117 protein-coding genes, 1 other RNA gene and 1 riboswitch (2 of these 119 only partly in view) are annotated in these 112,658 nt (G+C 69.6%); of the genes, 42 read left to right on the top strand and 76 right to left on the bottom strand.

What is annotated here, in order from left to right; all coding sequences use genetic code 11:
* Positions 1-692: the 5' portion of a multidrug effflux MFS transporter gene (locus ASD66_RS21535; protein ID WP_200950141.1), read on the bottom strand. It extends 541 nt beyond the left edge of the window; the window shows 692 of its 1,233 coding nt (coding positions 1-692); its start codon is at positions 690-692; its stop codon lies beyond the left edge, outside the window.
* A gap of 160 nt (positions 693-852) precedes the next feature.
* The gene (hppD, locus tag ASD66_RS21530; protein WP_056675357.1) at positions 853-2,070 is read right to left on the bottom strand and encodes a 4-hydroxyphenylpyruvate dioxygenase; all 1,218 of its coding nucleotides are present in this window, start codon (positions 2,068-2,070) and stop codon (positions 853-855) included.
* 80 nt (positions 2,071-2,150) lie between these two features.
* Here hppD and ASD66_RS21525 point away from each other — a divergent pair, with 80 nt between their 5' ends.
* Entirely contained in the window at positions 2,151-2,624 is a 474-nt protein-coding gene (locus tag ASD66_RS21525; protein ID WP_200950140.1) for an Lrp/AsnC family transcriptional regulator, read from the top strand.
* 121 nt (positions 2,625-2,745) lie between these two features.
* On the opposite strand, the gene ASD66_RS21520 is transcribed toward ASD66_RS21525, so the two are convergent.
* The 5 genes from ASD66_RS21520 to ASD66_RS21500 all read right to left on the bottom strand — a co-directional run bounded on the left by ASD66_RS21520 (position 2,746) and on the right by ASD66_RS21500 (position 6,781).
* Positions 2,746-3,381 (bottom strand): IclR family transcriptional regulator, encoded by a 636-nt coding sequence (locus ASD66_RS21520; RefSeq protein WP_056675351.1) that lies wholly within the window; start codon positions 3,379-3,381, stop codon positions 2,746-2,748.
* Between the two features lie 116 nt (positions 3,382-3,497).
* The gene (locus ASD66_RS21515) at positions 3,498-5,258 is read right to left on the bottom strand and encodes a DEAD/DEAH box helicase (protein ID WP_235530220.1); all 1,761 of its coding nucleotides are present in this window, start codon (positions 5,256-5,258) and stop codon (positions 3,498-3,500) included.
* 35 nt (positions 5,259-5,293) lie between these two features.
* Positions 5,294-5,539 carry a DUF3039 domain-containing protein gene (locus ASD66_RS21510; protein ID WP_056679010.1) on the bottom strand — a complete coding sequence of 82 codons (246 nt, stop codon included), beginning with the start codon at positions 5,537-5,539 and terminating at the stop codon, positions 5,294-5,296.
* A gap of 34 nt (positions 5,540-5,573) precedes the next feature.
* Entirely contained in the window at positions 5,574-6,128 is a 555-nt protein-coding gene (locus ASD66_RS21505; protein ID WP_056892181.1) for a YqgE/AlgH family protein, read from the bottom strand.
* Positions 6,129-6,250: 122 nt separating this feature from the next.
* Complete coding sequence (locus tag ASD66_RS21500) at positions 6,251-6,781, bottom strand: hypothetical protein (protein WP_056675343.1); 531 nt, start codon at positions 6,779-6,781, stop codon at positions 6,251-6,253.
* A 130-nt stretch (positions 6,782-6,911) separates the two neighbouring features.
* Here ASD66_RS21500 and ASD66_RS21495 point away from each other — a divergent pair, with 130 nt between their 5' ends.
* On the top strand, positions 6,912-7,628 hold the full coding sequence (locus ASD66_RS21495) for a TetR/AcrR family transcriptional regulator (protein WP_056675341.1): 717 nt from the start codon (positions 6,912-6,914) through the stop codon (positions 7,626-7,628).
* 42 nt (positions 7,629-7,670) lie between these two features.
* Here the strand turns inward: ASD66_RS21495 and ASD66_RS21490 are convergent, their stop codons facing one another.
* From ASD66_RS21490 to ASD66_RS21475, 4 genes are all read right to left on the bottom strand, one after another.
* Positions 7,671-8,690: a DUF3048 domain-containing protein gene (locus ASD66_RS21490; RefSeq protein ID WP_056675337.1), complete on the bottom strand. Its 1,020-nt coding sequence runs from the start codon at positions 8,688-8,690 to the stop codon at positions 7,671-7,673.
* A 103-nt stretch (positions 8,691-8,793) separates the two neighbouring features.
* Positions 8,794-9,312, bottom strand: a complete 519-nt coding sequence (locus tag ASD66_RS21485) for a C40 family peptidase (protein ID WP_056892180.1) — start codon at positions 9,310-9,312, stop codon at positions 8,794-8,796.
* Between the two features lie 5 nt (positions 9,313-9,317).
* Positions 9,318-9,513: riboswitch (cyclic di-AMP (ydaO/yuaA leader) on the bottom strand.
* A 77-nt stretch (positions 9,514-9,590) separates the two neighbouring features.
* Positions 9,591-10,352 carry an SDR family NAD(P)-dependent oxidoreductase gene (locus tag ASD66_RS21480; protein WP_056892179.1) on the bottom strand — a complete coding sequence of 254 codons (762 nt, stop codon included), beginning with the start codon at positions 10,350-10,352 and terminating at the stop codon, positions 9,591-9,593.
* Between the two features lie 73 nt (positions 10,353-10,425).
* Positions 10,426-10,833 carry an HIT family protein gene (locus ASD66_RS21475; protein ID WP_056892178.1) on the bottom strand — a complete coding sequence of 136 codons (408 nt, stop codon included), beginning with the start codon at positions 10,831-10,833 and terminating at the stop codon, positions 10,426-10,428.
* 219 nt (positions 10,834-11,052) lie between these two features.
* On the opposite strand from ASD66_RS21475, the gene ASD66_RS21470 reads away from it, so the two are divergent.
* Together ASD66_RS21470 and ASD66_RS25450 are read left to right on the top strand one after the other, a co-directional pair.
* A complete protein-coding gene (locus tag ASD66_RS21470; RefSeq protein ID WP_056892177.1) occupies positions 11,053-12,750 on the top strand; it encodes a sodium:solute symporter family protein in 1,698 nt (565 codons plus the stop codon).
* 12 nt (positions 12,751-12,762) lie between these two features.
* Positions 12,763-12,894, top strand: coding sequence for a putative transporter small subunit (locus ASD66_RS25450; RefSeq protein WP_235530191.1), 132 nt, complete (start codon positions 12,763-12,765; stop codon positions 12,892-12,894).
* 22 nt (positions 12,895-12,916) lie between these two features.
* Here ASD66_RS25450 and ASD66_RS21465 read toward each other — a convergent pair whose 3' ends face one another.
* The 9 genes from ASD66_RS21465 to ASD66_RS21430 all read right to left on the bottom strand — a co-directional run bounded on the left by ASD66_RS21465 (position 12,917) and on the right by ASD66_RS21430 (position 20,616).
* Positions 12,917-13,168: a hypothetical protein gene (locus ASD66_RS21465; RefSeq protein WP_056892176.1), complete on the bottom strand. Its 252-nt coding sequence runs from the start codon at positions 13,166-13,168 to the stop codon at positions 12,917-12,919.
* A gap of 31 nt (positions 13,169-13,199) precedes the next feature.
* Positions 13,200-14,582, bottom strand: coding sequence for a M15 family metallopeptidase (locus ASD66_RS21460; protein WP_056675321.1), 1,383 nt, complete (start codon positions 14,580-14,582; stop codon positions 13,200-13,202).
* 183 nt (positions 14,583-14,765) lie between these two features.
* Positions 14,766-15,136, bottom strand: a transfer-messenger RNA (tmRNA) gene (gene ssrA / locus ASD66_RS24295).
* Between the two features lie 40 nt (positions 15,137-15,176).
* The gene (locus tag ASD66_RS21455; RefSeq protein WP_082599653.1) at positions 15,177-16,112 is read right to left on the bottom strand and encodes an amidohydrolase family protein; all 936 of its coding nucleotides are present in this window, start codon (positions 16,110-16,112) and stop codon (positions 15,177-15,179) included.
* Positions 16,109-16,585 carry an SsrA-binding protein SmpB gene (gene smpB, locus ASD66_RS21450; protein WP_056675319.1) on the bottom strand — a complete coding sequence of 159 codons (477 nt, stop codon included), beginning with the start codon at positions 16,583-16,585 and terminating at the stop codon, positions 16,109-16,111. The genes ASD66_RS21455 and smpB overlap by 4 nt, the downstream gene beginning before the upstream one ends.
* 31 nt (positions 16,586-16,616) lie before the next feature.
* Positions 16,617-17,891, bottom strand: coding sequence for a M23 family metallopeptidase (locus ASD66_RS21445; RefSeq protein ID WP_056892175.1), 1,275 nt, complete (start codon positions 17,889-17,891; stop codon positions 16,617-16,619).
* Positions 17,892-17,943: 52 nt separating this feature from the next.
* Positions 17,944-18,858, bottom strand: a complete 915-nt coding sequence (gene ftsX, locus ASD66_RS21440) for a permease-like cell division protein FtsX (protein WP_056675313.1) — start codon at positions 18,856-18,858, stop codon at positions 17,944-17,946.
* A 15-nt stretch (positions 18,859-18,873) separates the two neighbouring features.
* Positions 18,874-19,563, bottom strand: coding sequence for a cell division ATP-binding protein FtsE (gene ftsE / locus ASD66_RS21435; RefSeq protein ID WP_056675310.1), 690 nt, complete (start codon positions 19,561-19,563; stop codon positions 18,874-18,876).
* 111 nt (positions 19,564-19,674) lie between these two features.
* Positions 19,675-20,616, bottom strand: a complete 942-nt coding sequence (locus ASD66_RS21430) for a zinc metalloprotease (protein ID WP_056892174.1) — start codon at positions 20,614-20,616, stop codon at positions 19,675-19,677.
* 103 nt (positions 20,617-20,719) lie between these two features.
* Here ASD66_RS21430 and ASD66_RS21425 point away from each other — a divergent pair, with 103 nt between their 5' ends.
* Positions 20,720-21,343, top strand: a complete 624-nt coding sequence (locus ASD66_RS21425; RefSeq protein ID WP_056892173.1) for a hypothetical protein — start codon at positions 20,720-20,722, stop codon at positions 21,341-21,343.
* A gap of 83 nt (positions 21,344-21,426) precedes the next feature.
* Here ASD66_RS21425 and ASD66_RS21420 read toward each other — a convergent pair whose 3' ends face one another.
* Both ASD66_RS21420 and ASD66_RS21415 read right to left on the bottom strand, forming a co-directional pair.
* The gene (locus ASD66_RS21420; RefSeq protein ID WP_156388839.1) at positions 21,427-22,011 is read right to left on the bottom strand and encodes a hypothetical protein; all 585 of its coding nucleotides are present in this window, start codon (positions 22,009-22,011) and stop codon (positions 21,427-21,429) included.
* Positions 21,995-22,534, bottom strand: a complete 540-nt coding sequence (locus ASD66_RS21415; RefSeq protein ID WP_056892171.1) for a hypothetical protein — start codon at positions 22,532-22,534, stop codon at positions 21,995-21,997. The genes ASD66_RS21420 and ASD66_RS21415 overlap by 17 nt, the downstream gene beginning before the upstream one ends.
* Before the next feature lie 125 nt (positions 22,535-22,659).
* On the opposite strand from ASD66_RS21415, the gene ASD66_RS21410 reads away from it, so the two are divergent.
* Positions 22,660-23,865, top strand: coding sequence for a sensor histidine kinase (locus ASD66_RS21410; protein ID WP_156388838.1), 1,206 nt, complete (start codon positions 22,660-22,662; stop codon positions 23,863-23,865).
* A complete protein-coding gene (locus tag ASD66_RS21405; protein WP_056892169.1) occupies positions 23,862-24,527 on the top strand; it encodes a response regulator transcription factor in 666 nt (221 codons plus the stop codon). The genes ASD66_RS21410 and ASD66_RS21405 overlap by 4 nt, the downstream gene beginning before the upstream one ends.
* Here the strand turns inward: ASD66_RS21405 and prfB are convergent.
* Positions 24,524-25,636 carry a peptide chain release factor 2 gene (gene prfB / locus ASD66_RS21400; protein ID WP_056892168.1) on the bottom strand — a complete coding sequence of 371 codons (1,113 nt, stop codon included), beginning with the start codon at positions 25,634-25,636 and terminating at the stop codon, positions 24,524-24,526. The two genes, ASD66_RS21405 and prfB, sit on opposite strands and share 4 nt — an antisense overlap.
* Positions 25,637-25,824: 188 nt before the next feature.
* Between prfB and ASD66_RS21395 the strand changes: the two genes are divergently transcribed.
* Positions 25,825-26,637: a M57 family metalloprotease gene (locus ASD66_RS21395; RefSeq protein WP_056892167.1), complete on the top strand. Its 813-nt coding sequence runs from the start codon at positions 25,825-25,827 to the stop codon at positions 26,635-26,637.
* A 58-nt stretch (positions 26,638-26,695) separates the two neighbouring features.
* Here the strand turns inward: ASD66_RS21395 and ASD66_RS21390 are convergent, their stop codons facing one another.
* The 14 genes from ASD66_RS21390 to ASD66_RS21325 form a co-directional block, all read right to left on the bottom strand.
* Positions 26,696-27,172 carry a CAP domain-containing protein gene (locus ASD66_RS21390; protein WP_056892166.1) on the bottom strand — a complete coding sequence of 159 codons (477 nt, stop codon included), beginning with the start codon at positions 27,170-27,172 and terminating at the stop codon, positions 26,696-26,698.
* Positions 27,173-27,332: 160 nt separating this feature from the next.
* The gene (locus ASD66_RS21385) at positions 27,333-27,764 is read right to left on the bottom strand and encodes a pilus assembly protein TadG-related protein (RefSeq protein ID WP_056892165.1); all 432 of its coding nucleotides are present in this window, start codon (positions 27,762-27,764) and stop codon (positions 27,333-27,335) included.
* Positions 27,761-28,198, bottom strand: coding sequence for a hypothetical protein (locus ASD66_RS21380; protein WP_156388837.1), 438 nt, complete (start codon positions 28,196-28,198; stop codon positions 27,761-27,763). Before ASD66_RS21380 ends, ASD66_RS21385 begins: the two co-directional genes overlap by 4 nt.
* A complete protein-coding gene (locus tag ASD66_RS21375) occupies positions 28,195-28,578 on the bottom strand; it encodes a TadE family protein (protein WP_056892163.1) in 384 nt (127 codons plus the stop codon). Before ASD66_RS21375 ends, ASD66_RS21380 begins: the two co-directional genes overlap by 4 nt.
* Positions 28,579-28,583: 5 nt before the next feature.
* Positions 28,584-28,778 (bottom strand): hypothetical protein, encoded by a 195-nt coding sequence (locus ASD66_RS21370; RefSeq protein WP_268788267.1) that lies wholly within the window; start codon positions 28,776-28,778, stop codon positions 28,584-28,586.
* A 16-nt stretch (positions 28,779-28,794) separates the two neighbouring features.
* Positions 28,795-29,727: a type II secretion system F family protein gene (locus ASD66_RS21365; protein WP_056892162.1), complete on the bottom strand. Its 933-nt coding sequence runs from the start codon at positions 29,725-29,727 to the stop codon at positions 28,795-28,797.
* Entirely contained in the window at positions 29,724-30,581 is an 858-nt protein-coding gene (locus ASD66_RS21360) for a type II secretion system F family protein (protein ID WP_056892161.1), read from the bottom strand. The genes ASD66_RS21365 and ASD66_RS21360 overlap by 4 nt, the downstream gene beginning before the upstream one ends.
* Positions 30,581-31,831, bottom strand: coding sequence for a CpaF family protein (locus ASD66_RS21355; RefSeq protein WP_056892160.1), 1,251 nt, complete (start codon positions 31,829-31,831; stop codon positions 30,581-30,583). Before ASD66_RS21355 ends, ASD66_RS21360 begins: the two co-directional genes overlap by 1 nt.
* 270 nt (positions 31,832-32,101) lie before the next feature.
* Complete coding sequence (locus tag ASD66_RS21350; RefSeq protein ID WP_056892159.1) at positions 32,102-32,308, bottom strand: hypothetical protein; 207 nt, start codon at positions 32,306-32,308, stop codon at positions 32,102-32,104.
* Positions 32,309-32,397: 89 nt separating this feature from the next.
* Positions 32,398-32,694 carry a hypothetical protein gene (locus tag ASD66_RS25655; RefSeq protein ID WP_056892158.1) on the bottom strand — a complete coding sequence of 99 codons (297 nt, stop codon included), beginning with the start codon at positions 32,692-32,694 and terminating at the stop codon, positions 32,398-32,400.
* Positions 32,695-32,712: 18 nt separating this feature from the next.
* Positions 32,713-33,834 (bottom strand): hypothetical protein, encoded by a 1,122-nt coding sequence (locus ASD66_RS21340; protein WP_056892157.1) that lies wholly within the window; start codon positions 33,832-33,834, stop codon positions 32,713-32,715.
* A 289-nt stretch (positions 33,835-34,123) separates the two neighbouring features.
* On the bottom strand, positions 34,124-35,353 hold the full coding sequence (locus ASD66_RS21335) for an RNA polymerase sigma factor (RefSeq protein ID WP_056892156.1): 1,230 nt from the start codon (positions 35,351-35,353) through the stop codon (positions 34,124-34,126).
* Positions 35,350-35,718 carry a YciI family protein gene (locus ASD66_RS21330; RefSeq protein ID WP_056678606.1) on the bottom strand — a complete coding sequence of 123 codons (369 nt, stop codon included), beginning with the start codon at positions 35,716-35,718 and terminating at the stop codon, positions 35,350-35,352. Before ASD66_RS21330 ends, ASD66_RS21335 begins: the two co-directional genes overlap by 4 nt.
* 126 nt (positions 35,719-35,844) lie before the next feature.
* A complete protein-coding gene (locus tag ASD66_RS21325; protein ID WP_056892155.1) occupies positions 35,845-36,507 on the bottom strand; it encodes a hypothetical protein in 663 nt (220 codons plus the stop codon).
* Between the two features lie 64 nt (positions 36,508-36,571).
* Between ASD66_RS21325 and ASD66_RS21320 the strand changes: the two genes are divergently transcribed.
* Entirely contained in the window at positions 36,572-38,143 is a 1,572-nt protein-coding gene (locus ASD66_RS21320; RefSeq protein WP_235530190.1) for an acyl-CoA synthetase, read from the top strand.
* Between the two features lie 3 nt (positions 38,144-38,146).
* On the opposite strand, the gene ASD66_RS21315 is transcribed toward ASD66_RS21320, so the two are convergent.
* Positions 38,147-38,785 carry an SDR family oxidoreductase gene (locus ASD66_RS21315; protein WP_056892153.1) on the bottom strand — a complete coding sequence of 213 codons (639 nt, stop codon included), beginning with the start codon at positions 38,783-38,785 and terminating at the stop codon, positions 38,147-38,149.
* Positions 38,786-38,860: 75 nt separating this feature from the next.
* Here ASD66_RS21315 and ASD66_RS21310 point away from each other — a divergent pair, with 75 nt between their 5' ends.
* Positions 38,861-40,039 (top strand): GNAT family N-acetyltransferase, encoded by a 1,179-nt coding sequence (locus ASD66_RS21310; RefSeq protein ID WP_056892152.1) that lies wholly within the window; start codon positions 38,861-38,863, stop codon positions 40,037-40,039.
* Positions 40,039-41,976 carry a YhgE/Pip domain-containing protein gene (locus ASD66_RS21305; RefSeq protein WP_056892151.1) on the top strand — a complete coding sequence of 646 codons (1,938 nt, stop codon included), beginning with the start codon at positions 40,039-40,041 and terminating at the stop codon, positions 41,974-41,976. The genes ASD66_RS21310 and ASD66_RS21305 overlap by 1 nt, the downstream gene beginning before the upstream one ends.
* Positions 41,977-41,986: 10 nt before the next feature.
* Here the strand turns inward: ASD66_RS21305 and ASD66_RS21300 are convergent, their stop codons facing one another.
* On the bottom strand, positions 41,987-42,553 hold the full coding sequence (locus tag ASD66_RS21300) for a MarR family winged helix-turn-helix transcriptional regulator (protein WP_056892150.1): 567 nt from the start codon (positions 42,551-42,553) through the stop codon (positions 41,987-41,989).
* Positions 42,554-42,735: 182 nt separating this feature from the next.
* Here ASD66_RS21300 and ASD66_RS21295 point away from each other — a divergent pair, with 182 nt between their 5' ends.
* Together ASD66_RS21295 and ASD66_RS21290 are read left to right on the top strand one after the other, a co-directional pair.
* Entirely contained in the window at positions 42,736-43,893 is a 1,158-nt protein-coding gene (locus tag ASD66_RS21295; protein WP_056892149.1) for an MBL fold metallo-hydrolase, read from the top strand.
* Between the two features lie 62 nt (positions 43,894-43,955).
* Positions 43,956-44,564, top strand: a complete 609-nt coding sequence (locus tag ASD66_RS21290; RefSeq protein WP_082599649.1) for a class I SAM-dependent methyltransferase — start codon at positions 43,956-43,958, stop codon at positions 44,562-44,564.
* 4 nt (positions 44,565-44,568) lie between these two features.
* Here ASD66_RS21290 and ASD66_RS21285 read toward each other — a convergent pair whose 3' ends face one another.
* Positions 44,569-44,814 carry a hypothetical protein gene (locus ASD66_RS21285; RefSeq protein WP_156388836.1) on the bottom strand — a complete coding sequence of 82 codons (246 nt, stop codon included), beginning with the start codon at positions 44,812-44,814 and terminating at the stop codon, positions 44,569-44,571.
* A complete protein-coding gene (mca, locus tag ASD66_RS21280) occupies positions 44,811-45,710 on the bottom strand; it encodes a mycothiol conjugate amidase Mca (protein WP_056892147.1) in 900 nt (299 codons plus the stop codon). Before mca ends, ASD66_RS21285 begins: the two co-directional genes overlap by 4 nt.
* 123 nt (positions 45,711-45,833) lie before the next feature.
* Between mca and ASD66_RS21275 the strand changes: the two genes are divergently transcribed.
* Together ASD66_RS21275 and greA are read left to right on the top strand one after the other, a co-directional pair.
* Positions 45,834-46,223: a DUF4307 domain-containing protein gene (locus ASD66_RS21275; RefSeq protein WP_056678636.1), complete on the top strand. Its 390-nt coding sequence runs from the start codon at positions 45,834-45,836 to the stop codon at positions 46,221-46,223.
* A gap of 202 nt (positions 46,224-46,425) precedes the next feature.
* Positions 46,426-46,920 carry a transcription elongation factor GreA gene (gene greA, locus ASD66_RS21270; RefSeq protein ID WP_056678638.1) on the top strand — a complete coding sequence of 165 codons (495 nt, stop codon included), beginning with the start codon at positions 46,426-46,428 and terminating at the stop codon, positions 46,918-46,920.
* Between the two features lie 124 nt (positions 46,921-47,044).
* On the opposite strand, the gene ilvA is transcribed toward greA, so the two are convergent.
* From ilvA to ASD66_RS21255, 3 genes are all read right to left on the bottom strand, one after another.
* The gene (gene ilvA / locus ASD66_RS21265; protein WP_414858584.1) at positions 47,045-48,250 is read right to left on the bottom strand and encodes a threonine ammonia-lyase; all 1,206 of its coding nucleotides are present in this window, start codon (positions 48,248-48,250) and stop codon (positions 47,045-47,047) included.
* A gap of 1 nt (position 48,251) precedes the next feature.
* A complete protein-coding gene (locus tag ASD66_RS21260) occupies positions 48,252-49,655 on the bottom strand; it encodes an AI-2E family transporter (RefSeq protein WP_082563667.1) in 1,404 nt (467 codons plus the stop codon).
* Between the two features lie 66 nt (positions 49,656-49,721).
* Entirely contained in the window at positions 49,722-50,885 is a 1,164-nt protein-coding gene (locus ASD66_RS21255; RefSeq protein WP_082563601.1) for a cystathionine gamma-synthase, read from the bottom strand.
* A 101-nt stretch (positions 50,886-50,986) separates the two neighbouring features.
* On the opposite strand from ASD66_RS21255, the gene ASD66_RS21250 reads away from it, so the two are divergent.
* The 4 genes from ASD66_RS21250 to ASD66_RS21235 all read left to right on the top strand — a co-directional run bounded on the left by ASD66_RS21250 (position 50,987) and on the right by ASD66_RS21235 (position 53,471).
* A complete protein-coding gene (locus ASD66_RS21250) occupies positions 50,987-51,418 on the top strand; it encodes a hypothetical protein (protein ID WP_056892144.1) in 432 nt (143 codons plus the stop codon).
* A gap of 77 nt (positions 51,419-51,495) precedes the next feature.
* A complete protein-coding gene (gene msrA, locus ASD66_RS21245) occupies positions 51,496-52,140 on the top strand; it encodes a peptide-methionine (S)-S-oxide reductase MsrA (RefSeq protein WP_056678646.1) in 645 nt (214 codons plus the stop codon).
* Between the two features lie 202 nt (positions 52,141-52,342).
* Complete coding sequence (locus ASD66_RS21240; RefSeq protein ID WP_156388835.1) at positions 52,343-52,972, top strand: hypothetical protein; 630 nt, start codon at positions 52,343-52,345, stop codon at positions 52,970-52,972.
* Between the two features lie 85 nt (positions 52,973-53,057).
* The gene (locus tag ASD66_RS21235; RefSeq protein WP_056678653.1) at positions 53,058-53,471 is read left to right on the top strand and encodes a nuclear transport factor 2 family protein; all 414 of its coding nucleotides are present in this window, start codon (positions 53,058-53,060) and stop codon (positions 53,469-53,471) included.
* Here ASD66_RS21235 and ASD66_RS21230 read toward each other — a convergent pair whose 3' ends face one another.
* Genes ASD66_RS21230 through ASD66_RS21215 form a run of 4 tightly spaced genes read right to left on the bottom strand, consistent with a single transcriptional unit; the run spans position 53,472 to position 58,025 of the window.
* Positions 53,472-53,756 carry a DUF1905 domain-containing protein gene (locus tag ASD66_RS21230; RefSeq protein ID WP_056678655.1) on the bottom strand — a complete coding sequence of 95 codons (285 nt, stop codon included), beginning with the start codon at positions 53,754-53,756 and terminating at the stop codon, positions 53,472-53,474.
* A gap of 29 nt (positions 53,757-53,785) precedes the next feature.
* Positions 53,786-54,535, bottom strand: a complete 750-nt coding sequence (locus tag ASD66_RS21225) for a ZIP family metal transporter (RefSeq protein ID WP_056678658.1) — start codon at positions 54,533-54,535, stop codon at positions 53,786-53,788.
* A gap of 53 nt (positions 54,536-54,588) precedes the next feature.
* Positions 54,589-56,628, bottom strand: a complete 2,040-nt coding sequence (locus ASD66_RS21220) for a vWA domain-containing protein (RefSeq protein WP_056892142.1) — start codon at positions 56,626-56,628, stop codon at positions 54,589-54,591.
* Positions 56,625-58,025, bottom strand: a complete 1,401-nt coding sequence (locus tag ASD66_RS21215) for a sigma 54-interacting transcriptional regulator (RefSeq protein WP_056892141.1) — start codon at positions 58,023-58,025, stop codon at positions 56,625-56,627. The genes ASD66_RS21220 and ASD66_RS21215 overlap by 4 nt, the downstream gene beginning before the upstream one ends.
* Before the next feature lie 83 nt (positions 58,026-58,108).
* Between ASD66_RS21215 and ASD66_RS21210 the strand changes: the two genes are divergently transcribed.
* The gene (locus tag ASD66_RS21210; RefSeq protein WP_056892140.1) at positions 58,109-58,621 is read left to right on the top strand and encodes a GNAT family N-acetyltransferase; all 513 of its coding nucleotides are present in this window, start codon (positions 58,109-58,111) and stop codon (positions 58,619-58,621) included.
* A gap of 72 nt (positions 58,622-58,693) precedes the next feature.
* Here ASD66_RS21210 and ASD66_RS21205 read toward each other — a convergent pair whose 3' ends face one another.
* The 4 genes from ASD66_RS21205 to ASD66_RS21190 all read right to left on the bottom strand — a co-directional run bounded on the left by ASD66_RS21205 (position 58,694) and on the right by ASD66_RS21190 (position 63,536).
* Positions 58,694-59,944: an MFS transporter gene (locus ASD66_RS21205; RefSeq protein ID WP_235530189.1), complete on the bottom strand. Its 1,251-nt coding sequence runs from the start codon at positions 59,942-59,944 to the stop codon at positions 58,694-58,696.
* Between the two features lies 1 nt (position 59,945).
* Complete coding sequence (gene purH / locus ASD66_RS21200) at positions 59,946-61,550, bottom strand: bifunctional phosphoribosylaminoimidazolecarboxamide formyltransferase/IMP cyclohydrolase (protein ID WP_056892139.1); 1,605 nt, start codon at positions 61,548-61,550, stop codon at positions 59,946-59,948.
* Positions 61,547-62,170, bottom strand: a complete 624-nt coding sequence (gene purN / locus ASD66_RS21195) for a phosphoribosylglycinamide formyltransferase (protein ID WP_082599648.1) — start codon at positions 62,168-62,170, stop codon at positions 61,547-61,549. Before purN ends, purH begins: the two co-directional genes overlap by 4 nt.
* Positions 62,171-62,288: 118 nt before the next feature.
* Entirely contained in the window at positions 62,289-63,536 is a 1,248-nt protein-coding gene (locus tag ASD66_RS21190; protein ID WP_056679458.1) for a DUF6350 family protein, read from the bottom strand.
* 113 nt (positions 63,537-63,649) lie between these two features.
* Here ASD66_RS21190 and ASD66_RS21185 point away from each other — a divergent pair, with 113 nt between their 5' ends.
* From ASD66_RS21185 to ASD66_RS21170, 4 genes are all read left to right on the top strand, one after another.
* Complete coding sequence (locus ASD66_RS21185; RefSeq protein WP_056892137.1) at positions 63,650-65,470, top strand: hypothetical protein; 1,821 nt, start codon at positions 63,650-63,652, stop codon at positions 65,468-65,470.
* Between the two features lie 91 nt (positions 65,471-65,561).
* The gene (locus ASD66_RS21180) at positions 65,562-66,080 is read left to right on the top strand and encodes a SigE family RNA polymerase sigma factor (RefSeq protein WP_056892136.1); all 519 of its coding nucleotides are present in this window, start codon (positions 65,562-65,564) and stop codon (positions 66,078-66,080) included.
* Positions 66,073-67,929: a hypothetical protein gene (locus ASD66_RS21175; protein WP_056892135.1), complete on the top strand. Its 1,857-nt coding sequence runs from the start codon at positions 66,073-66,075 to the stop codon at positions 67,927-67,929. The genes ASD66_RS21180 and ASD66_RS21175 overlap by 8 nt, the downstream gene beginning before the upstream one ends.
* Positions 67,930-68,067: 138 nt before the next feature.
* Complete coding sequence (locus ASD66_RS21170; protein WP_056678689.1) at positions 68,068-68,361, top strand: hypothetical protein; 294 nt, start codon at positions 68,068-68,070, stop codon at positions 68,359-68,361.
* Positions 68,362-68,454: 93 nt separating this feature from the next.
* On the opposite strand, the gene sucD is transcribed toward ASD66_RS21170, so the two are convergent.
* Positions 68,455-69,336, bottom strand: coding sequence for a succinate--CoA ligase subunit alpha (sucD, locus tag ASD66_RS21165; protein WP_056678692.1), 882 nt, complete (start codon positions 69,334-69,336; stop codon positions 68,455-68,457).
* A 13-nt stretch (positions 69,337-69,349) separates the two neighbouring features.
* Complete coding sequence (gene sucC, locus ASD66_RS21160) at positions 69,350-70,519, bottom strand: ADP-forming succinate--CoA ligase subunit beta (RefSeq protein WP_200950139.1); 1,170 nt, start codon at positions 70,517-70,519, stop codon at positions 69,350-69,352.
* Between the two features lie 255 nt (positions 70,520-70,774).
* Here sucC and ASD66_RS21155 point away from each other — a divergent pair, with 255 nt between their 5' ends.
* On the top strand, positions 70,775-71,650 hold the full coding sequence (locus ASD66_RS21155) for a M23 family metallopeptidase (protein ID WP_056678695.1): 876 nt from the start codon (positions 70,775-70,777) through the stop codon (positions 71,648-71,650).
* 365 nt (positions 71,651-72,015) lie between these two features.
* On the opposite strand, the gene pcrA is transcribed toward ASD66_RS21155, so the two are convergent.
* Positions 72,016-74,454, bottom strand: a complete 2,439-nt coding sequence (gene pcrA, locus ASD66_RS21150; protein WP_056678698.1) for a DNA helicase PcrA — start codon at positions 74,452-74,454, stop codon at positions 72,016-72,018.
* A gap of 157 nt (positions 74,455-74,611) precedes the next feature.
* Positions 74,612-75,784: a helix-turn-helix domain-containing protein gene (locus tag ASD66_RS21145; RefSeq protein WP_056679465.1), complete on the bottom strand. Its 1,173-nt coding sequence runs from the start codon at positions 75,782-75,784 to the stop codon at positions 74,612-74,614.
* Between the two features lie 143 nt (positions 75,785-75,927).
* Between ASD66_RS21145 and ASD66_RS21140 the strand changes: the two genes are divergently transcribed.
* Positions 75,928-77,751, top strand: a complete 1,824-nt coding sequence (locus tag ASD66_RS21140; protein WP_056678703.1) for a flavin-containing monooxygenase — start codon at positions 75,928-75,930, stop codon at positions 77,749-77,751.
* An 89-nt stretch (positions 77,752-77,840) separates the two neighbouring features.
* Here the strand turns inward: ASD66_RS21140 and lpdA are convergent, their stop codons facing one another.
* Complete coding sequence (gene lpdA, locus ASD66_RS21135) at positions 77,841-79,250, bottom strand: dihydrolipoyl dehydrogenase (RefSeq protein ID WP_056892134.1); 1,410 nt, start codon at positions 79,248-79,250, stop codon at positions 77,841-77,843.
* A 104-nt stretch (positions 79,251-79,354) separates the two neighbouring features.
* On the opposite strand from lpdA, the gene ASD66_RS21130 reads away from it, so the two are divergent.
* On the top strand, positions 79,355-79,807 hold the full coding sequence (locus tag ASD66_RS21130; RefSeq protein WP_056678711.1) for a gamma-glutamylcyclotransferase: 453 nt from the start codon (positions 79,355-79,357) through the stop codon (positions 79,805-79,807).
* A gap of 22 nt (positions 79,808-79,829) precedes the next feature.
* On the opposite strand, the gene ASD66_RS21125 is transcribed toward ASD66_RS21130, so the two are convergent.
* Entirely contained in the window at positions 79,830-80,588 is a 759-nt protein-coding gene (locus tag ASD66_RS21125; RefSeq protein WP_056678714.1) for an alpha/beta hydrolase family protein, read from the bottom strand.
* A gap of 117 nt (positions 80,589-80,705) precedes the next feature.
* Here ASD66_RS21125 and ASD66_RS21120 point away from each other — a divergent pair, with 117 nt between their 5' ends.
* The 6 genes from ASD66_RS21120 to ASD66_RS21095 are packed head-to-tail and all read left to right on the top strand — an operon-like array spanning position 80,706 to position 85,143.
* Positions 80,706-81,500: a purine-nucleoside phosphorylase gene (locus tag ASD66_RS21120; RefSeq protein WP_200950138.1), complete on the top strand. Its 795-nt coding sequence runs from the start codon at positions 80,706-80,708 to the stop codon at positions 81,498-81,500.
* Between the two features lie 13 nt (positions 81,501-81,513).
* Positions 81,514-82,311 carry an NAD-dependent epimerase/dehydratase family protein gene (locus tag ASD66_RS21115; protein ID WP_056892133.1) on the top strand — a complete coding sequence of 266 codons (798 nt, stop codon included), beginning with the start codon at positions 81,514-81,516 and terminating at the stop codon, positions 82,309-82,311.
* Between the two features lie 31 nt (positions 82,312-82,342).
* Positions 82,343-83,344 (top strand): aldo/keto reductase, encoded by a 1,002-nt coding sequence (locus tag ASD66_RS21110; RefSeq protein WP_056892132.1) that lies wholly within the window; start codon positions 82,343-82,345, stop codon positions 83,342-83,344.
* Between the two features lie 15 nt (positions 83,345-83,359).
* Positions 83,360-83,866: a mycothiol transferase gene (locus ASD66_RS21105; protein WP_056892131.1), complete on the top strand. Its 507-nt coding sequence runs from the start codon at positions 83,360-83,362 to the stop codon at positions 83,864-83,866.
* Entirely contained in the window at positions 83,866-84,336 is a 471-nt protein-coding gene (locus tag ASD66_RS21100) for a VOC family protein (RefSeq protein WP_156388833.1), read from the top strand. The genes ASD66_RS21105 and ASD66_RS21100 overlap by 1 nt, the downstream gene beginning before the upstream one ends.
* A gap of 24 nt (positions 84,337-84,360) precedes the next feature.
* Positions 84,361-85,143, top strand: a complete 783-nt coding sequence (locus ASD66_RS21095) for an alpha/beta hydrolase (protein WP_056892130.1) — start codon at positions 84,361-84,363, stop codon at positions 85,141-85,143.
* Here the strand turns inward: ASD66_RS21095 and ASD66_RS21090 are convergent.
* Positions 85,127-85,588, bottom strand: coding sequence for an SRPBCC family protein (locus ASD66_RS21090; protein WP_235530188.1), 462 nt, complete (start codon positions 85,586-85,588; stop codon positions 85,127-85,129). The two genes, ASD66_RS21095 and ASD66_RS21090, sit on opposite strands and share 17 nt — an antisense overlap.
* A gap of 43 nt (positions 85,589-85,631) precedes the next feature.
* Complete coding sequence (locus ASD66_RS21085; RefSeq protein WP_056892129.1) at positions 85,632-86,927, bottom strand: RNA-guided endonuclease InsQ/TnpB family protein; 1,296 nt, start codon at positions 86,925-86,927, stop codon at positions 85,632-85,634.
* A gap of 367 nt (positions 86,928-87,294) precedes the next feature.
* Between ASD66_RS21085 and ASD66_RS21080 the strand changes: the two genes are divergently transcribed.
* From ASD66_RS21080 to ASD66_RS21070, 3 genes are read left to right on the top strand one after another with little or no spacing between them, the layout of a single operon-like run.
* Positions 87,295-88,107, top strand: coding sequence for a crotonase/enoyl-CoA hydratase family protein (locus ASD66_RS21080; protein WP_056892128.1), 813 nt, complete (start codon positions 87,295-87,297; stop codon positions 88,105-88,107).
* Between the two features lie 6 nt (positions 88,108-88,113).
* Positions 88,114-88,917, top strand: a complete 804-nt coding sequence (locus tag ASD66_RS21075; protein ID WP_056892127.1) for an alpha/beta fold hydrolase — start codon at positions 88,114-88,116, stop codon at positions 88,915-88,917.
* A gap of 39 nt (positions 88,918-88,956) precedes the next feature.
* The gene (locus ASD66_RS21070) at positions 88,957-90,645 is read left to right on the top strand and encodes a phospho-sugar mutase (protein ID WP_056892126.1); all 1,689 of its coding nucleotides are present in this window, start codon (positions 88,957-88,959) and stop codon (positions 90,643-90,645) included.
* A 75-nt stretch (positions 90,646-90,720) separates the two neighbouring features.
* Here the strand turns inward: ASD66_RS21070 and ASD66_RS21065 are convergent, their stop codons facing one another.
* Complete coding sequence (locus tag ASD66_RS21065; protein ID WP_056892125.1) at positions 90,721-91,269, bottom strand: hypothetical protein; 549 nt, start codon at positions 91,267-91,269, stop codon at positions 90,721-90,723.
* A 53-nt stretch (positions 91,270-91,322) separates the two neighbouring features.
* On the opposite strand from ASD66_RS21065, the gene deoC reads away from it, so the two are divergent.
* From deoC to ASD66_RS21050, 3 genes are read left to right on the top strand one after another with little or no spacing between them, the layout of a single operon-like run.
* Positions 91,323-92,303, top strand: coding sequence for a deoxyribose-phosphate aldolase (gene deoC, locus ASD66_RS21060; protein ID WP_056678743.1), 981 nt, complete (start codon positions 91,323-91,325; stop codon positions 92,301-92,303).
* Between the two features lie 7 nt (positions 92,304-92,310).
* Positions 92,311-93,789: an aldehyde dehydrogenase family protein gene (locus tag ASD66_RS21055; RefSeq protein WP_056892124.1), complete on the top strand. Its 1,479-nt coding sequence runs from the start codon at positions 92,311-92,313 to the stop codon at positions 93,787-93,789.
* Positions 93,789-94,658, top strand: coding sequence for an aldehyde dehydrogenase family protein (locus ASD66_RS21050; protein ID WP_056892123.1), 870 nt, complete (start codon positions 93,789-93,791; stop codon positions 94,656-94,658). The genes ASD66_RS21055 and ASD66_RS21050 overlap by 1 nt, the downstream gene beginning before the upstream one ends.
* 21 nt (positions 94,659-94,679) lie before the next feature.
* Here the strand turns inward: ASD66_RS21050 and ASD66_RS21045 are convergent, their stop codons facing one another.
* A complete protein-coding gene (locus ASD66_RS21045) occupies positions 94,680-96,272 on the bottom strand; it encodes a substrate-binding domain-containing protein (RefSeq protein ID WP_056892122.1) in 1,593 nt (530 codons plus the stop codon).
* Between the two features lie 152 nt (positions 96,273-96,424).
* Between ASD66_RS21045 and ASD66_RS21040 the strand changes: the two genes are divergently transcribed.
* On the top strand, positions 96,425-97,033 hold the full coding sequence (locus tag ASD66_RS21040; protein WP_056678754.1) for a hypothetical protein: 609 nt from the start codon (positions 96,425-96,427) through the stop codon (positions 97,031-97,033).
* Positions 97,030-97,569 (top strand): hypothetical protein, encoded by a 540-nt coding sequence (locus ASD66_RS21035; protein WP_056892121.1) that lies wholly within the window; start codon positions 97,030-97,032, stop codon positions 97,567-97,569. Before ASD66_RS21040 ends, ASD66_RS21035 begins: the two co-directional genes overlap by 4 nt.
* 9 nt (positions 97,570-97,578) lie before the next feature.
* Here ASD66_RS21035 and ASD66_RS21030 read toward each other — a convergent pair whose 3' ends face one another.
* Positions 97,579-98,655, bottom strand: a complete 1,077-nt coding sequence (locus ASD66_RS21030) for an adenosine deaminase (protein WP_056892120.1) — start codon at positions 98,653-98,655, stop codon at positions 97,579-97,581.
* Positions 98,656-98,746: 91 nt separating this feature from the next.
* Between ASD66_RS21030 and ASD66_RS21025 the strand changes: the two genes are divergently transcribed.
* Positions 98,747-99,199 (top strand): MaoC family dehydratase, encoded by a 453-nt coding sequence (locus tag ASD66_RS21025; RefSeq protein WP_056678760.1) that lies wholly within the window; start codon positions 98,747-98,749, stop codon positions 99,197-99,199.
* Positions 99,200-99,331: 132 nt separating this feature from the next.
* Here ASD66_RS21025 and ASD66_RS21020 read toward each other — a convergent pair whose 3' ends face one another.
* From ASD66_RS21020 to ASD66_RS20960, 13 genes are all read right to left on the bottom strand, one after another.
* A complete protein-coding gene (locus ASD66_RS21020) occupies positions 99,332-100,618 on the bottom strand; it encodes a thymidine phosphorylase (protein ID WP_056892119.1) in 1,287 nt (428 codons plus the stop codon).
* Positions 100,615-101,013, bottom strand: coding sequence for a cytidine deaminase (locus ASD66_RS25065; protein WP_056678767.1), 399 nt, complete (start codon positions 101,011-101,013; stop codon positions 100,615-100,617). Before ASD66_RS25065 ends, ASD66_RS21020 begins: the two co-directional genes overlap by 4 nt.
* Before the next feature lie 2 nt (positions 101,014-101,015).
* A complete protein-coding gene (locus tag ASD66_RS25060) occupies positions 101,016-102,323 on the bottom strand; it encodes an ABC transporter permease (protein ID WP_056892118.1) in 1,308 nt (435 codons plus the stop codon).
* Entirely contained in the window at positions 102,320-103,486 is a 1,167-nt protein-coding gene (locus tag ASD66_RS21005) for an ABC transporter permease (protein WP_056678773.1), read from the bottom strand. The genes ASD66_RS25060 and ASD66_RS21005 overlap by 4 nt, the downstream gene beginning before the upstream one ends.
* Positions 103,483-104,991: an ABC transporter ATP-binding protein gene (locus ASD66_RS21000; RefSeq protein ID WP_056892117.1), complete on the bottom strand. Its 1,509-nt coding sequence runs from the start codon at positions 104,989-104,991 to the stop codon at positions 103,483-103,485. Before ASD66_RS21000 ends, ASD66_RS21005 begins: the two co-directional genes overlap by 4 nt.
* A gap of 65 nt (positions 104,992-105,056) precedes the next feature.
* Positions 105,057-106,148: a BMP family lipoprotein gene (locus ASD66_RS20995; RefSeq protein WP_056892116.1), complete on the bottom strand. Its 1,092-nt coding sequence runs from the start codon at positions 106,146-106,148 to the stop codon at positions 105,057-105,059.
* A 132-nt stretch (positions 106,149-106,280) separates the two neighbouring features.
* Positions 106,281-107,456 (bottom strand): amidohydrolase, encoded by a 1,176-nt coding sequence (locus tag ASD66_RS20990; protein WP_056678781.1) that lies wholly within the window; start codon positions 107,454-107,456, stop codon positions 106,281-106,283.
* Between the two features lie 95 nt (positions 107,457-107,551).
* On the bottom strand, positions 107,552-110,320 hold the full coding sequence (locus ASD66_RS20985) for a hypothetical protein (protein WP_156388832.1): 2,769 nt from the start codon (positions 110,318-110,320) through the stop codon (positions 107,552-107,554).
* 26 nt (positions 110,321-110,346) lie between these two features.
* Positions 110,347-110,778, bottom strand: a complete 432-nt coding sequence (locus tag ASD66_RS20980) for a TadE/TadG family type IV pilus assembly protein (RefSeq protein WP_056678789.1) — start codon at positions 110,776-110,778, stop codon at positions 110,347-110,349.
* A complete protein-coding gene (locus ASD66_RS20975; protein ID WP_056678792.1) occupies positions 110,775-111,188 on the bottom strand; it encodes a TadE/TadG family type IV pilus assembly protein in 414 nt (137 codons plus the stop codon). The genes ASD66_RS20980 and ASD66_RS20975 overlap by 4 nt, the downstream gene beginning before the upstream one ends.
* Positions 111,185-111,580 (bottom strand): TadE/TadG family type IV pilus assembly protein, encoded by a 396-nt coding sequence (locus tag ASD66_RS20970; RefSeq protein WP_056678796.1) that lies wholly within the window; start codon positions 111,578-111,580, stop codon positions 111,185-111,187. The genes ASD66_RS20975 and ASD66_RS20970 overlap by 4 nt, the downstream gene beginning before the upstream one ends.
* Positions 111,577-111,768, bottom strand: coding sequence for a Flp family type IVb pilin (locus ASD66_RS20965; protein ID WP_056678799.1), 192 nt, complete (start codon positions 111,766-111,768; stop codon positions 111,577-111,579). The genes ASD66_RS20970 and ASD66_RS20965 overlap by 4 nt, the downstream gene beginning before the upstream one ends.
* 58 nt (positions 111,769-111,826) lie before the next feature.
* Positions 111,827-112,658, bottom strand: partial view of a type II secretion system F family protein gene (locus ASD66_RS20960; RefSeq protein ID WP_056678802.1) — the 3' portion only. The gene runs 86 nt beyond the window's last position; only the last 832 of its 918 coding nucleotides appear in the window; the start codon falls outside the window, past its right edge; the stop codon is at positions 111,827-111,829.

Below are 112,658 nucleotides of genomic sequence, written 5' to 3'. Positions count from 1 at the left end.
AAGACGAAGGTCCCGGCCCAGGCGACGCGGTGGAATGACGGCTGGCGCACGACCTCGCCAATGCCGCGCAGGATCTCCCCGACCCGCAAGGGCACACGCGCGGAGGGCGGGTGCGTCTCGGGGAGCACGAAGAGGGTCGCCGCGATCAGCACCAGGCCGAGCACGCCCATGAACCAGAAGACGAGGTGCCACGGACCGAGCTGGAGCAGGGCTCCCCCGACGATCGGCGCGATCGCGGGAGCAAGTCCGAAGATCATCGCCACGCGACTCATCAGCCTCTGCGCCTGCGGCCCCTCGAACACGTCGCGGATGACCGTGCGGCTCACGATCGTCGAGCCACCGGCCGAGAGTCCCTGCACGGCGCGACCGACCAGCAGCCACCCGAGCGAGGGGGCCAACGCACAGCCGACCGACGCGACGACGTACACACTGACCGAGCCGATGATCACCGGCCTGCGGCCGACCGCGTCCGAGAGCGGGCCGTGGAAGATGCTCATCGCCGCGAACGACAGCATGTAGACGGTGACGACCAGCTGCAGCTGGTCAGGCCCGACCTCGAACTCGTCGCGCATCTGGTCGAACGCCGGGAAAGGCGTGTCGATGCTGAACGGGCCGATCATGCTGAGCATCGCCAGCACGATCGGCAGCGCGACCAGGACCCTCGCGGAGCGGGGATCGAGGGCTGGCGTCACCCGTGGAGTATCCCCGAGCCCACTCGGGCGCACAGGATCAGGGGTGCCGCGCGACCTACTGCACGCGCTCATTGATCGGTCACCGGGCACTTCCCATCACAACGTGGTGGATCACCCGCACCTGGTGCGTGTGATCCACCACGTTGTGGCCACCCCCGAGTCAGAGGTTGCCGCGGGCGTCCTGCTCTCGCTCGATCGCCTCGAACAGCGCCTTGAAGTTGCCCTTGCCGAAGCCGAGCGAGCCGTGCCGCTCGATGAATTCGTAGAACACCGTGGGGCGGTCGCCCATCGGCTTGGTGAAGATCTGGAGCAGGTAGCCGTCCTCGTCGCGGTCGACCAGGATCTTGCGCTTCTTCAGCTCCTCGATCGGCACCCGCACCTCGCCGATCCGGCTGCGCAGCTCGGGGTCGTCGTAGTAGGAGTCAGGGGTGTCGAGGAACTGGATGCCGTTGTCGCGCAGGATGTCGACGCTGCGCAGGATGTCGTTGGTGGCCAGCGCGATGTGCTGGCAGCCGGCGCCGTCGTAGAACTCGAGGTACTCGTCGATCTGCGACTTCTTCTTCGCGATCGCGGGCTCGTTGAGCGGGAACTTCACCCGGTGGTTGCCGCTGGCCACGACCTTCGACATCAGCGCCGAGTAGTCCGTGGCGATGTCGTCACCGATGAACTCGGCCATGTTCGTGAAGCCCAGCACCTTGTTGTAGAACGTCACCCACTCGTCCATGTGGCCGATCTCGACGTTGCCCACGCAGTGGTCGATGGCCTGGAAGAGTCGCTTCGGGTGGCCCTCGCGACGGGCCACGGTCGTGGACCGCGCCACATAGCCGGGGAGGTACGGGCCGTCGTACTTCGAGCGGTCGATCAGCGTGTGCCGGGTCTCGCCGTACGTCGCGATGGCAGCGAGCCGCACCGTGCCGTGCTCGTCGGTCTCGTCGTGCGGCTCGACCAGGACCGTGGCGCCCTGGGCGCGCGCGTGCTCGATGCACTTGTCGACGTCGGTGACCTCGATGGCGAGGTCGACCACACCGTCGCCGTGCTTGCGGTGGTGCTCGAGCACCGGGCTGCCCGGCGTGACGCCGCCGGTGAACACGAAGCGGGCCGAGCCGGAGCGCAGCACGTAGGACTTCGAGTCGCGGCAGCCGTTCTCGGGGCCTCGGTAGGCCTCGAGCTCCATGCCCAGTGCGAGCTGGTAGAAGGTCGCGGTCTGGGTGGCGTTCCCGACCACGAAGCACACGGCGTCCTGGGCCACCACGGGGAACGGGTCGCTCGACGCGTCGTACTCGACGAGACCCACGAGCTGCTTGAGCTGGTCGAGGGTGAGGTCGGCCTTGAGTTCGTCGGCGGTCAGCGCGCCGCCGGTGGAAGCAGTCGTAGTCATGGGTTCAGCCTGTCCATCAGCGACAAGATGTGCAACAGTACGTCGAAACACTGTGCATGTTGTCCAGAAGGAGCGTAGCGATGGACAATCTCGATGCCACATTGATCGATCTCTTCGCCCGGGAGCCGCGGGTCGGCGTACTCGAGGCCTCTCGCCGGCTCGGCGTCGCGCGCGGAACCGTGCAGGCGCGACTCGACAAATTGGCCTCGAGCGGGGTGGTCACCGGCTGGGGGCCGGACCTCGACCCGGGGGCGCTCGGCTACCCGGTGACCGCGTTCCTGACCCTCGAGATCCGCCAGGACAACATCGACCTCGGCGGCCACGACAGCGTGGCCCGCAAGCTGGAGCAGATCGCGGAGGTGCTGGAGGCGTACACGATCACCGGGGCCGGCGACATGTGGGTGCGCGTGGTGGCGCGCTCCAACGCAGACCTCCAGCGGGTCATCGACCGAGTGCTGGCCGACCCCGCGATCGTCCGCTCCACCACGGTCATCGCCCTGGCCGAGCAGATCCCCTTCCGCGTCCTCCCCCTCACCCGAACCGTGGATTCTTGATGCGCGAACCGTGGATCATTGATGTCCGAGCCGTGGATCCTTGCGCTGGGCCATCAAGAACCCACGGTTCGAGGCGCAAGAACCCACGGTTGGCGCATCAAGAACCCACGGTTGGCGCTGGTCAGGCGAGGCGGGTGGCGACCTCGGCAGCGGCAGCGGCGACCCGCGGGCCGACCTTCTCGACGTCGAGGGCGCCCAGGGTGACGATGCCGACCGAGGCCTCGAGACCGTCGACACCGCGGACGGCGGCGGCGATGCCCTTGGCGCCGGCCTGCAGCTCCCCCGCCGTGACGGCGTAGCGCGGCGCCGCGGTCTCGCGGCCGAGCAGGATCGCCTTGCCGGCGGCGCCCTGGGAGAGCGGGTGGCGCGCACCGACCCGGTAGGCGACGTGGAAGTCGGTCCACGACGGTTCCACCACGGCCAGGGCCAGCGCCTCCTCGCCGTCGGCGACGGTCAGGTGGGCCGTGCAGCCCGTGCTCTCGGCGAGCTCACGCAGCACCGGGACACTGATGTCGCGCAGCACCGGCTGCACTGCCGAGGCGAGGTGCAGTACGCCGAGCCCGACGTGCAGCCGGCCGCGCGCGTCACGGCGGACCAGCGCGTGCTGCTCGAGGGTGGCCACCAACCGGTAGACCACGGTGCGGTTGACCTCGAGCCTGGCAGCGAGCTCGGTGACGGTGAGTCCCGCCTGGTTCTGCGAGAGGACCCGGAGCACGTGGAGGCCACGATCGAGGGTCTGGGAAGTCTCGGTGGCCATGCGCTGAGCCTAGCCGTGCACGACCGTGGAGTGCACGGCGTGGCGAGGCGCGTCGAGCAGCCGCGCGGCTGAGGAACGAAGCCGCGACCGGCGTGTCGAGACACGAGTCCACGCCATCAGGACGACTTGCGGACGGCCCACTCGCGCAACGTGTCGATCCTCTTGTGCAAGACGTCGGCCGTCGCGACGGCCGCAGCCGGTCCGCCGGTCTCCTTGCGCAGTGCCGCATGCGTGACGCCGTGCGGCTGACCGGTGCGGTGGAACCACGCGGCCACGAGCCCGTTGAGCTCGCGGCGCAGGATCGCCAGCTGCTCGTGCGTCGAGACCTGGGCGATGCTGTCGCCCTCGGCCGGCTTCGGCTTCTTCGTCTTCGCGGCCCGCTCGGACTGCCGGGTGCGCAGCAGGTCGCGCACCTGGTCGGGCTCGAGCAGCCCCGGGATGCCGAGGAAGTCCATCTCCTCCTCGGAGCCGACGCTGACCTCGCCCTCATGGCCGAACTCACCGCCGTCGTAGAGCACCCGGTCGAAGGTGGCCTGCGAGCCGAGCGCCTCCCACGGGCCGAGCGCCTCGTCACCCGAGGCCGACTCGGCGGCGTTGGCCTGGTTCATCAGGTCTTCCTCGGCGGCGAACATGTCGTCCTCGTCGGTGACCTTGCGGCCCAGCACGTGGTCGCGCTCGACCTCCATCTCGGAGGCGTGCACCAGCAGGTTGGGCGCCGAGGGCAGGAACACCGAAGCGGTCTCACCGCGGCGGCGGGCACGCACGAAGCGGCCGACGGCCTGGGCGAAGAACAGCGGGGTGGAGATCATCGTCGCGTAGACGCCGACCGCCAGGCGCGGCACGTCGACACCTTCGGAGACCATCCGCACCGCGACCATCCAGCGGTCCTCGGAGTCGGTGAACGTGGAGATCTTCTTCGACGCAGCCTTCTCGTCGGAGAGTACGACGGTCGGCGCCTCGCCGCTGATCGCCTTGAGCAGCTTGGCGTAGGCGCGGGCGGAGTCCTGGTCGTTGGCGATCACGAGGCCGCCGGCGTCAGGCACGTGGCGGCGTACCTCCGAGAGCCGCCGGTCGGCGGCCTGGAGCACCGAGGGCATCCAGGACCCCTGCGGGTCGAGCGCGGTGCGCAGCGCCTGGGCGTTCTGGTCCTTGGTGAGCGGCTCTCCCAGCCGGGCGGAGATCTCGTCGCCCGCGCGGGTGCGCCACTGCATCTCGCCGGAGTAGGCCATGAACAGCACCGGCCGGACGACGTGGTCGGCCAGCGCCTGCCCGTAGCCGTAGGTGTAGTCGGCCACCGACACCATCGCGCCCGGACCCAGCTCGGGAGCGGGCACGTAGGTGACGAACGGGATCGGGTTCGTGTCGGACCGGAACGGCGTACCGGTCAGGGCCAGGCGGCGGTGCGCCGGCTCGAACGCCTCGCGTACGCCGTCACCCCACGAGAGCGCGTCCCCGGCGTGGTGCACCTCGTCGAGGATGACCAGCGTCTTGAACCGCTCGGTGCGGATCCGGTGGGCCAGCGGGTTCACCGCGACACCGGCGTAGGTCAGCGCGATGCCGACGTAGTCCTGGGAGGTCTTGCCCTGACCGGCCGAGTAGTTCGGGTCGATCGGGATGCCGGCCCGCGCGGCCGCCTCGGCCCACTGGGTCTTGAGGTGCTCGGTCGGCGCGATGATCGTGATCCGGTCGATGACGCGTCGGCCCAACAGCTCGGCGGCCACGGTCAGCGCGAACGTGGTCTTGCCGGCGCCGGGCGTGGCCACTGCGAGGAAGTCACGTGGAGAGGCCGAGAAGTACTTCTCGAGTGCCGCCGACTGCCAGGCACGCAGCGACTGGGCGGTCCCCCATGCGGCACGCTCCGGCCAGGCCGGAGTCAGTGCTGCGGGTGGGACGGCCTCGGGGGGCCGTCCCGTCACTCGGAATCCCCGCCGTGGGGCAGGCTCTCCCAGATCTCCTTGCACTCGGGGCAGACCGGGAACTTCTCCGGCGACCGGCTGGGCACCCAGGTCTTGCCGCACAGCGCAGTGACCGGCGTGCCCATGACCATGGCCTCCATGACCTTGTCCTTCGGCGCATAGTGCGAGAACCGCTCGTGGTCACCCTCGTCGGTCGGGACCGTGCGACGGTCCTCGAGAACGTCTGTCTGGCTGAATCCGATCGGGTTGCTCACGCCCACCACTGTAGATCAGAACTCAGTTCAGCAAGGGGTCGACCGGACGTGTTGAGACCCACGCCATGGCTCCGGGCTGTCGTCGCAGCACGTCGCGGCGCAGGGTCGTGGTGTCCTCCCGGAACAGGTCGGAGGCCAGCGCCGGTACGACGTACCAGCTGCCCTCGGCGATCTCGGCCTCGAGCTGGGAGGCGCCCCAGCCGGCGTACCCGGCGAAGACCCTGAGCTCGGCCACGCTGCCCTCGATGAGCTCCACCGGCGAGTCGAGGTCGATCAGGCCGATGTCGGCGAAGGACCCGCGGAACCCGACGGGCTCGTCGTCGGCATCGGCGAGCTGGGCGACAGCAAGTGCGCCGTCGGCACCGACCGGCCCGCCCGAGAAGAGGACGCCGGGATCGCTCGCCACATCAGCCCAAGGAGAGAGGACGTCGCCGATCATCACCATGGACGGCCGGTTGAGTACGACGCCCAGTGCGCCGTCGCCATCGGCGTCGATGAGCAGCACCACGGAGTCGGCGAAGTTCGGGTCGAGCAGCTCGGGGCTGGCCACCAGCAACATTCCGGCTCTCGGGTCCATGCCCCCAATGTAGACAAGCCGAAATGAAGACAGGCCCCGGGCCGACGCGGGGAGGGAGGGAGATGCGGAAGGGAGGTCCGCGGGTGCGTCGACACCGGGGTCTGTCTGTCAGGGGGCGGCCGTCAGGCCGCGAGCGCCGCCCTGATCCGGTCCAGGAAACGGACGTTCCCGGGAGTCGGGTCGGGTTCGGGCAGCTGGTAGCCGTCGCGGGCGGCGGCCTCGATCGCGGCACCCACGCGGGCGCCGTGCTCGTCCACCTCCAGGGCGGAGACGCGTCCGGCCATCACGGCGAGGAGCTGACGCTCCTTGGCGGCGGCTTTGGCCATCGCCTGCGACATCGCCGTGTCGACCGGCTCGGAGCGGTAGTGGTCCTGGATCTCGCGGATCCCGGGCAGTTCGTCGGCCGTGGCACGCCAGGCGGCGATCACGGCTGCCTCGAGGTCCATCGGCTGGTTGGAGAGCTCGCGCTCGATCTTGCCGCTCAGGCGGCTCGACCAGCGGAGCTGGAGTGCGCCCAGCAGGTCGAGCTCGTCACGGAAGGTCTCGGCAACGCCCGGCAGGTCCATCGGGAGGACACCGTCGCGGCGCACACGTACTTCGTCGAACACACGGTGGAGGACGTCCCCACGGTGGTGAAAGGCTTCCCAGGTCATGGTCAAGCTCCTTTCGTTTTCACGTACCGGCGGTACGTACCAAGAGTATGTAACCGACCTTCGGCACGCAAACCGACCACGCCGTGACCTCGGCCACAGGGTCCCGGTCGCGCCGCCCTATGCTGAGCAGATGAGCAAGTCCGCAGCGAAGCGTCTGATCCCGAGCCTCCCGACCCTTCCGGACCTGCCCGGCGCCACCAGGCGCCAGCAGTACTCCTCCAGCACCAAGCGGGCCCTGGTCGAGGCGGCCAGCGAGCTGTTCACCGAGCACGGCTACGGCGGCACGTCCCTGGACGCCATCGTGGCCGAGGCCAAGGTCACCAAGGGCGCGCTCTACCACCACTACAGCGGCAAGCAGGCGGTCTTCGAGGCGGTCTTCGAGCGCATCGAGGCGGAGGCCGCGGCCAGCATCTCCAAGGCGGTCAAGGGCGTGAAGGACCCGTGGGAGAAGGCCGCGGAGGGCCTGCGCGCGTTCCTCTCGGTGGTCCAGGACCCGACGTACCGCCGGGTGGTGATCCAGGAGGGACCCGCCATCCTGGGCTACGAGCGCTTCCGCGAGCAGGAGGAGCGCTCGTCGTTCGCGATCGTGCTCGACGTGGTCAACAACGTGCTCTCCGCGGGCCCCTGGGACCTCGAGCAGCCGATGATCGACACCTTCAGCCGCATCTTCTTCGGCGCCCTGAGCAGCGCCGGCGAAGGAGTCGCGGCCGCCGAGGACCCCGAGGAGGCCAGTGCCCGGGTCGAGGCCGCGATCGGGTTCATGCTGATGGGCCTGCGCTCCCTGGTCGACCAGGGCGTCGAGTTCGTCGACCCGGTCACCGGAAGCAGCAGCGCCCTGGCGGAGTGACCCCCGAAGGGGCCGCTCGACCAGGGCGCCGAAGGGCTGTGCCTACTTGAAGGTGACGTTGCCACCATCGGTCGGGACCAGCTCGATCCAGACGTGACCGGCGGGAATCTTCAGGTCGCCCGCCTTCGTCTTCAGGGTCAGCGCGCTCTCGGCCTTGTTCTTGCTCCACGTGCCGCGCACGGCCTTGCCCTTGTGGAACACGACCGCCTCGCCCTTGCCGTGGAACTTGGTCTCGGGCACGAAGTTGCCTGCCGGGTCGGTGTAGCCGGCGTCGCCGACCTGCACCTTGAGCACGAGCACGGTGTCGGCCAGGAACTCGTCACCGTCGGCGGCGTTGGTGTTCTGGTTGTGGTATTTGCCGCCCTCGAACGCCCAGTTCGTGGTGTGGCCGGCGGAGAACGACGCGGCGACCGACGTGGCGGGCTGACCCTTGGGCAGGTCCTTCTCCTCGCCCCACGGCAGGTAGTCGTCGGGCCGCTTCTCCTCGCCCTTCGACCCTTCCTTGGCGAGCTTGGCCAGGTCGACGAACAGGTTGTACGGCGCGGAGCGTCCGGAGTCGCGGTAGAAACCGGTGGCACCCTCCTGGTGGAACTTGATGCCCGCCTGGGTGATCCGGCTGATGGTGACACCGGCCGCACCGCTGGTCACCATCTCGCCGTCGACCGGCGACACGATGCCGATGTCGGAGGCACGCATCGAGCGCACCGGGCCGACGTTGTCGGGGACCTTGGAGTAGAAGAACGACGCCAGGCGCGTGCTGCCGCCCTCGACCAGCTCCTCCACGACCATGTCGGCCGAGCCGAGACCGATCTGGGGCGCGCTGCTGCCGGTGTTGTCGATCTTGACGACGTAGACCGGGTGCTTCTTGCTCGAGGACGCGTCACCCGAGACCTTCTCGCCGGTGAGCGGCCAGGTGCTCTCGAGGACCTCGGCATTGGCGGTGCCCTTCGGATCCTTGGCGTCCTTGTCGTCCTTGTCATCTCCTCCGCAGGCGGTGAGCGTGAGGCTCAGCGCCAGGGCGGCAGCAAGGCCGGTAGTCAGGGAGGGGTGGACACGGCGCACGAAATTCTCCGATCGTCTACAACATTGATTCAGTTTCAAAGTGTGAGGGCGCGGCTCCCGGATTCCGGGGAGGCGCGCCCTCGTGGGACTCAGGTGTCCCTGATCACCGGCCACGCAGGGTGCCGGCGTAGAACGAGGTGGTCCACGCGAGCTCGCGACGGACCCGGGTGCCGCTTCGCGGTGCGCTCAGGATGATGACCTTGCCGTCCTTGCGCCCCACGAAGACCGCAGCATGGTAGACCCGGCCGCCGTTGTGGAAGAACACGAAGTCGCCGCGGCGCAGGTACCGCTTGGCGATGTGGCGGACGAAGGCGTACTGCGCGCTCGACGTACGCGGCATGCCCGCGAAGCCGGCCTTGCGGTAGCTGTAGTAGAGCAGCCCGGAGCAGTCGAACGCCCCTGGCCCGGCGGCGCCGTAGCGGTAGGGGTCGCCGATCTGGTTGGTGGCGACGTTGTAGCCGATCTGCACGCGCTCGGCGCGGGTCAGTGACGCTGCCTCGGCGCTCGGAGCGTCGGCCATGGTGCCGGCCACCAGCATCGACAGGGTCATCAGCGGCAGCACCAGGAGTGCGCGCAGTCGGGCGGTCGTGCGCGGTCTGCGCACGCTGAAGAGGGCAGGCATGGAGGGTTTCCTTTCCCACGCCTGTGAGGTGAGCTGTCGGGTTGGGACTGGAAAGTGTCCTGCCATCGCATGATGACTTCACCCCGAGCGGGACGGCCTCTCGACCGACCTCGCGTGGAACCTGTGGGTCCCCCACTCCTGCCCCTGTGTCCGGGTCACGGGACGCTCCCTGAACGGGGCAGGACTCGGCGTTGTCCGGGAGCGGTGTGTGAAGTTGTGCGCCTTGAGGGTAAGCGCCACCGCCCCCGGAAGTCCCCGAAATGTGACAAACCCCCAAGTCAGCCCAGTTTGGCGCCGCCGTCGACGTACAGCGTCTGGCCGGTGATGTACGACGCCTCGTCGCTGGCCAGGAACGCGGCCGCGGCGGCGATGTCCTCGGGGAACCCGACCCGGCGCACCGGGTTCTGCTCGGCAGCGGCGGCCCGGAAGTCCTCGACGCTCATCTTGACCCGCGCGGCGGTGGCGTCGGTCATCTCGGTGGCGATGAAGCCGGGGGCGATGGCGTTGGCGTTGATGCCGAACGGGCCGAGCTCGATGCCCAAGGTGCGGGTGAAGCCCTGCACGCCCATCTTGGCCGCCGAGTAGTTCGCCTGGCCCCTGTTGCCGAGCGCGGAGACGCTCGAGAGGTTCACGATCTTGCCGTACTTCTGCTCCACGAAGTGCTTCTGCGCGGCCTTGGTCATCAGGAACGCACCCTTGAGGTGGACGCCCATGACCAGGTCCCAGTCCTGCTCGGTCATCTTGAACAGCAGGTTGTCACGGGTGATGCCGGCATTGTTGACCAGGATGTGGATGCCGCCGAGCTCGGTGACGACCCGCTCGACCGCTGCCTCGACGGACTCGGCGTTGCTGACGTCGGCGCCGATGCCGACGGACTTCACGCCCTCGCCGAGCTTGCCGGCCGCCTCGCTGGCCGCGGCCTCGTCGAGGTCGATGATGGCGACTGCCGCACCCTCGTCCGCGAAGCGCTTCGCGGTGGCGAATCCGATGCCGCGTGCGGCCCCGGTGACCACTGCCACCCGTCCGTCAAACCGACCCATGCCCACTCCTGTGACTAGTCAATGCGTGATGCCCGACCGGCCGGAACTGGCGGTCGAGGTTGTCGGGACCACCTTAGGACAGGGCCTCGCGCAGCCTCTCGGCGTACTCCCCCGGCTCGTCGTCGGCGTACTTCGTGCGCGGCCAGAAGAAGCCGCGCAGGCCGTCACCCTTGGTGCGGGGTACGACGTGGAGGTGCAGGTGCGGCACGGACTGCGAGACCACGTTGTTGATCGCGACGAAACTGCCCTGGGCACCGAGTCCTTCGACGACCGCGGTGGCCAGCCGCTGTCCGGCCTCGAGGAACGGGGCGCGCAACCGGCCCGGCAGGTCGGGCAGGGTCACGACGTGCTCCTTCGGCACCAGCAGCATGTGGCCCTTGAACACCGGTCGCTGGTCGAGGAAGGCGAGCAGGTCGCTGGTCTCGAGCACGACCTCGGCAGGGGTCTCCCCCGCCACGATCGCGCAGAACGTGCAGGACATCGAGGCGCCCCTTCTTCCGGATTCCACCGATGCTACGGTGCTTGCCATCTACAGCCATGGGGCTGGGCCGGACCTCCGCGAACTGATCAGTCGCCGAGCAGGACCGGTTTTTCATCTCGATCGATCCATGCCTGCGCCGGTCGTGTTCTCGCCTGGGCCGCGGCGGCTGCGCACACGCTGCCCACGGGCACACATCTGAACAGCGACACAGGAGGCGACATGGACGGGTTCGAATCGGCCCAGTTCAGCATCCCCCTCATCATTTTCCTGCTGGTCTTCTTCTACGGAGGGACCTTCTGGATCTCGTTGAGAATCGGAAAGAAGCAGGAGAACGCCGACGGCTACATGACCGCCGGCAACAACATCGGGTTCGGGATCTCCGCGGGCAGCATGACCGCAACCTGGATCTGGGCCGCCTCGATGTACGCCGCGGCAACGTCAGGATTCACCTACGGCATCTCGGGCCCCATCCACTACGGGCTCTGGGGTGCGCTGATGATCCTGTTCATCTACCCCTTCGGGAAGCGGATCCGCTCCGTCGCGCCGCGCGCCCACACCCTCGCCGAAGTGATGTACGCGCGCCACGGGCGTTCCAGCCAACTGTTGCTCGCCGGCTCGAACCTGGTCGGCAGCCTGATCAGCCTGATGTCGAACTTCATCGCCGGTGGCGTGCTGATCTCGCTGCTCTCGCCATTCAACTTCACGCAGGGCGTGATCATCGTGGCCTTCGGGATCCTGCTCTACACCCTGTGGTCGGGCTTCCGCGCCTCGGTGCTCACCGACTTCGTGCAGGTGCTGGGCATGCTCGGCGCCGTTGTCGTCATCGTGCCGTTCATCTTCTTCGCCGCCGGCTTCCCGGCGATGTTCGAGACGGGCGCGAGCAACCTGACCCCGCAGCAGGGCACCTTCTTCTCCAGCGACGCCTTCCTCAACCAGGGAGCCCCCTACATCGCAGCGGTACTCGCCTACGCGATCGGGAACCAGACCATCGCCCAGCGACTCTTCGCCGTCCGTGAGGACCTGATCAAGCCGACCTTCGTGACCGCGACCATCGGCTACGGCTCGATGGTGATCGGCGTCGGCATGCTCGGTGTGCTCGCGCTCTACCTGGGTCTCGAGCCCAGCGGTGGCAACGTCAACAACCTGATCCCGCAGATGGCAGCCGAGTACCTCCCCACCGCGCTGCTCGCGGTGTTCTTCCTGATGATCATCGGCGCGCTCTCCTCGACCGCCGACTCCGACCTGGCCGCAATGGCCTCGATCGTGATGACCGACGTCTACGGACAGAACGTGGCCGGCAAGGACCGCGCCAACCCCAAGGTGATGCTCCTGATCGGTCGGGTGACCATGGTGCTCGCCACCGCACTCGGTGTGATCTTCGCCAGCTTCCAGCTCGACATCCTCGACCTGCTCGTCTTCGTGGGTGCCCTGTGGGGTGCGTTGGTGTTCCCGGTGATCGCCAGCTTCTACTGGAACAAGGTCACCAACACGGCGTTCACCACGTCGGTCCTCGTCGCCCTGGCGGTGTTCCTGCCGGTGAGGTTCGAGTGGATTCCGTTGACCGGGGCCTTCGGACTGGGGGTCGAGGTCCTTTCCGTGGTCGGCGTCGGTGTCGTCCTGGGCCTGATGTGCTTCGGCTTCTTCGGACTCCGCCCGGCCATGGGCGTCGGAGTGGTGGCGGCCATCGTGTCGGCGCCGTTCGTGATCGGTTTCCTGCGCGACTACGCCACCCTGAGCGGCTCACTCGTGGCGTACGCCGTCAGCACCATCGTCTGCTGGGCGATGTCGCGATCCTCCGACGTGGAGTTCGACTTCGCCGAGATCGACAAGGTGGTCGGCGACTTCGACGACTCGGACACCGCCGTCGGCGCCGTACCGGCAGCGCGTCGCGACGACGACCTCGACCCGACCCACTGACCAGGAGGAACCATGCACAGCATTCTCATGACCGTCTACGTGCTCGTCTGGCCGTTGCTCTCCGGCATCGTGCTCTTCGTGATCACGTCCGGCTTCATCAAGGAATGGCGTGAGGCTCGCCGCGAGGGCCGCGACCTGATCTGAGGAGAGGTCGCGGACGCGGGGGTCAAGGCTTGCGGCCCACGCCGCCCTCGAGCAGGCCGAGGACGATCAGCGCCACCACGCAGGCGGCGACGAAGCCCCACACGTCGAGGTGGTTCCAGTCCTCGCCCCGCAGGACGTTGGCGCCGACTCCGCCGACGACGGCACCCGCGACACCCACCGGAACGGTCAGCATGACCTGGGGGTCACGGATGCCACCGGCCAACGTGCGGGCGAGCACTCCGAGGATGAGCCCAGCAAGCAGGAACGCGATCATGGCAGGAATCTAGTGCCACAAAAGCCTCAGATCAGTGACATTCGCCCACACAACGCGGAGCAATCCGGCCCGACGAGGAGTAGGCGTCGAAGTGCTGGGTGTCGTCATTGCCGTAGGTCCAGCGCAGGTTGTGGCGGCGCATCAGCTGGACGACGGGGTGGGTCGAGCTGCGCCACGAGACCCGCGGGTGCGGGTGGTACTGCCACCACGAGTTCGGCACCAGCCCGGTGCGCGAACGGTAGGGGTTCTCCCAGGTGTTGACGTCGACCGCGGTGCCGTAGGAGTGCGGCGAGCGCACCCCCGGGTTGTTGACCACGCTGCGGCAGTTGAACGCCGAGGTGTTGCCGGCCGCCATGGACTTGTGGTCGTCGCCGCCACGCACGGCGTCACTCCAGCCGAACCGGTCCACGCGGTACATCGCCCGGATCGGGTGCTTTCCGTCGTACATCTCCTTGAACGCCGCCCCGACGTTGCCGGCCACGCGCGCGTTCACGACGATCTCGCCGCGCCGGCGGTAGCCGTCGTACGCCCAGTAGTTGACGCGGATCAGCCGCAGGCTGGACCGCCCGACCGGGCAGCCGGAGTGCCACGTGACGCCGACCATCTGGCGCCACACGGCGTCGGGGATGGTGCTGATCGTGACCGCGGCGCCCGCGCGGGTGGCCCGTGGCTGGGCCGGGAGCTTGATCCGGGGGTACGGCGCGCCGGCGGGCATCGTGAACGGGACGCCGGGCGGCCGGTTGTCGACCTTGCGGGTGCCGCTGATCGCACCCTTCACCCACGAACGGGTGATCCCGACCGCGCGCCAGGCGCTGTCGGTGCGGACCTTGAAGTTCCAGGCGCCCCTGCCTTCGGCGTTGGTGATGACGGTCTTGCGGGCCACCCAGCGGGTGCCGACCTTCTGCTGGATGCGGACCGAACCGCGGATCGGTACGCCGCCGGGCGTGCGCCACAGCACCTTGAAGGCGGCGTACGTCTCGTCCACCACCCGCAACGGAGCGGAGAAGCCCATCCGGCTGTCCCGGCGCAGCAACGTGATGGTGCGGGCAGCCGAGGCGGAGGCTGCGTACGTCGCGTCACCGGCGTAGCGGGCCCGGAAGACGTTGTCGGCGACGGTGCGGCTCATCGTCGCCGGCACGGTGACGTGGCCGTCGGCACCTGTCACGGCGTTCGCGACCGGCTGCCACACCCCGCCGATCCGGCGATCGACGGTGACCGCTCCGGTCTCGACCGGAGCGCCGCCGGTGGCCTTGACCGCCACGTCGAGCGCGACGGTCTGGCCCTCGTAACGGGCCGGCCCGGCGAGGGTGGTCGTGGTGGCGACCAGGGCGGCCTCGTCCGCGGAGGCCATGGCCGGCAGCGAGAACAGTCCGACGACCATCCCGAGCAGGACGACGATTCTGGCGATGCGCATGGATCTCCCCGTGTCAGGCGAAGCCGAGTGTGATGGGCCCGACCATTGTGGACGACCCCTCACTGCTCCAGACGTAACTCGACGGCGATGCGTTGCGTCGATGGGCAAAAGAAATGCACAACGTGGTGGATCACGGGCACTTGGTGCCTGCGATCCACCACGTTGTGGGTGTCAAGAGGTGAACGGTGGAGCTGGCGGGAATCGAACCCGCGTCCTCGAGCGCCGAACCAGGTCTTCTCCGGGTGCAGTCCGTGTTGTCGCTTTTCTCGGCCCCGGCGCTCGCACAGACACGTCGCCGACAGGCCCAGTCACGGAAAAGTCCCGATCAACCGCCATGACACGGATTGATCAGCAAGCCTTCTAGATGAGGTCAGGCTCCGGGACGAAGGCAGATGCCCGGTCTGACCCTTCGATCACTGCTCAGGCAGCGAGAGCGAAGTCGTTGCGGTTTGAGTTGGCAACTATGGTTTTCCAGCGATCGTTTACGAGATGACGCTGGCTTCTCGACCCGCTTCCCCTGGAACTAACGTCCCAAGTCGAAACCGATCAGCCCCTCTTGAGTTGTACTACCCACAACCATATCGACTGTGCGGTTCATTCCCCAATGGGGTTTGCGTCGATGAGCTCCGCGGCGTTGTGCCACAGCACCCTGCGCAACCAGTCGTCCCCCAGCCCGGGGTGTCGCTCTCCGAGTCGCTCGAGCGCGTCGACCTGGTGCGCGTAGGGGTAGGGGATGTTGGGGAAGTCGGAGCCGAGCAGCACCTTGTCGGCCAGGTCCGCGAGCCGCGGCAGCAGCCCGGGCGGGTAGCGGCCGCCCATCTCCTCGAAGAACTCGGTGAACGCCATGGTCGTGTCGAGACGCACGTTGTCGTAGCGCTCGGCCATGGAGAGGAACTCGGCGTACTCCGGTGCGCCCATGTGGGCCATCACCAGGGCGAGGTCGGGGTGCCGCCGCAGGAGCTCCTCGACCGGACCGGGGCCGGTGAACTCGGTGGGCACCGGGCCCGAGCCGGCGTGCAGCACGATCGGCGTCCGGGCCTCGGCCAGCACGCCCCACGCCTCGTCGAGGAGTGGATCGGTGACGTGGAAGGCACCCACCTGCACGTGCACCTTGAACAGCTCCACCCCGGCCTCGATCCGCTTGCGCACGTAGGCCGCCGCGCCCGGCTCCGGGTAGAAGGTGCCGCACCGGAGTGCCTCGGGGTGCCGATCGGCGAAGCCGGCGGACCACTCGTTGAGGAACTCGGCCATGTCCGGCTTGTGCGCGTAGGCCAGCGCCGAGAAGCGGCGTACGCCGAACGACCGCAGCGTCTCGACGAGCACGTCGTCGTCGTCGCGGTAGGTCAGCGGCCACGGCCGACCGATCAGAGGGCCGGCGGAGTCGAAGACCGCCCGCACCTTGGCCATCACCTGCGGGGGCAGGAAGTGCGTGTGGATGTCGAAGAAGCCGGGGATGCCGAGGCGGGTGCAGGTGGTCTCGAGGCGGATTCGTTCCTCGCCCTCCTCGACCACCGAGGGATCGCTGCTCATCCCATGCCCTTCAACCGGCGGCCTACCTCGATCTCCTTCTCACGGTTGGCCTGGCGCTCGGCGATGGTGTTGCGCTTGTCCCACGACTTCTTGCCCTTGGCCAGGGCAATCTCGACCTTCGCGCGGCCGTCCTTGAAGTAGAGCGAGAGCGGCACCACCGTGAAGCCCTTCTCGTTGACCCGGCGCTCGATCTTGTCGATCTCGATCCGGTTGAGGAGCAGCTTGCGCTTGCGCCGCGAGGCGTGGTTGGTCCAGTTGCCCTGGGAGTACTCCGGGATGTGCACGTTGTGCAACCACACCTCGCCGTTGTCGACCTCACAGAAGCCGTCGACCAACGAGGCCCGGCCCATGCGCAGGGACTTCACCTCGGTGCCGACCAGCACCATGCCGGCTTCGTACGTCGTGTCGATGTGGTAGTCGTGGCGCGCCTTCTTGTTCTGCGCGACCACCTTCGTGCCCTGCTCCTTGACCATGGGGACAGTCTCTCAGGAGCGGGCAACCGCGTTACATCCAGTTCATCGGATCGGTCGGCGAGCCGTTGACCATCACCGTGAAGTGCAGGTGGCAGCCGGTCGACCAACCGGTGGTGCCGACGTAGCCGATCACCTGGCCGCGGGTGACGTGCGAACCGACGCCCACGGTGTAGGACGTGGCGTGGTTGTAGATCGTGGCCAGACCGACGCCCCGCACGTGACCGTTGTCGATGATCAGTCGGTTGCCCCACGCGGTCTGGTAGTAGCTCTCGATCACGGTGCCGTCCGCGGCGGCGTACAGCGGCTGGCCGCACCCGGCGCCGAAGTCGGTGCCGTCGTGGAGCGAGTAGTAGCCGTAGATCGGGTGCACGCGATAGCCGTACGACGAGGTGACCGGGCCGTTGACCGGGTAGCTCAGGTAGCCACCGGAGCTGGTGGGCGGGCCGGAGTTGCCGGACTTCTTCGCGGCCGCGGCGGCACGCGCCTTGAGCATCGACTCGATGCGGTTCTGCTCCTGCTCGAGCTTCTCCAGCTCCTTCAGGTCACGCGCCTTCACCCGGGACGCGACGGACCGGGCGCTGGACCGCTTGCCGACCAGGCTGCGCACGGAGGCGGCCTGCTGCTCGGCACGCGTCTCGAGCTCCTGCTTGACACGCAGGTTGGCCGCGGCCGCCTCACGCAGCTCCTTCACGGAGTCGCGCTTGTCGGCGAGGTTGTCCTTCTTCACCTTGAGCAGCACCTCGGCGACCGTGAAGTCGGTGAGCTGGCCGTTCTCCTCGTCGACCACCGCGCTGGTGGTCTCGAGCGTGCGGCTCACCTCGTCGAGGTCCTCCGCACGCAGGATGGAGGAGACCTGCTGCAGCTGCGGGTCGCCGTACTCGTAGTTGTCGGCGAGCTGGTTCGAGACGACCACCCGCTGGCCCTCGACAGCCTCACGGCCGTCGGCCAGCTCGGCCTTCGCGGTGTCGAGATCGGCGACCGCCTTCACGAGGGCGGCCTGGGCGGCCCGGTCCTTCACGCGTGCCGTGGTCAGCTGACCGCGGGTGTCGGCGAGCTCGTTTCGGGCCGACGTGAGCTGTGCCCGCGCCGCGGTCAGTCGGGCGGCGGCCCTGCGCAGCGCCGCGCTCGACTCGTCGAGGTCCTGGTGCGCAGAACTGATGTCCTGCTTGACCCGCCGTTCCTTCTTCTTGAGCTTGTCGTCGTCTGCATGCGCGAGCGGAGCGCAGATCATGCCGATCACCATCAAGGTTGCGGCCACGAGGACCACCAAGCGGTGTCGGTCGTCGCTGGGGAAGGAGCGAACCACCGTAAAAGCCTTCGTTCGGGGAAGTGAACGCCTCGACGTTAGACGACGAACCTCAGACTTTGAGGTATTTGCGGGTCAGTAGGAGAGTCGGAATCACGGTGAGCAGTGGTCCGATGATCGCCACCCATCCCAGGGACTGCAGATATTCGGGCCAGCCGATCCACGGGAGGAACTGGATCTGGTCGCTCAGCTGCTCCTTGACACCGAACTGCATGAACGCCGCCAGGGCTCCACCCGCGAGCACCACGCCGAACAACGCGGTCACCAGCGCCTCCAGGAGGAACGGCAGGGAGATGTAGAGGCTCGAGGCGCCGACCAGGCGCATGATGCCGATCTCGCGGCGTCGCGCGAAGGCGGCCAGGCGGATCGTGTTGGCCACCAGGAGCAGGGCCGCGAAGATCAGGAACCCGGCGATCGCGTAGGACCCGAACTTGAACGTGTCGAGGGTCTTGAAGACCGGCTCCACGATGTCGCGGTTGTCGCGCACGCCGTAGACGCCGTCGAGGCCCTCCACGGCACTGGCGATCCCCTTGTACTTGTCGCGGTCCTTGAGGTCGATCCACACCGAGGAACGCAGCGCCTGGGGACCGATCTTCTTGATCAGGCTGGTCTGCTGGTCGCTCTCGCTGTAGAGGTCGAGGCTCTTCTTGTAGGCCTCGTCCTGCGACTCGACGTGGTAGCCGGAGACCTCGGGGTTCTCGTCGATCACCTTGAGGATCGCGTCCTGCTGGGCCTCGGTGACCTCACCGGAGCACTGCGGGGTGCGGGAGTTCTCGTTGCACAGCGAGACGATGATCTGGTTCAGGTCGCCGAAGCGCTGCTCGGCCTTGTCGGCCTCGGCGTTGAGCAGGAAGCCCATGCCCACCAGCGTCAGCGAGACGAAGAGGGTCAGGACGACGGCGATGTGCATGGTCAGGTTGCGGCGAAGGCCCTGGACGAGCTCGGAGAAGACATGGCGAAGCTGCATGAGTGTGAGCCCCTCTCAGTTCTGGTAGCCGTAGATGCCACGGGCCTGGTCGCGGACGACGCGGCCGTCCTCGAGCTCGATCACCCGCTTGCGCATCTGGTCGACGATGCCGGCGTCGTGCGTGGCCATCAGCACCGTGGTGCCGGTGCGGTTGATCCGGTCCAGCAGCTTCATGATGCCGACGGAGGTGTTCGGGTCGAGGTTTCCGGTGGGCTCGTCGGCGATCAGGATCATCGGCCGGTTCACGAAGGCGCGGGCGATCGCCACGCGCTGCTGCTCACCACCGGAGAGCTCGTCGGGGAGGCGGTCCTCCTTGCCGTCGAGGCCGACCAGCTCCAGGGTCTCGGGCACCAGCTCGTTGATCTGGGCGCGCGACTTGCCGATCACCTGCAGGGCGAAGGCGACGTTCTCGGCGACCGTCTTGTTCTGCAGCAGGCGGAAGTCCTGGAAGACCGTGCCGATCTGGCGGCGCAGCCGGGGCACCTTCCAGCCGGCGAGGCGGCTGATCTCCTTGCCTGCGACGTAGACACGCCCTTCGGAGGCGCGGTACTCGCGGAGGATGAGGCGCAGGAAGGTCGACTTGCCGGAGCCGGACTGGCCGACGAGGAAGACGAACTCACCCTTCTCGATGTCGACGGACACCTGTTCAAGGGCTGCGCGGGCCTGGCCCGGGTAGGTCTTGGAGACCTTTTCGAAGCGAATCACTGGACGGAGTCTAGGTGACAGGCCAAGCAGAACTGGTAAGTCGGGCTCTCCGCTGTGTCGGCGTACCGGCCGGGCCAGGTCGAAGGCCCGGCCGAACGGCCGGTCGCGAGCTCAGCCGTTGCCCCCGGCCCGGAAGGCGATCCATGCGTCGTTCATGCGCTCCACCTGACCCTCGGTGAACATGTTCATGCAGGAGTCCTGGGTGTAGTCCATGAAGTTGTGGATCGGGTCGAGCCCGGGTGCCGCGCAGGTGTCGGCACCCTCGGGGCAGTCGAACTGCGGGATCGCCTCGCGCGGGGTGTCGGCGACACCGTCACCGCTGGCCGAGCAGGCGCCGGCGAAGGTGTGCTCGAGCATCATCCAGTGACCCACCTCGTGGGTGAGCGTGTCACCGAGGGCGTACTTGCCGGCGGTGCCGCCTGGCATCGACTCGTCGAGCATCACGACGCCGTCGATGTAGTCGCGACCGTCGTTGTAGCCCTTCGGGAAGTAGGCCCATCCGAGCAGCCCGCCGCCGATGTCGGCGACGTAGACGTTCAGGGTCTCGGAGTCGCCCTGGTGGAGCGCCTGCTTCATGTCGCGCTCGGTCTTGCCGGGGGCCACGTGGGCCCACGCCGGGTTGACGGTCCACGTGGTGTCGGTGAGCGCGAAGCGGAACGGCGAGTCGGCGGCGTCGGGGGCGGTGGTGCCGCCGTAGGAGGCGTTGAGCACGTCGACCTGGTCGTCGATCATCGTCTCGAGCCTGGTCTGCTGCTCTGCGGTCGGCGCGGTCTCGGAGATGACGTGGAAGACGGTGTCGATGGTGACCGAACCGTTCGGCATGCGCGGCGAGTCCTTGATGACGCCGTACTTCTTGGCGTCGGACTTGGCGTAGAGGGCGGGCTCCTTGACGGTGGCGCCCTCCTTGACCCTGGCCTGGTCGGGTCGCTCGTCACACTGCTGGACACCGGGTGAGGAGGCGACGGCGGTGCTGGTCGCGACGGCCCCACCGCCGATCAGCGCGAAACTCGCTGCCACCGCAGCAATTGCCAGGAACGTACTCTTCGCCCGCATCTTTTCCTCCAGATCGAATGGTGACGGACTGAACGTACATCGCGGCTCCGCTCGCTGACCACACCTTCGGGTCACGAGAATCAGGTCCGGATAGCGTGACCCCATGCGAACCGTGCCGAGACCCGTCGTGGCCGTGGTGGCGGCGCTCCTCCTGGCCGGCGGACTGGCCGCGTGCAGCGGCTCCGACGACGAACCCGAGGCCGACCCGACCGTGTCGGCCACTCCCCTGTCGGCGTACGACGCCACCGGCGTGGCGATCGCCCGTGCCGACTTCTGCGACCGCATCCCCGACGCCGCCGTCGAGGCCGCGATCGGCAAGGTCGACGACACCACGTACTACGGCAACGGGGACACGGCGACCATCACCGGTGACGTCGAGGACGTCGCCCACGAGTTCAACTGCACCTTCCGTGGCACCTCCGGCGCGCAGGCCAGGGTCTGGGTGTTCGTGCCGACGGTCACGAAGGCCCGGGCGAAGGCACTGGTCGCCGACGCTCGGAGCGCCCGCGGCTGCCGCGGCGTCGACGGGCAGGGCTTCGGCACCCCGTCGACCGGCGTCCTGTGCCGCACCAAGGCGGGCACGGAGGCGTCGTACCGCGGGCTCTTCGTGGACGCCTGGCTGGCCTGCTCGGTCAGCGACCCCGACCGCAAGGCGCCAGCCGGGCCGGCCCTCGAGAAGGCCGGCAACTGGTGCGCGCAGGCCGCCTCGGCGGCGGCCAGCGAGTAATCAGTGGACCGGCCGCCGCGGTGCTGACCGGGACTCTCGTACGACGAGCGCGTCCGGGCGTGTGGAACAGCGTCACCGACTGATCACGGGGCCGGGAACAGCCCGAGGGCCACGAGAAGGGCGGGCAGGGCGACCAGGAGCCCACCCAACAGGATCGGCGCTCCGATGGCGCCCAGCGCCAACTCCTTGTTCCCGAGTCCGGCCCGGCGGGCATAGGACACCGCGAGGACGCCGAACCCGACGGCCGCGAGGGCGAAGAGAGCCACGTACGCGACAGCGGCACCGTCAATCCGGTCGGCATCGCCGGCCTGGCCGGTCAGCATGAGCACCGCCTGCACGAGACTGCCGAGCACGTAGATGCCAGTTGTGGCGAACGCCGCCCACAGCAGCGTGCCGACGACCCCGGGACCCGGGAACCGTGGCCGACGAGCCACCGCCAGCAGCGCCAGCACGGCTCCCCCGACCTTGATCACCGTGACCAACCAGTTCGCCACGGAGAACCCCGAGGCGTAGTCGGCGTACTCCCCGTCGGCGAAGTGGTCGGTGGCCTCGATCCAGACGCTCACCGCGGCGAATCCGACGCACCACACGGTCATCAGCACCCCGACCGCGGTGACGAGTCCTGTGGGCGGTGGGTACGCCGGCCGACGGTCAGCGCGCGTCGACACTGAAGTTGCCCTCGGTGACCGGGAAGAAGGGTGCGGTGCTGGTGCAGGGCGTGACGTCGTGGAAGCCCGTCACCAGCCAGCTCCAGCCGAGGTGGTCACGACGTCCGTGGTCGGAGACCGTGAGCCCCACGCGGCGCCCGAGCTCCTCCCCGGGAATTCCGGCCGCACCGCCCTTGGTGATGATGCCGGTGACCACGGCGACACCGGCGCCGACCATCAGGCAGTCGACGGTGCCGCTGAAGTCGGCGAGCACGGTTCCGTCGGGGCGCACGTGCGTCACGTCGAACGAGCCTGTGGCGGTCCAGGCGGCATCGGACGGCGCGGAGGCCCGCACACGGAAGGACACGATGTCACCCTCGTAACGCGGCAGCTCCAGGGTTCCGCCGCCCGTTCCACTCACCGCGAACGTCCCGGTCCCGGGCCCACGGTCGGCGTGGCCGGCGGACGCGCCGGCATCCAGGACCGGTGCGGCACCCAGGCACAGGCAGAGCGCCGCTCCCCAGATCTTGAGTCTCTTGCGCATCGGATCTCCTCGGATCGTGTGGACAGGATTCGAGTGTTCCCGCCGCGGCCCCGGTTCGTCGTCAGCCTGCAGGCTGATCACCGTCGTCCTCGAGGCGGAACCCGTGACGGCCCTACGATGGGGCGGTGAACTGGCAACGGGGTCCGGCCTGGACGGTGGATGCCCTGTTCGCCACGGTTCTCGGGTTGCTCCTGCTCCCGCTTTCCGCCTCGGCGGTGTGGGAGAGCTCGTGGTCGACCCCCGGCCGCGTCGCTGTGACAGCCGTTCTCGTGGTGGCCCACCTGGCCGTCGTCGTACGTCGAACCACGCCGCTCGTCTCCTACGCCGTCGTGTGTGCGGTGATGGTCGTCCTGGTCGCGCTGCCCGAGATGAGCGGCGGCCCGGACGGCGTCTCGTTCCACCCGATCCTTCTGCCGAGCACGCTGGTGTTCCCGGTCCTGCTCCACACGGTGGCGGCGTGGTGCTCTCGCCGGGAGTCATTGCTGGCGCTGGCCGCAGCCTGTGTCGGAGCCACCGCCGTGACCGTCCGGTTGTGGGGGGCGGACTACCTGACTGTCTCCCAGCCCGGGCTTGCCGGTGGTGAGGACCCGGTCCGGAGCTGGCCGCTGTTCCTCGTTGTCGGAACGGTCAGCGCGATCGCCGTGCCCTGGGGACTCGGTCGTCACCGGCGACGAGCCCGCATGGAGAGTGCCCGGGCGGCGGCGGCCGAGGAGCGGATCCGGATTGCCCGCGAGCTGCACGACGTGGTCGCCCACTCGTTGTCGGTCATGGTCACCCAGGCGGAAGGCGGTCGGATGATGGCGGCCCGGGACCCTGCGGTCGGCGTACGCGTGCTGGAGACCGTGGCCCGGACCGGGCAGGAGGCGATGCGGGACATGCGGGACCTGCTCGACGCTCTGAACGATCCCGGCGGGTCCGCCTCGCAGCCGGGGCTGCGCGCGCTCCCCGAGCTGATCGGCCGGGTCCGGGCCTCCGGGCTCGCGGTGAGCTACCAGGAGGACGGCACGACAGGCTCCTTGGGGAGCGCCGGCGAGCTGGCCGCCTACCGGGTCGTGCAGGAGGCCCTCACCAACGTGCTCAAGCACGCCGGTACCGATGGCGAGGTCGAGGTGGCGCTCAGCTGGCGCCCCGACCACCTCGCGATCGCGGTGGAGAACCACGCTGCGCAGCCCCCGACGACGGCCACCCTCGGCGGCCGCGGGCTGGTCGGGATGCGCGACCGGTTGGCCGGGCTCGACGGCTCCCTCCACGCTGGTCGCGCAGACGACGGGTTCAGGGTCGCCGCGACGATCCCGACCCTCGCATCCAGCGGCGTGGAGGACAGCCGATGACCATTCGGGTGGTGGTGGCCGAGGACCAGGAGCTGGTCCGCGCCGGACTCGTCATGATCGTGGAGTCGCAGGAGGACCTCGCTGTCGTCGGGGAGGCCGCGGACGGGCAACAGGCGGTCGACGTGGTGGCGAGTGCCAGGCCCGACGTGGTGCTGATGGACGTCAGGATGCCGGTGATGGACGGGATCGCCGCAACGACGCAGATCGTGGGGCGCACACCGGAATCCCGGGTCATCGTCCTGACCACCTTCGACCGCGACGAGAACGCGTTCGCGGCGCTGCGGGCGGGAGCCAGCGGCTTCCTGCTGAAGAGCACTCGGGCCGAGGTGGTGGTGGACGCGATCCGGACCGTGCACCGGGGTGACGCGGTGATCGCCCCGACCACCACGCGCCGGCTGCTCGACCAGGTGGCGGACACCCTGCCCGGCCCCGCCCGGGAACCACCGGGGTTCGCCCGGCTGACCGGCCGTGAGCGCGAGGTGATGATGCAGGTGGCCACGGGCGCTTCGAACGCCGAGATCGCGGTACGCCTCTTCCTGTCCGAGGCCACCGTCAAGACGCACGTGGGACGCCTGCTCGCGAAGCTCAGCCTTCGTGACCGGGTCCAGGTCGTCGTCCTCGCCTACGAGAGCGGACTGGTCCGCCCCGACCGTCGCCGCTAGCCCGCGTGGTCGGCGCCACGACGCCACCGGATGCCGGCCTCGAGGAACCCGTCGAGGTCACCGTCGAAGACCGCCTGCGGGTTGCCCGACTCGTAGGTCGTGCGCAGGTCCTTGACGACCTGGTAGGGGTTGAGCACGTAGTTGCGCATCTGGTCGCCCCACGAGGCCTGGACGTCGCCCTTGAGCTCGTCGAGGTGCGCCTTCTCCTCGGCCTTCTTGCGGGCCAGCAGCTTGGCCTTGAGCACCACCATGGCGCTGGCCTTGTTCTGCAGCTGGGACTTCTCGTTCTGGCAGGAGACGACCGTGCCGGTCGGGATGTGGGTCAGGCGTACGGCGGAGTCGGTGGTGTTGACCGACTGGCCGCCCGGGCCACCCGAGCGGTAGACGTCGACCCGGATGTCCTCGTCGGGCACCTCGATCTCGTCGGTCTGCTCGAGCACCGGCACGACCTCGACCGCGGCGAAGCTGGTCTGGCGGCGGCCCTGGTTGTCGAACGGGCTGATCCGCACCAGGCGGTGCGTGCCGGCCTCGACGCTGAGCGTGCCGTAGGCGTACGGCGCGTGCACGGCGAACGTGGCGGACTTGAGCCCGGCCTCCTCGGCGTAGGAGGTGTCGAAGACCTCGACGGGGTAGTTGTGCTGCTCGGCCCAGCGGACGTACATGCGCATCAGCTTCTCGGCGAAGTCCGCGGCGTCCACGCCGCCGGCGCCGGAACGGATCGTGATCAGTGCCTCGCGGGCGTCGTACTCGTCGGAGAGCAGCGTGCGCACCTCGAGCGTCTCGACCGACTTCTTGATGCGGTCGAGCTCACGCTCGGAGTCGGCCAGGGTGTCGGCGTCGCCTTCGTCCTGCGCCATCTCGACCATCAGCTCGAGGTCTTCGATGCGACCGTGCAGCGAGGTGAAGCGCTCCATCTCGCCGTTGAGGGTCGAGAGGCGACCGGTCACGCGCTGGGCGTTCTCCTGGTTGTCCCAGAGGTCGGGCGCGGCGACCTGCTCACCGAGGTCGGCGATCTCCTCGCGCATGCCCTCGAGGTTGAGCACCTGCTCGATGGTGTGCATCGTCGCCTGGAGCTGCTTGATCTCTGCTTCAAAGTCTCTGCCTGCCACAAGGAGCAAGGCTACGGCACCCCTGAGAACCACCCGAGCCACGGGATCCCTTCCGGCGATCCGTGGATGAAACCGGTGAACTTACGGCAGGTGCACCCGAAAAAACAAGACTGCCCTGCGGCCCCATATTCGCCTACGGTTCCGCAGGGGATGGCATTCGGGGGCCGACACCAACGCAAGGGAACTTCATGAGAATCAGCAAGACACGTGTTCTGGCCGCCGGCGCCGCCGCGGTCCTGGCCTCATCACTGGGAGTGGCCGCCGCAACGGCCGGCTCGGACGAGACGCCGCCCAGCTTCCAGGAGTTCTCCGCCTCGACGTTCCGCGACGCGGACGGCACCTGGATCGTGAACGGCGACGAACCGGTGCAGAGCAAGGGCGGGCTGCGACAGTTCTACGACGGCATGGTCTCCGCGCCCAAGAAGGTCTCCGAAGAGGGCCTGATCATCAACACGGTCAACGGCAAGGACGACCGGTGGTCGCAGGCCGCCGTCGGCAACCTCACCTACTGCGTGAGCACGAAGTTCGGTGCCGACTACTCGCGCGTCGTCTCCGCGATGAACAGCGGCGCGGGCCAGTGGGAGGCCGCCTCGTCGGCAGTCGACTTCATCCACGTCTCCGGCGCGGACAGCAGCTGCAACACCCGCAACAGGACCGTCGTCTTCTCCGTGGAGCCGACCAAGACCACGCAGTACATCGCGCGGGCGTTCTTCCCGAGCACCAGCTCCAAGAACATCCTCGTGAACGCCAAGTCGCTCTACAACTCGGGATCGTGGACGCCGTCCAACATCTTGGCCCACGAGCTCGGCCACACGCTGGGCTTCCGGCACGAGCACACGCGCCCCGAGTCCGGCACCTGCTTCGAGGACAACAACTGGCGTCCGCTGACGCCGTACGACTCGGCCTCGATCATGCACTACCCGCAGTGCAACGGAAGCTCGGACGACCTGAGCATGACCAACACCGACCGCGCCGGCATCCAGGCGGTCTACGGGAGCTGACCCGACTGCCTGACGACGAGGGCCCGGCCGCGCACCGCGGCCGGGCCCTCGCTCGCGGTCAGGACCGGCCGAACACCTGCGCGACGTACCAGCGGCCGCCGCCCTTGCGGGCCGCGACACCGGTCAACCGGTAGGAGCGGGTGAGGATGTTGCGCCGGTGGCCGGCCGAGTGCATCCAGCCCCAGACCGCTGACCGTCCGTCCGGGAAGCCCGCGGCCACGTTCTCCGCGACCGACCTCATCCCGCAGCGGCGCAGCACGACGCCGAGGTCCTGGTGGAACATCTGGCGACGGTTCGCCATCCGCTCCGCCTGGAGCTCGGCATGGCGCTGCAGACACGCCTGCTGCCGCAGCTGGGTGCGTTGGTGCGCGGCGCGACGCTGGTTCGTCACGACGGCCACGTCCTGGGCGTAGTCCCTGGCCGCGACCGACCTGCTCGTCGCGCGGGTCTCCGCGGCCTGCGACGCCGATCCGACGCCGCCCATCAACAATCCGAACAACAAGGACACGAGGGCCCCGAGTACAACAGTGCGCATTGGAAGTCTCCCAACATTCCGGTGCGGTCCCCCACCGCGAGTGAGATTAGGGGCGATGCACGCAGGCGCGCCGGGGAACGCCGGAAACCACCCGATCGGTTGGTCCCACATGGCCCACATGGGTCACTCACGAACCACCCGTCCGTCAGGTTGTCCTGCGTCACTCCTGTACGTCGACCACCGCCGATCCCCGCGAACCGACCCTGGTCTCGCTCAACGAACCGACCGTGATCGGCAGGTCGAGCCCCGCACTCACGTTCACCACCACCGCGTTGTCGCGCACGTGCACGACGTAGGTGAGCGCCGGGTAGTCGCCGTACGCACCGATCTCACGGAGGTACGCGCCCACGGCTTCATGGGCGGCCCGGGTGTCCAGCGGAGCCCGCTCCCCCTTGAGCCCGCCGTCGTAGACCGCGGTGCCGCGGATCTCGTCGGCCCCGGCCAGCGCCGCACCGTCGGCGACGTTGTCGAGGCCCTGCCGCTGGAGGTAGGCGGCCGACGCGTCGACGACCAGGCCGACGGCGAGGATCAGGACGATGGCGAACCCGACGATCAGCACGGTGACCTGGCCGCCGTCGTCGCGGCGCTTCACCTGCGCTCCTCGGTGTACCTGCCGAACGGCACCCGGTGCACGGACTCGACCCGGAAGCTGGGGGCTCCCCCGCCGAGCGCGGACGGGGCCAGCGGAAGCCGGACCTGGGTGCGCACGACGACCGTGATCACCGACCCCGGGACCAGGCAGTGTCCGGGCCCGAGCGAGCAGGTGATGTCCACGTCGAGGACCTGGCCGGCCAGGCCCTGGTCCTCCAGGGCGAGCTGCGCGGCGGCCCGCGCCTGGCGCCGCCCCTCAGCCTCGGAGTCGGCGAGCGAGTAGGCCCGCCCCGCGGCCCGGCTCGCCGCGGTGACACCGAAGGCTCCGCGCTGGACGTCGAAGACCGAGATCAGGATGTAGACCAGCGGCACCAGCAGGAGAATCGCCAGCCAGGTCACCTCGATGAGGGCGCTCCCCTCCTCGTCCCGCTTCACTGGTCCTCCTCGGTGGCGTGCCCGTGCACGACCAGCTCGACGGACGGACCCCACAGGCCGAGGGCCGGGACCTCGGCGCGCACCGTCACCTCGACCATCTCGGTCCCGTCAGTGCGGGTCTGCTTCGCGGTGACGTCGCGGGCGAAGTCGCCGGCGATGATGTCGCGGATCTGCCGGCGGGTGTAGTCGGCGCCGTCGGCGGGACTCCGGTCGGCCGTCGCTCCGTGGCGGGCCCCTTCGGAGGCCGCGGCCGTCAGCGTGTTGCGCACGTGCAGGACCAGGGCCACCTGGAGGATCCCGAGCACCAGGGGGATCAGGATGACCAGGACGAGCACGAAGTCGACGACCGCCGACCCGCGCTCGTCTCGTCGTCGCTGCACTTCCGTCAGCCGTTCACCGAGTTCAGTGCCTCGATCAGCATCGACCGAAGCCGTGGGCCGGCCACCAACGTCAGCGCCGCGACGATGCCTGCGGTCATCACCGTGATCATCACCCACCCCGGGACGTCCCCACGTTCGTCACGCATCCGGGTGCTGACTCCGACGTACAGCCGGAGAAACAGCGTGTTCACCATGTCCATCCCGAGACTTCCTTCCTTAGGGCGCGACCAGTCGAAGGCCGATGAGGCCCGGCCAGAACGCGAACACCACGGTCACCGGCAGCACGAGAAAAACCACGGGGACCATCATCATGACTTCCTTGCGAGCGCCGGTCTCGATCAGCTCGCGGCGCCCTGCTTCGCGTACGTCGGACGCCTGCGCATGCAGGACGTCGGCAAGCGGGGTGCCGCGTTCGACGGCCACGGCAATGCCTTCCGCGAACCGGCTGACCAGGGGCAGCCCGGTGCGGGCCGCGAGTCCGTCGAAGGCACGGCCGACCGGTGTTCCGGTGCGGATCTCGGCCAGCACCTTCGACAGGTCACTGGTCAGGGCTCCGTTGGTGCGGCGTACGACCCGGTCGAGGGCGGAGACCGGGCTCTCCCCCGCCGCCACGGCCAGGGCCAGCAGCTCGGCGACCACCGGGAACTCCAGAAGGATGAGCTGCTCGCGCTTCCTGGCCAGGGAGCTCAGGTGGTTGTCGCACAGGATGACGCCGCACGCGAAGGCGACCAGCGTGAGCACGACGAGCGAGACGGTGTTCCCCGGCGAGCGCCAGGCCTGCAGGAAGGACACCGCCGCGGCCGCACCGAAAGCGGCGAGGCCCCACATCACCTGGTCGCTACGGAACTCGTGCACGGTCTTGTCGATGTCGGCACGCTCGAGTCGGCGGCGCACCGACGTGCTGCCACCGAGCACCTTCTCGACGGCATCGGCGGCGCTGCGCAGCGCGGGCCCGAAGACACCCCGGACCACTCCGGTCTGGTCATTGACCGGGCGCACGGGCCCCGACTGGGGCAGGTCGCGGATGTAGGGAAGGACGCGCACGGAGAGGTCGGCACGACGCAGCCGCATCAGACGCGAGACGACGAGCAGCAGCCCGGCGGCGGCGACGCCCCCGAGCACGGCACCCCACACGACGAGGTCGGTCATGCCAGGATCCTCCGGTCGACGGGCAGCCTGCCGATCCGCATCATCAACTGGTAGGCGACCAGGCAGCAGACCGCGCCACCGGCGAGGACCAGGACACCGCCGGGCGAGGCGTAGCGGTGGATGACCTCCGGCTGGAAGCACATGAGGAACAGCACGAGCCACGGAGCTGCCACTGCCAGACGCGCGCCGTTGACCGTCCAGGCCTGGCGTGCCTCGAGCTCGGAGCGGGTGTGGGCGTCGTCGCGGAGGTAGCCAGACAGGTTGCGCAGCAGGCGACCGAGCTCGCCGCCGCCGACCTCACGGGCGATGCGGAGGCCTTCCACGACACGATCGCCGACCGGGTCGGCGAGCAGGTCCTTGAGCCGGTCGAGCGACTCCCCGAACCGGCCGCTGACCTGGTAGTCGAGGGCGAACTGCGCGAACGCCGGCCGGAGCGGCTCCGGTCCGCGGATCGCCAGGCCGGCCAGCGCCTCGGGCAGCGACATGCCGGCCCGCACCGCGGATGCCAGGTGGTCGACCGCCTCGGGCCACACCTCGGCGAACTCTCGTTGCCGTTTCTTCGCGCGGCCTGCGACGACGGCGATCGGCAGGTAGCCGGCCATCAGGCCGAAGACGACCGCCACCGGGAAAGTGTTGGAGAGCACCTGCATCACCAGCAGGGCCAGCCCTCCGAGCACGATGCAGAGGCCGATGAGGCTTCGGCTGGAGACCGTGTGCATCCCCGCGCGCGACAGGAGCACCTCGAGGCGACCCGGCCCGGCGTCGGCGTCGTCACGGACCGCGCGGGGCAGGAAGAAGGCCGACCAGACCAGGGCGAGGCCCAGCCCGATCCCGAGACCGACCAGGGCACCCATCAGCCGGCCTTCACCAAGGGACGGACGTCGATCCCCAGGCGCTCGAAGAGCTCCACCCGCGGCGGCATGCCGCCCTGCGCCCGCAGCGCGTCTCCCTCACGGGCGAAGATCGTCTCGGTCTCGATGATGTCGTTCTCGACCCGTCCGGGCACGGACACGATCTCGTTGACGCGTCGTACGCCGGAGGCATCCATGCCGAGGTGCACGACCAGGTCGACGCTCGAGGCCACCGTGGGCACGACGAAGCGGGCCGAGATGTTCTCTCCCGCGAGCAGCGGCAGGGTACACATCTTGACCAGCGCCTCGCGGGCGCTGTTGGCGTGGATCGTGCACATGCCGGGCAGCCCTGCGTTCAGCGCCAGCAACAGATCGAGGCACTCCTCGGCCCGCACCTCGCCGACGATCACCCGACTCGGGCGCATACGCAGGCTCTCCTTGACGAGGTCGCGCAACCGGATCTCGCCGGTGCCCTCTAGCCCCGACTGGCGGGTCTGCATCGGCACCCAGTCAGGGTGGTGGAAGCGCAGCTCGTAGACCTCCTCGACAGAGATCACCCGCTCACTGCCGGGGATGGCCGAGGCGAGGCAGTTCAGCATCGTGGTCTTGCCGGCCTGGGTGCCGCCGGCGACCAGGACGTTGAGCCCGGCCTTCACGCTCGCGTCCAGGAACTGCGCGGCCTGAGTGGGCATCGAGCCCAGATCGACGAGGTCGGGAAGCCGGCTCGCGCGCAGGGTGAACTTGCGGATGTTGACTGCCGTGAAGCCGCGCGAGATGCCTTCGAGCACGACGTGGAGGCGGTGACCCTCGGGCAGCATCGCGTCGACGAACGGCGCCGAGACGTCGATGCGTCGGCCGCTGGACTTGAGCATCCGCTCGACCAGCTCCTGCACCTCACCGGTGGTGAGCACCGTGTTGGTCAGCTCGTGGCGGCCGTGCCTCGCGACGAAGACCTGGCTCGGGTCGTTGATCCACACCTCCTCGACACTCGGGTCGTCGAGGTAGGGCTGCAAGGGGCCGAACCCGGAGACCCGCGCCACCAACTCACCCACCACCCCCTGCGGGTCAGGGACCGAGGCCACCTGCCCGGTGAGGCTGCGCTCGTCGTGAGCACGCACCACCTGCTCCGCGATGCGGCGTACGACCGCCGCCTCCGACTGTGGATCGACACCGTCACGACGGACGACCTCACGCACGCGGGCGTCGAGCTCGCTGACCAGTGCGGCGTGTGCGTCAGCGTATGTGGTGGTCACTGGGTCCCCGTCCCCGAGATGGGCTGCTGCCCGACTGTTATATGTCAGGGACGACCCGTTTGACCATGCCCACCCACCCAGCCTGTGGATAACCACGCCTCGGCACAGTGCCATATCGACCAGCGGCCCCGAACGCACGCTCGCAATCATCACGAGGCATCAAACGCCGCCCATCACACCGGTGGGCCACTTCTTGAAGCACCGACGAGCCTCAGCCATCCATGCCTGGTCACCCGCAGTGAACCCCATCCCCCGGCCCCCTGTCGGCATTCAGCATGAGCACGCCAGTGACGGCTCGCCCGCATCGATGCAGCGCTCTGAGAGCAAGTCGAGCACTCGATCACGTGGTGACGCAGCGGCACCCTTGGCATCGAACCCGATCATCTTGACCAGTGCGCCGCAGGTCATCGTCGAGCGCCGCATCGCAGCAGTGACCAAACCTGAGCGGGCGAGATCGGCCAAACGGTCGTGGTTCATGGCCGCAGTGCGCTCCAAGACGAGCCTTACCGGGTGTTGCCGCAACAACCGACTCTCGGGATGGCCCCAGCCGTTAGCGGTGTCGTTGGCTACTCGGAGACCTCTGGCCGGGACGGCACAGTGTCCGACAATGAAGCCGTCCAACCTGATCCGGCAGCGTCATTCTGCGATCTCCAGTAGATCTGTTCCTTGGGCTGATCGTCGACCATAAGTTGGAACACATCAGGTCGGTTGTAGTGCCCGGCGGTGTCTAGGGAGAGCTTCTCGCGGACCACCTCCTCAAGATCGAGGTCGGCATAGATGATCTTCTCTTCGTAGAAGCATTGGTCTACGAACCATTTGCCGTCGGGTCCGACGATCCCGGATCCGCCCGCCGGGAACGCCACCGACCTGGCGCCGCTCGATCAGAGCACAATGCGCTGGCTGTTCCGTGCTCGAATGCTCTGCGCTGTGCCGAGGAGTGGGAACACCACCACGTAGGCCATGACGGCGTACATCGACGCCCCCAGCACGACGGGCTGGTGCAGCCACCCCTCGGTGAAGGAGAAGTCGGGGTCGCTCGCCCCGCATCTGCGGGACGCGCCGGGGCCGCAGGTGGTGTCCTGCCACTGCAGCCAGCGCACACCGCTGGTCACGGCGACGACCGAACCAGCCTGGAGCACCAGACCCGCCAACAGTTCTGTCGCAATGTTGAATTCGGGGGTGGCCCAGGTCAGGAGGCCGCCGACCAGGAAGGTGAGGAGGCTGGCGATGGTCAGCACCCACGGGAGATGGTTGGCCGCCCAGGCATCTCCTCCGCATGACGCCACGGTGGTATCGCACTGAGCCAACCTGTCGGTCACGCTGTCGGGAACGATCAAGGCAATCAGCCCGAGTACCAGGGCAACGAACCACAGGACGACCGCAGTGAACCACGCGATGATGGAGGCAAGCCCTGCCGCCTCCAGTGCGGGTTTGAAGTCATCGTCCGGGGAAGTTGCATCGCTCTGCTCCGTCGCAACCGTCACCAGGAAGAGCCCGCCGCAGATCGCTGGAATGACGAGACTCATGACGCCTCCGATGCCGACGAGAAGCCGGCCCGTTTCGTGGGCACTGGCCAGACTGTCGATCTCGCGGCCTCCGAAGCGTCCCGGGATGTGCCACCCGATCACGTGTGCCGGGTCCAACAGGGCGACCATCCCCCACCCGACCTGCACCAGCCCGATGGTGGACGCGACCAGGAGGCCGACGGCGACATAAAGGCGGCGTTGCTGCTTCGCGGACGAGAGGAATTCCGCAATGAGGAAGGCCACGGGCCAGATGGCGGCCACGATCGTGAACACGGCCCACGGGACGAACTTCCCCCAGGCGCCCTGGGTCACGTGGAGCTGGTGAGCGCAGCCAGCGAGCACGATGAGGCTGACGAGTCCAGCCGCGATGCGCAGTGCCCGGTGACCCGGCTCGATCTGGCGCAGTCTCTTCTGCCGGAGTTCCTCCTGCCGCAGCTGGTTCTGCGTCGGTCCTCCCTGCCGCCTCTTCTTCGACATACGGTTCCTGTCGGTGGTTGGTACGACGCCCTGGACTCATCTCGTTCCAACCCTGGGGGTGGACCGTGCCCGGATGTCGGAGGGTCCCAATTGCGGGGTTTCCCCAGATTCCCGAGACAGGATCATCGCATCGGGCAGCATTTGTCTCGTTGGGGAGGTGTCCCGAGACACCCTCGCGCTTGGACGAACCGTTCCGTGAAGAAGTCCGATCACTGGGTCCCCGTCCCCGAGATGGGCTGCTNCCCTCCCGTCATCGCGCGCCCGACGCCCGCCACGGCAGGGTTGCCGCTCACTCCTCCACGTGGACGAGTCGGCGCAGTCGGTCGCGCAGGTGTTGCTGCTCGGCGACGTTGACGGTGGCGGCGATCGCGCGTCGGCAGGCGGCAACCGCCTCGGCGTCACGGCCCGAACGCTCCAGCAGATGGGCGCGTACGGCGTCCGCCCGCGGCACGTCCGGATGGTTCGCGACGAGGTCGTCGAGCGCCGACAGCGCGGCGGCGTACCCCTGCACCATGGCCTGCGCGACGATGCGGTTCAGGGCGATCACCGGGTTGCGGCCGCCGGTGTCGGCGTCGAGCACCGTGTAGAGCGCGTGGATCTCGTCCCAGTCGGTCGACTCGGTGTCGGCGGCCTGCGCGTGCACGCCCGCGATGCAGGCCTGGAGAAGGTAGGGGCCCGGCTGCGCACCGGGGACGACCTCGTCGAGCAAGGCCAGCCCCTCGTCGACCAGCGTGCGGTTCCACAGCGTCCGGTCCTGCTCGTCGAGGGGAATCAGCTGTCCCAGCTCGCCGACACGGGCCGGGTGGCGTCCCTCGGTGAGCAGCATGAGGGCGAGTAGCCCGGCCACGTCCGTCGAGTCCGGCACGGCCTGCCGCAACAGGCGGGTGAGGCGGATCGCCTCGCCCGCCAGGTCGGCGTCGCGCACCGGTGCACCGCTCGTGGTGTGGTGGGCCTCGGTGAACATCACGTAGAGGACGTCGAGCACCGGAGCCAGGCGCTCCTCCGCGTGGCCGGGCCTGGGCAGGTCGCCGTCGAGGTCCTTGAGGCGGCGCTTGGCGCGGGTGATCCGCTGCGCGATCGTGGCCTCGGGAAGGGTGTAGGCGTTGGCGATCTGCGCCGTGCTCAACCCGGCCACCGCCCTGAGCGTCAGCGCCACCTGGGCCGAGCGTGGCAGGTCCGGATGGCAGCAGAGCTGGAGCAGCAGCAACGCGTCGTCGCCGGGTTCTGCCTCGCCGTCCAACGGTTCCTCGAGCAGCGCCACCCGGGTCTCGCGGGCCCGGCGCCTGGCGTCGCTGCGCACCCGGTCGACGTACCGCCGGCGGGCCGTCTCACACAGCCAGGCCTGGGGATCGTCGGGCGGCCGGGTCGCCCACTGCCTGTGCGCGTCGAGCAGCGCGTCCTGCACGGCGTCCTCGCAGAGCTCGAACTGGTCGCGTCCGTAGGTGCGCAGCAACCTGGCGAGGGCCTGTGGTGCGAGCTCGCGCCACAGGCCCTCGTCGGGGGTCACCGGAGTGGTCACCCGTCGCCCAGGTCGGAGAACACCACCGGGCGGATCTCGACGGCCAGGCCGGGGATCTGCACGTCGGGGATCTTCCGGGCCAGCTCGACCGCACGTGCCTCGTCCTCGACGTCGAGCAGGTAGAACCCGCCCAGGAACTCCTTCGCCTCGACGAACGGACCGTCGGTCACCTCGGGCCCGTCGCCTCCGGGGCGCACGACCTTCGACCTGCTCGGGTCGCCCAGCGCCTGGGTCGAGATGAACTCGCCGTTCTCCTTGGTCTCGGCCATGAAGGCGCCGTGGCCCTCGCCGAGCAGCTTCTGCTGTTCCTCGGTCAGGTTCTCGAGCACGGTGGGGTCGACGTGCATCAGGATCAGGTACTTCATGGTGTCCTCCTCGTGGGGTGCCGCCCGGTGTGGGCGAACACCCGGTGGTCGTCACCGGTCAGGCGGATACGACAGCTCCGACGAAACAGTTCCACGAATTCTTCCCAGCGGCCGCGAACGGGCAGGTCAGTGGACGCCGAACGCCATCAGGTCGGAGACGGGGTTCGTCTGGCCGGGATCGACGTTGGTCAGCAGCAGCATGTCGTCGTACGACGAGAAGCCGCCGACGCGGTCCCGGATCGCGACGATGTGCCGGGCCACCTCGGGCTTCAGGGAGAGATGGCCGCCCAGGACCTCGGCCGGCACCTTGTTCACGTCGACCAGCCCGCCGTCGGGGTACTGCCGGTTCGGCACGTCCGGCCGGCCGATCAGGAGCTCCCTGGCGACGTCGGGTTGCGTGGCCAGCAGCTCGCGTGCGGTACGACGTGCTTCGGCCTGCTGGCGTACGGCGGCCACGGCGAGGCGCTGCCGGTCGACGAGGCGATCGTTCGGGCGCAGGGAGTCGGCGAACACCCAGCCGCGGATCGCGACCGCGTGCATGAGCCCACCGCCGATGTTGAGGCCCATCGCCGTACCGAACAGCACCTCCTGCACGCCCCCGTAGTCGGGGTCCGCCGCGAACAGCAGCACGAGTGAGGCGAAGTAGAACGGCACCGTGAGTGCCTGCCAGAGACTGCGCTTCTTCACGGCCGCGTGGGCCATGATCGCGCCCGTCCCGATGCCGATCGTCCACAGCGGCACCAGGGCCCAGGCCCAACTCTTGAACAGGGCAACGGCACGTGACGTCATGACGGAAGTATCACCCGCCTCTGAACCGGCGAAACGTGACGCCCGTCGTGCCATGATCGGCGACATGACGAGCACGCACGACGACCTGGTCCGCACCGCACGCCAGCAGGCCCTCGGCGACCTCCCCCGGCGTACGGCGCAGCGAAGCCCGGACAAGACCGCGATCATCGACGGCGATACCCGGCTCACCTTCGCCGAGTTCGAGGCCCGGGTGGACGCAACGGCGGCGGGCATGGCGTCCGACGGCATCGCCAAGGGAGACCGGGTCGCGCTGCTCTCCCACAACTGCTGGCAGTTCGCGGTGCTCGCCTTCGCGTCGGCACGGATCGGCGCCGTGCTGGTGCCGGTCAACTTCATGCTCGGTGCCGACGAGATCGCCTTCATCCTCGACCACAGCGGAGCCGGGACCTTCGTTGTCGAGGAGGCGCTCGTGCCGACCGCGGAAGACGCGATGAAGTCCGGTGGAAATGTTACCCGCCGGGTCGCCATCGGGGCAGCGCCACCGGCCGGTTGGGCCGACGTACGCACCTGGTTGGAGCACGACGGCGACGCGCCGAGCGTGCTCGTCGCGGACGACGACCCGGTGCGGTTGATGTACACCTCCGGCACCGAGTCGCGACCCAAGGGCGCGCTGCTCTCGAGCCGGGCCCTGATGTGGCAGTACGTCTCCTGCACGATCGACGGCTCCATGTCGGCCGACGACGTCGAGCTGCACACGCTCCCGATGTACCACTGCGCGCAGCTCGACTGCTTCCTCGGCCCCGACGTCTACCTCGGCGCCACCAGCATCATCCTGCCTGGGCCCGACGCCGGCGCGATCCTGCGGACCATCGCTGCCGAGAAGGTCACCAAGTTCTTCGCGCCCCCGACGATCTGGATCGCACTGCTGCGCCACCCCGACTTCGACAGCACCGACCTCTCCTCGCTGCGCAAGGGCTACTACGGCGCCTCGGCCATGCCGGTCGCGGTGCTGAAGGAGATGCGCGAGCGCCTGCCGCAGGTGGACCTCTGGAACTTCTACGGCCAGACCGAGATGGCGCCGCTGGCCACGATCCTCGGCCCCGAAGAGCAGCTCTCGAGTGCCGGATCCGCCGGGCGCCAGGCCCTCAACGTCGAGACCCGCATCGTCGACGACTCCGACACCACGGTGCCGACGGGCGAGGTCGGCGAGATCGTGCACCGCTCACCGCACGCCACCCTCGGCTACTACAACGACCCGGAGAAGACCGCGGACGCGTTCCGCAACGGCTGGTTCCACTCCGGCGACCTCGGGTACGTCGACGAGGCGGGGCGGCTCTTCGTCGTGGACCGCAAGAAGGACATGATCAAGACGGGTGGGGAGAACGTCGCCAGCCGCGAGGTCGAGGAGGCGATCTACAAGCTCGACGGAGTCGCCGAGGTCGCGGTCTTCGGGGTGGACCACCCGACGTGGGTCGAGGCTGTCACCGCGGTCGTCGTACCCAAGCCGGACACGACGCTGACCGCCGACCAGGTCATCGAGCACGCGCGGACGGTGCTGGCCGGCTACAAGACACCGAAGTACGTCGTGATCGCCGACGCGCTGCCGAAGAACCCGAGCGGCAAGATCCTCAAGCGACAGTTGCGCGACGAGCACGGCGACATCGCGGGCACCTGACCGTCAGGCCAGGGCCTCGGCGATCGGCGTCGAGCCGTTGTTGAACTCGATCGTGCGCTTGATCGTGGCGTCGTCGGCCAACGCAGTGGCCACGACCAGCGCGACGTCCTCGCGGGAGACCGACGCCGACGAACCGCCGACATCGATCTTGCCGGTGCCGGGCTCCTCGGTGAGGGTGCTCGGGCCGAGCACCGTCCAGTCCAGGGACGAGGCGCGCACGTGCTCGTCGGCAGCGGCCTTCGCCTCGGCGTAGTGGAAGAACGAGTTGTCGGACGGCACACCGTGGTCGGGCCGGGCACCGAAGTAGGACACCATCACGAAGCGTCGTACGTCGGACTGTGCCGCCGCGTCGACCACCCGGATCGCGGCATCGCGGTCGACGGAGTAGGTGCGTTCGGGGCTGCCACCACCGGCGCCGGCCGAGAACACCACCGCGTCGTGGCCGGCGACCAGCTCGGCCAGGGCTGAGGTGTCGAGGTGCTCGACGTCGGCGGTCACCGGTGTCGCCCCAGTCGCCGACACGTCGGCCGCATGGTCGGGGTTGCGGATCACGGAGCTGACCTGGTGGCCCGCGCCGGACAGGATGCGGGCGAGATGCAGGGCGACCTTGCCGTGGCCGCCGATGATGGCGATGCGTGACATGCGCTACCTCCTTGGGAGTCGGCTCGCCTGTCACGCTACGTGGCGCGGTCAACCCCGCCTCCTAGAGTGACGCGGGTGACCACCGCGAACCAGGCACCGATCCTCTCCGGCAACGGAGTCGTCCTGCGGCCCCTCGCCGAGGACGACATCCCCCGCATCGTCGAGGCCTGCCGCGATCCGCGCACCCAGAAGTGGTTGGGCAGCATGCCGTCGCCGTACGACGAGGACGACGCGCGCGAGTGGATCGAGGCCTCGCGACTGGCTGCGGCAGAGGGCAGCAAGATCACGTGGGCGGTGGCCGACCCGACCACCCACGAGCTGGTCGGCGCGATCAACCTCTTCGACATCGAGCCGGGCACACGGGCCAAGGTCGGCTACTGGTCGCATCCGTCGGCCCGTGGCACCGGCACGATGACCGAGGCCTGCCGGATCGCGCTCGAGCACGCCTTCGACGACCTCGACCTGCCCACCGTCGTCGCCCACGCCGCAGTCGAGAACACGGCCAGCCAGCACGTGCTCACCGCCAACGGCATGCGTCGGGTCGCGCTCGAGCCCGGCGGCACGACGATCCGCACAGGCAAGGTCGATGCCTACCGCTACGAACGCCACGCGTCTGAGGCAACCCGTCCCTCGACGTTGTACGCCGATGACGTCGAGGCACACCAGGGCAGCAAGCCACTGCTCCCCCGCACCACGTTGGCCCTCGATGAGGGCGAGGTCGCCGTGGTTCTCGGCCGTCCGGGCAGCGGCCACACCGCGCTGGCCCTGGCCCTGGCCGGTCGGCTCCCCCTGTCGGCAGGGCAGGTCACCCTCGACGGTTCGCAGGACCCCACGAAGCTGCAGAAGGCCGTTGCCCTGGTCGACGTACCCGGGGTGAGCGAGCCCGACGGCAGCGTGCCCCTGCGCACGATCGTCGGCGAGGAGCTCGCGATGGCGAAGCGCAAGGCATCGAAGGCGGCCGTGCTCTCGTGGCTGGCCGAGGAGGGCATCGACGCGTACGCCGACAGCACCATCGACGACGTACCGCCCGAGGCACGGGTCGGCGCGCTGGCCCGACTCGCCTCCCTGCGGCCCGGCACCCGGTTCGTCGTGGTGACCTATCCCGAGCGCCACGGGCTGCATCCGGGCAGCTGGCTCGAGCTGGCCCGCTCACTGGCTGACGGCGGGTTCGGCGTGCTGGTCACCGCCAGCGCTGCCGTCGACCTGCCTGCCGACGTACACCGCTTCACGATCGGCCCCGAGGAAGGTGCCTGATGACGTCACTGCGCATTGCCTGGACCGAGCTGCGTCGCCTGACCGCGGGGCGGCTGCCCAAGATCGCCGTGCTCGCGCTGATGCTGGTGCCGACGCTGTACGCCGGGCTGTACCTCTACGCCAACCACGATCCCTACGCGAACCTCGACCACGTCCCGGCCGCCCTGGTCGTCGAGGACACCGGTGCCACCGACACCGCCGGCGAGGAGATGCAGGCCGGTCGTGACGTGGCCGACGAGCTCCTCGAGCGCAAGGACTTCGGGTGGGAGGAGGTCAGCCGCGAGGAGGCGGAGGAAGGTGTCAGCGAGGGCCGCTACGACTTCGCGCTGGCCATCCCACGAGACTTCTCCGCCTCCCTGACCAGTGCCGGGACCTCCGACCCGGAGCGGGCGCGGCTCCAGATGATCACCAACGACGCGAACTCCTATCTCTCCACGACGATCGCCAACACGGTGACCGACAAGGTGCGCGACGCGATCGCCACCCGGGTCTCGAAGGAGGCCACGGACACGTTCCTGCTCGGCATCGCCGACCTGCGCAGCGGCCTGCTCAAGGGGGCCAACGGCGCCGACAGACTGGTCAAGGGCCTGACCCAGGCCCGCACCGGCGTCGGCAAGCTCGAGCGCGGGGCCGGCCGCCTGGCCACCGGAGCCGACACCCTCGCCGACGGCGCCTCCGAGTTGAGCACCGGGCTCGGCACCCTGGAGTCCGGCACCGCCGCCCTGCCGGGCCAGACCCGCCAGCTCGCCACCGGGGCACGCAAGGTCGCCAACGGCAACGCGACGGTCGCGTCGTACGGACGACTGGCCGCCTCTGCCGTCGGCGACGTGCGCACCCGCTACCGCGACAACCGTGCCGATCTCTCCGCCGACCTGCGCGCCATGGGCCTGACCCAGGCACAGCGCACCCGGATCCTGGCGCTCTACGACCGGGTCGGCCAGCCGATCCGCGAGGCCGACGCCAAGGCCCGCGACGCCAGGAACAAGCTGAACAGGCTGGCCAACGGGGCGGACGCGGTCGCCGACGGCAACGAGAAGCTCGCCGCAGCGGTGCCCGCACTGGTCAAGGGCATCTCCGATGCGCACGACGGTGCGACGAAGCTGTCCAACGGCGCCGGCCAGCTGTCCGAGGGCGCCACCACCCTCAAGACCGGGGTCGGCGACCTCGACACCGGGCTGGTCAAGCTCCGCAACGGAGCCGTGAAGCTGCGTGACGGCCTCCGCGACGGCGCCGCCCAGGTGCCCACGATGGATGCGAAGACCCGCAGCCGCGTGGCCAGCACGATCGGCGACCCGGTCGACATCCGCTCGAGCTCGCAGGCCGAGGCCGCGTCGTACGGCGCCGGGCTGGCCCCCTTCTTCCTGGCCCTGGCCGCCTGGATCGGCGGCTACGTGCTGTTCCTGCTGGTCCGTCCGCTGTCCCAACGTGCGCTCGCGGCCAACCAGACGCCGCTGCGGGTGGCCCTGGGTGGCTGGTACACGCCGATGCTGCTCGGCCTGGCCCAGGTCACCGTAATGCTGGCGGTGGTCACGATCGCCCTCGACATCAGACCGGTGCACGTGCCGACCACGCTGCTGTTCCTGATGCTCTCCTCGGCCGTCTTCATCGCGATCATCCACGCCCTCAACGCGCTTCTCGGCACGGCCGGCCAGTTCCTCGGGCTGGTGATGATGGTGATGCAGCTCGTCACCGCCGGCGGCACGTTCCCGTGGCAGACGATCCCGCAGCCGCTCTACGTGCTGCACCACGTGCTGCCGATGAGCTACACCGTCGACGGCCTCCGGCAGCTGATGTACGGCGGGCTCGAGGCGCGTGTGCTCACCGACGTACTGGTGCTGGCCGCGTGGGGCATCGGCGCGTTGCTCGTGACCAGCCGGGTGGCCCGCAAGCAACGGGTCTGGTCGGCCAAACGCGTCCGCCCCGAGCTGGTGCTCTGACCCTTTCGGATCACCGGATGCGGCGATCATCCTCTCTCTCGAGATCGTCGTCAGGGGCTTCGGCACGGACCGAGAACGAGAGCTTTCGCAGCAGCCTGCTCAGCTCGGCCTGCTCCGTGGGGTCGAGCTGGCGCAACAGTCGCCGTTCCAGCGCGATGTGCTCGTCGAAGATGGCGTCGATCCGTCTCAGCCCGTCTTCGGTGAGCTCGGCGAAGACCTGACGTCGATCCCCGCCGGTGCGGACCCGGCGTACCAGGCCGTCGCGCTCGAGATTGTCCAGTCGCAGGGTGACCGCACTCGAGGTGAGCAGCGAGGACGCGGCGAGCTCCCCGACGGTCTTGCGGAACGGCGACCCGGAGCGGCGCAGGCTGGCCAGGACGTCGAACGCAGCGACCGAGAGCCCGTGTTCGCGGTGCAGGTGCGCCGCCGCGGCTCGCTGCAGGGGCAGGAGCCGACTGACCCGCCCGAAGACGCCGATACTGGCGGCGTCCACGTCGGGGCGCTCATCGTGCCACTCCGCGATGATCAGGTCGACCTCGTCCTCGGGGGTGTCCCGTTTCCCTCGGCCTCGTGCCATCTCGCCCTCCGACCAGCTGTCCGCCCTGCGTCGAAGAATGATCCTAGGTGGCCCTTGACTGCCCGTCGGGCCGCGATCTATCTTACCGGCAAGGTAATTCTGTAAGTCCTTATAGATCAAGACCTTACAGATATTCGATGGACCACATCAGCGGGCTGACACCCCCACAGGAAGGCTTGGTCATGGACAACGCGACACACGTGGGCCGGCGCGGACTGCTCGCGACCGGGCTGGGCCTCGGCGCCGTGGCCGCCGCCGACCTCTGCTGCACGCCGTGGGCCGCTGCAGCTGGGCGAACGCCACGCGGGCACCAGCCGCCGGACGCCACCCAGCTCAGCGGAGAGCTCCGGAGTGCCCGCACGAAGGTGATCCTGCTCGGCACGGCGGCCGGCCCCTTCCCCGAGCCGGGACGTCAGGGCTGCAGCAGCCTGGTGGTCGTCGGCGACCGGTCCTACCTCGTCGATGCGGGGTACGGCACGGTCCGCAAGCTGGTGCAGTCCGGAGTACCCATGGAGTCCCTGCGCGGAGTGTTCGTGACGCACCTGCACTCCGACCACGTGGCGGACCTGTTCAACCTGTTCATGCTCGGGTGGGGCACCGGTGGGCACGGAATCGTCGACCCGGTGCAGGTGTACGGCCCCGGGAATCCGCACGGTCTGCCCGCACCCACTCCCGGCGTCGACCCGGCGCCGCTCGCCAACCCCGACAACCCGACCCCGGGTACGTCGGAGCTGCTGGCAGGCGCAATCGACGGCTGGGCCTACGACCTGAACATCCGCACCCGCTACAACAGCCGCCCAGGCCTTGCGTCCCTGATCGACGCACACGACCTGCTGCCGCCGGAGTCCGTCGGCGCGACACCGGACGGTGACGTCGCCCCGGACATGGAGCCGTTCGTCGTCTTCGAGGACGATCGGGTCCGGGTCAGCGCCACGTTGGTGCAGCACCCGCCGGTCTTCCCGAGCTTCGGCTACCGCTTCGAGACCGAGGACGGAGTCTTCGTCTTCTCCGGGGACACTGCGGTCAGCAACAACGTGGTCCGTCTGGCTGCCGGCGCCGATCTCCTGGTGCACGAGACCCTGCACATTCCCTACTACGCCGGGATCGGCTACCCGCAAGCGTTGCTGGACTTCTTCGCCAGCTCGCACACCACCCCGGAAGACGTCGGGCGGGTGGCGTCGGAGGCGGGAGTGCGACGCGTTGCGCTCGCGCACATCGGGCCCGGGGATCCGCGCGAGGTCAGTGACTCGACCTGGCGACGCGCGGTGCGCTCGACGTACCGCGGTGACGTGGTGGTCGGGCACGACCTGCAGCAGATGGCCTACGGTCCACGCCGCTGAGCCGAACCGGGCCAACAGCCCGACTCGGTGCGGTCCGTCCGGACAGGCGGCACACTGGAGCAATGGATGCAGTCGATTGGAATGAGCGCTACGCCGATGCGGAGCTGGTGTGGTCGGCGACGCCGAACCAGTTCGTCGCCGGCCAGCTGGCCGAGCTGACACCCGGGCGCGCCGTCGACCTGGCCGCCGGCGAGGGCCGCAACGCGCTCTGGCTGTCGTCGCTGGGTTGGCAGGTCACCGCGGTCGACTTCGCCCAGGCCGGCCTCGACAAGGGCCGGGCCGTCGAGCCGCCCTCGGACCACCCGATCGAGTGGGTGTGCGCCGACGTGCTCACCTGGGCGGCGCCGGTGCCGGTCGACCTCGCCGTGATCGCCTACCTGCAGCTCCCGGCCGCGGGCCGACAGCGGGCAGTACGCCGGGCCTGGTGCGCGCTCGACATCGGCGGCACGTTCCTCTGTGTCGCCCACGACTCCAGCAATCTCGCCGAGGGCACCGGAGGGCCGCAGGACCCGTCGGTGCTGATGACCGCCGACGACGTGCTGGCCGACCTCGACGGCGAGTCGTTCGAGGTGGTGCGGGCCGAGCGCGTCTCACGCGAGGTCGAGCCGGGGCACGGTGGCGAGCCGGCGCGGACGGCGTACGACTGCCTGGTGCACCTGGTCAAGCGCTGACCGGTCAGGCGTCGGTGTCGTGGTCCTCGGACTTGGGCTGGTCACCGAACACACCCGCATCGCGCGCGTCGCGGGTCTTGCGGAGCTGACGGGTCAGGCTCCAGCACAGCAGCGCGACGGCGACGATCAGGGCGATGAACACCGAGAACCCGAGCCACCCGGCGACGACGTCCTTGTCCTCGGGGATGCTGTTGTCCTTGGCGACAAGGGCGATGAGCAGGCCGTGCACAGCCGCCAGTGATTCAGTCATGACTCCAGTGTCTCAGTCGTGTCGCGGATGCCGGCGAAGAGGTCGTCCTCGGGCAGCGTCGACTCGACGTGGCTGGTGACCAGCTCGAACTCCTCGGTCGGCCACACGCGCTGCTGGAGGTCGAGGGGTACGGCGAACCAGTGCCCGTCGGGGTCGATCTGGGTGGCGTGGGCGAGCAGCGCCCGGTCACGCACGTCGAAGTAGTCGCCGCAGGGCACGCGGGTGGTGATGCGGGCGTCGTGCGCCGGGTCGGGCTTCCAGTTGGCCAGCCGTTCCTTCCACGGGTTCTCGAGGCCGGCTGCCTCCATCGCCTCGGAGATCGCGACGGTGCGCGGCCGGTTGAACCCGTGCTGGTAGTAGAGCTTCATCGGCTGCCACGCCGGACCGGCCTCCGGATAGCGCTCCGGGTCACCGGCAGCCTCGAACGCCACCATCGAGATGTTGTGGCACTGGATGTGGTCGGGGTGCGGGTAGCCACCCTTCTCGTCGTACGTCGTGACGACGTGGGGCCTGAACTCGCGGATCAACCGCACCAGTGGTGCGGCCGCGGCCTCGACGTCCTCGAGGGCGAAGCAGCCCTCCGGCAGCGGCGGCTTCGGGTCGCCCTCGGGCCATCCGGAGTCGATGAAGCCGAGCCAGTCCTGGGTGACGCCGAGGATGTCGCGGGCCGCCTCCATCTCCCTGCGACGGATCTCGGTGATGTTCTCGAGCACGTCGGGGCGGTCCATGCGGGGGTTCAGCACGGAACCGCGCTCACCCCCGGTGCAGGTGACGACGTGGACGTCGACCCCCTCGGCGACGTATTTCGCGGTCGTCGCGGCACCCTTGCTCGACTCGTCGTCGGGATGGGCGTGCACGTGCATCAGGCGCAGGGGGCCGGAGGGCGGTGTCGGCATGCGGTGATTCTAGTGGCGGGTGGGCGAAGTCCCGTGCCCGGCGCACGCGCCTTCACCCACGGGCCACTGGGTGGCGGGTGGGCGAAGTCCCGTGATGCCGGGCGCTCTGCCACCATGGAGCCCGTGAGTGTTGACCTGTCCGAGCGCTACGGCACCAGACGTCCCCGGCAACGACTGTTCGTGGTGGTCGTGTGTGCCGTGCTCGCCATCGCCTTCCTCGGTTGGCTGGGCTGGGTGATGTGGTTCCACTCCACGCCCGAGGCCTCGTCCGACCTGTCGACGTACTCCGTGGTCGACCAGCACAAGGTCGAGGTCGTCGTACAGGTCCACCTGTCCGACGACGCCGACGCGACCTGCAAGGTGCGGGCCCTGGCTGGCGACCACGTCACGGTCGGCGAGCAGAACTTCACGCCCACGGACGGGCGCAACGAGGTGAGCATCCGCACGGAGCGCGAGGCGACCTCGGTCGAGTTGGTCGGCTGCACGACACCCGACCAGGATCGACCCCGCTGATCACCCGGGGCTGATCTCTCGGGAACGTGCCGCACCCCGGCCGTTTTGCTAAACTCATTCTTTCGACACCTCGAGCAGGGACATTCAGTGCTGCCGACGGAGCAGGCACTTGTGCCCTCTGCGGTTCGTGTGCGTCCCCCACACCGCCCGAGGTTTCCCAATGGGCACTGCCCCAATCCGCACTGCACGCAGGAGTTGCACCATGACTGAGCAGGGAACGATCTGGCTTACCCAGGAGGCTTACGACAAGCTCCAGGCTGAGTTGGAGAACCTCAAGGGCCCGCTCCGCCAAGAGATCATCGAGAAGATCTCCGCTGCCCGGGACGAGGGAGACCTCAAGGAGAACAGCGGCTACCACGCCGCGAAGGACGAGCAGGGCAAGCAGGAGGCCCGCATCCGTCAGCTCGAGGACATGCTCCGGCGCGCCGAGGTCGGCGAGACGCCCCCCGACGACGGTGTCGTCGAGCCCGGCATGGTCGTGACCGTCAAGCTGCTCGACTTCGACGAGACCGAGCAGTTCCTGCTCGGTGCCCGCGAGAACCTCAACGAGGGCGACGACCTCACCGTCTACTCCCCCGAGTCAGCCATGGGTGCCGCGATCAACGGCAACTCCAAGGGCACGACGGTCACCTACGCCGCGCCCAACGGCAAGGAGCTGAAGGTCGAGATCCTCGACGCCAAGCCCTACGGCGCCTGATCACTTCCCGATACTCCCTGACGTTTCGGCCCTGATCCGGGGATACTCCCTGACGTTTCAGCCCCTTCGGGGACCGAAACGTCAGGGAGTATCGTCATTCTGGGACCGAAACGTCAGGGAGTATCTACTCGAAGACGGTGTAGCCGCGCTCGCGGAGCCGGGCGAGCAGGGTCGAGGCATGGGTCTCGCCGCGGGTCTCCAGCTGCAGGTGCACCTCGACCTCGTCGAGGTGGAGCGAGGGCGAGATGCGTTCGTGGGCGACCTCGAGCACGTTGGCCTGGGCGGCAGCGAGCTCACCGAGCAGCTTGGCCAGCCCGCCTGGTACGTCGGGGATGCAGACCCGCAGGTTGAGGTAGCGGCTGTCGGCGGCCATGCCGTGCCGGATCACCTTGCCGAGCAGCAGCGGGTCGATGTTGCCGCCCGACAGCACCGCCACCAAGGGCGTCTCGAACGCGGTCGGGTTGTCGAGCACGGCGGCCACTGCGGCCGCCCCGGCCGGTTCGACGACCAGCTTGGCCCGTTCGACCAGCGCCAGCAGGGCTCGTGAGAGGGACTCCTCCGAGACCGTGATGACGTCGTCGACGTAGCTCTGGATCGCCCGGAACGGGACGTCGCCGGGTCGGCCGACCGCGATTCCGTCGGCCATCGTGGCCATCGACTCCAGCGCCACCGGTGAGCCGGCGGCCAGTGATCCGGGAATCGCCGCGGCGCCCTCGGCCTGCACGCCGATCACGCGTACGTCGGGCCGCAGCGCCTTGATCGCCGTACCGATGCCGGCCACGAGACCGCCGCCACCCGCGGGAACCAGCACCGTGCGCACGTCGGGTGCCTGCTCGAGGATCTCGAGACCGGCGGTGCCCTGCCCCGCCACGATGTCGGCGTGGTCGAAGGGGTGGATCAGCACGGCGCCGGTGCGTTCGGCGAACTCGCGGGCCGCCTCGAGGGCCTGGTCGATGTACTTGCCGTGGAACACCACGTCTGCGCCGTACGCGCGCGTGGCCCGCTCCTTGGGGATCGGCGCTCCTTCGGGCATGAACACCGTCGACTTGATGCCGAGCAGGTTGGCCGCGAGCGCGACGCCCTGGGCGTGGTTGCCGGCCGACGCCGCCACGACGCCGTGGGCCCGCTCCTCCTCACTGAGCCGCGAGATGCGCAGGTAGGCACCGCGGATCTTGAACGACCCGGTGCGCTGGAGGTTCTCGCACTTGAGGCTGACCGGCCCGCCTGCCTTCGCACTGAGCCATCGCGACTCCTCCATCGGGGTCAGCACCGCGACGCCCTCGAGCACCTTGCGCGCGGCTTGGATGTCGGCCAGGGTCGGCACGGGGATCTCAACCACGGTCTTCTCCATCTGCGAGCGCCTCGGGGTCGTTGGGCGTGCCGGGTTGTCGTCCGGCCGCGACCAGATCCTCGTCGATCGCCTCCATCGGGTCCTCGCCGACCTCGGTGAAGGCGGCGAGGTGCTGCACGACCGCATTGACCACGGCAGCCAGGGGTACGGCGACCAGAGCGCCGGCCACTCCCGCCACGATCACACCGCAGCCGATCGCGACGATCACGCCGAGCGGGTGCACGGACACGAAGCGGCCCATCAGGAACGGCTGCAGGATGTGGCCCTCGATCTGCTGCACCAGGATCACTCCACCGAGCATCAGCAGCGCGGTGAACGGGCCCTGGGCCACCAAGGCCACCAGCACCGCGACGGAGCCGGCGATCGTGGCACCGATCATCGGCACGAAGGCACCGAGGAAGACGAGGACGCCGATCGGCAGCACCAGGGGCAGGTCGAGGATCGCCGCGACGATCATGATGCCGATCGCGTCGACCAGCGCGACGACCACGGTGGCGCGCACGAACTGGGTGAGCGAGTTCCAGGCGACCCGGCCCGACGAGTCGACGCGCTCACGCGCGGCCCGGGGGAACATCCGCACCATCCACGACCAGATGCGGTCGCCGTCGGCGAGGAAGAAGTACGTCGCGAACAGCACGATGAAGAAGCCGGCCAGCACGTGTCCGAGTGCCGCGCCGAACTCCGTGACGTGCGCGAGCACCTCGGTGTCCTTCGAGCGTTCGGTGATGCTCTTCTGGGTCTCCTCGAGCCAACTGTTGATCTGGGAGTCGCTGGCCTTCAACGGACCGTCCTGCAACCACTCGCGGATCTTCTCGATGCCGACCACGACCTGGTCGGCCAGCTGGGTTCCGCCGCGGATCACCTCGCGACTGACGAAGGTCAGGAGGGCACCCACGGACGCGATGCCGCCGAGGACGACCAGTCCGGCACCCAGGGCGCGCGGCACGCCCACGTTGGCGAGGCCACGGACCACCGGCGCAGCGAGCGCCGCGATCAGCATGGCGATCACCAGGGGCAGGGTGATCACCGCGAAGTAGGCGAGCACCCAGAGGATCGCGAGGCCCGCAGCCGAGATGATCAGGAAGCGCCACGCCCACGCCGCGGCCAGGTCGAGCGCCCACGGCACCTGGGCCCTGCGGGTGTTCGACGGGCCCGTCTCGATCGGCGCCGGTTCTGCCCGACGCTCGGCACGCAGGACCGCCCACTGGTGCGCGAGCTGCTGGGTCAGGCGCTCTGACAGGGAGTCATCGTCGTCGTCGCGCTCACGCCTCGACAACAGCTTCGAGCGACGCCTGGGTTCACCCTCTTCGGGCGCGCCCTCAGCTGTCTCGTCGGGCGCCTGTTCGGGCTCGGCCTGGTCCGCTTCGTCAGCTTCGTTGCTCACGGTCGCCAAGGCTATGCCACGGGCAAGGTGGGCCCGTCATCCAACAGGCCCACCCGACGGACACGTTCAGCCGAGGGCCCGGTCGAGGTCGCCGAGGAGGTCGTCGACGGTCTCGATCCCGACGCTGAGGCGGACCAGGTCGGCAGGCACCTCGAGGTCCGTGCCGGCGACCGACGCGTGGGTCATCCGGCCGGGGTGCTCGATCAGCGACTCGACTCCGCCGAGCGACTCGCCCAGCGTGAAGACCTCCGCCTTGCCGCAGACGTCCAGCGCCAACTGCTCGCCACCGGTGACCCGGAACGACACGATGCCGCCGTACCGCTTCATCTGCTTCGAGGCGACCGCGTGGCCGGGGTGCTCCGCGAGACCGGGGTAGATCACCTGCGACACCTTGGCGTGACCGCTGAGGAACTCGACGATCTTCTCTGCGTTGTCGCAGTGCCGGTCCATGCGCACACCCAGGGTCTTGAGGCCGCGGTGGGTGAGGAACGCGTCGAACGGTCCGGGGACGGCACCCATGGAGTTCTGGTGGAACGCGACCTTCTCGGCGATGTCGAGGTCGCGTACGACGAGGGCGCCGCCGACGACGTCGGAGTGGCCGCCGCAGTACTTCGTGGTCGAGTGCACCACGACGTCCGCGCCCAGGGTGATCGGCTGCTGGAGGTACGGCGACGCGAACGTGTTGTCGACGACCAGCAGGGCACCGGCGTCGTGGGCGACAGAGGCGAGGGCCTCGATGTCGCCGATGTTGAGCAGCGGGTTGGTCGGGGTCTCGACCCAGACGACCTTGGTCCGGCCCGGCTGGATCGCCGCGCGCACGGCGTCGACGTCGGAGACCGCGGCCGGACTGTGGTCGAGGCCCCAGACCTTGGCCACCTTGTCGAACAGGCGGTAGGTGCCGCCGTACGCGTCGTCGGGGATGACCACGTGGTCGCCGGGGCGGCACACGGAGCGGAGCAGGGTGTCCTCGGCGGCGAGGCCGGAGGCGAAGGCGAAGGCGCGTTCGCCCTGCTCCAGGGCGGCCAGCACACCCTCGAGCGCGGTGCGCGTCGGGTTGCCCGAGCGGCTGTACTCGTAGCCGCCACGCATGCCGCCGACGCCGTCCTGCTTGTAGGTGCTGGTGGCGTAGATCGGCGGGATCACCGCGCCGGTCATCGGATCGGGTTCGTAGCCGGCGTGGATCGCACGCGTCTCGAAGCCTGACTTGTTGGCGTGTTCTTGAGTGCTCACGCACCCGACTGTAGCGAGGGGAGCTCGGGTCGATGCGTGCGCCAACCGGCAAGAGCCTTGTCCGCCGTACGCGTGCGGACGATGATGGAGCCGAGGGCGCCATGAATGATCCGCCGTACGTCTTGCAGGAAGCCGGTCTCTCCCCCGCCGAGCCGCCGGAGGACCCCGACGCGCCCAAGGGCCGACTCACCTGGTTGTGGGCCGTGCTGGCCATGGGCGCGATCGTCGGCGTCGGCGGCGCGATCAGTGTCGCCTCCCAGCGGTACGCCGAGAACGAGCCGCCACTCGACCCCGACCAGGCGATCAACACCGAGCAGGCGGCGGACCTGTGCCGCGATGCGATGTTCGAGCTCGGCATCGAGGAGTTCACCGTGCCGCCGTACATCCCCGCCCCCGACGGCAGCAACCTGCAGACGCCGCTGCCGTGGCGTGCCGGCGTGACGATCATGATCGTGCCGATCCGGGCGATGGCGTCCGAGGGCAGCTTCAGCGCCCTGCCCATGCGCACCGTCAAATGCACGATCGACCGCTGAGGCCGGGGCAACGGGAACGTTCGGAGGCCTTGCGTTGTTGGGCACACTGGAAGCATTCCGACCCGAAGGAGACGCCCGTGTTCGGCCGCCACAAGACCGAGTTGGTCACCCCCGACCGTGCCCTGCCGGGCCGCACGGAGGCCTGGTTCCACCTGGCCGACAAGCACGTCGTCCTCGACGCGCCCGTGGTCACCGACGAGATCCCTGACGGCTTCGAGGCGGCGATCTTCGGGCTCGGCTGCTTCTGGGGCGCCGAGGAGATCTACTGGCAGAAGGACGGCGTCTGGTCGACCTCCGTCGGGTACGCCGGCGGCTCGACGCCGCACCCGTCGTACGAAGAGGTGTGCTCCGGGATGACCGGCCACACCGAGGCCGTGCGCGTGGTCTTCGACCCGGCCGTCATCTCCTACGCCGACCTGGTCAAGACGTTCTTCGAGGTGCACGACCCGACCCAGGGCATGCAGCAGGGCAACGACGTCGGCACGCAGTACCGCTCGGCGCTCTACACGCTCAGTGAGGCGCAGCGCGAGACCGCGATCGAGCTGACCAAGGTGTACGGCGACGAGCTGGCCCGCCGCGGACAGGGCCCGGTCACCACCGAGATCCGGCCCGCGTCGACCTACTTCTACGCCGAGGACGTGCACCAGCAGTACCTCGCGAAGAACCCGTTCGGCTACCGCTGCCACGCCAACACCGGCGTCAAGTTCCCGACGGGTGCCTGAGGACGACCGCAAGGCACGAAGGCGGATTCGGCTCTGCCGCGACGCCCTGTTAGCGTGATCGCTTTCCTGCCCGTCACGGGCAAGGGGGGATCTCGGGTCTGCCCGTGAGTCGACCCCGGAGACTCTCATGCAACACAGAGCCCCACGCCCATTGACAGACCTGTGGCGCCGCCTTCCGCGCGCCACCGCGCACTCGCTCGCCATGGTGGCCCGACCTGGGCACGCCCGAGCCCTCGTCATCGTTCTGGTGCTGCTGGGCCTCGGCGCGAGTGCCTACGCCACCCGAGCGTCCATGGTCGGCGGGTCATCGAGCACGCAGTCCGGCTCGGCGGGGCCCGAGCACCCAGGCCCCTCCGGGTCGCCCGAGGTCGGGCCGCCGGAGCTGACCCCGGAGACACCTGCCTCCGACGGCCGGGTGGCGAACCGCAAGGACGCCAAGTCCGCGACGTCGAAATCCCCACGGGACGAGGTGGCTTCCCGCGCGGGAGCCCGCACCACGCAGACGCGCCTGACCCCGCGCGAGACGTCGTCTTCGCCGAGCCCAGAGGTCTCGACCGCGGCCGACGTCACACCCCCGGCGACCAGCCTCAGCGCCGAGTTCCCTGCCGCGGACAGCGCTCAGTTCTCGTTCAGTGCGGACGAAGCCGCGTCGTTCATGTGCAGCCTCGACGGAGCGGCGTACACGCCCTGTGACTCCGGGGTGGGCTACTCGGACCTGGACCCCGGTCGGCACACCTTCTCCGTACGCGCGACGGACGCGGCGGGGAACGTCGATGCGAGCCCGGCCGAGACCACGTGGCAGGTCAGGGGCAACGGCAAGTCTGACCACTGACGTGTCCGGCGGCCCCCGCGGCCAGCCGTCTTGGCGGGGCGTGGCTCGTCAGCGTCCTGTTCGGGCACCTGAGTAAGTTGGACGCATGAGCACCCCCACCGAGCTCGGACTTCCCCGCTGGCACGCGATCGTCGAGAGCGGTGACTCCGCGGGCCTGGCCGACCTGGTCGCCGAGGACGCCGTCTTCCACTCCCCCGCCGTCTTCAAGCCGCAGGAGGGCAAGCCGCTGGTCGTCGCCTACCTGACCGCGGCGTTGAAGGTCCTCGGCGAGGACTTCTCGTACGTCGACGAGTGGCCGCGCGAGAACGACGCCATTCTGGAGTTCACCTCGACCCTGGGCGACCTGCAGGTCTTCGGCATCGACCGGATCACCTGGGACGACCACGGCCGGATCACCGAGTTCACCGTGATGATCCGGCCACTGAAGTCACTCAACGCCCTGGTCGAGCGGATGGGCGAGGAGCTCACCGCCCTCGCCGAAGCCGCCAAGCCAGAGTAGTCACGCGTCGATCGTCAGCACCACGTCGACAGCGTCACCCAACGTGACCAGCTCTGCCCGCCGTACGGCGTCCTTCACCGGCAGGAACCACGTGCCCTCGCGCGGGAACATCGACGTCGTGAAGTCGGTCTCCCCGATGCGCGCATTGACCGGCACGACGCCCCAGTAGGCCACCGCGGCCTTCACCTCGTCGACGATCTCGGCGGCGTCGGGAGGAAGCACCACGAAGTGGTACGGCGCGGGCCCGCGCCACTCGACGACGGGTCCGGCGAACTCGATCTCCACGGCGTCAGGATACGCAGTCGGGTGGCCTGTCAGGCGCGCTCGATCACGAACGCGGTGATGAAGCCGAGCGTCGCGATCAGGCCGGCGTACAGATGCGTCCGCTCGAACGCCTCGGGGATCATCGTGTCGGCCACCATGGCCAGGATCGCGCCGGCCGCGATCGCGGTGATCACCGCGATCGCCTCGGGGGCCGCGCCGTCGAGGAGCAGCGCACCCAGCGCGCCCGCCACGCCGCTGGCCACCGCAATGCCGACCCAGACCCCGAAGACGTAACGGGCACTGCGTCCGCTGGCCTTCATGCCGGCCGAGCTGGAGAGCCCTTCGGGCACGTTGGAGATGAAGATCGCGGCCAGCACCGGGAGGGCCACTCCACCGCCCCCGAGCAGCGAGACGCCCAGCACCACCGACTCGGGCACGCCGTCCAGCAGTGCGCCGATCGCGATCGCCGTGCCGCTGCCTGCCTGTTCCTTCTCGGAGGGCTGGAGCTCACCGGAGCGCTTGCGGTGTCGGGCGCCCTTGTGTGCCAGCGCCACGTTGGCGGCGACGTAGACCACCGCACCGCCGAGGAAGCCGGCCACGGTCGGCCAGAGCCCGCCGAGCTCCTCGGCCTCGTCGACCAGGTCGAAGGACAGCGCCGAGATCAGCACGCCCGCGCCGAACGCCATCACCGTGGCCACCACGGGCCGCGGGACGCGCACGAACCACGCGACCAACGCGCCCAGCACCAGGGCGCCACCCGCGAGCAGGCCCCACAGGCCGGCTTCGATCCAGACCGTCACGTCTGTCACTCAACCAGACGGGCGACCTGTCCTGACCCAGAACTGGCGACAGGTCAGTCGTCGACCCAGAAGCCACGGCCGCCCCACCCGCCGTACCCGTCGCCCCGCCGGTCGCCCGGCCCGCGCGAGCCGAGGTAGGAGCCCACGACCGCGGCGCCCAGGTCGTCGAGCTCGGGTGCCACCACGCGACCGTCGACGCGCTTGGCCATCGAGTCGATGAACCGGGCCAGCCCCGGATCGTCGCCGAGGCGGAAGAACGTGGTCTGCGCGCCGAGGCGTCCGGCGTTGTCGAGCTCGCGCACGCTGTAGGCGATCGTCAACGGGTGCGGCGGATAGTCGAAGTAGACCTCGCCGTTCGGCTCGAGGTGCGAGGTGGGCTCGCCGTCCGTGACGATCAGCAGCACGGGCTGGGCATTGGGGTGCTTGCGGAAGTGGCGGTTGGCCAGCAGCAGCGCGTGGTGCAGGTTCGTGCCCTTGGCCCAGAACGCGTCGAGTGCCGTGAGCTGCTCGATCTCCATCACCTCGGCGTGCCGGCCGAACCCGATCAGCTGCAGGTGGTCGCCACGGAACCGGCTCTGGATCAACGTGTGCAGCGCCAGCGCCGTCCGCTTCATCGGCACCCAGCGGCCGTCCATCGCCATCGAGAACGAGGTGTCGACCAACAGCGCCACGCAAGCCTGGGTGCGGGCCTCGGTCTCGCTGACCTCGACGTCGCCGATGTCGAGGCGTACTCCGTTGCGTGTGTCGCCGCCGTCGGAGACCGTGCGGATCACCGCATTCGTGATCGTGCGCGTCACGTCCCACGGCTCGGTGTCACCGAACGCCCACTCGCGGGTGGCCCCGCTCGGCTCGCCGGCGGCACCCGCATGGCGTACGTCGCGAGCGCCCTGGCGACCCGACAGGCGCTGGGCCACGTCACGGAGCAGCGCCTTGCCGAGCTGGCGCATCGCCTTGGGCGACAGCCGGTAGTTGCCGGTCGAGTCGCGCTTCAGGTAGCCGGTGTCGCGCAGCGCCTTCTCGAGCTCTGCAAGGGTGCGGGCGTCGACCGCAGCCTCGTCGCCGAGCTGCCTGGCCAGCTTGTCGAGGTCGACGTCGTCCATGCGCGCGCCCTGGTAGGACTGCGCGAGCTGCTCGGCCAGGTCGTCGAGGTCGGCCAGGTCCTGCAGGGCGCCGGTGCCGTCGCCGAGCCCCAGACCCTCCTCGCCCTCGAAGTCGGCCGAGCCGCCCCAGTCCTCGCCGGGCCGGGCCGCCTGCAGGTTCGCGTCGAGTCGGCCCAGCTGCTCGGAGAGCTGCGGGGAGCCGAACGCCTGCTCCGAGAGCTGCATCAGCTCGTTGCGCTGCTCCGGCGTCATCGAGTTGAGCATCCGCTGGGCGGCGGCGGAACGGGCAGCCATGGCGTCGAGGAGCTCGTCGATGTTCCTCGGGTTCTCGGGGAAGAACTCCCCGTGCTTGTCCATGAACGCATCGAAGTCGGCCTGGGTGTCCTCGCCGCGGGCGTGCTTCTCGAGCAGGTCGTTGAGGTCGCCGAGCATCTCGTTGATCCGCTCGCGGTCCTCGTCGGTGGCGCCCTCGAGGGCCTGCTTCATGCCGGCGAACCGCTGGTCGAGCAGCTCCCGGCCGAGCAGGTCCTTGATCTGCTCGTAGGCCTCGCGGGCCTCCGCGCTCTGCCAGTCGTACGACGCCAGCTCGGTCACCGCCGCCGCCGGAGAGCTCGGCAGGTTCTCCAGCTGCATCTCGCGGAACGCGCGGTCGGAGTCGTCGAGGTCGACGTCGCGGGCCAGCTGCTTGCGCTCCTCGAGCACCGCCTTGTCGAGCAGCTCGCGCACCTGCTGGAGGGTGCCGTCGAGGTTGTGGCGTTGCAACAGCTCCTGGCGTTTCTCCTGCACCCGGCGGGCCAGGTCGTCCAGCCCGCGCTGGTCCCTGGACCCGCGGCGGAGGTATTCGCGCATCGCCCGCTCGGGCGAGTAGCCGGCCATCACGTCCTCGCCGATCGCCTCGAGGGCGTCGGCCAGGTCGACCGGCGGCGCGAGCGGGTCCGGGCCACCCGCGTAGCGCGAGTAGCGCGACCGGTGCCGGTCCGGGCGGCGCGTCATCCGTAGATCGTCTCCCCGTCGCCGGTGTCCTTGCCGATCTTGCGGGCCAGGTAGAGGCCTTCGAGGGCCAGCTCGATGGCGCTGGCCTGCTCGCCGTCGTTGGTGGCCCCGAAGCGCTCCATGACGGTGTCGTAGAACTCCGACTCCCCCAGCGGCGGCAGCGCGTCGAGCAGCTCACGCGCGGTGACCTGCTCGCCGGTGGCGATCGGCGAACCCTGCTCGATCGCGTTGATCAGCACGGCGAAGTCGATGCCGCGGAACCGCCCGCGGACGGTCTCGGCGACCGCCGTACGCAGAAGGTGCTCCAGGATCTCGTGCTCGCGCCCCTCCTCGCCGGTCTCGAACTCGATCTTGCCGCCGAGCACGTCGACGGCCGTCTCGAGGTCCACCACCCGGGCCACCGCATGCTCCTCGCCACGCACGGTGGCGCGGTGCAGCGCGGCCGCGGCGATCGTCTCGGCGCCGGCGATGGCGAAGCGGGCGCTGACCCCGGACCGCTGGTCGACGGCGTTGGAGTCGCGCAGGGCACGGGTGAAGCGCGCTAGCACCTCGATCAGGTGGTCGGGCACGGTTGCGGCGAGGTGCGCCTCCTGCCGGATCACGGCGACCTCGGCCTCGAGCTCGACCGGGTAGTGGGTGCGGATCTCGGCGCCGAAGCGGTCCTTGAGCGGGGTGATGATGCGCCCGCGGTTGGTGTAGTCCTCCGGGTTCGCGCTGGCCACGACGAGCACGTCGAGCGGCAGTCGCATGACGTAGCCGCGGATCTGGATGTCGCGCTCCTCCATCACGTTGAGCATCGCCACCTGGATGCGCTCGGCGAGGTCGGGCAGCTCGTTGATCGCGACAATTCCCCTGTGGCTGCGCGGGATCAGGCCGAAGTGGATGGTCTCGGGGTCACCGAGCGAGCGCCCTTCGGCGACCTTCATCGGGTCGACGTCGCCGATCAGGTCGGCCACGGAGGTGTCGGGCGTGGCCAGCTTCTCGGCGTACCGGTCGTCGCGGTGCCGCCACGAGACCCGCAGGTCGTCGCCGTACGCCGCCACTGCGGCCCTGGAGGAGACGGTGATCGGGTCGTAGGGGTGCTCGCCGATCTCGGAGCCGGAGATCACCGGGCTCCACTCGTCGAGGAGCCCGACCAGGGTGCGCAGCAGGCGCGTCTTGCCCTGCCCCCGCTCGCCGAGGAGCACGACGTCGTGGCCGGCGATCAGGGCGCGTTCGAGCTGCGGGATCACCGTGGCCTCGAAGCCATGGAGCCCCGGCCACGGGTCACGGCCCTCGGCCAGCGCGGCCAGCAGGTTGTCGCGGATCTCGGTGCGCAGGTCGCGGAGCACGTGTCCGGACGCGCGCAGCTCGCCGAGAGTGGTGATGAACTCGTGTGAAGGGGGAGCGTTGGTCACGCCCTCCAAACTAGACCCGGGAGACAAGGGCCGCGCGCGCCCACCGCCCGTCGAGCCGGTCCGGGCCCTCTAGGGTGGCCAGCATGGCTTTCGCGCTGCGTCCCCGGGTCGACTCCGACGTACCCGCGCTCGTCGAGGTGCTGGGCGCCCAGCAGCCGACCTCGGGCTATCCGCACCGGTGGCCCCTGCCGTTCCCGGTCGCCGACTTCATCGTCCGTGACGACCAGGACCGCGCCTGGGTGGCCGAGGTCGACGGACGGGTGGCCGGGCACGTGGCGGTCGGGCCGGTCACCGGCGATGAGGCGACCGCGTTCCTCGACGCCACCGACACCGACGACGCATCGGCGCTGGCGCTGGTCGCCGTCCTCTTCGTGGATCCATCGGTCAAGGGCCGGGGCGTCGGCGGGGCGCTGCTCGACGCGGCGGTCGAGTGGGCGAGCTCGCAGGGCAGGCTGCCGGTGCTCGACGTCCTGCAGGGCGCCGCCGTCGACGTCTACCGGCATCGAGGCTGGCAGGTGATCGGTGAGCTGCGTCCGGACTGGCTGCCCGCCGCCGTACCGCCGATGCTCCTGATGTCCCTCCCCCGCCAGCAGTAACGCGGGGTCACCGTCGCTCCACATGCGCCCTGACACGGGCGAACCGTCAAAGGCACCGCACAAGTGCGACGGTCAGGCGGCGGCCGGCACACCCGTGTGCCGGGCCAGGTGCCTCTCGGCAGCACGCGCAGCCGGGTGTGAGACGACCGCGGCGGCCACCGCAATGACGGCGATCACCACCCAACCGGGCGCGCCCCAGCTGAGCGCGAGGAACGTGTAGAGGGCCGGGAAGACGATCGGCTCGACCTGGTAGCCCAGGCTCCACACGCCCTGGTAGTCGCCGAGACGGCGCGGGTCGGAGAGCTCTGAGGTGAAGCCCCAGTCGGAGGCCGACTGCCACAGCTCGGCACCGGTGATGGTGATGTGGCCGATCCAGATCAGCACGATCGAGACCCAGCCGACGGTCTCGTGCGTCACGCTGAGCACCACGCACGACAGCACGAACGCCCATCCCGACCAGCGCACCGCCCGCAGCGACCCGTTGACGGTCTCCGCACCCCGCGAGGCCCGCACCTGGAGGAGTACGGCGAGCACGGTGTTGGTGCCGAACAGCCAGGCCAGCAGCACTTGCGGCGCATCGGTGCGCTCGACCAACCACAGGGGCACGACGACGTTGAGCAACACCTGGTTGGAGGAGAGCACGCCGTTGCACAGGGCGAGTACGACGAATCCCCGGTTGCGGAACGCGCCCGGTGAGAGGTGGTGGTCGTCTCCGTGGTCGGGGACCGAGCGCACCAGTGTCGGGAGGAACGAGATCATCAGCGCGTTGATGATCAGCAGGGCGCCGGTCAGCAACGGGATGGCCATGATCGCCTCGCGGGAGCCGATGCCCAGGGCCACACCCGAGGCGCCCGCGCCCAGCGTGTAGCCCACGTTGCGGGCCGAACGCTGGAAGGCCATCGCCCGCACCCGGGTCTCCCGGGGGAAGACCTCGATGCGGTAGACGTTGCGTGCCGATCGGCCCGCGGTCTCGACCGAGGCCAGCACCGAGAGCACCAGCACGAACGTCAGGAACCCCGACACCAACGGCCAGGAGAAGTAGAGCCCGGCCTCGAGCAGGGCGCTGATCACCCACAGCCGCTTGGCGCCGACCCGGTCGCTGAGCCGGCCCAACGGGATCGACAGGGCCAACGTCACGACCGCCGCAGCGCTCATGCCGAGGCCGACCTGGGCTCCGGTGAGTCCGACGATCTGGGTGAAGAAGACGGCCGTACCGGTCAGGAACGCTCCGGTGGCGAACGCCGAGAGGACCGACTGGAGCGCGAGGTCGCGCTCCATCTTCGTGGGCGGGACCAGCCCCGCCAGCACCCGGGGAATGGCCACGTCAGTGGGCGAAGTGGCGGGTCCCGGTGAAGTACATCGTCACGCCCGCGGCTGTCGCGGCAGTGATGATCTCCTCGTCGCGGATCGAGCCACCCGGCGCCACGACCGCCTTCACGCCACCGTCGAGCAGCACCTGGAGGCCGTCGGCGAAGGGGAAGAACGCGTCGGACGCGGCCACCGAACCGGCGGCCCGATCGCCCGCGCGCGTGACGGCCAGGTTGCAGGAGTCGACCCGGTTGACCTGCCCCATGCCGACGCCGACCGAGGCTCCGCCGGAGGCGAGCAGGATCGCGTTGGACTTCACCGCGCGGATCGCCCGCCAGGCGAACTGCAGGTCGGCCAGCGTGGCCTCGTCGGCGGCGTCACCGGCGACCAGGCGCCAGCGCGACGCGTCGTCGCCCGTGGCGTTGCCGAACTTGTCCTCGCCCTCGGCGTCGATGGCGTCGCGCACCTGCATCAGCAGGCCACCCGAGATCGGTCGGGTCTCCACTCCCCCGCGGGCCGGCGGGTCGACGACCAGGAGGCGGAGGTTCTTCTTCGTGGTGAGGATGTCGAGGGCTTCGCCGTCGAAGCCGGGGGCCACGACCACCTCGGTGAAGATGTCCTTGACCGTCTCGGCCAGCTCCTTGGTCACCGTGCGGTTGGTGGCGATGATGCCGCCGTACGCCGACACCGGGTCGCAGGCGTGGGCCTTGGCGTGGACGGCCGCGATCGGCTCGTCCGAGGTGCCGACCGCGATGCCGCACGGGTTGGCGTGCTTGATGATCGCCACCGTCGGCAGGTCGCCGTGGTCGTAGGCCGCGCGGTACGCCGCATCGGCGTCGACGTAGTTGTTGTAGGACATCTCCTTGCCGTGCAGCTGCTTGCCCTGGGCCAGGCCCGGCTGCGGGGCGAAGCCGTTGACGTAGAGCGCGGCGCCCTGGTGCGGGTTCTCGCCGTAGCGCAGCACGTCGGCGCGGTTCCAGGTGGCACCGACCCAAGCCGGGAAGCCGGAGCCGCCGGAGGTGTCGGTGAGCACCGAGCCCATCCACGACGCCACGTGCACGTCGTACGTCGCGGTGTGCACGAACGCGTCGGCGGCCAGCTTCTGGCGCTCGGCCAGGGTGAACCCGCCGGCGGCAGTGGCGGCCAGCACGGCGTCGTACCCGTCGGGCGAGGTGACGATGGCGACCGAGGGGTGGTTCTTGGCCGCGGCGCGCACCATCGACGGACCGCCGATGTCGATCTGCTCGACGCACTCGTCGGGCGTGGCGCCCGAGGTGACGGTCTGGGTGAAGGGGTAGAGGTTCGAGACGACCAGGTCGAACGGCTCGACCTCGAGGTCAGCGAGCTGCTGCACGTGGGACTCGAGGCGGCGGTCGGCGAGGATGCCGGCGTGCACGCGCGGGTGCAGGGTCTTGACCCGGCCGTCGAGGCACTCGGGGAAGCCGGTGAGGTCCTCCACCTTGGTGACCGGGATGCCGAGTCCCTCGATCAGGGCGGCGGAGCCACCGGTGGAGACCAGGGTGACCCCGGCAGCGTGCAGACCACGGACGAGCTCCTCCAGACCGGTCTTGTCGTAGACCGAGACCAGGGCCCGCTTGATGGCGATCTTGCCGTCTGTCATGCGCCGAACCGCACCTTCCTGTCGGTGATGGTGAAACCTTCTCGGGCCATCCGGCCCACGTTCTCGACGAGCATCTGTCGCTCGGCGACCTTGATCCGCTCGTGAAGTTCTTCCGTGTCGTCGTCGTCCTCGACCGGCACCGCGACCTGCGCGACGATCGGGCCGGTGTCGACCCCGCCGTCGACGACGAAGAGGGTGGCGCCGGTGACCTTGACGCCGTACGCCAGTGCGTCGGCCGGCCCGTGCATGCCGGGGAACGACGGGGACAGCGCGGGGTGCGTGTTGACGATCCGGCCGGCGAACCGGCCGAGGAAGTCCTCGCCGACCAGCTTCATGAACCCGGCGGAGACCACCAGGTCCGGCTCGAACGCGGCGACGCTGTCCGCTAGGGCGTGGTCCCAGTCGTCACGGCTGGAGAACTGGCCGACCTTGCGCACGAAGGTCGGGATGCCCGCACGGTCGGCGCGGGCCAGGCCCTCGATGCCGTCACGGTCGGAACCCACCGCGACCACGGTGGCGCCGTACGACGGGTCGGCGGACGCATCGAGGAGCGCCTGGAGATTGGTGCCCGACCCGGAGACGAGCACGACGAGGCGCTGGGGACTCCGGGTGGTTGGCACGGGCGGAGTTTATCGACCGCGCCCCGATTCACCGAACCGGTCTCAAGCCGGGTCGGGGCAGCACGTGTCACACATCAAGAATCCACGGCTCGAAGCGCAAGAATCCACGGCTCGCGCATCAAGAATCCACGGTTGGCGCTTCTTCGGGGAGCGAGCGTCGGGTCCACCACGTGGCGAGCAGTCCGCCGAGCAGGCCGCCGGCACCGAGCGAGACGATCCCGTGCCAGAGCACCTCCGAGACCAGGGGGCCGACGTCGGTCATCCGCCCGGGCCCGACGGCTCCCCCGGCGACCGCGGCCAGCAGTCCGAAGAGGAGGCCGGCCAGCACCCCGCCGACGACCCCGCGCAGGGCGCCTTCGTCCCAGGCTGCGGTCGGGCTGTGCCGGTGGCTGCGGACCACGCCGGCCGCCGCGCACAGCACCGGCAGCACGATCAGCGCGGGAGTCCATGCCGGAGTGGGGCCGGTGTCGGGCAGCGCGGCCAGCAACGGGAACATCGGCACCGGCCCGATCGCGACCAGTGACGGCGAGACGAGCGTTCCGGTGCCGACCAAGAACCCCGGGCCGAGCAGGTAGGCGCCGCTGAAGATCACGGCGTTGGGCACGACCGTGAGCACCAGCACCACGAACATCAGGCCGTCACCGGTGTCGAGGTGCAGCTGCGACATCACGTTCATCGCGGCCCCGAAGTCGAGGGCCAGCGCGACCACGAACACGCCCGCCGCCGCGACCAGGAAGGCGAGCACGACGGACCAGGCGGCGTGCAGCGAGGCGCGTACGGCGGGGGGCGCCAGGGAGAGCCAGATCGAGGCACGGCCGGACCCGATCGCGATGCCGGTGCCGCCGACCCCGCAGGTGAGGGCCAGGGACCACAGCATCACGGCGTTCAGGTCGGGGCTGAGGTCACCGGTGCCACAGAGCACGGCGGTGAACACGGCGACCACGACGTACGTCGCCGCGAAGAGTCCCGTTGCCGCGGGGACGGTCCAGTCACGGTCACCGTCGGAGAGCGCATCGGCGTCGGGCCCGTGGCCGGCCACCTGCTCGCCCAACCGGAGGCCGAAGCGCCACACCACGACGCCGAAGAGAAGGGTCAGGCCGAGCGGGACGGCGGTGATCGCGACCCCCTGCACCGTGACGCCGGACCCGTGGCCCATCAGCCAGCCCAGGCCGCCCGCGCGCAGTGCATCGCGCGGGGCCCCGTGGATGCCCCCGTCGGCGAGGAACCAGCCGAGCAGGGCCAGGCCCAGGCACACGGCCAGCGTGCTGGCCGCGGCGGAGAGCCCGGCGACGGTGGCCAGGAGCGTCAGGGGACGACGGTTGGTCTCGGCTGGGGACAGCCCCGGAGGGCTCAACGTGGCGGTCATGACGAGACCCATCCTGACCCGCGCGGCACTCCTCCGATCGCTGCACACGCCGCGCGTGGGTGATTCCGGGCGGTTTCGCCTGAGGCACGGCCACCCCGTACCGTGGTCGGGTCATGCTCGATCCTGCCGAATTCGACGCCTTCTACGCCGCCACTCGCGGTCGCCTGTTGTTGCAGACCTACGCACTCACCGGCGACCTGCCCGCGGCGCGCAGCGCTGTGCGCGATGCGTTCATCGCCGCGTGGCACCACTGGCGCAAGGTCTCCCGCCTCGACGACCCCGAGTCATGGGTGCGACCGCACGCCTGGTCGCTCGCCCAACGGCACCACACGACCCGCATCTGGCACCGCGACAAGGCCCTCGACGACGCCTCCCGGGCAACCCTCGAGGCACTCGGCAAGCTCAGCCTCCCGCAGCGCAAGGTGTTGCTCCTGACCCAGCTGAGCTCGGTCAACATGGAGCAGATGGCACGTGAGATCGGCCTCACCCGCGAGACCGCCGAGCGCGAGCTGCAGACCGCGGCCGCCCAGTTCTCCCTGCACCGCAATGTCCCCTCGCCGTCGGTGCGGCTGCACCTGGAAGCCCTCGGCGCCCAGATCTCCTCCTCACGCTTCCCCCGGGTGACGATCATCCGGCGCTCCGGTGCGGCCCGTCGTCGCGCACACACTGGCGTCGGGGTCGTGGCCGCCGTCGCCGCGCTGCTCGCGGCCGGTGCCGTCGTGCACCAGACCGGCGGCGCCACCCCCGCCCTCGGCGGTGTCAGCGCCCACGGCGACTCCTCCCTCGACGAGCCCGATCCCGCCACCCTGCTGCACCCCGACGACCTGCTGACCAGCGAACAGATCAGCACCCTGGCCCCGGCCCGCACGCTGAAGGCCCCCGTGACCAGCAACAACACCGGGGGCACCGGCATCAACACGGTGTGCCAGGAGGAGCCTTTCGCCGATCCCCAGGGCGAGGCGACCCTGGTCCGCAAGTTCGCCCTCGACGGAGAGCCGTCGATGACGGCGCTGCAGTCGCTCGAGCTGTCCACGGACGACGCCGCCGCGCACACGGCGTACGACACCGTCGTCGGCTGGTACGCCGGCTGCACGGAGCGCCGCGCACAACTGCTCTCCACGCACCGGCTGAACGGCGTGGGCGACGAGGCCGTCCTCCTGGTCCTGCGCACCTGGCAGGCACCGGAGCAGACGCTGACCATCGGGGTGGCCCGCACCGGCGCACTGGTCTCCACGGTGGTCCGCCAGTTCCAGAGCACCCGCGAGCCGCGCCTCGAGCCGATGGTCGGACTCACCGCCACCGCCGTCGAGGGGCTCTGCACCCACGAGGCGGCAGCGGCCTGCGTCACCACCCCGAAGGCGGTCCCGATTCCACCGCCGGCCGGAGTGACGGCACGGGGGCTGCTCCAGGAGGTCGACCTCCCGCCCGTCGAGGGGGTCACCCGCCCGTGGGCCGGCACCGGCCCGGCCGTCCCCCGCGCCAACATGGCGGCGACGACCTGCGACAACACCGAGTTCACCTCGAAGCAGATCTCCTACGCCACCACGCGCACGTTCGTGATCCCTCGCGCGAAGCTGCCCAAGGCGTTCGGCCTGACCGAGACCCTGGGCCGCTTCCGCAAGCCGGCCCAGGCCAAGAAGTTCGTGGCCGGGGTGCGCGCACGCCTCAACGCCTGCGAGGACAAGGACCTCTCGACCAAGGTCACCCAGGTGCACGCCCAGGGCGACAGGACCAGCGAAGTGAGCATCTGGCACCTCAGCACCGAGATCTCCGACGAGCGCACCGTCCAGTTCCAGATGGCGGTCATCCGGCGCGGGAGCATCGTCGTACAGATCGGGTTCGTCCCCGACGACGACCACTCCATCGGCACCGGCGCCTTCCACGAGCTCAGCCTCCGCGCGCTCGAGCGCATCCAGAACCTGCCTCGCAGATAGAATTTCCCCGCGCGGTGTGCAACCGCCGGTCCCTGCCACGCGTAGACCGTTCGACAACGCGAGCAGGAAAGACCAGGACGGGGGTACGTCGATGAACGAGCAGGAGTTCGACGACTTCTACACCGCTTCCTTCGCCCGGATCACCGGTCAGCTGTACGCCATGATCGGCAACCGGGACGAAGCGCAGGAGTGTGTGCAGGAGGCGTTCGTCAAGGCCTGGGCCCACCGGCGAAAGCTGGAGAAGGCCGAGCACCCCGAGGCATGGGTGCGAGTGACTGCCCACAGGCTGGCGGTCAGCCGCTGGCGTCGTACCCGCATCGCGAAGCGTCCGGCCGACCGCGCCGTGTCGCTGCCGGCCTCCACCGCCCCCGCCGACGAGAACCGGGTCGCGTTGGTGGCCGCGCTCAAGAAGCTTCCCGAGTCGCAGCGCCGGGCGTTGGTCCTGCACCACATGTGCGACCTGCCGATCGCGGCGGTCGCCGCCGAGGTCGGCGCCCCCGAGGGAACCGTGAAGGCCCGGCTCTCCCGAGGACGTACGGCGCTGGCCGCGCTGCTCTCCGACTCCCCACCAGACGCACACGGACTCCAGGAAGGAGCCAGCCATGTCTGATCCGATCAAGGACCTCGAGAACTTCAGCAGTGAAGGATTGCCCATGAACCCGCTCGCGCCCTCGGAGGTGCGTCGTCGCGGTGACCGCATCCGCCGACGCAACCAGGGAGTGCTGGCCCTCGGTGCCGCGGCCGCGGTCGCCGTGGTCGCCACCTCCGGTGTCCTCGTCGCCGGTGCCGTCAACCAGGGTGAGGGCCCCGACCCGGCCGTGGACCCGACGCAGACCACGGACAGGACGACCTCCGGCTTCCTCACCACGATCCCCGACGACTTCGCGCTCGACGTCGGCATGGGGGGCGCCCAGGTCACCGAGGACGGCCAGATGGACGACCTCGACTACTGCGGGACCACGCCCCTGTCCGACCTCCCCACGCTCGACGTACGCAGCGCGGAGGTGTCCGGTGGCGAGACCTCGGTGACCCGCACCCTCTACCTGCTGGAGAACCAGGACGAGGCGCGGGCCACCCACGTCGCCGTCCTCGACGCGGCCCGCGACTGTGCGGCCGAGAAGATGCCCGACGGCACCGTGGCACTCCAACCCGCCGACGACTCGTGGCCCGGCAACACGATCACGCTCGACCTCGGCCGGGGCGCCGAGACCGAGCCCACCGTGCAGGTCGTCAACGTCGTGACGAACGGCCCGGCCGTGCTGGTGACCTCGATCTGGGGCGTGTGGAGCGGCGACGTGCAGCCCGGCGTCGAGACCTCCCGTGACGGACTCGGGCAGCTCGTGCCCGAGTTGGACCTCTTCGGCGACAACGTCGGCCCGCTAGAGCCGTCCGAGGTCGATCCCGACCAGGGCTCCGGCTCGTCGGACGACGTCCCGACGACGATCCCCGACGACTACCCGCTGGGCACGGGCTGGCCGGACGACTCCGTGGCCGAGACCGAGGAGCTGGGCCTGCAGGGCCCGAACCGCACCCTCGAGTCGCTGCCCTTCAACGCCTGCGGAGAGACCTGGCAGGAGCCGGAGTACGCCGACCGGCTGCGCGCCGAATGGACCAACGCCGAGGACTACCGGGCCCGCCAGCTCACGACGTACGCCGACGCCGACGCGGCGGTCGCGGCGGTCGCCGACCTGATCGCCATGATGCAGGCCTGCCCGGAGGACCCGGTGCGCGACGACGGCTACGTCACGAAGCGCACGGTCCGCAAGATCCCCTTCGGCGGTGAGGGCTGGGCGATCCTCGAGCGCGACACGCTCGACGGCGGCGACTCACCCCTGGGTGGCTCCACCATGGTGATCCGCAACGGCCTGTCGGTGCTGGTGATCCGGCACGACGGCCACTCCGGCTACCCGGGCACCGACAACGGCCAGGGTCAGGTCGACCGGCAGACCAGCGAAGCCTCCCAGGCGATCGCGGCGATGTGCCGGTTCACCGTCGCGGGGTGCGGCTCAGGGTCGGACGGCGGCACCGAGTCCTCCTCGGACGACGTCCTGGGTCCCGACGGTTGGGGCGAGCTGAAGATCGGCATGACGGCCGCCGAGCTGGAGGCCACCGGGCTGGTCACCATCGCCCCGGCCGACGACCCGACCGCGGCGTGCCGGGCCGTCACGATCAAGGGCTGGGAAGACACCGTCCACCCCAACATCAACGGGCAGGTGCATGCGTTCGTCAGCAAGAAGCACGGGCTGGCGATGATCTTCGCCCAACCCGGCATGAGGACCGCCGAGGGCATCGGGGTCGGGTCGACGGTCGCCGACGTGCGAGCGGCGTACGGCGAGCTGGGCGGCCAGGACGCCTACAACACCGCACCCGTCGACGGGAAGAGCTGGTTCTTCCTGACTGACGGTGGATCGGTGACCGCCTTCCAGCTCGAGCACGCAGACCAGGACTGCATGGACTGATCGCGAAGCACGCGGCGCCCCGGACCCGAGTGGGTCCGGGGCGCTCGTCGTACAGGTGGAGGCTCTCTTCGCTGGCGGCCGAGCCGGCGGCGTACCCTGACGGCAGCAACGGTGAGTCACCAACGGAGGCAGGACGCAGTGAACTTCGACGCCAGTGACCCCGACCTCCTCGACGCGGTGTGCCGCATGTGCGAGGAGCCGGCATCCTTCGCGGTCATGCTGCGCGGTGCCGCGGCGGAGGAGCTGAGCGACCGGGTGATGTTGTGCAAGGTCTGCGAGCACTACGCCTCGGGCGGGCAGGTCGACTCCCTGATCGCCAGGTCGTCGGACGCATCGGCCGAGACGGACCGGGTGGCCGAGATGATCATCCGGGACCTCGACCAGTCGGTGCCCTTCGACCTCGACCTGCCGGGTGCCGACGACTGGGGCTGACCCGTCGCCAGTTCGGCAACAAATGACACCGACCCGTCGCCAGTTGGCGACGGGTCGGTGTGTCTCCCGCCGACGAGCGGCGGGAACGGTGGATCAGAGGCTCTGCAAGATCTCCCGCATGAGCGCGGCGGTCTCGGACGGCGTCTTGCCGACCTTGACGCCCACGGCCTCGAGGGCTTCCTTCTTCGCCTGCGCGGTGCCGGAGGAACCCGACACGATCGCGCCGGCGTGGCCCATCGTCTTGCCCTCGGGGGCGGTGAAGCCCGCGACGTAGCCGACGACCGGCTTGGTGACGTTGTCCTTGATGTACGCCGCGGCACGCTCCTCGGCGTCGCCACCGATCTCGCCGATCATCACGATCGCCTTGGTCTCCGGGTCGTTCTCGAAGGCCTCGAGCGCGTCGATGTGCGTCGTGCCGATGACGGGGTCACCGCCGATGCCGATGGCGGTCGAGAAGCCGAAGTCCTTCAGCTCGTACATCATCTGGTAGGTCAGCGTGCCCGACTTGGACACGAGACCGACCGGGCCGGAGCCGGCGATGGTGTGCGGCGTGATGCCGGCCAGCGACTCACCCGGCGTGATGATGCCGGGGCAGTTCGGGCCGATCATGCGGGTCGACTTGCCGTCGAGGTAGGCGAACACCTCGGCGGAGTCCTGCACCGGCACGCCCTCGGTGATGACCACCAGCAGGCCGATGCCGGCGTCGATGGCCTCGATGCAGGCGTCCTTGGTGAAGGCCGGCGGCACGAAGACGACGGACACGTCAGCGCCGGTCTCCTTCATCGCCTCTTCGACCGAGCCGAAGACCGGGAGTTCCTTGCCGGCCAGCTCGACCGACGTACCGGCCTTGCGTGCGTTGACACCGCCGACGATGTTGGATCCCGCCTCGACCATGAGGGTGGTGTGCTTGGAGCCCATACCGCCCGTCATGCCCTGGACGATGATCTTGGAGTCCTTGTTGAGGTAGATAGACATGTCTTCGTCCTTCTCAGGCGTTCGCCAGCTCGGCGGCCTTGTCGGCCGCGCCGTCCATGGTGTCCACCTGCGTCACGAGCGGGTGGTTCAGCTCGTTGAGGATGCGGCGACCCTCGTCGACGTTGTTGCCGTCGAGGCGCACGACCAGCGGCTTGGTGGCGGCGTCGCCGAGGATCTCCAGGGCACCCTTGATGCCGTTGGCGACCTCGTCGCACGCGGTGATGCCGCCGAAGACGTTCACGAACACGCTCTTGACCTGCTCGTCGTTGAGGATCACGTCGAGGCCGTCGGCCATCACCTGGGCGTTCGCGCCGCCGCCGATGTCGAGGAAGTTCGCCGGGGTGACCCCGCCGTGGTTCTCGCCGGCGTAGGCAACGACGTCGAGGGTCGACATGACCAGACCGGCGCCGTTTCCGATGATGCCGACGGAGCCGTCGAGCTTCACGTAGTTGAGGCCCTTGTCCTTGGCCTTCGCCTCGAGCGGGTCGGCCTCTTCGCGGATCTCGAAGGCCTCGTGCTCGGGGTGACGCACCTCGGAGGCGTTGTCGTCGAGCGACACCTTGCCGTCGAGGGCCTCGAGCTTGTCGCCCTCGAGGCGGGCCAGCGGGTTGACCTCGACCAGCGTGGCGTCTTCTTCGACGAAGACCTTCCACAGGTCCTGGACCATCTTGATGGCCTGGTCACGAAGCTCCGCGGGGAACGCGGCCTCGTCGACGATCGCGGTCGCCTTGGCCTCGTCGACACCGGTGAGGGCGTTGATCGGGATCTTCTTGACGGCGTCGGGGTTGGTCTTGGCGACCTCTTCGATCTCCACACCGCCCTCGACGCTGGCAATGCAGAGGTACGAGCGGTTCGAGCGGTCGAGCAGGAAGGAGAAGTAGTACTCCTCCACCGGCGGGGTCGCCGGCGTGATCAGGACCCGGTTCACGGTCAGGCCCTTGATCTCCATGCCGAGGATGTTCGAGGCGTGCTCGAAGGCCTCGTCCGCGGTCTTGGCGAGCTTGACGCCGCCGGCCTTGCCGCGACCTCCAGCCTTCACCTGAGCCTTGACGACGGTCACGCCGCCCAGCTCCTCAGCGGCAGCACGTGCCTCTTCGGCGGTCTCGACGACCTTTCCGAGAGTCGTGGTGACGCCGTGCTTGGCGAAGAGTTCCTTCGCCTGGTACTCCATCAGGTCTGACATCCACCCAGTCCTTTTTCTTATTCGTTACAGTCCGGGGATTCCATTGGGCACCCTAGACCCGTTTGCGGACCTGGCCCCAACGAGGGTCTGGGGAATGGGACGTGTGACCGGTCACCATGAGCAGAAATCCTGGCGAACATCACACAGACTTGTCCGACGTTGTCCACAATGGACGACACCCTCGATTTACACGCCCCCCGGGGAGTCCGTTACAGTCTGAGGCTGCTTCATCCCCCGAGGTTTGAGGATTCTTGTATGGGCAACCACCGAGCTCCCCGTCGTGGAGCGAAGTCTGCGACCCCGGGAACCTCGGTCGGCATCCCCGCCGCCACCTCTTCCGCCGGCAAGCGCCGTGCGGTCAAGCACGCGGGATCGCGCGGCCAGCTCTTCCGCAAGCTCCCCTCCGCCCCGGTCCTGCTGGGTGTCGCCGCACTGACCGTGTCGGCCACCGGCGCCGTCGCCGCCGGTGAGGCGCCGAGCAATTCCACCGCTTCCGACAGCTTCAACGTCGCCTCCGCGGCCAACGCCCTGTCGGGCGAGAGCGTCATCTCCTCCACGAGCGCCCGCGCCGAGCGCAAGGAGACCGTCTCCCGCGATTCCCGCCGTGACGCCCTCGCCGACTCGAGCGAGGAGAAGCTGCAGGCCGCCGCCGAGGCGACCGCCGAGCAGCGCAACGTCGAGCTCCAGCGTCTCGCCCAGGACGCCGAGAAGCAGGCCAAGAAGATCGCCCTGAACCTCTGGCAGCTGCCTCTTTCGAGCTACCGCCTCACCGCCACCTTCGGCCAGTCCAGCGGCCTGTGGTCGAGCACCCACACCGGCCTCGACTTCGCGGCCCCGGTCGGCACCCCGATCATGTCGGTCACCAACGGCACGGTGACCTCCGCCGAGTACGCCGGCGCCTACGGCAACCAGATCATCGTCACCACCGATGACGGCGAAGAGCTGTGGTACTGCCACATGAACGAGTTCGCGGTCGCCGTCGGCGACACGGTCCGCGCGGGCGATGTCGTCGGCTACGTCGGCGTGACCGGCAACACCACCGGCCCGCACATGCACCTCGAGGTGCGCCCCGGCGCCGGTGACCCGGTCGACCCGTACCAGGCGCTCGTCGCCCACGGCGTCACTCCCTGACGGAGCCGCGCCAGCGGATCCGTCGAAGGTGGTCGAGCGAGCGGCGCGGCTGAGGAACGAAGCCGCGACCCGCGTGTCGAGACCCGGTGACGTACGCGCCACCTCAGCCAGCGACCAGTGACCAGCGACCGTGCAGGTCGGATCCGGCGCGCCCTGACGACCCGCGAGAGTTGCAGTTCGTACCACCTCAGCGACGAGAGTCGTACAAACTGCAACTCTCGAGGCCCGCTGGAGCCGGAGCCCCTGTCCCTGCTGTCGGCGATCATCTCACCAGGTCTCGATACGGTCGCTGGGCGACCTACTCGACCACCGGGTGACCGCGACTCGCTCGACCACCATCATCCAGTCCGCTGGCGCGTCCTGGATCAGAGCTTCTCGACGGGGGCGTAGCGGAGCAGCAGCCGCTTGACGCCCTCGGAGCCGAAGTCGATCGAGGCCACGGACTTGTCGGCCACGCCTTCGACGGCGACGACGGTGCCCATGCCGAAGGAGTCGTGCACGACCCGGTCGCCGGGCTCGAGGGAGGGGATCTCGCGAGCCGGCTTGGCCTTCTTGGCCGCGTCGAGACGAGCGGCGGCACTGCCGAAGTTGCGGCGTCCGGCGGCGGTGGGCTGGCTGAAGTCGATGCCCGAGGAACGACTCAGGTCGGGCCGGTTCCACGACGTCTGCGCCCCCGCCGTGCGGCGCCAGTCGACCAGGGTCGCGGGGATCTCGTCGAGGAAGCGTGAGGCCGGGTTGTGGGACGGTGCGCCCCACGCGGAGCGCATGACGGCGCGGGAGAGGTAGAGCCGCTCGCGGGCCCGGGTCACGCCGACATAGGCGAGCCGGCGCTCCTCCTCGAGCTCGGGCTTGTCGCCGAGCGAGCGCATGTGTGGGAAGACGCCGTCCTCGAGGCCGGTCAGGAACACCACCGGGAACTCCAGCCCCTTGGCGGTGTGCAGCGTCATCAGGGTGACCACGCCCTGGGCGTCGGCCGCCTCTCCGTCGTCGCCGTCTGCCGGGGGCGGCGGGATCTGGTCGGTGTCGGCCACCAGGGCCACGCGCTCGAGGAAGTCGCCCAGGCCCGGGGTGACCGTCCCGGCGTCGACGTCGCTGGGGTCGGCGGACGGCCCGGCCACCGGGTCGTCGGAGAACTCGCGGGCCACCGCTACGAGCTCGGCGAGGTTCTCGACGCGGGTCTCGTCCTGGGGGTCGTCGGATGCCTCGAGCTCCGCCAGGTAGCCGGACTTGTCGAGCACAGACTCGAGGATCACGTCGGGGCGCTCCCCCGCGTCGACCATCGACTGGAGCTCCTCGACCATCGCGACGAACCCGCGGATCGCGTTGAGCGAACGGGTCGCGATGCCGGGCGCCTCGTCGGCACGGCGCAGCGCCTCCCAGAAGATGGTGCGCTCGCGTTCGGCGTACGCCGAGACGCAGGCCTCCGCACGGTCGCCGATGCCGCGCTTGGGAGTGTTCAGCACGCGGCGCAGCGAGATCTCGTCGGCCGGGTTGGCCAGCATGCGGAGGTAGGCGAGTGCGTCGCGCACCTCGCGACGCTCGTAGAACCGCACGCCGCCGACGACCTTGTAGGGCTGGCCGGTGCGGATGAAGACCTCTTCGAAGACCCGCGACTGGGCGTTGGTGCGGTAGAACACCGCCACGTCGCCGGGACGGGCGTCACCGGCATCGGTGAGCTTGTCGATCTCCTCGGAGACGAAGCGGGCCTCGTCGCGCTCGTCGTCGGCGACGTAGCCCACGATCGCGGCGCCGTCACCGGCCTGGCTCCACAGGCGCTTGGGCTTGCGGCCGGCGTTGTTGCCGATCACCGAGTTGGCGGCGTTGAGGATGGTCTGCGTGGAGCGGTAGTTCTGCTCGAGCAGGATCGAGGTGGCGTCGGGGAAGTCCTGCTCGAAGTCGAGGATGTTGCGGATGTTGGCGCCACGGAACGCGTAGATCGACTGGTCGGCGTCACCGACCACCATCAGCTCGGCCGGCGCGACCCGCTCGCCGCCGGACTCGGTCTCCTCCATGGAGTCGGCGCACAGCTGGTGGATGAGTGCGTACTGCGCGTGGTTGGTGTCCTGGTACTCGTCGACCAGCACGTGCCGGAACCGACGCCGGTAGACCTCCCGCACCTCGGGGAGCGACTGGAAGAGGTGCACCGTGAACATGATGATGTCGTCGAAGTCGAGGGCGTTCGCGTCGCGCAGCCGCCGTTGATAGAGGGCGTACGCCGCGGCGTAGTTCTCCTCGAACTTGTTGTGCGTGTCCTTGGCGGCGTCGTCGGGGTCCTTCAGCTCGTTCTTCTGGTTGGAGACCCAGTTGAGGACGGCGCGGGGTTGGTACTGCTTGACGTCGAGGTCGAGGTCCTGGCAGACCAGGGTCATCAGCCGCTTCGAGTCGGCTGCGTCGTAGATCGAGAACGTCGACTTGAAGCTCGAGCCCCCGAAGTCGAGCGCCGTGATCTCCTTCCGCAGGATACGCACGCAGGCGGAGTGGAACGTGGAGACCCACATGATGCGGGCCCGCTTGCCGACGAGGTCCTCGACGCGCTCCTTCATCTCGGCGGCGGCCTTGTTGGTGAAGGTGATCGCCAGGATGGAACCGGGGTGCGCCTTGCGCTCGCGGATCAGCCAGGCGATGCGCCGGGTGAGCACCCGGGTCTTGCCGGAACCGGCGCCCGCGACCACCAGCAACGGTCGCCCGGCGTGGATCACGGCCGCACGTTGCGGCTCGTTGAGCCCCTCCAGGAGGGCCTCGTTGGACGGGGTGCGGGCGGGCTCGACGGATTCGAGGCCGGGGATCGGAAATGAGGTGCTCATGCTGCATCCACCCTATGTCGATGCGCCGACACCGCCCGACGGTGGTTGAGGAGTGAGGGGTCTCGCATGCGGAGGGTGCCTGGTTTCGAGACGGCGCTGGCGCGCCTCCTCAACCAACGGTGGGACCGGGACTGGGGCACCTCAACGAGCGGGTGTCTCAGCGAGCGGGGAGGACGGTGAGCTCGACCCCGTCGCCGAGCCGGTAGGGACTGGTGGCCAGGAGGGCGCCGAGCGCCCGTCGCATGCGGGAGATCTCGGCCCGCACGGTCACCTGGTGGTCGCTGTCGCCGTAGAGGCGCTGGCTCAACGCGCCGGCGGTGACACCCGAGGGGCCGGCGGCAGCCAGTGCGGACAGCACCTCGGCGTGCCGGGGCGACAGCGTGACCCGCCACGGCGAGTCGGGCCCGCGCACCTCGAGCACGGCGGGCGCCGTACGCAGGTCGAGGGTGGCGGTGAGAACGCTCTCGCTGGCCCGTGCACGGATCAGCCACCCACCACGCAGCCGTTCGGGCAGGCACAGCCCGAGGCCAGGCACTGCCACCACACGATCGGCCCGCGGGGCCTCGACCCGGTTCTGCACAGCGACGCCTTGGTGGGCGGCGACCCAGCCGTGGTCGTCGACGACGAGCAGCGGGCTGCTGACACCGGAGAGCAACGGCTCGACCGAGCGACGGAGCTGCGTCAGCCGCTCCTCGTGGTGCCGCCACAGCCGGGCCTCGGCGAGCCGCACGGACGCGGTCACCAGCGCCTCGATCGCCGGGTGCAGGGTGAGTGCGGGGCCGCTGACGTCGACGATGCCGAGCAGCGAGCCGTCGATCGGGTCATGGATCGGGGACGCCGAGCAGTACCACGGCACCTGGGCGTTCTCGAAGTGCTCGGCCGAGAAGAGCTGCACCGGCGCCGCCTCGGCCAGCGCGGTGCCGATCGCGTTGGTGCCGACGGCGCTCTCTGTCCAGGTCGCGCCCTCGGCAAAGCCGAGTACGTCGGCCTTGCGCCTGACCCGGGACGACCCGGAGCGCCAGAGCACCACGCCGTCGGCGTCGGTGACCACGACGAGGAAGTTCGACGCGTCGGCGGCACTGAGCAGGAGCTCGCGGATCTCGTCGATCACCAGCGACAGCCGGGAGTCGCGACGCCGGTCGTCGACGGCGGAGGGCGGCAGGGGTTCGCGTCCGTTGCGTCCGTCGGGATCGATGCCCAGGCTCAGCATGCGCTCCCAGGACCGGGCCACCACGGCGCGCGGGCGTTCGGGCGGGGCGGTGCCGGAGAGCACCGCGTCGTGGATCCGAACCAAGTCGCGGGCCCGCAGCGCAAGGTCGTGCGTGGCCATGAGTCCCACCATAGGTGCATGTTGTGACCGCGGCCACAGCCATCCACGGCGACGATCCCCGTTGCAACACTCTGCAACCCTGTCGCCGCCGCCCCTCCTTCCTGTGTGCTGCATCACATGCACCACCTACGAAGGAGCCCGCAATGACACAGACACTCGAACCCGACACCACGACGACCCAGAGCCCCGAGGAGCGGGTGGCCGGATGGTTCGCCGATCTCGAGGCGGCACTGCAGGCGGGTGACGCGACAGCAGCCGCCGGCCTCTTCGCCACCGAGTCCTACTGGCGCGACCTGATCGCCTTCGGCTGGAACCTCACCACCTCCGAGGGGCGGGACCAGATCGCCGAACTGGTCTCGAGCACCTCGGCCGGTGCCCGTGGCTTCGCCGCCGAGGAGCCCCCGACCGAGGCCGACGGCGTGACCACCGCGTGGTTCACCTTCGAGACGGCGGTCGGTCGCGGGCGCGGCCTGCTCCGTCTGGTCGACGAGGACGGACCGAAGGCCTACACGTTCCTGACCACGCTCTACGAGCTCAAGGGCCACGAGGAGCCCCGTGGCATCGGCCGGCCGATGGGCGCCGAGCACGGCGCCACCAAGGACCGCATCACGTGGGCCGAGAAGCGCCGCCAGGAGGACGAGTCGCTCGGCACCACCACCCAGCCCTACGTGCTCGTCATCGGCGGCGGTCAGGGTGGCATCGCCCTCGGTGCGCGGCTGCGGCAGCTCGACGTACCGGCGCTGGTGATCGACAAGTACGAGCGCCCCGGCGACCAGTGGCGCAGCCGCTACAAGTCGCTGTGCCTGCACGACCCGGTCTGGTACGACCACCTGCCCTACCTGAAGTTCCCCGACAACTGGCCGGTCTTCGCACCCAAGGACAAGGTCGCCGACTGGCTCGAGTCCTACACCAAGGTGATGGAGGTGCCCTACTGGTCGAGCACCGAGGCCCGCGATGCGTCGTACGACGAGAGCACCGGCGAGTGGACCGTGACCGTGGTGCGCGACGGTGAGCCCTTGACGCTGCGTCCCAAGCACCTCGTGCTGGCCACCGGCATGAGCGGCAAGCCGAACGTGCCGGTCTTCCCCGGCGCCGACATCTTCGCCGGCGAGCAGCACCACTCCTCGAAGCACCCCGGTCCTGACGCCTACACCGGCAAGAAGGTCGTCGTGATCGGCAGCAACAACTCGGCCTTCGACATCTGCGGGGCGCTGTGGGAGCACGACGCCGACGTCACGATGGTGCAGCGGTCCTCGACCCACATCGTCAAGAGCGACACCCTGATGGACATCGGGCTCGGCGACCTCTACTCCGAGAAGGCGCTGGCGGCCGGTGTCACCACCGAGAAGGCCGACCTGATCTTCGCCTCGCTCCCCTACCGGATCATGCACCAGTTCCAGATCCCGCTCTACGACCAGATGCGCGAGAAGGACAAGGACTTCTACGACCGCATGGAGAAGGCCGGCTTCGACCTCGACTGGGGTGACGACGGCTCAGGCCTGTTCCTGAAGTACCTGCGCCGCGGCTCCGGCTACTACATCGACGTGGGTGCCGCCGAGCTGGTCGCCGACGGGCAGGTGAAGCTGGCGCACGGCAACGTCGACCACCTCACCGAGACGTCGGTGGTGCTCGAGGACGGCACCGAGCTCGAGGCCGACCTGGTCGTCTACGCGACCGGCTACGGCTCGATGAACGGCTGGGCCGCCGACCTGATCAGCCAGGAGGTCGCCGACAAGGTCGGCAAGGTCTGGGGCCTGGGCTCCGACACGACCAAGGACCCCGGCCCCTGGGAGGGTGAGCAGCGCAACATGTGGAAGCCGACGCAGCAGGAGAACCTCTGGTTCCACGGCGGCAACCTGCACCAGTCACGGCACTACTCGCTCTACCTCGCGCTGCAGCTGAAGGCGCGGCAGGTCGGCATCGACACCCCGGTGCACAAGCTTCAGGACGTGCACCACACCAGCTGACCGGCTGGGTCGAACGGGACCCGGCAAGCGCAGAACCCCGCCTCGCCGAGCGAGACGGGGTTCTGCGTGCTGAGTGCTGCGGGCGTCCGTCAGAAGTTGATCATGTGGCCCGAGATGCCGTGCACGGCTTCCTTGACCGCCTCGGACAGCGTCGGGTGCGCGAAGACGTTGCGCGCCACCTCGTCGGCGGTGAGGTCCCACTTCTGGGCCAGGGTCAGCACCGGCAGCATCTCGGTGACGTCGGGCCCGATCATGTGGGCGCCGAGGATCTCGTTGTGCTCGGCGTCGGCCACGATCTTCACGAAGCCGACCGGCTCGCCGAGGCCCTGGGCCTTGCCGTTGGCGCTGAACGGGAACGTCGCCGTCTTGACGTCGTACCCCTTCTCCTTGGCCTGTGCCTCGGAGTAGCCGAAGGAACCGATCTGGGGCTGGCAGTACGTCGCCCGCGGGATCATGTCGAAGTCGATCTCGATGGTCTCGGCGCCGGCGATGGTCTCGACCGCGACGATGCCCATCGCCTCGGCGGCGTGGGCCAGCATCATCTTGCCGGTGACGTCACCGATCGCGTAGACACCGGGGACGTTGGTGCGGCCGCGCTCGTCGACCGCGATCGCACCGCGCTCGGTGAGCTGCACACCCACCGTCTCGAGGCCATAGCCCTCGACCGTCGGGGCGAACCCGAACGCGGCCAGCATCTTGTCGGCCTCGATGACCTGCGAGTCCCCGCCTGCGGCCGGGCTGACCGTGACGCGGACGCCCGAGCCGGTGTCCTCGACCTTCTCCACCTTCGTGGAGAGCAGCACGTTGACGCCGAGCTTCTTGTAGTGCTTGAGCAGCTCCTTGGAGACGTCGGCATCCTCGGTCGGCACCATGCGGTCGAGGAACTCCACGATCGTCACGTCGACGCCGAAGTTCTTCATCACGTAGGCGAACTCGACGCCGATCGCACCCGAGCCGCCGATCACGATCGACTTGGGGAGGGTCTCGTCGAGGATCTGCTCCTCGTAGGTGACGACGTTCTGGCTGACCTCGATGCCGGGCAGCATGCGCACCTTCGCGCCGGCGGCGATGATCAGGTTGTCGCAGGTGTACGTCGTGGCGTTGCCGTCGGCGTCCTTGACCTCGACCGTCTGCTTGCCGTCGACGGCACCGGTCAGCGTGCCGCGACCGTTGATCTCGGTGATCTTGTTCTTCTTCATCAGGAAGTGGACGCCCTTGACGATGCCGGCCGACACCTGGCGCGAGCGCTTGTGCGTCGGGCCGAAGGACATCGTGGCGTCGCCCTCGATGCCGTACTTCGCCTTCTCGTGGTTGAGCGTGTGCGCGAGCTCCGCGTTCTTCAGGAGCGCCTTGGAGGGGATGCAGCCGACGTTGAGGCACACCCCGCCCCAGTACTTCTCTTCGATGACGGCAGCGGTCTGGCCGAGCTGGGCTGCGCGGATCGCCGCGACGTAGCCACCAGGACCGGCACCAAGGACAAGGACGTTGAAGTGGGTCACGGGTGCCAGACTATCCGCCCCCGCCAGCGTGTCGAGCGGGGCGTCCGCCCTCTGCCGGGGCGTGGGTCCGCGGCCGTGTGCGGCGTACCGCTAACCTGCAGGGCGTGACGCTCTACGCCGCCTACGGGACGAACCTCGATCCCGCCCGCATGAGCGAACGCTGCCCGCACTCGATCCTGCAGACCACCGGCTGGCTCGAGGGCTGGCGGTTGACCTTCGGGGGCGAGGAGCACGGCTGGGACGGCGCCCTGAGCACGATCGTCCAGGACCATTTCGAGCGGGTCTTCGTGGCGGTCTACGACCTGACGCCCGAGGACGAGGTCGCACTCGACGGCTGGGAGGGCGCCGACACCGGGCTCTACCGCAAGACCAAGGTGCGGGTCGCCACGCTCACCGGGGAACTGGTGGTCTGGGCCTACGTGCTCGACGCCTACGAAGGTGGCCTGCCCTCGGCGTACACCCTCGGCGTGCTGTCCGACGCGGCCGAGGCCGCCGGGGCTCCCGACGACTACGTCGCCGCGCTGCGCGCCCGGGCCTGCCGGTCGACCGGCCTCTGAACGCCGCCGCCGACAGCCCAGCTCACATCGCGAGGTACTGGTCGCACCAGGCACCGATGATCCGCGCGGCCCGACGCGCCTGGCCCTTCGCGGTGAGCAGGTGGTCGGACCCCTCGAGCGACACGAAGCTGCGCGGGTGGCGCGCGGTCCGGAAGATCTCGCTGGCGTTCTCGATGCCGACCGTGTTGTCGGTCGGTGAGTGCAGCACCAGCAGGGGCATCTTCAGGGTGCGGATCTTCTCGCGCAGGTCGGCGGTGCGTACGTCGTGGACGAAGTCGCGTTTGAGGGTCAGCGCCTTGCCGCCCAGCCGGACCGGCGCCTCACCCTCCTCGAGCACCCGGGCCAGCACCGCGTCGTAGTGGTGCTCGACGTGCGTCGTCTCGACCGGTGCTCCGATGCTGGCCACACAGCGCACCCCGTCGGCCTCGCGCGCGGCGGCGATCACCGCGGCGCCGCCCCATGAGTGTCCGACCAGCAGCTCCACCTCGCCGACACGCTCACGCAGGAAGGCCACGGCACGCACCGTGTCGGAGACCTTCACCGAGAACGACCCGTCTCCCCAGTCGCCCTCGCTGTCGCCGAGACCGAGGTTGTCGAAGCGCAGCATGCCGACGCCCTCACTGGCCAGCTGCTTGCAGATGCGTGACGCGGCCGGGCAGTCCTTGCCGAGCGTGAAGCCGTGGGAGAACACGCCCCACCCGCGTACGTCGCCCTCCGGCGGGTCGATGAGTCCCGCCAGGCGGGCTCCGGTCACGCTCTCGAAGGACACCTTCTCGGCCATGGGCGCCAGCCTAGAGGTCCCTCGTGCCGGACGGCGCCGTGCTGGGTCCGGGTGAGCCCCGGATGTCTGTCGGCGGGCGTGTCACCCGGCGGCAGGTTCGTGGTTAGAGTGCCTGTCGTGACTGAATCCAACGCGCTGGCCGCCGAGGCCGCGGACAAGCTCGCCGAACTCACCGGCGTCGCGAAGCACGACATCGCCCTGGTCCTCGGATCGGGCTGGCTGCCCGCCGTCGACGCCCTCGGCGAGGCCACCGCCGAGATCGCCACCACCGACCTGCCCGGCTTCTCCGCAGCCGCGGTCGCCGGCCACTCCGGCAAGATCCGCAGCATCCGGTCGGGCGACCGCAACCTGCTCGTCTTCCTGAGCCGCACCCACTTCTACGAGGGCAAGGGCGTCGCCGCCGTGGTCCACCCCGTGCGTACGGCGGCCGCCGCCGGGTGCCGCGCGATCGTCCTGACCAACGGGTGCGGTGGGCTCAAGGAGACCTGGCAGCCCGGCCAGCCGGTGCTGATCCGTGACCACATCAACCTGACCGCCACCTCACCGATCGAGGGCGCGAACTTCGTCGACCTCACCGACCTCTACAGCCAGCGGCTGCGCACGATGTGCCAGCAGGTCGACGCGACCCTCGACGAAGGCGTCTACGTCCAGTTCCCCGGCCCGCACTACGAGACCCCCGCCGAGATCGGCATGGTGCGGGCGATCGGTGGCGACCTGGTCGGCATGAGCACGACGCTCGAGGCCATCGCCGCCCGCGAGGCCGGCATGGAGGTGCTCGGGATCAGCCTGGTCACCAACCTCGCCGCCGGCATCACGGGTGAGCCGCTCAACCACGAAGAGGTGCTCGAGGCCGGCAAGGCGGCGGCCACCCGCATGGGCGGGCTGCTCGGCAAGATCGTCCCGGGCATCTGATGGGCCGCATCTGATGCGCGTCCTCGTCACCGGCGCCGCCGGCAGCATCGGGCAGGTCGTCACCCTGGGGCTCCTCGACCGCGGCCACGAGGTGATCGGCCTCGACCGGATGCCTGCCCCTGACGGCTTCGAGGGCGTCTGGCACACCGCCGACTGCGCCGATGCCGACGCCGTGCTCGACGCCTTCGCGGCCCAGCCCGTCGAGGGCGTCGTACACCTGGCCGGGCACCCCGACGAGGCCAGCCTGCCCGACTCGCTGACCTCCCACGTGGTCACGACTGCGGCGCTGCTCGACGCGATGGTCGCCCACCAGGTCCGGCGCATGGTCTACGCCTCCTCCAACCATGCCGTGGGCCGCACCCCGCGACGCGACCTGGTCTCCGACGACGCGCTGCCCCGGCCCGACACGTTCTACGGCGTCGGCAAGGTGGCCGCCGAGGCCCTGCTCGCGTTGTACGCCGACCGCTACGACCTCGACGCCGTGGCCTGCCGCATCGGTTCGTTCCTGCCGGAGCCGTCGACCACGCGGCACCTCTCCACCTGGCTCTCGCACGACGACGGGGTGCGCATGATCGAGGCGGCGCTGACCGCCACGGCACCCGGGTTCGCGGTGCTCTACGGCATCTCGGCCAACACCCGCGCCTGGTGGGACCTCGCGCCCGGCCGGGCCCTGGGCTACGAGCCGCAGGACGACGCCGAGCGCTGGGCGGCACGCATCCCGAGCCGACCGGAGGACGACGCCGAGGCCGCCCACGTCGGGGGCCCGTTCGCCCTCGAGCAGTTCTACCGGCCGGCGCTCGACCGCAGGTGACGGTCTTGGGTCCGAGTAGTTGACTGGGGCCATGACCCTTCCAGAACTTGCCACGCGGACCCTCGGCACGAGTGACCCGCTGACCGTCTCCACCCTCGGCCTCGGCTGCATGGGAATGTCGGAGTTCTACGGCCGCACCGACCAGTCGCAGGGCATCGCCACGATCCATCGCGCGCTCGACCTCGGCGTCACCTTCCTCGACACGGCCGACATGTACGGCCCGTTCGTCAACGAGCACCTCGTCGGTCAGGCGATCCGCGACCGGCGTGACGACGTACAGCTCGCCACGAAGTTCGGCAACCAGCGCAACCCCGACGGCTCGTGGGTGCGCATCAACGGCACCCCCGAATACGTGGTCGAGGCCTGCCACGCGTCGCTGCACCGCCTGGGCGTCGACCACATCGACCTCTACTACCAGCACCGGGTCGACCCGACCGTCCCGATCGAGGAGACCGTCGGTGCGATGGCCGAGCTCGTCGCGGCCGGCAAGGTGCGCCACCTCGGGCTCTCCGAGGCCGCGGCCGACACCATCCGTCGCGCCCACGCGGTGCACCCGATCACCGCCCTGCAGAGCGAGTACTCCCTCTTCACCCGCGACGTCGAGGACGAGATCCTGCCGACGCTGCGCGAGCTCGGCATCGGGCTGGTCCCCTACTCTCCTCTTGGCCGCGGCATTCTGACCGGTGCGATCACTGCTGCCAGCCTCGAGGCCGGCGACTCCCGCAAGGAGGGGCGCTTCCCACGCTTCGAGGGAGAGGCACTGCAGAGCAACCTGGCCCTGGTCGAGCGGGTCGTCGAGATTGCCACCCGGCTCGAGGTGACCCCGGGCCAGCTCGCCCTCGCGTGGGTGCTGGCGCAGGGCGAGGACGTGGTCCCGATCCCCGGCACCAAGCGGATCCCCTACCTCGAGGAGAACGTCGGCGCCGCGGCCATCACGCTGACCGACGACGACCTCGCCGCACTGTCCGAGGCCGTGCCGCGCGACGCCGTGGCCGGTGACCGGTACGTCGACATGAGCAGCGTCAACCGATGAACCGATGAGGAGACCATGAACACCGCAGCCCTGCTGATCGATGCCTTCACCCGCTCCCGTGACGGCGGCCTAGCCGTCGTCGACGGACTCACCGAGGAGCAGCTCGCGCACCGCGTCGGTCCCGACGCGAACTCGATCGCGTGGCTGCTCTGGCACCTCACCCGCGTGCAGGACGACCACGTCGCCGACGTCGCCGGACTCGAGCAGGTGTGGACCGCCCAGGACTTCGTGACCCGCTTCGCCCTGCCCTTCCCGGCCGAGGACACCGGCTACGGCCACACCTCGGAGCAGGTCGCGTCGGTGCGTGCCGACGCCGACCTGCTGTCGTCGTACCTCTCGGCCGTGCACGCGCAGACCACGGCGTACCTCGAGGGGCTCGGCGACGACGACCTCGACCGTGTCGTCGACACCCGGTGGGACCCACCGGTGACGCTCGGCGTCCGTCTGGTCAGCGTGCTCGACGACGACGCCCAGCACATCGGGCAGGCGGCGTTCGTCCGCGGACTGGTGAAGACACCCTGATGGTGGCCTGGCAGCTGACCATCGACGCCAACGACCCGGCGCGGCTGGTGAGGTTCTGGGCTCCCCTGCTGGGCTACGAGGTGCAGCCACCGCCGCCCGGGTTCGACACCTGGAACGACTACTACCGCTCGCTCGGTGTGCCCGAGCACGAGCTGGACACCGACGGGGACGGCAGCGACCGGATCTTCGACCCGAACGGCGAAGGACCGACGATCTGGTTCCAGATCGTGCCCGAGCACAAGTCCGGGAAGAACCGGCTGCACCTCGACCTCTTCCCCACCGGCCGCGACCGGTCGCTCCCGATGGAGGAACGCGTGCGACTCGTGGATGCCAAGGTCGCCGAGGTGGTGGCTGCGGGCGCCACCGTGCTGCGCCGCAATCCGGCCGACTTCCCCGAGGGCGAGACCCTCGAGGGCTTCTACGCCGTGACGCTGGGCGATCCGGAGGGCAACGAGTTCTGCGTGGCGTGAGTCCGGCGGGTTAGCCTGTCGGGCATGCGCCTGACCGTCCCGGCCCTGCTGGCTGCGCTCCTGCTGCTCCTGACCGGCTGCGGTGGCGACGAGTCCGACGACGGTGCCGACCCGTCGACCGCGGCGCTGCCGCCGACGCCCACCGGCGTCGCGGGCCGGTGCAACTCCGACGTGACCGGCCTCGAGGAGCTCACCCTCGAGGCCCGCGACGGTTCCACGGTCTCGGCGGCCACCCTCGGCACCGGCACGACGGCCGCGGTGTTCGTGCACCAGACCAACGGCCAGGGCCTGTGCGGCTGGTTGCCGTACGCCGAACAGGCGGCGAAGCGCGGCGTGCGCGTGATCCTCGTCGACGTGTGCGGCTACGGATCCTCCGAGTGCACCGACCGGTTCAAGGCCGACGTGCCGCAGCAGCTCGGACTCGCCGTCGACCGGGCCCGCAAGGACGGCGCCACCCGGGTCACCCTGGTCGGCGCCTCGATGGGCGGCGCCATGGTGGCCGGTGCCGGCCAGCGGGCCGGGGCCGACGCCCTGGTCGACGTCTCCGGCCCGTTCGAGTGGATCGACGTGCCCTCGGTGACCGAGGCCGCGCGCAGCATCACCGTGCCGTTCCTGGTGATCGCCTCGATGGGCGACACCGCGATCCATCCGGCCGAGCTGCGCCGGGCCGTGCAGCTGTCGCCGGCCGAGCAGAAGCGCTTCATCGAGTCGCCCGACGGGCACGGCTACGACACCCTGCTCAACCTCGACGGCTCCCCCACCAGGGCCGGCCGCGCAGTGATCGACTGGATCAGGGCGCCGTCGTAGACCCCGCCACGCGTCGTACGGCGGAAGCCATCATCCGCTCGTGGTTCCAGACCAGCAGCGGGCGCACGACGTACGCCGCCAGGCCGAGCAGGCGTCCCGACACCACGACCTCCTGCTCGAACGAGAGGCGGGTGGCCCCGTCATCCGCGTCGTCGAGGCGCCAGCGCACCCACCCGACCAGGTCGCCGTCGATGGAGGTCTCGAGCAGGTCGGCCCGACGGTGCACCGCGTGCAGGTGCAGCTCGAGGTCGTAGGGCAGCCTGGAACGCACCACGACCAGTGCGTCGTCGGGCCCGAGGCTGGCCACCGCCCGCACCTCGGGCCACCAGTCGGGGTAGTGCTCGAGGTCCTCGAGCAGCCGGTGCAGCTCGGCGCGTGGGCGCGGCACGACCCAGTCGCCGTCGAACCGGAAGCTCCTGCCGGCGGCGGGTGGGTCGGGGATCACTTGACATCCTCCCCGGGCTGATATCCGGGGATTCCAGGACGATTCATGCCGCGTCCTGGGTCGCTGGGATCGCTCCCTGGTCTGGTTCCTGCGGTCGTGCTGGTGCAGGCGAGCCCCCGGTGTCCCCGGGTTGTGATGCGAGTGCGCGCGCCAAGATGTTGATGGCGGCGTTGGTATCGGCGTGCGCTTGATGTCCGCAGGCTTCGCACTCGAATACCGCTTGGCTCTCGCGGTTCCCGGGTGCGCAGTGCCCGCAGGCGGCGCACGTACGACTGGTGTTCTTCGGATCCACGCGCACCACGTGGCCTTCGGGCATCTTCTGTTCGACCCGGGTAAGGAGCTTCCCCCAGCAGGAGGCAAGGATCGCCATGTTGAGCGCAGCCTTCGCGCGGGCACCGTTGGGTAGGAACACACCCGGCTCATCGGGGTCTGGTTTCGGTTTCGCGCGGCGGACCATATTCGACACCCGCAGGTCTTCCACCGCGATCAGGTCGTACGTGGATGCAAGTTCGGTGGTGGTCTTCTCCACCCAGTTCATGCGCCTGTCCTGCAGACGGCGGCGCAGCACCGCGAGTTGGTCCAGGGTCCCATTCCGGCTCCGGCATTCCCTCAACTTTCGCCCGGTCTTCTTCGCGGCCGTCGTCTGCCGTGCCAGCCGCTGCTCCAAAGCGAGGAACCGTGCCTGCTCGCCCTCGGTGAGAGCCGGAGCCTGGGCCATCTTTCCTTCGCTGGTGGCGAGGGTGTTCTTCACACCCCGGTCTATGCCGACCACACAACCCGTCCCGGCGGCGATCTTGTCGGCGGGTGGGGTGGTGAAGGAGATGTGCCAGCGCCCGTTGCGGTGGGTGATCCTCGCGGATGTCGCGGCCTCGATCTCGGCCCACAGGCGACTGACCTTGAACCGGACGAGCCCGACCTTGGGGACCGTGACAACCCCCCACTTCCGGTTCAGACGGCGCACGGTGAGGTCGCGGACGACGAACGAGCCCTCGCGGTCGGCGCGACGCTTGAACCGGGGGTACGCAGCCCTGCCTGCGAAGAAGTTGGCGAACGCTCGGTCGAGGTCCCGCAGCGCGGCCTGTTGGACACTGGAGGACCCTACCCGCAGCCAGTCCAACTCAGCACGGAGTTGAGCAAGTTCACGCATCTGCGTGGTGGTGGTGACCCGAACCGCGTCCAGTGGTCCCAGTTCGGGGTGGGTGCCCCGGTTGTGCCGATCCCGGGACCACATGGAGCGTTGCTCAAGACCGATGTTGAACACAAACCGGGCGTGATGACAGTGCTCCACCAACCCCGACGCCTGCCCGGTGTCGGGGTAGAGCCGCTGCCGAATACTCACGACACCAACGCTATGCGAGAGGACCGACAGCCTTGGTGAAGACACAGGCGGACTGCCGACGTTCCGACACCCGGTATCGCTGCTAAGCCCCACCCGGTCTTCGCAGACCCTCTACCGTAGGTGTCGTCAACAACGCCATGCTGTACCACTGCGAGGACACCCTCCGGGGGTCTGCGACGTCCTCGGAGCGAAGTTGGTCGGGTCCACCGGCGAACCTGACCACGTGCACCTGCTCGCCCGATCCGCCCGCGTTAACAACCAGCGAACTCGTGCGCCGCTTGAACGGTGCGACTGTCCGTCGCCCAGTGCGTTGCCCACGCTGCCCTCCACATGACGAACTCTCGGTGATTGCCATTAGCCTGAGAGCATGTCTGACTCCACGACCGGCCTCGTCACCTGCTCCGTCTCCGGCGGAGTCGCGCACGTCAAGCTCAACCGCCCCGACAAGCTCAACGCACTCACCCTGCAGACGCTCGACGAGCTGATCGGGACCGCCCGCGAGCTGCGCCGCGACCGCACCCTGCGCGCCGTGATCGTCTCCGGCAACGGCGACTCCTTCTGTGCCGGCCTCGACTTCGCGTCGGTGCTGAAGAAGCCGACCGGCGTGCTGCGTGCGTTCGTGCCGAACCCGTTCCTGGGCACCAACAAGTTCCAGGAGGCCTGCTGGGCCTGGCGCCGGCTGCCGGTGCCGGTGATCGCCGCGGTGCACGGCCACTGCTACGGCGGCGGCATCCAGATCGCCCTGGCCGCCGACTTCCGGATCGCCGCCCCCGACTCGCAGTGGTCGGTCCTCGAGGGCAGGTGGGGACTGATCCCCGACATGTCCGGCGTCCGCTCGCTCTCCGAGGTGGTCGGTGTCGACACCGCCAAGAAGCTGACCATGGCCGCCCAGATGCTCTCGGGCAAGGAGGCCCACGACCTCGGCCTGGTCACTGACCTGGCCGCCGACCCGGTCGCCGCCGCCGAGGACTTCGCGCGCGAGCTCGCCACCCGGTCGCCCGACGCACTGGCCGCCGCCAAGCGCCTCTTCAACCGTGCTTCGACCGACAGCGCCCGGCGTACGTTCGCCCGCGAGCGGATCGAGCAGGCCTTCCTGCTGGCGACCGCCAACACCGCCAAGGCGCGCGAAGCCGCGTTCAAGAAGGTGGCGCCGGTCTTCGGCCCCCGCGGACGCCGCTGACCTGCCATGTCGCACGAGGGCGGCTGGGCATTCGTCGAACGACCCGATGCCCTCGTCTGGTTCCACGACACCGCGTCCGAGCTGCCGGTCGTGATCCTGCTGCACGGCCTGGCCGGGCACGCCCTCGAGTGGGCGGGCACGATCGAGGCGCTGGCGAGCAGGTTCCGGGTGGTCTCGATCGAGCAGCGCGGCCACGGCGGCAGCACCCGTCGCCCCGACGACGTGTCCCGCGAGGCGTACGTCGCCGACGTGGTGGCCGTCATCGAGGAGCTCGAGACGGACGACGTGTTCCTCATCGGCCACTCGCTGGGCGCGCACACCGCGATGCTGGTCGCCGCCCGGCACCCGGGGCTGGTCGGCCGGCTCGTGATGCTCGAGGGTGGGCTCGGTGGTGAGGGCCCCGAGAGCGTCGACGCGGTGCACGAATGGCTGGCCGGTTGGCCGGCGCCCTTCATCGACAGCGACGACTTCGTGCAGTTCTTCGGCGGCAACCCGGTCGTCGGCCGGGCCTGGGCCGAGGGCCTGGAGGAGCGCGACGACGGCCTCTGGCCCCAGTGGGACGCCGACACGCTCACCGCGGCACTGGCCCCGGTCGCGGAACGTGAGTACATCGAGGAGTGGGCCGCGGTCACCGCACCCACGCTGCTGGTCCGAGGCGAGAACGGCATGATCCCGGGCGACCAGTTCGACCGCATGCTGATGGCCCGCCCCGAGACCCGACTGGTCACCGTGCCCCACGCCGGCCACGACGTGCACCTCGAGCAGCCGACGGCCTGGCTGGCCGCGCTCGAGGAGTTCCTCGTCGGCTGACGCGCTGACCACTGGGACGAATGCCCTAATGTCGCCCCCATGAGCGAACAGCTGCTGGAGCAGGCCCGGGCATGGGCCGCCGAGGATCCTGACGACGCGACCCGGGCCGAGCTGGAGCAGGTGATCGCGGCTGCCTCGTCGGGCGACGCCGCCGCCTCCGCCGACCTCGCCGACCGGTTCTCCGGCACCCTCGAGTTCGGCACCGCCGGCCTGCGCGGCGCACTCGGCGCCGGCCCCAACCGGATGAACCGGGTCGTGGTGATCCGTGCCGCGGCCGGGTTGGCGGCGTACCTCAATGCGAACGGCGCCGGGCCCGACGACGCGGTCGTGATCGGGTACGACGCCCGCCACAACTCCGACGTCTTCGCCCGCGACACCGCCGAGGTGATGACCGGTGCGGGGCTGCGCGCGTTGCTGCTGCCCGGCCAGCTGCCCACTCCCCTGCTCGCCTACGCGATCCGCGAGCTCGGCTGCGTGGCTGGCGTGATGGTCACCGCCAGCCACAACCCGCCGCAGGACAACGGCTACAAGGTCTACCTCGGTGACGGCAGCCAGATCGTGCCGCCGGCCGACGTCGAGATCGCCGCGCAGATCGCCGCCGTCGGCGCGCTGGGCGACGTCCCTCGTGGAACGCCGGGTGAGCAGCTCGACGGGACGATCCAGACCGACTACCTCGCCCAGGTCGGCCGCGTGGTCGACGACGCGACCGACCACGACCGGGCCGACCTCAGGCTGGTCTACACGCCGCTGCACGGCGTCGGCAACAGCTCGGTGCTGCGGGTGCTGGAGGCTGCCGGGTTCGCGGCGCCCTCCGTGGTCAGCGAGCAGCAGGACCCCGACCCCGAGTTCTCCACGGTCGCGTTCCCGAACCCCGAGGAGCCCGGCGCGATGGACCTCGCGATGGCCCTGGCCCACGAGGTCGACGCCGACCTCGTGGTCGCCAACGACCCCGACGCCGACCGGTGTGCCGCCGCCGTGTCCGGCCCGCACGGCTGGCGGATGCTGCGCGGCGACGAGGTGGGCGCACTGCTCGGCGACCACCTGCTCCGCTCCGGCAAGCAGGGCGTCTACGCGGCGTCCATCGTGTCGTCGTCGCTGCTCGGCAAGCTGGCCGCCGCGGCCGGCCAGGAGTACGTCGAGACGCTGACCGGCTTCAAGTGGATCGGCCGGCTCGAGGGGCTCGCCTTCGGCTACGAGGAGGCCCTCGGCTACTGCGTCGACCCCGCGCACGTGAAGGACAAGGACGGCGTCTCGGCGCTCCTGCTGCTGGCCGACATCGCCGCCGAGGCGAAGGCGTCGGGCCGCACGCTGCTCGACCTGCTCGACGACATCGCGGTCCGCCACGGCCTGCACGCCACCGACCAGCTCTCGGCGCGGGTCTCCGACCTGGCCGAGATCGGCGCCGCCATGGAGCGGCTGCGTGCCACCCCGCCGACCTCGCTCGGGGGGCTGGCCGTCGAACGCTGCGACGACCTCAGCCTCGGGTCGGCGGACCTGCCACCCACCGACGGCCTGCGCTACCTGCTCGCCGACGGGGCCCGGGTGATCGTGCGGCCGAGCGGGACCGAGCCCAAGATCAAGTGCTACCTCGAGGTCGTCGTACCTGTGGAGACCGGCCCGGACGTGGAGGCCGCCTCGGCTCGCGAGGCGGTCGACGCGGCACGCATCTCGGCGGCCGGCCGCCTCGACGCCCTGCGCAACGACATCAAGGCCGCCGCCGGCATCTGACCTGCGCGAGCCGTGCATTCTTGATGCGCGAGCCTGCAGTTCTTGATGCGCGAACCGTGGGTTGTTGGTGGCGGGTCAGGTGAGGACCAGAAGTACGGCGGCGAGGACGGCGAGGCCGACGACCACGCCGATCTCGAGCCGGGCCGGCGTACGGCGGATCGGGTGCTCGGGCAGCTTCTTCGCCCGGGCGTCCTCACAGAGCTGGTTGAGCTGCTGCTCGATCAGGTCGACGTGGTCGCCGACCGGATCGGACCCGGCGCGGTCATGCTTCATCAACGCCCGACGCGAACGCCCGATCGCCGAGGTGTGGTAGGCCCTCTCGGCGGTGGCCACCACCATGAACATGCGGACGGTGACGTACTTGACCCGCACGAACGGGATCACCACGTCGGTGAACGACTGACGCAGCACCAGGTCGTCACCGCGCTGGTGCACCGCCGGCCGCAGCATGATCGCCCACACGAGGGACATCACGAGAGCGACGAGGACGATCGAGGTGGCGTCTCCGAAACCGGCCCCACCGACGAAGATCAGCACGATGGCCACCACACCCACGACCATCGCGAGCCACCCGAGGATGCGGCCGTTGGTGGGCCCGAACTTGCGCACGGACTCTTCGTCCATCGATCTCTCCAAGTGATTGCTCTCCGCTACCCGTTCAACCCTATGCTGGGCGGGTGACGACCACTCCCACCACCACTGCCTCAGCGTCGAGTGCAGCCGGGAACAGCTTCTCCGACGTCACGTCGTCGGAGAGTGCGCTGCGACGGTTCCTGCACGGCCTGCCCGGAGTCGACCAGGTTGGCGCCGAAGCGCGCGCGGCCTCCCTCGGCACCCGGTCGATCAAGACCACTGCCAAGGACTACGCGATCGACCTCGCCATCAGGATGGTCGACCTGACCACCCTCGAGGGCCAGGACACCCACGGCAAGGTGCGGGCCCTGGCCAACAAGGCCATGCGACCCGACCCGGCCGACCCGACCTGCCCGCAGACCGCCGCGGTGTGCGTCTATCCAGACATGGTCGCGGTCGCCAAGGAGACGCTCGGCACCAGCGGCGTCAACGTGGCAGCGGTCGCCACCGCGTTCCCGAGCGGTCGCGCCGCCCTCGACATCAAGCTGGCCGACACCCGCGACGCGGTCGAGGCAGGCGCCGACGAGATCGACATGGTCATCGACCGTGGTGCGTTCCTCTCCGGCCGCTACCTCGAGGTGTACGACGAGATCGTGGCGGTCAAGGAAGCCTGCGGACCGGCCCACCTCAAGGTCATCTTCGAGACCGGCGAGCTGCAGACCTACGACAACGTACGACGCGCGTCGTGGCTGGCGATGATGGCCGGCGGTCACTTCATCAAGACCTCCACCGGCAAGGTGCAGCCGGCGGCCACGCTCCCCGTCACGATGATCATGCTCGAGGCAGTGCGCGACTTCCGCGAGGCCACCGGCCAGATGATCGGTGTGAAGCCCGCGGGCGGCATCCGCACCAGCAAGGACGCGATCAAGTACCTCGTGATGGTCAACGAGGTGGCCGGCCCCGACTGGCTCGACCCGGACTGGTTCCGCTTCGGCGCCTCCACGCTGCTCAACGACCTGCTGATGCAGCGCACCAAGATGACCACCGGTCGCTACTCCGGCCCCGACTACTTCACGCTGGACTGAGGCAGACATGGCAACCAAGAAGGCCACCAAGGCCCCCTCGACACAGTCGAGCCCCGTCTTCGACTACGCCCCGGCCCCCGAGTCGCGTGCGATCGTCGACATCAAGCCGTCGTACGGCCTGTTCATCAACGGCGAGTTCGTCGACGGCGGTGGCACCAGCTTCAAGACGATCAGCCCGGCCACCGAGGAGGTGCTCGCCGAGATCGCCGAGGCCGACGAGGCCGACATCGACACCGCGGTGAAGGCGGCCCGTCGCGCGCACACCCGGGTCTGGGGCCGGATGCCCGGCAAGGAGCGCGCGAAGTACCTCTACCGCATCGCGCGCATCATGCAGGAGCGCGGTCGTGAGATCGCGGTGCTCGAGTCGATCGACAACGGCAAGCCGATCAAGGAGTCCCGCGACGTCGACGTACCCGTCGCCGCGGCGCACTTCTTCTACTACGCGGGCTGGGCCGACAAGCTGGAGTACTCCGGCTACGGCACCCGGTCGCTGGGTGTCGCCGCGCAGGTCATCCCGTGGAACTTCCCGCTGCTGATGCTGGCCTGGAAGATCGCGCCCGCGCTGGCCGCCGGCAACACGGTCGTGCTCAAGCCGGCCGAGACGACGCCCCTGACCGCGCTGCTGTTCGCCGAGATCTGCCAGCAGGCCGACCTCCCGCCCGGCGTGGTCAACATCGTCACCGGCGCCGGTGACACCGGCCGCTTCCTGGTCGGTCACGACGACGTCGACAAGGTCGCGTTCACCGGCTCGACCGACGTCGGCCGCGCGATCGCCAAGGCCGTGGCCGGCACGAACAAGAAGGTCACCCTCGAGCTCGGCGGCAAGGCGGCCAACATCGTCTTCGACGACGCGCCGATCGACCAGGCCGTCGAGGGAATCGTCAACGGCATCTTCTTCAACCAGGGCCACGTCTGCTGCGCGGGCAGCCGGCTCCTCGTGCAGGAGAGCATCGCCGACGAAGTGCTCGAACGGCTCAAGAGGCGTATGGCGACGCTGCGCGTGGGCGACCCGCTCGACAAGAACACCGACGTCGGTGCGATCAACTCCGCCGAGCAGCTGGCCCGCATCAAGGAGCTGTCCGCGATCGGCGAGGAGGAAGGCGCCGGCCGCTGGTCGCCGCCGTGCGACCTGCCGAGCACCGGCTTCTGGTTCCCACCGACACTGTTCACCGGTGTCACCCAGGCCCACCGCATCGCCCGCGAGGAGATCTTCGGCCCGGTGCTTTCGGTGCTGACCTTCCGCACCCCGGCCGAGGCGGTCGAGAAGGCCAACAACACGCCGTACGGCCTCTCCGCCGGCGTGTGGACCGACAAGGGTTCCCGCATCCTCTGGATGGCCAACCAGCTGCGCGCCGGCGTGGTGTGGGCCAACACGTTCAACAAGTTCGACCCGACCAGCCCCTTCGGTGGCTACAAGGAGTCCGGCTACGGCCGCGAAGGCGGCCGGCACGGCCTCGAGGGTTACCTGAAGGCAGAGGTCAACTGATGGCTCGCATCGACGTCCGCAAGACCTACAAGCTCTACATCGGCGGCGCGTTCCCGCGCTCGGAGTCCGGCTACTCGTACGTCGTGAACGACGCGAAGGGGAAGTTCATGGCCAACGCATCCCTGGCCTCCCGCAAGGACGCCCGCGACGCGGTCCAGGCCGCCCGCAAGGCGTTCCCGGGCTGGGCCGCGCGTACGGCGTACAACCGGGCCCAGATCGTCTACCGCATCGCCGAGGTGATGGAAGACCGTCGCCCGCAGTTCGTCGACGCCGTCCAGAGGTCCGAGGGGCGCACCGCCGCACAGGCCAACAAGGTTGTCGACGACGCCATCGACCGACTGGTCTGGTACGCCGGGTGGGCCGACAAGATCACCCAGGTCGTCGGCGGAGCGAATCCGGTCGCGGGACCGTTCTTCAACCTCTCGACCCCCGAGCCGACCGGCGTCGTGGCCGTCTTCGCTCCGCAGGAGTCCAGCCTGCTGGGCCTGGTCAGCGTCGTGGCCCCGGCCATCGTGGTCGGCAACACCGTCGTGGTGACCTCGTCCTACGAGCGGCCGTTGCCGGCGGTCACGTTCGCCGAGGTGCTGGCCACCTCCGACGTGCCGGGCGGGGTGATCAACGTGCTCACCGGCTCCGCGTCCACCACGGGTCCGTGGCTGGCCTCGCACATGGACGTCAACGCGATCGACCTCACCGGTGTGGCCGGCGACGCCGACCTGGCGAAGTCCCTCGAGGAGGCCTCGGCCGAGAACCTCAAGCGGGTACGCCGAGCGCCGTCGGCCGAGCCCGACTGGTCACTCGATCCCGGCATCGACCGGATGACCGGGGTCCTCGAGACCAAGACCGTCTGGCACCCCGTCGGCATCTGAGGCGCCGAGACGCCGAAACGCTCAGCGGGCCAGCAGCGCCTGCGAGATCACCGCGAGGATGTCGCGCGGGTCGCGGGCCGGGTAGGCCGATCCCCCGGTCGCCTCGGCGATCCGGGTCAGCTCGGTCATGTCGGCGTCCTCGGAGATGCCGATCGCGATGATGCGCACAGGTCGGGCCATGTCGGCCTCGGCGCGCAGCGTCTTCACCAGGGAGGACAGCCCGATCGACCCGGGGTCGTCGTTGGCGCCGTCGCTGAGGATGACCACCGAGTTGAAGTAGCGCTCGTCGTACTTCTTGATCGCCTCGCGATAGGCGGCCAGCGTGGTGTCATAGAGGCCGGTGCCGCCGGTGGTGCGGTCGACCAGACCCTCGATCGCGCCGACCAGCCGGGCGCCCTGGTCGCCCTCGCCGAGGGCCCGCAACGGCGCCAGCTGCTTGTAGTCGACGCCGGGGCCGCCCTGGTCGATCGAGAATGACCACAGGCCGACCCGCGCGTTGCCGGGGAACTCCGACAGGGCGCGACGGGCTGCGTCGACGGCGAGCTCCATGCGGGTGCCGTCGCCGGTCTCGAAGTCCATCGACCCCGAGGCGTCGACCACGGCCAGCATGCTGGTGGGCACGGTGAGGACGGTCCAGCGGCGCAGGTCGGACTGGACGTCGGCGATGTTCGGCTGGGGCAGCGCGGTCACGTCGCCGAAGCCGACACCGGCGGCCAGCGCGGTGCCGTCGGCCTTGCGGAAGTCAGCTTCGCTGAGCAGGTCCTGGCCGGCGCGTCCCTCGAGGTAGGAGACGAACTCGCCCGACGCGTCGGTGGAGTCGTCGTCGACCTGGGCCATCGAGACCACGGGGTACTGGAGGAGCAACGTGCCGCTGTCGGGCACCACGAACGACAGCGCACCGTTCTGACGCTTGGCGGCCAGGTAGTGCTGCTCGGTCACCGGCACCAGCTGCTTGGACGTCGTCGAGATCGCGGCCAGCACCTCGTCGGCCGGCTTCGCGGTGCGGGCGCCGTACTGCTGGGCCAACGGCACCATGCGGGCGGTGAGTTCGTCGGCGGAGGCGCCGGTCGCGCTGCTCTCCGCGCGAGGGGCGGCGAGGGCAGCCGCGGACGGACCGTCCTTGGTGGGGTCCTGGACGACGACACGGCCGGTCGACAACGCGTCGAACCAGGAGCCGGGTGCCGCGGCCGACGGGCCGCCGGCCAGCGCCACGGGGCTGCTCGCGATCGCCTCGGAGAGCACCGTCGAACGCACGCCGGCATCGCTGAGCTGCTTGATCCACACGGGTGAGTCGGGGACCCACAGGTCGGGGGCGCTCGGGTCGCGGGCGACCAGGGCGTTGAGGGCCTCGGCCGGGACCATCGCGACGACCTGGACCTCCACGCAGTCGACCTCGTCGGCCATCGCCTCGGCGGCCCGGGTGAGCGCCGGCGCGATGTCGGGGGCTGCTGCCACGGTGGTCCTCGAGGTGCTTCCGCAGGAGGAGTCCTCGCTGCGGGCGCGCCACAGCACAGCCGCCACCACACCGATGATCAGCACCAACACCAACAGGCCGATCCACAGTGGGAACCGGCTCGCCTTCTCCCGTTCGCGGGCATGAGTTCCGCTGCCCATTGCGCCTCCCTACGCATGAATGCGAGTTGCCCCGCGAGGGCAGGGTAGTGCACAAAGGACGAACCGATGTAAACAACTCAAACGTTATCCACCGAATCGATGACGCCCAGCAGGGCGGGAATCGGTGGGTGCAGGGCTGGCACAATGAGCGCGTGCATGCGCGTGTGATCGTCCTCGCCGGGCCTTCGGGCGCCGGGAAGTCCCGGCTGGCCCAGCGTACGGGGTTGCCGGTGCTGCGCCTCGACGACTTCTACAAGGACGGGTCCGACCCGACCCTCCCCCGGCTCACCGAGGGCGCCAACGCCGGCCTGGTCGACTGGGACCACCCCGACTCATGGCTGCCCGACGACGCGCTCGCGACCCTGAGCGAGCTCTGCCACAGCGGGTACGCCGAGGTGCCGGTCTACGAGATCGCGCAGAACGGTCGGTGCGGCTCGCACACCGTGCACCTCGACGGCTCGCCCCTGTTCGTCGCCGAGGGCATCTTCGCGCAGGACATCGTGGCCGCCTGCGAGGAGGCCGGGCTCCTCGCCGCGGCGTACTGCGTGACCCAGCGGCCGGTCGTGACGTTCTGGCGTCGCCTGACCCGCGACCTTCGCGAACACCGCAAGCCACCGTTGGTGCTGCTCCGACGCGGCCTGGCGTTGATGCACAACCAGCGGGCCGTGGTGGCCGACGCGGTCGCCAAGGGATGCCGCCGCTCGACGCCCGACCAGGCGTTCCACGACATCGAGCGGATGCGTGTGGAGGCGACGCGGTGAACCCCTGGGACCAGCCCCTCCGCCAGCCCAACCAGCAGACCTGCGGCGCCGCCGTCCTCGTCGTGGCCCGCATGCTCAACGACCCCGCCTACCGCGACCGGGTCGCCACGGTTGACGACTTCCGCGACGAGACGCTCGCCATGCACCGCCGTACGACGAGCGGCGTCGACGTGCTCGGCCGGTTGCAGCTGCCGTGGCCGCGGGCGTTGGGCACTCCCCCGTGGGCGGTGGCCAACCAGATGACCGGTTCGTCGGGCGCACAGGGTGCGACCTATGCGCCGCACCTGGTGACCCCGTGGCGGCGCACCGACGCCCTCGAGCAGATCACGTCGGCGGCCGATGCGGGCCACGTCGTGCCGCTCTTCGTCGGCAGTCGCTGGCTGCCGCGTCACGTGGTGCTGGTCCTCGACGCCGACCTGACGGTCTACGACCCGGCCCGCGGTGTGCGCGACCGCATCGAGCCGGACCGGTTCGTCGAGGGAGACGTGTCGGTCTCCGGTTGGTCGCGGCCGTGGTTCACGGTGCTACCTGACTGAGCGTCGAGGCTAGGACGCCTCGGCCAGTGCGGCGTACCCCGGCTTGATCACGTCGTTGATGATCGCCAGCCGCTCGTCGAACGGCAGGAACGCCGACTTCATCGCGTTGATCGTGAACCACTGCAGGTCGTCGAGCCCGTAGTCGAACGCCTCGACCAGCGAGTGCATCTCGCGGGTCATCGACGTGCCGCTCATCAGTCGGTTGTCGGTGTTGACCGTGACCCGGAAGCGCAGCTTGGTCAGCAACCCGATCGGGTGCTCCTCGATCGAAGCGGCCGCGCCGGTCTGGATGTTCGACCACGGGCACATCTCCAGCGGGATGCGCATGTCACGGACGTACGCCGCGAGGCGGCCCAGCTCGACGGTGCCGTCGTCGCCGACCGTGATGTCGTCGATGATGCGGACACCGTGGCCGAGCCGCTCGGCGCCGCACCACTGGATCGCCTGCCAGATCGACGGCAACCCGAAGGCCTCGCCGGCGTGGATGGTGAAGTGGGCGTTCTCGCGCTGGAGGTACTCGAACGCGTCGAGGTGACGGGTCGGCGGGAAGCCGTCCTCGGCGCCGGCGATGTCGAAGCCGGCCACTCCGCGGTCGCGCCACGCGACGGCCAGCTCGGCGATCTCGCGGGAGCGGGCCTGGTGACGCATCGCGGTCAGCAGCTGGCGTACGACGATCCTCCCGCCGGCCGCCTCCATGCCGCGGTCGAAGCCGTCACGCACGGCTTCCACCACCTCGTCGAGGGTCAGCCCGCCGTCGAGGTGCTGCTCGGGTGCGTAGCGGATCTCGGCGTACACGACCCCGTCGGTGACCAGGTCCTCGACGCACTCGCGCGCGATCCGCTCCAGCGCCGACGCGGTCTGCATCACCGCGACGGTGTGGTCGAAGGTCTCGAGGTAGCGCACCAGCGATCCGGAGTTCGCGGCGTCGGCGAACCACTGTCCGAGCAAGCTGTCGTCGTCGACGGGCAGCTCGTGACCGATGGCATGGGCCAGCTCGGCCACCGTCTGCGGGCGGACACCACCGTCGAGGTGGTCGTGCAGCAACACCTTGGGGGCACGTCGTACGACGTCGGCAGTCAGGGACACCTGACCATCATGGCAGCGAAGCGCACGGAGGGTGAGACAACACGGTTGGACGCGTCGTGGGGAACGGCGTGAACGACTACGCTCAACAGGTATGCGCGTCTTCACGACATTCGATGAACTGACCGAAGCTGCCGGCACCGACCTCGGCACCAGCGAGTGGCTGACCGTCGACCAGCGCCGGGTCAACGCCTTCGCCGACGCCACCGGTGACCACCAGTGGATCCACGTCGACCTCGAGCGGGCCAAGGACGGCCCCTTCGGCGGCACGATCGCCCACGGCTACCTGACCCTGTCGCTGATCCCGTGGCTGGGCAGCCAGATCTTCACGTTGCAGACGCCGGGGGCCAAGCTCAACTACGGCGTCAACAAGGTGCGCTTCCCGAACCCGCTCAAGGTCGGCAAGCGGATCCGCTCGCACGTCGCCATCGCGGACGTCGTCGACATCCCCGCCGGCAAGCAGCTCACCGTGCGCCACACGATCGAGATCGAGGACGAGGCCAAGCCCGCCTGCGTCGCCGAGACCGTCGTGCTCCTGCTCCCCTGATCCGCCCGCGCCACCCCCACTCGAGTAACGCGGGGTTACGGTCGCTCCACACGCGTTCTGACACGGGCGAACCGTCAACAGCACCGCACAAGAGCCGCTGTGCAGGCACCGCCGTACGACGACCCGGGCGGGTCAGGCGATGCGGTCGATCACCAACGGTTGCGGGGTGTACGCCGACCCGTCGGTGCCGATGTCGTAGCCGCCCTCGAGTGAGGCCAGCGCACGGTCGAAGCGTTCCGGCTCGTCGGTCAGCAGCGTGAACAGCGGCTGGCCCTCGGTGACCGCGTCACCGGGGCGTGCGTGCCAGACCACGCCCGCGCCGTCCTGCACGGCGTCACCGAGCTTGGCGCGTCCGGCACCGAGCCGCCACGACGCCAGCCCGACCGCCATCGCGTCGAGCCGGGTCAGCACGCCGGAGGCCGGTGCGTTCACCACGTGCGACTCGCGGGCGGTGGCCATGGGGGCCTCGGGGTCGCCGTCCTGGGCCCGGATCATCGCCTTCCAGGCGTCCATGGCGGAGCCGTCGGCCAGCTTGTCGGCCGGGTCGAGATCGGTGACTCCGGCGCCGGCCAGCATCTCGCGAGCCAGGGCCAGGGTCAGCTCGACCACGTCGGCCGGCCCGCCCCCGGCGAGCACCTCGACCGACTCGGCGACCTCGATCGCGTTGCCGGCGGTGAAGCCGAGGGGGGTGGACATGTCGGTGAGCAGGGCGACCGTGTGCACGCCGGCGTCCTTGCCGAGGGAGACCATCGTCTCGGCCAGCTCGCGGGCCTTGTCGAGGTCCTTCATGAAGGCACCGGTGCCGACCTTCACGTCGAGCACCAACGAGCCGGTGCCCTCGGCGATCTTCTTCGACATGATCGACGAGGCGATCAGCGGGATCGCCTCGACGGTGCCGGTCACGTCGCGCAGCGCGTAGAGCTTCTTGTCGGCCGGGGCCAGGCCGGTGCCGGCGGCACAGATCACCGCGCCGATGCTCTCGAGCTGGTCGAGCATCTCCTCGTTGCTCAGCGCCGCCCGCCAGCCGGGGATCGCCTCGAGCTTGTCGAGGGTGCCGCCGGTGTGGCCCAGTCCCCGGCCGGACAGCTGGGGAACCGCGACACCGCAGGCGGCCACGAGCGGGGCCAACGGCAAGGTGATCTTGTCGCCGACACCGCCGGTGGAGTGCTTGTCGGACGTCGGGCGCGACAGGGTGGAGAAGTCCATCCGCTCCCCCGACGCGATCATCGCGTTGGTCCAGCGGGAGATCTCGCGGCGGTTCATGCCGTTGAGCAGGATCGCCATCGCCAGCGCCGACATCTGCTCGTCGGCCACCACACCGTCGGTGTAGTGGGCGATCACCCAGTCGATCTGGCTGTCGGTGAGCTCCTGGCCGTCGCGCTTGGCGGAGATCACCTCGACGGCGTCGTGCTGGGTCACGTGGTCTCCTTCGTCAGGTCATCGGGTCCGAACGGGTCGGGCAGCACTTCGTCCATGCGGCGTACGCCGGACACGGTGAGCAGCAGCAGCTCGCGACCGCCGTTCTCGAACAGCAGCTGACGACACCGACCACAGGGCATGATCACGTCGCCGCTGCCGTTGACGCACACGAAGTGGGTCAGCCGCCCTCCCCCGGTGGCGTGCAGCGAGCTGACCACACCGCACTCGGCGCACAGCACCACGCCGTACGCCGCGTTCTCGACGTTGCAGCCGACCACGGTGCGCCCGTCGTCGACCAGCGCCGCGGCACCCACGCGATAGTTCGAGTACGGCGCGTAGGCGCGCGCGGCGACGTCGACGGCGGCCCGGGTCAGGGCGTCCCAGTCGACCTCCACGCTCAGTCCTTCACGTAGGGCTGGCCGTCGGCGGCCGGCGGGCGGACCCGTCCGACGAAGCCGGCCACGGCGATCAGGGTGGCGAGGTAGGGCGCGATGGCGATCAGCTCGGAGGGCACCTTGGTGACCAGGCCGAAGTCGTCCTTCATGGCCGCGGTCAACGCGAAGAAGAGCGCGGCCATGGTGGCGCCGACGGGGTGCCAGCGGCCCATGATCACGGCAGCCAGCGCCATGAAGCCCTGTCCGTTGGCGGCGTTGTCGTTGAAGGACCCCGACGAGCCGACGGTGTAGAACGCGCCACCGAGACCGGCGAGGGCGCCACCGAAGAGAATCGCCTGCCAGCGCACGCGATTGACGCGGATGCCGACGGTGTCGGCGGCCTTGGGGTGCTCGCCGACCGCGCGGACCCGCAGGCCCCATCGCGTCTGGTAGAGCAGGAACCACACCAGGAACGGCGCCAGCAGGGCCAGGTAGACCAGGATCGACTGGTTGAACAGGGCACGCCCGAGCACGGGGATGCTGGAGAGGCCGGGGATCTCGATCGGCGTCAGCGGATCGGGCGAGTCGGAGAGCAGCGTGTTGAGGTGCGCGTTCTCCTGCTCGGTCGGGATCTGCCCGCGCAGGAACGTGGTCAGGCCCAGCGCCAGGGCGATCAGCACGACACCGACGACCACCTGGTCGACGTGGTAGCGCAGCGAGAACAGGCCGAGCATCAGGGCCACGACGACACCGGCCAGCGACGCGGCGATCATGCCGACGCCGTTGCTGTAGGCCAGCGCGCTGACCACGGCACCGAAGAACGCGCCCATCAGCAGCTGCGCCTCGATGGCGATGTTGATGACACCGGCACGCTCGCACACCACGCCCGCGAGGGCGCCGAGCACCAGCGGCGGGCAGTACTTCACCATGCTGGGCAGTGGATTGGTGATCCAGGCCTCGACCGCCGCCGTCTGGTCGGCGTAGTACCAGACGGTGAACGCGGCGTAGAACGACAGCCCCACTGCGACGTGGATCAGCATCGCCCAGCCGTTGCGTGGGATGCGGTTGATCACCGCGACGACCAGGGCGATCGAGACGATCACGAAGCCGATCCAGACCAGGCGCAGTCCGTTGAACGGCTCGGGCTGGTGCTCCTTGGAGAGCTCGTCGGCGTTGAGGAACAGCACCTGGGAGTTGTCGATGCTCAGCGCCATCATCAGGACCAGCACCCACACGATGCCGAAGGCGACGACCAGCTTGATCTGGCGGAGCTTGTCGGTGCGGTCGCGGACGGGCTTCTCGCTGGCCGTCACGGTCGTGGTGGTGCTCATGCGGAGACTCCCTTCGCGGCGAACGTGCTCGTGGGTTCCTTGCGTCGCTGTCGCACGATCCACCGGACGATGGCCGGTGCGGCGACGAACAGCACGATCAAGGACTGGATGACCTGGACCACCTCGGGGGCGGTGCCCGCGCTGGTGGTCTGCATGGCGCCGCCACCCACGGCGAGGATGCCGAACAGGAAGCCGGCCAGCACGCTGCCGAGCGGGGTGCCACGGCCCAGCAGCGCGACCGTGATCGCGTCGAAGCCGACCGAGCCGACCAGGCTGGCGTTGTTGCTGGCCTGGTCGCCGTTGATCATCATCGTCGCGGCCAGGCCGCTGAGCCCTCCGGCGATGACCATGGTGAGGATGAAGACCTTCGCGGTGCTCATGCCCGCCGTGCGGGACGCGTCGGGGTTGGCGCCGACCGAGCGCAGCTCGAAGCCGAGGGTGCTGCGGGTGAGCAGCCACCAGACCACGGCCGCGGCGACGAGGGAGAGCAGCACACCCATGTGCACGCCCAGCACCTCGGGGAAGGCGGCCGCGTCGGGCACCGGCGGCGACTGGGGCAGGCCCAGGTCGTCGTCGGGGCGCTGGAACGACTTCAGCTCACCCAGCGCGTAGGCGAGCACCCCGAACGACGCGATCTGGTTGAGCATGATCGTGCTGATCACCTCGTGGGTGCCGGTGGCCGCCTTCAGCAGGCCCGCGATGCCGCCCCACAGTGCTCCGGCGAGTACGCCGGCGAGCACCGAGGTGAGCAGCAGGATCGGACCGGGGAGGTCCCAGGTGAAGCCGACGTAGCTGGCCGCCAGCGTGCCGAGGATGATCTGGCCCTGCGCACCGATGTTGAACAACCCGGCGCGGAAGGCAAGCGAGACGCCGAGGCCGGCGCAGATCAGCGGGGCCGAGCGGTTCAGCGTGTTGGCCAGGCCCTCTCCGGAACCGAGCGAACGGTCCAGCAGTGCGCCGTACGACGTGGTGACCACGTCGAAGGAGCGGGAGAAGAAGTCCCACGGGTAGGAGAAGAAGTAGCCCATCGAGTCGATGACGGACTCGTTGCTCAGCGCCATCAGCACGGCACCGATCAGGAGTGCCAGCACGATGGCCGCGGCGGTGGTGAGGACGCCTTCGAGTGCCTTGCGGTCCAGGCGCAGGCCGGGTCGCTTGGTCACGCGGCACCTCCCTCGGCGCCACCGGCGCCGGCCATGAGCAGACCGATCTGCTCGCGTTCGATGTCAGGACTGACGGTGTCGACGATGCGTCCGTCGTACATCACCGCGATGCGGTCGGCGAGCGCGAAGATCTCGTCGAGCTCGGTGGAGACGATGATGACGGCGGTGCCGCGGTCACGCTCGGCGATGATGCGCTTGTGGATGAACTCGATGGAGCCGACGTCGACGCCGCGGGTGGGCTGTGAGGCGATCAGCACCTTGAGTGGCCGGGAGAACTCGCGGGCCACGACGACCTTCTGCTGGTTTCCTCCCGAGAGCGACCCGACGGGCGTCTCCCGCGAGGTCGTGCGGATGTCGAACTCCTGGATGCGGTCGTCGGCGTTGCGCTCGATCTCGGCGAGCTTGAGCGCCGGACCGTTGGAGAACTCGGGTGAGCGGTAGAGGTCGAGGACGAGGTTCTCGCGCACGCTGAACGAGGAGACGTAGCCGTCGTGGGAGCGGTCCTCGGGGATGTAGCCCACGCCGGCCTCGAGGCTGCGCCGGGGGCCGTAGCGGCCGATGTCGTCGCCGTCGAGCATGATCTCGCCGGCCGAGGGGCGGATCAGTCCGAGGAGCGACTTGATCAGCTCGGTCTGGCCGTTGCCCTGGACCCCGGCGATGCCGAGCACCTCACCGGCGCGGGCCTCGAACGAGACGTCCTTGACGACCTCGTGGCCGCGGGGGTCGATGATCGTGATGTTGCGCGCCTCGAGCACCGGGGCGCCGACCTCGGCGGCGTCCTTGTCGACGGTCAGCTTGACCGCGCGACCCACCATCATCTCGGCCAGCTCGGCCTCGGTGGCGGTCGGCTCGGCGGTGCCCACGATCTTGCCGCGGCGGATCACGCTGATCCGGTCGCCGACAGCCTTGACCTCGCGGAGCTTGTGGGTGATGAAGATGATCGAGGTGCCCTGGGCCTTGAGCTCACGCATGATGCCCATGAGCTCGTCGATCTCCTGCGGGGTGAGCACGGCGGTCGGCTCGTCGAGGATCAGGACCTTGGCGTCGTTGGCGAGGGCCTTGAGGATCTCGACGCGCTGCTGGACACCCACGGGGATGTCCTCGACCAGCGCCTTCGGATCGACTCGCAGGCCGTAACGGTCGGAGAGGTCGCGCACCCGTTGGGCCGCGGCGCCGCGGTTGAGCACCGGGCCGCCCTCGCGACCGAGCATGACGTTCTCGGCGACGGTGAAGACCGGGACCAGCATGAAGTGCTGGTGCACCATGCCGATGCCGGCGTTGATGGCGTCCTTGGGCGAGGCGAACGTGACGGGTTCACCGTCGAGCAGGATCTGGCCCTCGCTGGGTTCCAGGAGCCCGTAGAGCATGTTCATCAGCGTCGACTTGCCGGCGCCGTTCTCGCCCAGGAGGCAGTGGATCTCGCCGGGTTCGATGGTGAGGTCGATCGCGTCGTTGGCGACGAAGTCACCGAAGCGACGGGTCAGCCCCTGGATCTGCAACTGCATGGCACTCCCTTGTGCGNCGGGGCGGGAACCGTCAGTTCCCGCCCCGACCCTACGAGGAGTAGGCCTCAGGAGATGGTGATTTCTCCCGAGATGATCTTGGCCTGGAGGGCCTCGATCTCGTCCTTGGTCTCCTGGTCGATGTCACCGTCGAACTCGTGGAACGGCGCCAGGCTGACGCCGCCGTTCTCGAGGGTGCCCTCGTAGGGAGTGTTGTCGAAGGAGCCGTCGATGGAGCTCTTGATGGCGTCCTCGACCGCGACGTCCATGCCCTTCATGACCGAGGAGAGCAGGATGTCGCAGTACTCGGCGGCCGAGACGCAGCCGTCGGTGTCGACCCAGATCGCCTTCTTGTCCGCCTGCTTGACGGCCTGGAGGCCACCGAGGCCGGCGGGACCGGCGACCGGCATGACGATGTCGGCGCCCTGGCGGATCAGTGCCTCGGCGAGCGACTGGCCCTTCGACTGGTTCTCGAAGTCGTTGGTGAAGGAGCCGTCCTGCTTCTCGGCGTCCCAGCCCACGACCTTGACGTCGGCGCCCTTGTCGGTGTTGTACTGCTCGACACCCTTGACGAAGCCGTCCATGAAGATGGTGACGGTCGGGATCTTGGCGCCACCGAAGGTGCCCACGACCTGGCTCTCGGTCTGCGAGGCGGCGAGGTAACCGGCGAGGAAGGCCGGCTGGTCGGTCTTGAAGCCGAGGCCCTTGAGGTTCTTGGCGGGCTTCTCGTAGCCGAAGTCGACGATCGAGTAGTCGATCTTCGGGTGCTTCTTGGCCGCGGCAGCGGTGGCGTCACCGAGGAGGAACCCGACCGTGGTGATGTTCTTGCAGCCGGCCTTCGCGAGGTTCTCGAGGTTCGGTGCGTAGTCGGCGTCGGCCTTGGACTCGGCCTCGGCGGTCTGGATGCCGTAGTCGGTCTTGGCCTTCACCAGGCCGTCGTGCGACGTCTGGTTGAAGGACTTGTCGTCGAAGCCGCCGGAGTCGGAGACCATGCATGCCTTGAAGTCCGGGTGCTGCTCCTGCGGCGTCGTGGACTCCGACGCGCTGGGCGAAGCAGAGTCCTTGGCGTTCGAGTCGCCGTCGTCGCCGCGCTCGCCACAGCTCGTGAGGGCGAGGGCGGCCAGGCTCAGCGCAACTGCAATACGTGCCGTCTTCTTCACGGCGGTCCTCCTGGGGTCGGGGCAGGCCCCTGTCAACCGGGCCAGTCGGGTCACATTAAGCCCAACCTCGCGGAAATGAGGCGATTCGAGCCGAACTGTTACCTGCCGGTGACCGATCGTCTTCCGGACGACTCAGACGAGGGACTCGAGTGCCGCCCCGACCAGCACGGCCGCGCCGATCGCGATGGCGCGCTCATCAATGCGCAGGTCGCCCTGGTGCAGGTCGTACGTCGGACCGCCCGGCGTGCGGGTGCCGAGCCGACCCATCGCTCCGGGAACTCGCTCGAGGTACCACCCGAAATCCTCACCGCCCAGGCTCTGCAACGCGGGCAGTGCACCGTCGGGGCCGAGCACGGCGGCCACCGACCGAGCCAGCGCAACAGTGGCCTCGTGGTCGTTGACGACCGGCGGCACCCCGCGCTGGTAGACGATCTCGGCGGTGACGCCGTACGGCGCGATGATCTGGGCGATCAGCTCGCGCACGAGGTCCTCGGCGCCGGCCCAGGCGACCGCGTCGAGCATGCGCACGGTGCCGGCGACCCGGCCGGTGGCGGGAATGACGTTGTGGGTGGCGCCGGCGCGGATCAGGCCCCAGACCACGCTGACCCCGGCCCGTGGGTCGAGTCGACGCGAGAGTACGGCGGGCAGCTCGGTGACCAGCTTGCCGAGCGCGAAGGTGAGGTCCTCGGTCAGGTGGGGCCGCGAGGTGTGCCCGCCCTTGCCGACCAGGTGCACGTCGAGCGAGTCGGCAGCGCCGGTGAGCGGCCCTTCCCTCAGTCCGATGTGGCCGACGTCGACGGTCGGGTCGCAGTGCAGGCAGAAGACCCGGTCGACCCCGTTGAGGGCGTCGCGGGCCAGCAGCTCGAGTGCTCCGCCCGGCATGACCTCCTCGGCCGGTTGGAACAGCAACCTGACCCGGCCCGCGAGCATCCCGCGGGAGGCGAGCTCGGCCAGGGCCAGACCGGCACCGACGAGAGCTGTGGTGTGCACGTCGTGCCCGCAGGCGTGGGCCACTCCCGCAACGGTGCTGCGCCAGGGGTCGTCGGTGCGGTCGTCGACCGGGAGCGCGTCGAGGTCGGCACGCAGCGCGACCACGGGCCCGGACTCCCCCACCTCGGCGATCAGTCCACTGCGCGGCAGGCGGCGGACGCGCAGCCCGGCCTGCTCGAGTCGCGCCGCCACCTGCTCCGTCGTCCGTGCCTCGCTCCACGACAGTTCGGGGTGGGCGTGGAGGTCGCGCCGGAACTCGAGGAGCTCGACGGCGTACTTCTCGAGGACTGTGGCGACGAGTTCGTGGGCTTCAGACATGACCCGGTGAGCATATCCGCCGCGGCACCACCCCGGGCGCAACCGACCGCTGCCCGGAACCGGCCGATTCCCCGGTCAATGCGTCGCGTGGCGGTTCACGCGAGCGCGCCGCCGGCCCGGTGCGGCCGACCCGGCAGGAGCTCCTCGAGGAGTGCCTCGGTCTCCGCGTCGAGCGGCGCACCGCACCCTCGCAGCACGTCGCGCATCTCCACGGCGACCTCCTCGAGGTCCGAGCCGTCCGGGTCCACCGAGGCGCTGCGGAGCAGGTCACGCCACAGCACCTGGGAGGTCGGCGAGAGCCGCAGCCCGGCCCGACTCGCGGCACCCGCACCGCCGGGGTCCCCCGGCAGCGACAGCTCGACCAGCCGGTGGGCGGCGTCCGTGACGACGTCGGTCACCTGGCGTTCGAGGCGCGTGCGGGCCAGCCAGCTGTAGCGCTGGGCGGGCCGCCCCTCCAGCAGCTCCCCGCGGACCAGCTGCAGGGCGCGACGCAGCAGCTCGCGCTCCTCATCGGGCCCCCGTCCCCGGGACTCCAGGGCCAGCTGGCAGAACGCGTGCCAGTCCACCGCCACGTCGTCGCTGAGGTGCAGACGGCCCTCCTCGGTCTCGCGCAACCGGTAGGAGCCGTCCTCCTCCAGCCCGAGCCAGTCGCGCACCCGGTCGATCGTGGCGTCGCGTACGTCGGGAGTCACCCCGCCCGGCCAGATCGAGGCGCCCACGACACTGCGGTGGACCGGAGCCGGCTGGACGGCCAGGAAGGTGACGATCTCGGAGGCGAGCGCGACGCGTGCGGGGTCCATCGCGTTGCTGGCCCGCAGGTCCAGGGCGCCGAGCACGCCGACCCGGACCGCAGCGACGCTGAAGTGGTCGTCCCTGCCGGAACGTGGCGGGCGGGGCACGGCGACCCGGTCACCGTCATGGATCGGGGACGGCTGCCGCGCCTTGGCGAAGAGCCCGGCCAGCTGCTCACCCGCGGCGGCGGTGAGCCGCACCGCGTCGACCTCGATGCCGAGCAACGGCACGTGCAACCGACCGGTGTCGTCGACATCCAGCTGCCAGCGGGCTCCCGGGACGGGGACACACGCCACGACTCCGACGCCGCTGTGCGGCGTGGCCACGAGGCGAGCGAGCCGGTCGACCGTGGCGGGGTCCGTCGGGGCGGCTCCCATCACGAGGTACCTGCCCGGCTCGCCCGGCGTACGTCGTGCCTGTCCGGTGAGTACGTCGGCGGCAGCGTGGCGCGGCGACGTGCCGGCCCAGTCGGTGACCAGGGCTTCCAGGTCGTCGACCGGCTCCACGTGGGTCCCGCCGATCGTGGCCAGGGTCGGTTCGAGGTGGTAGCCGCGGACGACCTGCTCGTCGGCCCAGGGCGCGACCGCCAGCTGCACCGCCCAGGCCGAGACCACCTCACGCGCGATGACGTCGGAACCACCCAGGCTGAGCAGTCCGCCGAGCGCCTCGAGGTCGAGCAGGACGTCGTTGCCGTCATCATCGCGGCCGAGGCAGACCAGTCCGGGGTACGGCGCAGGGCCGCGCTCACCGGGAAGGTCCGCGTCTGCCGGGAGCTCCCAACGGGCACCGTCGTCGTGGACCGTCCACGGGGACGGCGCCGACATGGTGGGCGGTGCCAGATGGAGGGTCACCGACGTCGTGGACACGGTGACCGCATGTGCCTGCGGCACCGCGAGCCGCTCGAGCTCACACGATGCGGCCAGGCTTCGCAGGGCGACGTCGAGGCGCTCGGCGCGATCCGTGTCGGCACCGATCCTGAGCTCCACCTCGGCCTCGAGCTCCTCCGCGGTGGCCAGCCGGCCACGCCGGCGACGCCGCTCGGCGACCAGGCCCAGCAGCAGGGCGGCAGAGAGCAGCCCTCCCCTGGCCAGTTGGGTCATGGTGCCCCGGGCGTCGCGGTCGGCGACCTCCATCGCCTGCTCGCCGGCGCCCGCTCCGGTGCGTTGGTCCTGGACGGACTGTGCCTGCGGCACGCCACCGGCCAGGAAACCGGTCTCCTGGCCCGCGGCCTGCCCGGTGTCGCTGACTCTCGGCGCACCGACGGCGTCCTCGGGCATGATCAGCACCCAACCGGGCTGGATCAGTCGCCCGAGGACCAGCTCCTGCCCGTCGGGCTGGATGCGTCCCTTGTTCAGGTCGAAGATCTCCTGCCAGCGACGGCCGTCGCCCAGCGACTTCTCCGCGATGTCCCAGAGATTGTCGTGGTAGTGCCCGTCGGGCGGTTGCACGATGACGACCTTCTTGCCGAGGACGTCCGTCATGTCCTGCGGAACACCGGGCACGTGGACGCGCGGCGACGACTCGAGGGTGCCCTGCGCGACCCCCACCACCTCGTCGTGCTCGGTGGCCGTCGGGGACTGGCCGGCGGTCGCCGTCGGCGCCGACGGCGGGCTGGCCTGGCTCGTCGTGGCGTTGCCGCTCGGCGTGGGCACGGGCATCGACGCCTGCGCGGCGCCCGTGCTGCCGAGGAAGATGCCGCCCACCAGGGCGGTCCCGACCAGTGCACGTGCGAGGGCCTGGGTGTGCCCGGACAAGGGAACCGGTCGGGGCAGGCCACCGCCTCGCACCAGGCTCGCGACCTCGGCCAGGGTGCAGACCACGAACTGGAGCCACGCCAACCACACGACTGCCCGGAACACGACGAGCAGGGCGTCGATGCCCAGGGGCTGGGTCAGGTCGCCCCGGTCGGGAAACCCTGTGGGGACCGGCGGCGGGCCGGTCAGCAGCCAGAGCGCTGCGGGTACGACGAACACCAGGACCAGTAGGGCCAGGCCGGCTCCGATCGCCTTGGCCAAGGAGGGGCGTTGCTGTTGCGGGGGCGGGGCAGCGAACCGCTCGGGTCCACGAGGCACGTGCACTCCTTGGGGGTGGGGCGTGGTCATTGAGTCACCGCTTCCGCAGTGGCCGAGGCCGAGATGCTGAAGGTGTTGTAGTTGATCAGGCTGAGCAATTTGGTGTCCACCCGGTCGCTGGCCGCCACCGTGACCGTGTCGGCAGTGACCCGGACGTCGGTGACGGTGTAGCCGCGGCTGGTCAGGAAGGCGCGGGCCCGGGCCTCGGCGGCGGCCTCGTCGAGACTCGGGTCGCCGGAACCACGCAGGCCGTCGACGTCGATCTCCTGGGCACCCGCACGTGCCGCCTGCTCGACCTCGTCGGCGAGCTTCATCCGCGCGTTCAGGGCGGTCCCGCCGTCCAGGACGAGGCCGGCACACATCAGCAAGGTGATGGCCATCCCGACCACGAAGGCCGTCGCGGTGCCACGCTCGTCGCGGGTCCGGCGGCCGTGCTGCCGCTGCTGGTTCCCGCTCATTCGTACCTCCGGTAGGGGTCCAGCGGGACCGCGCTCTCGGCATCGACGCTGGCGCTGCCGGGAACCCCGATCAGGCCGAGCCCGTCGTACGAGACACTGCATTCGAGGTGCACCACGGCGGTGCCGCCCGGACCCCACACCCCGTCCAGGGAGACGGCGCTGCAGGTGGTCTGGTCGTCGAGGGAGCTGGCCACCACCTCGCGGGCGGCGGCAAGGGCGTCGGCCCGGGAGACCTGGAGCGACGCCGCGCGGGCGGCGTCCCGAGCGGTCGCGTCCACGTCTCCACGGACGGAGACATAGCGCCCGCACATGATGATGAAGACGATGAAGGCCATCAACACCGGAGCCAGCAGCACGACCTCGACGGCCATTGAGCCTCGCTCGTTCCGGCTGCGCTTGCGGAGGCTCATTCGGTCTCCACGAACCGCTCGATGGGTCCCTCGACCGTCTGGGACACCTCGGGTACGCCGAAGGGCAGGATCTCCTGGGCGTGGCCCGTGACCGTCACCCGCACCTTGTCGTTCCCGACCGCGACGATCTGGATCTTGTAGCCCTCGAGGACTCCCTTGCCGATGTTCTCGGCGTACTCCGCGCCGTTGCGGCGGGCGTCCGCGATGTCACCGGTGGCCCGGGCCACGCGGGCGGTCTCGCGCGCCACCGCGCTGGCGGCCTGGTTGCCCAGGAACACCAGCGTGGACTGAACGGCGAGCAGGATCACCAGCAGCAGGAGTGGCATGTAGAGCGCCAGTTCCACCGCGGATGCTCCGCGCTCGTCGCGCAGGCGGCGAGACCGCACTGTCATTCGTCCAGATTGATCGAATCGGCCTTGCCGCGGATCTTGGTCAACAGGATCGTTCCGACGGCCAGGGCGATCCCGACCAGAAGTGCGGTGATCACCACCCACTCGACGGCCGACACGCCGTCGTCGTTGCGACGGACACGCTCGACCCGGCCCCCGAGAAGTGTGAGCAGGAACTCGAGTTGAATCATCGTGGCATCTCCTTAGGTAGAACAGGACTGTCATTCCCCTTGTGGTCAGGCCCAAACCTCAGGCCAGGACCCGCGCGACCGCTGGGTACATGAGGAACAAGAGGAAGCCGACACAGAGCAACAGCTGGGCCACGAGCATCGACTGGGAACGGGCCGCGGCACGACCTTCGGCATCGGCGAGCTCCTTGCTGCGCATCGAGGCGGCGCGCGCTGCCAACGACTCACGGACCTTGGCACCGTCTTCGGCGACGAGGGCGAGGGCTGCGGCCAGGTCGCGCAGCTCGTCGACGTCGATCGCGTTGCCGAGCTCGCCGAGCGCGGCCCACGGGGTGATCCCCTGCAGCCGCGCTGCTTCGAGGGTGTCGCGGATCCGCACCATGGCCCAGCCGTCGGAGATGGCCGCGGCCGACTGGAGCGCCTCGGGCACCCCGCGTCCGCCGGCCAGGTTCATCGCGACGAGGTCGAGGAAGGCGCTGAGGACGTGGCGGAATCCGCGCTTGCGTTCGTCGGCGATCTTGCGCAGCTGGAGCCAGGGCACGGCTGCTCCGACGACGGCTCCGACCAGCATCAGCCACAACGGGACCAGCGGTGGGAAGAGGCCGAGGAACGAGGCGGGGAGCAGCGCGATGACCGGGAACAGGAACCCGAGCAGGCCGGCCATCAGCGACCGGGCCAGGAACATCTCGCGGGACTGGCCGGCCAGGCCCAGCTGTGCGGAGAGCGACGCCGGCATCTTGAGGCCCCGTGAGTCGAGTGACTCGGCCACTTCAGCGCCGAGCTTGCGCATGCGGGCGGACTCGGCCTGGTGCCGACGGTCCGCGGTCAGGCCGGCATCACGACGACCACGCTTGAGCTGCTCGTCGAACCGAGCCAGGCCGACCGGGCCGGAC

Origin of the sequence: Nocardioides sp. Root151 (assembly GCF_001427925.1) — a bacterium.
Lineage (GTDB): Bacteria > Actinomycetota > Actinomycetes > Propionibacteriales > Nocardioidaceae > Nocardioides.
The sequence above is the reverse complement of the archived record's forward strand: the minus strand, read 5'-3'. Positions and strand labels throughout refer to the sequence as shown.

Coding starts and splice junctions, on each gene's coding strand:
- hppD (WP_056675357.1), bottom strand. CDS start 2,070: ATGACTACGACTGCTTCCACCGGCGGCGCGCTGACCGCCGACGAACTC.
- ASD66_RS21525 (WP_200950140.1), top strand. CDS start 2,151: ATGGACAATCTCGATGCCACATTGATCGATCTCTTCGCCCGGGAGCCG.
- ASD66_RS21520 (WP_056675351.1), bottom strand. CDS start 3,381: ATGGCCACCGAGACTTCCCAGACCCTCGATCGTGGCCTCCACGTGCTC.
- ASD66_RS21505 (WP_056892181.1), bottom strand. CDS start 6,128: ATGGACCCGAGAGCCGGAATGTTGCTGGTGGCCAGCCCCGAGCTGCTC.
- ASD66_RS21500 (WP_056675343.1), bottom strand. CDS start 6,781: ATGACCTGGGAAGCCTTTCACCACCGTGGGGACGTCCTCCACCGTGTG.
- ASD66_RS21495 (WP_056675341.1), top strand. CDS start 6,912: ATGAGCAAGTCCGCAGCGAAGCGTCTGATCCCGAGCCTCCCGACCCTT.
- ASD66_RS21485 (WP_056892180.1), bottom strand. CDS start 9,312: ATGCCTGCCCTCTTCAGCGTGCGCAGACCGCGCACGACCGCCCGACTG.
- ASD66_RS21480 (WP_056892179.1), bottom strand. CDS start 10,352: ATGGGTCGGTTTGACGGACGGGTGGCAGTGGTCACCGGGGCCGCACGC.
- ASD66_RS21475 (WP_056892178.1), bottom strand. CDS start 10,833: ATGTCCTGCACGTTCTGCGCGATCGTGGCGGGGGAGACCCCTGCCGAG.
- ASD66_RS21470 (WP_056892177.1), top strand. CDS start 11,053: ATGGACGGGTTCGAATCGGCCCAGTTCAGCATCCCCCTCATCATTTTC.
- ASD66_RS25450 (WP_235530191.1), top strand. CDS start 12,763: ATGCACAGCATTCTCATGACCGTCTACGTGCTCGTCTGGCCGTTGCTC.
- ASD66_RS21465 (WP_056892176.1), bottom strand. CDS start 13,168: ATGATCGCGTTCCTGCTTGCTGGGCTCATCCTCGGAGTGCTCGCCCGC.
- ASD66_RS21460 (WP_056675321.1), bottom strand. CDS start 14,582: ATGCGCATCGCCAGAATCGTCGTCCTGCTCGGGATGGTCGTCGGACTG.
- ASD66_RS21455 (WP_082599653.1), bottom strand. CDS start 16,112: ATGAGCAGCGATCCCTCGGTGGTCGAGGAGGGCGAGGAACGAATCCGC.
- smpB (WP_056675319.1), bottom strand. CDS start 16,585: ATGGTCAAGGAGCAGGGCACGAAGGTGGTCGCGCAGAACAAGAAGGCG.
- ftsX (WP_056675313.1), bottom strand. CDS start 18,858: ATGCAGCTTCGCCATGTCTTCTCCGAGCTCGTCCAGGGCCTTCGCCGC.
- ASD66_RS21430 (WP_056892174.1), bottom strand. CDS start 20,616: ATGCGGGCGAAGAGTACGTTCCTGGCAATTGCTGCGGTGGCAGCGAGT.
- ASD66_RS21425 (WP_056892173.1), top strand. CDS start 20,720: ATGCGAACCGTGCCGAGACCCGTCGTGGCCGTGGTGGCGGCGCTCCTC.
- ASD66_RS21415 (WP_056892171.1), bottom strand. CDS start 22,534: ATGCGCAAGAGACTCAAGATCTGGGGAGCGGCGCTCTGCCTGTGCCTG.
- ASD66_RS21405 (WP_056892169.1), top strand. CDS start 23,862: ATGACCATTCGGGTGGTGGTGGCCGAGGACCAGGAGCTGGTCCGCGCC.
- ASD66_RS21395 (WP_056892167.1), top strand. CDS start 25,825: ATGAGAATCAGCAAGACACGTGTTCTGGCCGCCGGCGCCGCCGCGGTC.
- ASD66_RS21390 (WP_056892166.1), bottom strand. CDS start 27,172: ATGCGCACTGTTGTACTCGGGGCCCTCGTGTCCTTGTTGTTCGGATTG.
- ASD66_RS21370 (WP_268788267.1), bottom strand. CDS start 28,778: ATGGACATGGTGAACACGCTGTTTCTCCGGCTGTACGTCGGAGTCAGC.
- ASD66_RS21365 (WP_056892162.1), bottom strand. CDS start 29,727: ATGACCGACCTCGTCGTGTGGGGTGCCGTGCTCGGGGGCGTCGCCGCC.
- ASD66_RS21360 (WP_056892161.1), bottom strand. CDS start 30,581: ATGGGTGCCCTGGTCGGTCTCGGGATCGGGCTGGGCCTCGCCCTGGTC.
- ASD66_RS21350 (WP_056892159.1), bottom strand. CDS start 32,308: ATGAACCACGACCGTTTGGCCGATCTCGCCCGCTCAGGTTTGGTCACT.
- ASD66_RS21340 (WP_056892157.1), bottom strand. CDS start 33,834: ATGTCGAAGAAGAGGCGGCAGGGAGGACCGACGCAGAACCAGCTGCGG.
- ASD66_RS21330 (WP_056678606.1), bottom strand. CDS start 35,718: ATGAAGTACCTGATCCTGATGCACGTCGACCCCACCGTGCTCGAGAAC.
- ASD66_RS21325 (WP_056892155.1), bottom strand. CDS start 36,507: ATGACGTCACGTGCCGTTGCCCTGTTCAAGAGTTGGGCCTGGGCCCTG.
- ASD66_RS21320 (WP_235530190.1), top strand. CDS start 36,572: ATGACGAGCACGCACGACGACCTGGTCCGCACCGCACGCCAGCAGGCC.
- ASD66_RS21315 (WP_056892153.1), bottom strand. CDS start 38,785: ATGTCACGCATCGCCATCATCGGCGGCCACGGCAAGGTCGCCCTGCAT.
- ASD66_RS21305 (WP_056892151.1), top strand. CDS start 40,039: ATGACGTCACTGCGCATTGCCTGGACCGAGCTGCGTCGCCTGACCGCG.
- ASD66_RS21300 (WP_056892150.1), bottom strand. CDS start 42,553: ATGGCACGAGGCCGAGGGAAACGGGACACCCCCGAGGACGAGGTCGAC.
- ASD66_RS21295 (WP_056892149.1), top strand. CDS start 42,736: ATGGACAACGCGACACACGTGGGCCGGCGCGGACTGCTCGCGACCGGG.
- ASD66_RS21290 (WP_082599649.1), top strand. CDS start 43,956: ATGGATGCAGTCGATTGGAATGAGCGCTACGCCGATGCGGAGCTGGTG.
- ASD66_RS21285 (WP_156388836.1), bottom strand. CDS start 44,814: ATGACTGAATCACTGGCGGCTGTGCACGGCCTGCTCATCGCCCTTGTC.
- mca (WP_056892147.1), bottom strand. CDS start 45,710: ATGCCGACACCGCCCTCCGGCCCCCTGCGCCTGATGCACGTGCACGCC.
- greA (WP_056678638.1), top strand. CDS start 46,426: ATGACTGAGCAGGGAACGATCTGGCTTACCCAGGAGGCTTACGACAAG.
- ASD66_RS21250 (WP_056892144.1), top strand. CDS start 50,987: ATGAATGATCCGCCGTACGTCTTGCAGGAAGCCGGTCTCTCCCCCGCC.
- ASD66_RS21240 (WP_156388835.1), top strand. CDS start 52,343: ATGGTGGCCCGACCTGGGCACGCCCGAGCCCTCGTCATCGTTCTGGTG.
- ASD66_RS21235 (WP_056678653.1), top strand. CDS start 53,058: ATGAGCACCCCCACCGAGCTCGGACTTCCCCGCTGGCACGCGATCGTC.
- ASD66_RS21220 (WP_056892142.1), bottom strand. CDS start 56,628: ATGACGCGCCGCCCGGACCGGCACCGGTCGCGCTACTCGCGCTACGCG.
- ASD66_RS21210 (WP_056892140.1), top strand. CDS start 58,109: ATGGCTTTCGCGCTGCGTCCCCGGGTCGACTCCGACGTACCCGCGCTC.
- purH (WP_056892139.1), bottom strand. CDS start 61,550: ATGACAGACGGCAAGATCGCCATCAAGCGGGCCCTGGTCTCGGTCTAC.
- ASD66_RS21190 (WP_056679458.1), bottom strand. CDS start 63,536: ATGACCGCCACGTTGAGCCCTCCGGGGCTGTCCCCAGCCGAGACCAAC.
- ASD66_RS21185 (WP_056892137.1), top strand. CDS start 63,650: ATGCTCGATCCTGCCGAATTCGACGCCTTCTACGCCGCCACTCGCGGT.
- ASD66_RS21180 (WP_056892136.1), top strand. CDS start 65,562: ATGAACGAGCAGGAGTTCGACGACTTCTACACCGCTTCCTTCGCCCGG.
- ASD66_RS21175 (WP_056892135.1), top strand. CDS start 66,073: ATGTCTGATCCGATCAAGGACCTCGAGAACTTCAGCAGTGAAGGATTG.
- sucD (WP_056678692.1), bottom strand. CDS start 69,336: ATGTCTATCTACCTCAACAAGGACTCCAAGATCATCGTCCAGGGCATG.
- sucC (WP_200950139.1), bottom strand. CDS start 70,519: ATGTCAGACCTGATGGAGTACCAGGCGAAGGAACTCTTCGCCAAGCAC.
- ASD66_RS21155 (WP_056678695.1), top strand. CDS start 70,775: ATGGGCAACCACCGAGCTCCCCGTCGTGGAGCGAAGTCTGCGACCCCG.
- pcrA (WP_056678698.1), bottom strand. CDS start 74,454: ATGAGCACCTCATTTCCGATCCCCGGCCTCGAATCCGTCGAGCCCGCC.
- ASD66_RS21145 (WP_056679465.1), bottom strand. CDS start 75,784: ATGGCCACGCACGACCTTGCGCTGCGGGCCCGCGACTTGGTTCGGATC.
- ASD66_RS21140 (WP_056678703.1), top strand. CDS start 75,928: ATGACACAGACACTCGAACCCGACACCACGACGACCCAGAGCCCCGAG.
- ASD66_RS21125 (WP_056678714.1), bottom strand. CDS start 80,588: ATGGCCGAGAAGGTGTCCTTCGAGAGCGTGACCGGAGCCCGCCTGGCG.
- ASD66_RS21115 (WP_056892133.1), top strand. CDS start 81,514: ATGCGCGTCCTCGTCACCGGCGCCGCCGGCAGCATCGGGCAGGTCGTC.
- ASD66_RS21110 (WP_056892132.1), top strand. CDS start 82,343: ATGACCCTTCCAGAACTTGCCACGCGGACCCTCGGCACGAGTGACCCG.
- ASD66_RS21105 (WP_056892131.1), top strand. CDS start 83,360: ATGAACACCGCAGCCCTGCTGATCGATGCCTTCACCCGCTCCCGTGAC.
- ASD66_RS21100 (WP_156388833.1), top strand. CDS start 83,866: ATGGTGGCCTGGCAGCTGACCATCGACGCCAACGACCCGGCGCGGCTG.
- ASD66_RS21095 (WP_056892130.1), top strand. CDS start 84,361: ATGCGCCTGACCGTCCCGGCCCTGCTGGCTGCGCTCCTGCTGCTCCTG.
- ASD66_RS21080 (WP_056892128.1), top strand. CDS start 87,295: ATGTCTGACTCCACGACCGGCCTCGTCACCTGCTCCGTCTCCGGCGGA.
- ASD66_RS21075 (WP_056892127.1), top strand. CDS start 88,114: ATGTCGCACGAGGGCGGCTGGGCATTCGTCGAACGACCCGATGCCCTC.
- ASD66_RS21070 (WP_056892126.1), top strand. CDS start 88,957: ATGAGCGAACAGCTGCTGGAGCAGGCCCGGGCATGGGCCGCCGAGGAT.
- ASD66_RS21065 (WP_056892125.1), bottom strand. CDS start 91,269: ATGGACGAAGAGTCCGTGCGCAAGTTCGGGCCCACCAACGGCCGCATC.
- ASD66_RS21055 (WP_056892124.1), top strand. CDS start 92,311: ATGGCAACCAAGAAGGCCACCAAGGCCCCCTCGACACAGTCGAGCCCC.
- ASD66_RS21050 (WP_056892123.1), top strand. CDS start 93,789: ATGGCTCGCATCGACGTCCGCAAGACCTACAAGCTCTACATCGGCGGC.
- ASD66_RS21045 (WP_056892122.1), bottom strand. CDS start 96,272: ATGGGCAGCGGAACTCATGCCCGCGAACGGGAGAAGGCGAGCCGGTTC.
- ASD66_RS21025 (WP_056678760.1), top strand. CDS start 98,747: ATGCGCGTCTTCACGACATTCGATGAACTGACCGAAGCTGCCGGCACC.
- ASD66_RS25060 (WP_056892118.1), bottom strand. CDS start 102,323: ATGAGCACCACCACGACCGTGACGGCCAGCGAGAAGCCCGTCCGCGAC.
- ASD66_RS21000 (WP_056892117.1), bottom strand. CDS start 104,991: ATGCAGTTGCAGATCCAGGGGCTGACCCGTCGCTTCGGTGACTTCGTC.
- ASD66_RS20990 (WP_056678781.1), bottom strand. CDS start 107,456: ATGTCTGAAGCCCACGAACTCGTCGCCACAGTCCTCGAGAAGTACGCC.
- ASD66_RS20980 (WP_056678789.1), bottom strand. CDS start 110,778: ATGAGCGGGAACCAGCAGCGGCAGCACGGCCGCCGGACCCGCGACGAG.
- ASD66_RS20975 (WP_056678792.1), bottom strand. CDS start 111,188: ATGAGCCTCCGCAAGCGCAGCCGGAACGAGCGAGGCTCAATGGCCGTC.
- ASD66_RS20970 (WP_056678796.1), bottom strand. CDS start 111,580: ATGACAGTGCGGTCTCGCCGCCTGCGCGACGAGCGCGGAGCATCCGCG.
- ASD66_RS20965 (WP_056678799.1), bottom strand. CDS start 111,768: ATGATTCAACTCGAGTTCCTGCTCACACTTCTCGGGGGCCGGGTCGAG.